Annotated in this window: 97 protein-coding genes, 1 tRNA gene and 1 CRISPR repeat array (1 of these 99 running past the window's edge); of the genes, 55 read left to right on the top strand and 43 right to left on the bottom strand. The window is 33.3% G+C overall.

Annotation, left to right across the window (positions count from 1 at the left end; all coding sequences use genetic code 11):
- From B4N66_RS15450 to B4N66_RS15505, 12 genes are all read right to left on the bottom strand, one after another.
- Positions 1 to 15: the 5' end (the start) of a DUF7619 domain-containing protein gene (locus B4N66_RS15450; RefSeq protein ID WP_291096026.1), read on the bottom strand. 2,382 nt of this gene lie to the left of the window's left edge; only the first 15 of its 2,397 coding nucleotides appear in the window; the start codon lies at positions 13 to 15; its stop codon lies beyond the left edge, outside the window.
- Positions 16 to 288: 273 nt separating this feature from the next.
- Complete coding sequence (locus tag B4N66_RS15455) at positions 289 to 2,961, bottom strand: DUF7619 domain-containing protein (RefSeq protein WP_291096028.1); 2,673 nt, start codon at positions 2,959 to 2,961, stop codon at positions 289 to 291.
- A 166-nt stretch (positions 2,962 to 3,127) separates the two neighbouring features.
- A complete protein-coding gene (locus B4N66_RS15460; protein WP_291096029.1) occupies positions 3,128 to 3,661 on the bottom strand; it encodes a DUF1697 domain-containing protein in 534 nt (177 codons plus the stop codon).
- A gap of 138 nt (positions 3,662 to 3,799) precedes the next feature.
- On the bottom strand, positions 3,800 to 4,228 hold the full coding sequence (locus B4N66_RS15465) for a hypothetical protein (protein ID WP_291096031.1): 429 nt from the start codon (positions 4,226 to 4,228) through the stop codon (positions 3,800 to 3,802).
- Positions 4,229 to 4,308: 80 nt separating this feature from the next.
- A complete protein-coding gene (gene sucD / locus B4N66_RS15470; protein ID WP_291096033.1) occupies positions 4,309 to 5,181 on the bottom strand; it encodes a succinate--CoA ligase subunit alpha in 873 nt (290 codons plus the stop codon).
- A 110-nt stretch (positions 5,182 to 5,291) separates the two neighbouring features.
- Positions 5,292 to 5,654, bottom strand: a complete 363-nt coding sequence (locus B4N66_RS15475; RefSeq protein WP_291096035.1) for a nuclear transport factor 2 family protein — start codon at positions 5,652 to 5,654, stop codon at positions 5,292 to 5,294.
- A 1-nt stretch (position 5,655) separates the two neighbouring features.
- Positions 5,656 to 6,585 carry a UDP-3-O-(3-hydroxymyristoyl)glucosamine N-acyltransferase gene (locus B4N66_RS15480; protein WP_291096037.1) on the bottom strand — a complete coding sequence of 310 codons (930 nt, stop codon included), beginning with the start codon at positions 6,583 to 6,585 and terminating at the stop codon, positions 5,656 to 5,658.
- 43 nt (positions 6,586 to 6,628) lie between these two features.
- Complete coding sequence (gene efp, locus B4N66_RS15485; protein ID WP_248433998.1) at positions 6,629 to 7,195, bottom strand: elongation factor P; 567 nt, start codon at positions 7,193 to 7,195, stop codon at positions 6,629 to 6,631.
- 82 nt (positions 7,196 to 7,277) lie between these two features.
- Positions 7,278 to 8,063 (bottom strand): acyl-ACP--UDP-N-acetylglucosamine O-acyltransferase, encoded by a 786-nt coding sequence (gene lpxA, locus B4N66_RS15490; RefSeq protein ID WP_248433999.1) that lies wholly within the window; start codon positions 8,061 to 8,063, stop codon positions 7,278 to 7,280.
- Positions 8,064 to 8,073: 10 nt separating this feature from the next.
- Complete coding sequence (locus B4N66_RS15495) at positions 8,074 to 9,471, bottom strand: bifunctional UDP-3-O-[3-hydroxymyristoyl] N-acetylglucosamine deacetylase/3-hydroxyacyl-ACP dehydratase (RefSeq protein ID WP_291096169.1); 1,398 nt, start codon at positions 9,469 to 9,471, stop codon at positions 8,074 to 8,076.
- Positions 9,471 to 10,496, bottom strand: a complete 1,026-nt coding sequence (lpxD, locus tag B4N66_RS15500; protein ID WP_291096040.1) for a UDP-3-O-(3-hydroxymyristoyl)glucosamine N-acyltransferase — start codon at positions 10,494 to 10,496, stop codon at positions 9,471 to 9,473. The genes B4N66_RS15495 and lpxD overlap by 1 nt, the downstream gene beginning before the upstream one ends.
- 24 nt (positions 10,497 to 10,520) lie before the next feature.
- Positions 10,521 to 11,765, bottom strand: a complete 1,245-nt coding sequence (locus tag B4N66_RS15505; protein WP_291096171.1) for an HD domain-containing protein — start codon at positions 11,763 to 11,765, stop codon at positions 10,521 to 10,523.
- Positions 11,766 to 11,890: 125 nt separating this feature from the next.
- Here B4N66_RS15505 and B4N66_RS15510 point away from each other — a divergent pair, with 125 nt between their 5' ends.
- From B4N66_RS15510 to B4N66_RS15550, 9 genes are all read left to right on the top strand, one after another.
- Positions 11,891 to 13,444, top strand: coding sequence for a bifunctional response regulator/alkaline phosphatase family protein (locus B4N66_RS15510; protein ID WP_291096042.1), 1,554 nt, complete (start codon positions 11,891 to 11,893; stop codon positions 13,442 to 13,444).
- Positions 13,445 to 13,680: 236 nt separating this feature from the next.
- Positions 13,681 to 14,085, top strand: a complete 405-nt coding sequence (tsaE, locus tag B4N66_RS15515) for a tRNA (adenosine(37)-N6)-threonylcarbamoyltransferase complex ATPase subunit type 1 TsaE (RefSeq protein WP_291096044.1) — start codon at positions 13,681 to 13,683, stop codon at positions 14,083 to 14,085.
- A 263-nt stretch (positions 14,086 to 14,348) separates the two neighbouring features.
- On the top strand, positions 14,349 to 15,542 hold the full coding sequence (locus tag B4N66_RS15520; protein ID WP_291096046.1) for an alanine dehydrogenase: 1,194 nt from the start codon (positions 14,349 to 14,351) through the stop codon (positions 15,540 to 15,542).
- A 38-nt stretch (positions 15,543 to 15,580) separates the two neighbouring features.
- A complete protein-coding gene (locus B4N66_RS15525; RefSeq protein WP_291096047.1) occupies positions 15,581 to 15,964 on the top strand; it encodes a DUF4258 domain-containing protein in 384 nt (127 codons plus the stop codon).
- 5 nt (positions 15,965 to 15,969) lie between these two features.
- On the top strand, positions 15,970 to 16,407 hold the full coding sequence (locus B4N66_RS15530) for a GNAT family N-acetyltransferase (protein ID WP_291096048.1): 438 nt from the start codon (positions 15,970 to 15,972) through the stop codon (positions 16,405 to 16,407).
- Positions 16,408 to 16,753: 346 nt separating this feature from the next.
- Entirely contained in the window at positions 16,754 to 17,407 is a 654-nt protein-coding gene (locus tag B4N66_RS15535; protein ID WP_291096051.1) for a DUF4279 domain-containing protein, read from the top strand.
- 151 nt (positions 17,408 to 17,558) lie between these two features.
- A complete protein-coding gene (locus B4N66_RS15540; protein WP_291096052.1) occupies positions 17,559 to 18,182 on the top strand; it encodes a hypothetical protein in 624 nt (207 codons plus the stop codon).
- A gap of 228 nt (positions 18,183 to 18,410) precedes the next feature.
- Positions 18,411 to 19,652 (top strand): peptidase T, encoded by a 1,242-nt coding sequence (gene pepT / locus B4N66_RS15545; protein ID WP_291096054.1) that lies wholly within the window; start codon positions 18,411 to 18,413, stop codon positions 19,650 to 19,652.
- Positions 19,653 to 19,734: 82 nt separating this feature from the next.
- Positions 19,735 to 20,313 carry a YdeI/OmpD-associated family protein gene (locus B4N66_RS15550; protein WP_291096056.1) on the top strand — a complete coding sequence of 193 codons (579 nt, stop codon included), beginning with the start codon at positions 19,735 to 19,737 and terminating at the stop codon, positions 20,311 to 20,313.
- Here B4N66_RS15550 and yajC read toward each other — a convergent pair whose 3' ends face one another.
- The 4 genes from yajC to B4N66_RS15570 all read right to left on the bottom strand — a co-directional run bounded on the left by yajC (position 20,314) and on the right by B4N66_RS15570 (position 23,296).
- Positions 20,314 to 20,589, bottom strand: coding sequence for a preprotein translocase subunit YajC (gene yajC, locus B4N66_RS15555; protein WP_112086370.1), 276 nt, complete (start codon positions 20,587 to 20,589; stop codon positions 20,314 to 20,316).
- Position 20,590: 1 nt separating this feature from the next.
- Positions 20,591 to 21,154 (bottom strand): DUF1573 domain-containing protein, encoded by a 564-nt coding sequence (locus B4N66_RS15560; protein ID WP_291096058.1) that lies wholly within the window; start codon positions 21,152 to 21,154, stop codon positions 20,591 to 20,593.
- A gap of 19 nt (positions 21,155 to 21,173) precedes the next feature.
- Positions 21,174 to 22,085: a transcription antitermination factor NusB gene (nusB, locus tag B4N66_RS15565; protein ID WP_291096172.1), complete on the bottom strand. Its 912-nt coding sequence runs from the start codon at positions 22,083 to 22,085 to the stop codon at positions 21,174 to 21,176.
- 107 nt (positions 22,086 to 22,192) lie between these two features.
- Positions 22,193 to 23,296 carry a Glu/Leu/Phe/Val family dehydrogenase gene (locus B4N66_RS15570; RefSeq protein ID WP_291096060.1) on the bottom strand — a complete coding sequence of 368 codons (1,104 nt, stop codon included), beginning with the start codon at positions 23,294 to 23,296 and terminating at the stop codon, positions 22,193 to 22,195.
- A gap of 202 nt (positions 23,297 to 23,498) precedes the next feature.
- Between B4N66_RS15570 and B4N66_RS15575 the strand changes: the two genes are divergently transcribed.
- The gene (locus B4N66_RS15575) at positions 23,499 to 25,259 is read left to right on the top strand and encodes an ABC transporter ATP-binding protein (RefSeq protein WP_291096062.1); all 1,761 of its coding nucleotides are present in this window, start codon (positions 23,499 to 23,501) and stop codon (positions 25,257 to 25,259) included.
- 70 nt (positions 25,260 to 25,329) lie between these two features.
- Positions 25,330 to 25,707, top strand: coding sequence for a PUR family DNA/RNA-binding protein (locus B4N66_RS15580; RefSeq protein WP_291096063.1), 378 nt, complete (start codon positions 25,330 to 25,332; stop codon positions 25,705 to 25,707).
- A 30-nt stretch (positions 25,708 to 25,737) separates the two neighbouring features.
- On the opposite strand, the gene B4N66_RS15585 is transcribed toward B4N66_RS15580, so the two are convergent.
- Complete coding sequence (locus B4N66_RS15585; protein ID WP_291096065.1) at positions 25,738 to 26,070, bottom strand: tRNA-binding protein; 333 nt, start codon at positions 26,068 to 26,070, stop codon at positions 25,738 to 25,740.
- A gap of 95 nt (positions 26,071 to 26,165) precedes the next feature.
- Between B4N66_RS15585 and B4N66_RS15590 the strand changes: the two genes are divergently transcribed.
- The 3 genes from B4N66_RS15590 to B4N66_RS15600 are packed head-to-tail and all read left to right on the top strand — an operon-like array spanning position 26,166 to position 29,418.
- Complete coding sequence (locus B4N66_RS15590) at positions 26,166 to 26,723, top strand: thioredoxin family protein (RefSeq protein ID WP_291096067.1); 558 nt, start codon at positions 26,166 to 26,168, stop codon at positions 26,721 to 26,723.
- Positions 26,724 to 28,139 (top strand): glycogen synthase, encoded by a 1,416-nt coding sequence (locus tag B4N66_RS15595; RefSeq protein WP_291096069.1) that lies wholly within the window; start codon positions 26,724 to 26,726, stop codon positions 28,137 to 28,139.
- Between the two features lie 4 nt (positions 28,140 to 28,143).
- Entirely contained in the window at positions 28,144 to 29,418 is a 1,275-nt protein-coding gene (locus B4N66_RS15600; protein ID WP_414654164.1) for a glucose-1-phosphate adenylyltransferase, read from the top strand.
- A 78-nt stretch (positions 29,419 to 29,496) separates the two neighbouring features.
- Here B4N66_RS15600 and B4N66_RS15605 read toward each other — a convergent pair whose 3' ends face one another.
- Positions 29,497 to 30,768, bottom strand: coding sequence for a dicarboxylate/amino acid:cation symporter (locus tag B4N66_RS15605; RefSeq protein WP_291096071.1), 1,272 nt, complete (start codon positions 30,766 to 30,768; stop codon positions 29,497 to 29,499).
- Positions 30,765 to 31,835 carry a chorismate synthase gene (gene aroC / locus B4N66_RS15610; protein ID WP_291096175.1) on the bottom strand — a complete coding sequence of 357 codons (1,071 nt, stop codon included), beginning with the start codon at positions 31,833 to 31,835 and terminating at the stop codon, positions 30,765 to 30,767. The genes B4N66_RS15605 and aroC overlap by 4 nt, the downstream gene beginning before the upstream one ends.
- 160 nt (positions 31,836 to 31,995) lie before the next feature.
- On the opposite strand from aroC, the gene B4N66_RS15615 reads away from it, so the two are divergent.
- Entirely contained in the window at positions 31,996 to 32,826 is an 831-nt protein-coding gene (locus B4N66_RS15615) for a UDP-2,3-diacylglucosamine diphosphatase (protein ID WP_291096073.1), read from the top strand.
- A 99-nt stretch (positions 32,827 to 32,925) separates the two neighbouring features.
- Positions 32,926 to 33,426, top strand: a complete 501-nt coding sequence (locus tag B4N66_RS15620; protein WP_291096075.1) for a hypothetical protein — start codon at positions 32,926 to 32,928, stop codon at positions 33,424 to 33,426.
- Positions 33,427 to 33,465: 39 nt separating this feature from the next.
- Here B4N66_RS15620 and B4N66_RS15625 read toward each other — a convergent pair whose 3' ends face one another.
- The 3 genes from B4N66_RS15625 to B4N66_RS15635 all read right to left on the bottom strand — a co-directional run bounded on the left by B4N66_RS15625 (position 33,466) and on the right by B4N66_RS15635 (position 35,580).
- A complete protein-coding gene (locus B4N66_RS15625; RefSeq protein ID WP_291096077.1) occupies positions 33,466 to 33,888 on the bottom strand; it encodes a protease complex subunit PrcB family protein in 423 nt (140 codons plus the stop codon).
- A 1-nt stretch (position 33,889) separates the two neighbouring features.
- Positions 33,890 to 35,035: an N-acetyl-alpha-D-glucosaminyl L-malate synthase BshA gene (gene bshA, locus B4N66_RS15630; RefSeq protein ID WP_291096079.1), complete on the bottom strand. Its 1,146-nt coding sequence runs from the start codon at positions 35,033 to 35,035 to the stop codon at positions 33,890 to 33,892.
- Between the two features lie 83 nt (positions 35,036 to 35,118).
- Positions 35,119 to 35,580: an Lrp/AsnC family transcriptional regulator gene (locus B4N66_RS15635; protein WP_291096080.1), complete on the bottom strand. Its 462-nt coding sequence runs from the start codon at positions 35,578 to 35,580 to the stop codon at positions 35,119 to 35,121.
- Between the two features lie 168 nt (positions 35,581 to 35,748).
- On the opposite strand from B4N66_RS15635, the gene B4N66_RS15640 reads away from it, so the two are divergent.
- From B4N66_RS15640 to B4N66_RS15740, 21 genes are all read left to right on the top strand, one after another.
- Positions 35,749 to 36,975: an aminotransferase class I/II-fold pyridoxal phosphate-dependent enzyme gene (locus tag B4N66_RS15640; protein ID WP_291096082.1), complete on the top strand. Its 1,227-nt coding sequence runs from the start codon at positions 35,749 to 35,751 to the stop codon at positions 36,973 to 36,975.
- Between the two features lie 91 nt (positions 36,976 to 37,066).
- Positions 37,067 to 38,548, top strand: a complete 1,482-nt coding sequence (nhaC, locus tag B4N66_RS15645) for a Na+/H+ antiporter NhaC (protein ID WP_291096084.1) — start codon at positions 37,067 to 37,069, stop codon at positions 38,546 to 38,548.
- A gap of 283 nt (positions 38,549 to 38,831) precedes the next feature.
- Positions 38,832 to 39,470 (top strand): peroxiredoxin, encoded by a 639-nt coding sequence (locus tag B4N66_RS15650; RefSeq protein WP_248434162.1) that lies wholly within the window; start codon positions 38,832 to 38,834, stop codon positions 39,468 to 39,470.
- 35 nt (positions 39,471 to 39,505) lie between these two features.
- Positions 39,506 to 39,820, top strand: coding sequence for a thioredoxin family protein (locus B4N66_RS15655; protein WP_291096086.1), 315 nt, complete (start codon positions 39,506 to 39,508; stop codon positions 39,818 to 39,820).
- Positions 39,820 to 40,077: a DUF6952 family protein gene (locus tag B4N66_RS15660; RefSeq protein ID WP_248434164.1), complete on the top strand. Its 258-nt coding sequence runs from the start codon at positions 39,820 to 39,822 to the stop codon at positions 40,075 to 40,077. Before B4N66_RS15655 ends, B4N66_RS15660 begins: the two co-directional genes overlap by 1 nt.
- Before the next feature lie 116 nt (positions 40,078 to 40,193).
- Positions 40,194 to 40,691 (top strand): thiol peroxidase, encoded by a 498-nt coding sequence (gene tpx, locus B4N66_RS15665; RefSeq protein WP_248434165.1) that lies wholly within the window; start codon positions 40,194 to 40,196, stop codon positions 40,689 to 40,691.
- 7 nt (positions 40,692 to 40,698) lie between these two features.
- The gene (locus B4N66_RS15670; RefSeq protein WP_248434166.1) at positions 40,699 to 41,082 is read left to right on the top strand and encodes a diacylglycerol kinase family protein; all 384 of its coding nucleotides are present in this window, start codon (positions 40,699 to 40,701) and stop codon (positions 41,080 to 41,082) included.
- Between the two features lie 45 nt (positions 41,083 to 41,127).
- Complete coding sequence (locus B4N66_RS15675) at positions 41,128 to 43,578, top strand: DNA translocase FtsK (RefSeq protein ID WP_291096088.1); 2,451 nt, start codon at positions 41,128 to 41,130, stop codon at positions 43,576 to 43,578.
- A 1-nt stretch (position 43,579) separates the two neighbouring features.
- The gene (locus tag B4N66_RS15680) at positions 43,580 to 44,221 is read left to right on the top strand and encodes a LolA family protein (protein ID WP_291096089.1); all 642 of its coding nucleotides are present in this window, start codon (positions 43,580 to 43,582) and stop codon (positions 44,219 to 44,221) included.
- An 8-nt stretch (positions 44,222 to 44,229) separates the two neighbouring features.
- Positions 44,230 to 45,690, top strand: coding sequence for an LptF/LptG family permease (locus B4N66_RS15685; protein ID WP_291096090.1), 1,461 nt, complete (start codon positions 44,230 to 44,232; stop codon positions 45,688 to 45,690).
- 9 nt (positions 45,691 to 45,699) lie between these two features.
- Positions 45,700 to 46,830 (top strand): 3,4-dihydroxy-2-butanone-4-phosphate synthase, encoded by a 1,131-nt coding sequence (ribB, locus tag B4N66_RS15690; RefSeq protein WP_414654165.1) that lies wholly within the window; start codon positions 45,700 to 45,702, stop codon positions 46,828 to 46,830.
- A 168-nt stretch (positions 46,831 to 46,998) separates the two neighbouring features.
- Positions 46,999 to 47,083: transfer RNA gene (locus B4N66_RS15695), tRNA-Ser, on the top strand.
- A 256-nt stretch (positions 47,084 to 47,339) separates the two neighbouring features.
- Positions 47,340 to 48,560: a site-specific integrase gene (locus B4N66_RS15700; RefSeq protein WP_291096092.1), complete on the top strand. Its 1,221-nt coding sequence runs from the start codon at positions 47,340 to 47,342 to the stop codon at positions 48,558 to 48,560.
- Between the two features lie 65 nt (positions 48,561 to 48,625).
- Complete coding sequence (locus B4N66_RS15705) at positions 48,626 to 49,573, top strand: hypothetical protein (protein ID WP_291096093.1); 948 nt, start codon at positions 48,626 to 48,628, stop codon at positions 49,571 to 49,573.
- A gap of 89 nt (positions 49,574 to 49,662) precedes the next feature.
- Positions 49,663 to 49,959: a helix-turn-helix domain-containing protein gene (locus B4N66_RS15710; protein WP_291096095.1), complete on the top strand. Its 297-nt coding sequence runs from the start codon at positions 49,663 to 49,665 to the stop codon at positions 49,957 to 49,959.
- On the top strand, positions 49,956 to 50,321 hold the full coding sequence (locus tag B4N66_RS15715) for a hypothetical protein (protein ID WP_291096097.1): 366 nt from the start codon (positions 49,956 to 49,958) through the stop codon (positions 50,319 to 50,321). Before B4N66_RS15710 ends, B4N66_RS15715 begins: the two co-directional genes overlap by 4 nt.
- 560 nt (positions 50,322 to 50,881) lie before the next feature.
- Positions 50,882 to 51,319: a hypothetical protein gene (locus B4N66_RS15720; protein ID WP_291096099.1), complete on the top strand. Its 438-nt coding sequence runs from the start codon at positions 50,882 to 50,884 to the stop codon at positions 51,317 to 51,319.
- Between the two features lie 928 nt (positions 51,320 to 52,247).
- On the top strand, positions 52,248 to 52,844 hold the full coding sequence (locus tag B4N66_RS15725) for a Crp/Fnr family transcriptional regulator (RefSeq protein ID WP_291096100.1): 597 nt from the start codon (positions 52,248 to 52,250) through the stop codon (positions 52,842 to 52,844).
- Complete coding sequence (locus B4N66_RS15730) at positions 52,844 to 54,058, top strand: hypothetical protein (RefSeq protein ID WP_291096102.1); 1,215 nt, start codon at positions 52,844 to 52,846, stop codon at positions 54,056 to 54,058. The genes B4N66_RS15725 and B4N66_RS15730 overlap by 1 nt, the downstream gene beginning before the upstream one ends.
- An 85-nt stretch (positions 54,059 to 54,143) precedes the next feature.
- Positions 54,144 to 54,698 carry a fasciclin domain-containing protein gene (locus B4N66_RS15735; RefSeq protein WP_291096104.1) on the top strand — a complete coding sequence of 185 codons (555 nt, stop codon included), beginning with the start codon at positions 54,144 to 54,146 and terminating at the stop codon, positions 54,696 to 54,698.
- 171 nt (positions 54,699 to 54,869) lie between these two features.
- Positions 54,870 to 56,672 (top strand): hypothetical protein, encoded by a 1,803-nt coding sequence (locus tag B4N66_RS15740; RefSeq protein ID WP_291096105.1) that lies wholly within the window; start codon positions 54,870 to 54,872, stop codon positions 56,670 to 56,672.
- 1 nt (position 56,673) lies between these two features.
- Here B4N66_RS15740 and B4N66_RS15745 read toward each other — a convergent pair whose 3' ends face one another.
- The 10 genes from B4N66_RS15745 to B4N66_RS15790 form a co-directional block, all read right to left on the bottom strand.
- A complete protein-coding gene (locus tag B4N66_RS15745; protein WP_291096107.1) occupies positions 56,674 to 57,108 on the bottom strand; it encodes an RrF2 family transcriptional regulator in 435 nt (144 codons plus the stop codon).
- Between the two features lie 68 nt (positions 57,109 to 57,176).
- Positions 57,177 to 57,617 carry a hypothetical protein gene (locus tag B4N66_RS15750; protein WP_291096109.1) on the bottom strand — a complete coding sequence of 147 codons (441 nt, stop codon included), beginning with the start codon at positions 57,615 to 57,617 and terminating at the stop codon, positions 57,177 to 57,179.
- Between the two features lie 83 nt (positions 57,618 to 57,700).
- Positions 57,701 to 58,423: an iron-sulfur cluster repair di-iron protein gene (ric, locus tag B4N66_RS15755; RefSeq protein ID WP_291096111.1), complete on the bottom strand. Its 723-nt coding sequence runs from the start codon at positions 58,421 to 58,423 to the stop codon at positions 57,701 to 57,703.
- Positions 58,424 to 58,520: 97 nt separating this feature from the next.
- A complete protein-coding gene (locus B4N66_RS15760; RefSeq protein WP_291096113.1) occupies positions 58,521 to 58,892 on the bottom strand; it encodes a group III truncated hemoglobin in 372 nt (123 codons plus the stop codon).
- Between the two features lie 19 nt (positions 58,893 to 58,911).
- Positions 58,912 to 59,679 carry an ABC transporter permease subunit gene (locus B4N66_RS15765; protein WP_291096115.1) on the bottom strand — a complete coding sequence of 256 codons (768 nt, stop codon included), beginning with the start codon at positions 59,677 to 59,679 and terminating at the stop codon, positions 58,912 to 58,914.
- Positions 59,676 to 60,383 carry an ABC transporter ATP-binding protein gene (locus B4N66_RS15770; protein ID WP_291096117.1) on the bottom strand — a complete coding sequence of 236 codons (708 nt, stop codon included), beginning with the start codon at positions 60,381 to 60,383 and terminating at the stop codon, positions 59,676 to 59,678. The genes B4N66_RS15765 and B4N66_RS15770 overlap by 4 nt, the downstream gene beginning before the upstream one ends.
- Positions 60,380 to 61,606 carry a nitrous oxide reductase family maturation protein NosD gene (locus B4N66_RS15775; RefSeq protein ID WP_291096119.1) on the bottom strand — a complete coding sequence of 409 codons (1,227 nt, stop codon included), beginning with the start codon at positions 61,604 to 61,606 and terminating at the stop codon, positions 60,380 to 60,382. The genes B4N66_RS15770 and B4N66_RS15775 overlap by 4 nt, the downstream gene beginning before the upstream one ends.
- 12 nt (positions 61,607 to 61,618) lie before the next feature.
- A complete protein-coding gene (locus tag B4N66_RS15780; RefSeq protein WP_291096120.1) occupies positions 61,619 to 62,626 on the bottom strand; it encodes a nitrous oxide reductase accessory protein NosL in 1,008 nt (335 codons plus the stop codon).
- Positions 62,627 to 62,677: 51 nt separating this feature from the next.
- Complete coding sequence (gene nosZ / locus B4N66_RS15785; protein WP_291096121.1) at positions 62,678 to 64,654, bottom strand: Sec-dependent nitrous-oxide reductase; 1,977 nt, start codon at positions 64,652 to 64,654, stop codon at positions 62,678 to 62,680.
- Positions 64,655 to 64,691: 37 nt separating this feature from the next.
- On the bottom strand, positions 64,692 to 65,165 hold the full coding sequence (locus tag B4N66_RS15790; RefSeq protein WP_291096123.1) for a c-type cytochrome: 474 nt from the start codon (positions 65,163 to 65,165) through the stop codon (positions 64,692 to 64,694).
- A gap of 122 nt (positions 65,166 to 65,287) precedes the next feature.
- On the opposite strand from B4N66_RS15790, the gene B4N66_RS15795 reads away from it, so the two are divergent.
- The 3 genes from B4N66_RS15795 (at position 65,288) to B4N66_RS15805 (ending at position 68,703) form a co-directional block, all read left to right on the top strand.
- Positions 65,288 to 65,650, top strand: a complete 363-nt coding sequence (locus B4N66_RS15795) for a hypothetical protein (RefSeq protein WP_291096125.1) — start codon at positions 65,288 to 65,290, stop codon at positions 65,648 to 65,650.
- Positions 65,651 to 65,811: 161 nt separating this feature from the next.
- Positions 65,812 to 66,651 carry a hypothetical protein gene (locus B4N66_RS15800; RefSeq protein ID WP_291096127.1) on the top strand — a complete coding sequence of 280 codons (840 nt, stop codon included), beginning with the start codon at positions 65,812 to 65,814 and terminating at the stop codon, positions 66,649 to 66,651.
- 54 nt (positions 66,652 to 66,705) lie between these two features.
- Positions 66,706 to 68,703 (top strand): TonB-dependent receptor, encoded by a 1,998-nt coding sequence (locus B4N66_RS15805; protein ID WP_291096128.1) that lies wholly within the window; start codon positions 66,706 to 66,708, stop codon positions 68,701 to 68,703.
- A gap of 6 nt (positions 68,704 to 68,709) precedes the next feature.
- On the opposite strand, the gene nadB is transcribed toward B4N66_RS15805, so the two are convergent.
- The 6 genes from nadB to B4N66_RS15835 form a co-directional block, all read right to left on the bottom strand.
- A complete protein-coding gene (gene nadB, locus B4N66_RS15810; RefSeq protein ID WP_291096130.1) occupies positions 68,710 to 70,224 on the bottom strand; it encodes an L-aspartate oxidase in 1,515 nt (504 codons plus the stop codon).
- A gap of 4 nt (positions 70,225 to 70,228) precedes the next feature.
- The gene (gene nadA / locus B4N66_RS15815; protein ID WP_291096132.1) at positions 70,229 to 71,185 is read right to left on the bottom strand and encodes a quinolinate synthase NadA; all 957 of its coding nucleotides are present in this window, start codon (positions 71,183 to 71,185) and stop codon (positions 70,229 to 70,231) included.
- A gap of 16 nt (positions 71,186 to 71,201) precedes the next feature.
- The gene (locus B4N66_RS15820; protein WP_291096134.1) at positions 71,202 to 71,636 is read right to left on the bottom strand and encodes an RrF2 family transcriptional regulator; all 435 of its coding nucleotides are present in this window, start codon (positions 71,634 to 71,636) and stop codon (positions 71,202 to 71,204) included.
- Between the two features lie 85 nt (positions 71,637 to 71,721).
- The gene (locus B4N66_RS15825) at positions 71,722 to 72,405 is read right to left on the bottom strand and encodes an anaerobic ribonucleoside-triphosphate reductase activating protein (protein WP_291096136.1); all 684 of its coding nucleotides are present in this window, start codon (positions 72,403 to 72,405) and stop codon (positions 71,722 to 71,724) included.
- Positions 72,389 to 72,556: an anaerobic ribonucleoside-triphosphate reductase gene (nrdD, locus tag B4N66_RS15830; protein ID WP_256466597.1), complete on the bottom strand. Its 168-nt coding sequence runs from the start codon at positions 72,554 to 72,556 to the stop codon at positions 72,389 to 72,391. Before nrdD ends, B4N66_RS15825 begins: the two co-directional genes overlap by 17 nt.
- Entirely contained in the window at positions 72,537 to 74,654 is a 2,118-nt protein-coding gene (locus B4N66_RS15835) for a ribonucleoside triphosphate reductase (protein ID WP_291096138.1), read from the bottom strand. Before B4N66_RS15835 ends, nrdD begins: the two co-directional genes overlap by 20 nt.
- A gap of 253 nt (positions 74,655 to 74,907) precedes the next feature.
- On the opposite strand from B4N66_RS15835, the gene B4N66_RS15840 reads away from it, so the two are divergent.
- The 7 genes from B4N66_RS15840 (at position 74,908) to ygiD (ending at position 80,029) form a co-directional block, all read left to right on the top strand.
- Positions 74,908 to 75,210 (top strand): heavy-metal-associated domain-containing protein, encoded by a 303-nt coding sequence (locus tag B4N66_RS15840; RefSeq protein WP_291096178.1) that lies wholly within the window; start codon positions 74,908 to 74,910, stop codon positions 75,208 to 75,210.
- 196 nt (positions 75,211 to 75,406) lie between these two features.
- The gene (locus B4N66_RS15845; protein WP_291096140.1) at positions 75,407 to 76,237 is read left to right on the top strand and encodes a helix-turn-helix transcriptional regulator; all 831 of its coding nucleotides are present in this window, start codon (positions 75,407 to 75,409) and stop codon (positions 76,235 to 76,237) included.
- A gap of 98 nt (positions 76,238 to 76,335) precedes the next feature.
- Positions 76,336 to 76,869, top strand: a complete 534-nt coding sequence (locus B4N66_RS15850; RefSeq protein ID WP_291096141.1) for a YceI family protein — start codon at positions 76,336 to 76,338, stop codon at positions 76,867 to 76,869.
- 108 nt (positions 76,870 to 76,977) lie between these two features.
- Positions 76,978 to 77,898, top strand: coding sequence for a ClpXP adapter SpxH family protein (locus tag B4N66_RS15855; protein ID WP_291096142.1), 921 nt, complete (start codon positions 76,978 to 76,980; stop codon positions 77,896 to 77,898).
- Between the two features lie 2 nt (positions 77,899 to 77,900).
- Positions 77,901 to 78,524: a hypothetical protein gene (locus B4N66_RS15860; RefSeq protein ID WP_291096143.1), complete on the top strand. Its 624-nt coding sequence runs from the start codon at positions 77,901 to 77,903 to the stop codon at positions 78,522 to 78,524.
- Between the two features lie 51 nt (positions 78,525 to 78,575).
- Entirely contained in the window at positions 78,576 to 79,166 is a 591-nt protein-coding gene (locus B4N66_RS15865; RefSeq protein ID WP_291096144.1) for a DUF417 family protein, read from the top strand.
- Positions 79,145 to 80,029: a 4,5-DOPA dioxygenase extradiol gene (ygiD, locus tag B4N66_RS15870; RefSeq protein WP_414654166.1), complete on the top strand. Its 885-nt coding sequence runs from the start codon at positions 79,145 to 79,147 to the stop codon at positions 80,027 to 80,029. Before B4N66_RS15865 ends, ygiD begins: the two co-directional genes overlap by 22 nt.
- A gap of 174 nt (positions 80,030 to 80,203) precedes the next feature.
- Here the strand turns inward: ygiD and B4N66_RS15875 are convergent, their stop codons facing one another.
- The 3 genes from B4N66_RS15875 to dinB are packed head-to-tail and all read right to left on the bottom strand — an operon-like array spanning position 80,204 to position 85,845.
- Positions 80,204 to 81,568 carry an exonuclease domain-containing protein gene (locus tag B4N66_RS15875; protein ID WP_291096146.1) on the bottom strand — a complete coding sequence of 455 codons (1,365 nt, stop codon included), beginning with the start codon at positions 81,566 to 81,568 and terminating at the stop codon, positions 80,204 to 80,206.
- 3 nt (positions 81,569 to 81,571) lie between these two features.
- Positions 81,572 to 84,631 (bottom strand): DNA polymerase III subunit alpha, encoded by a 3,060-nt coding sequence (locus tag B4N66_RS15880; protein ID WP_291096148.1) that lies wholly within the window; start codon positions 84,629 to 84,631, stop codon positions 81,572 to 81,574.
- On the bottom strand, positions 84,631 to 85,845 hold the full coding sequence (gene dinB, locus B4N66_RS15885) for a DNA polymerase IV (protein WP_291096150.1): 1,215 nt from the start codon (positions 85,843 to 85,845) through the stop codon (positions 84,631 to 84,633). Before dinB ends, B4N66_RS15880 begins: the two co-directional genes overlap by 1 nt.
- Positions 85,846 to 85,943: 98 nt before the next feature.
- On the opposite strand from dinB, the gene B4N66_RS15890 reads away from it, so the two are divergent.
- Positions 85,944 to 86,717: an XRE family transcriptional regulator gene (locus tag B4N66_RS15890; protein ID WP_291096152.1), complete on the top strand. Its 774-nt coding sequence runs from the start codon at positions 85,944 to 85,946 to the stop codon at positions 86,715 to 86,717.
- 68 nt (positions 86,718 to 86,785) lie between these two features.
- Here B4N66_RS15890 and B4N66_RS15895 read toward each other — a convergent pair whose 3' ends face one another.
- Both B4N66_RS15895 and B4N66_RS15900 read right to left on the bottom strand, forming a co-directional pair.
- Positions 86,786 to 87,259 carry an acyl-CoA thioesterase gene (locus tag B4N66_RS15895; protein WP_291096154.1) on the bottom strand — a complete coding sequence of 158 codons (474 nt, stop codon included), beginning with the start codon at positions 87,257 to 87,259 and terminating at the stop codon, positions 86,786 to 86,788.
- Positions 87,260 to 88,043: 784 nt separating this feature from the next.
- Positions 88,044 to 88,910, bottom strand: coding sequence for a hypothetical protein (locus B4N66_RS15900; protein WP_291096156.1), 867 nt, complete (start codon positions 88,908 to 88,910; stop codon positions 88,044 to 88,046).
- Between the two features lie 354 nt (positions 88,911 to 89,264).
- Between B4N66_RS15900 and B4N66_RS15905 the strand changes: the two genes are divergently transcribed.
- From B4N66_RS15905 to cas9, 7 genes are all read left to right on the top strand, one after another.
- A complete protein-coding gene (locus B4N66_RS15905) occupies positions 89,265 to 89,441 on the top strand; it encodes a hypothetical protein (protein ID WP_291096158.1) in 177 nt (58 codons plus the stop codon).
- 125 nt (positions 89,442 to 89,566) lie between these two features.
- Positions 89,567 to 91,192, top strand: coding sequence for a tetratricopeptide repeat-containing sensor histidine kinase (locus tag B4N66_RS15910; protein ID WP_291096159.1), 1,626 nt, complete (start codon positions 89,567 to 89,569; stop codon positions 91,190 to 91,192).
- 6 nt (positions 91,193 to 91,198) lie between these two features.
- Entirely contained in the window at positions 91,199 to 91,864 is a 666-nt protein-coding gene (locus B4N66_RS15915; RefSeq protein ID WP_291096160.1) for a response regulator transcription factor, read from the top strand.
- Positions 91,865 to 92,440: 576 nt separating this feature from the next.
- Positions 92,441 to 92,764: a YegP family protein gene (locus tag B4N66_RS15920; RefSeq protein ID WP_291096161.1), complete on the top strand. Its 324-nt coding sequence runs from the start codon at positions 92,441 to 92,443 to the stop codon at positions 92,762 to 92,764.
- Between the two features lie 82 nt (positions 92,765 to 92,846).
- The gene (locus B4N66_RS15925; protein WP_291096163.1) at positions 92,847 to 93,284 is read left to right on the top strand and encodes a hypothetical protein; all 438 of its coding nucleotides are present in this window, start codon (positions 92,847 to 92,849) and stop codon (positions 93,282 to 93,284) included.
- Between the two features lie 4 nt (positions 93,285 to 93,288).
- On the top strand, positions 93,289 to 94,350 hold the full coding sequence (locus B4N66_RS15930; RefSeq protein ID WP_414654168.1) for a type I restriction endonuclease: 1,062 nt from the start codon (positions 93,289 to 93,291) through the stop codon (positions 94,348 to 94,350).
- Positions 94,351 to 94,583: 233 nt separating this feature from the next.
- The gene (gene cas9 / locus B4N66_RS15935; RefSeq protein ID WP_291096165.1) at positions 94,584 to 98,930 is read left to right on the top strand and encodes a type II CRISPR RNA-guided endonuclease Cas9; all 4,347 of its coding nucleotides are present in this window, start codon (positions 94,584 to 94,586) and stop codon (positions 98,928 to 98,930) included.
- Positions 98,931 to 99,095: 165 nt separating this feature from the next.
- Positions 99,096 to 99,591: a CRISPR direct-repeat array (repeat unit 36 nt; unit sequence GTTGTGGTTTGATTAAAGATTAGAAAACACGATATT).
- Positions 99,592 to 99,649 lie beyond the last annotated feature (58 nt).

The raw sequence follows: 99,649 nt of genomic DNA on the forward strand, positions 1-99,649 counted from the left end.
GTAAATTTTCTTCATAAAAAGTAATTGAAAATCAAATATATAAAAAAAGTCTTTCAAAAAATGGAAAGACTTTAACAATTGTATTAAAATAATATTTAGATAACAATCCCAATACTTCTTTTACTTTTCTACCAATTTCAGCCAATGAATCAACTAGATGAATCTAGCTAGATTATTCTATAATTAAATTAATGTTTGCCATTTGGAGTTTTTTATAAATTACAAAAAATTATGGAAATAAAAAAAAGCCCTATCGAAGTAGAGCCTTTTTGTATAGAACATGCGTTTTTATTGTTTAATGAATTTTGCTGTTGAGCTACCTTTATCTGTAAACACTTTTATAAAATAACTTCCAGTTTGTAAGTTTGAAACATTTATCTCACCATTTTCAGCATGAATGGTTGTCATTATAATTTGTCCGAGTGTGTTGTATGTGGAAACCGATTTTACATCCATTTCATTTTTAACCTTAATATTTAAAACATCTTTTGCCGGATTTGGATACAATATAAAATTAGTTTCAAAATCAAAATCTTGATTACTTAAAGGTTCTTCTACTGTTGTGGAAGTTGTATTGGTTATGATTGGAAAGTTATAATCAAAATAAATACTTGCTGTGTTTGTTAATTCATCACCTAAAACCAAATTTGGTTTCGTTTTAATTTTGAAAGCCACATAACCATCGTTATTTTCATCATCAAAAGGAAGGTTGATGTTTTCAAATATGAATTCAACTTTATTACCATTAATTCTGGCAAAGAAATTGTGACTGCTACTTTGTGGAATTAATGTATTAATTTCAAATTTTGTCGCATCAATAACGTCAGCAATTACAACATTTTCGGCAGCAAATGTTCCTGTGTTTTCAAAACGGATGACATAATGCACGTATTCACCAACCATTTCGGGGGAAATTGTGTTTCCTTCTAAACACGTTTTATCGTTTGGATCGTAGGAGTTAACTACTGTTTGGTTTAACGTAAATGTATTGTCATTTGGTGTTTCATCCGTTGCACTAGCAATAGTAGCAGTATAAACTAAAACATCACCATCATTTACCGCAGGGATTTCCATTGGCGAATTGATATTGAAAATTAAACCAATTTCTCTGGTTTCAAAAGGATTTAAGGCAGTAAAATTCCAATTTAAAGTGTTTGTTCCTGAACCATCAACTGATGGAATTGATGAAAGAATATCCATTATTGTATCATCAAAACTAAATGTTAGAGTTCCATTTGCCACTTGATTTCCTTTGTTTTTATAAATAACTTTATATTCAGCATCAAATCCGGGACGAGCCACTTCAATTGGAATGATTGATATTTCTAAATCATTTTTTATGCCATTGGGAGTGATACAAAAATCTTGTGTGAATGGACTGGTTGTAGTTGGAAAAGTAACACTTGCAGAAGTTGGCGAAATGATAAAGTCGTTTGGGTTTTCTAAAACAGGAGTAATTACGTGAGTTCCTGATTGAACATCATAGGTATAATCACCAGATTCATCAGGAATAAAAGAACCACTTAATGCACCGGAAGTAATGGTAAATTTCTGATTAGGCATAATAATATCTAAATCATCACAACCATTATTGTTACTATCATACTTTGTATTTCCTTGTATAGTGTAAAATAATCCTCCTGGCACAAATGAACAATAACTATTTACATGGCAATTGGCATAACCATAATTACTAATATTTTGCTGAACTAATGCTATATCATCTTCATCTGCACAAATATATTCTAAATTTGGATTATCATTAAAATCTAACAATATCCAATCTAATTGATTGTTATTTTTTAAAAATAAAGTTGATAACTGATTATTTTTACATATTAAAACATCTAATAATGGATATTGAGTAACATCTAGTGTTGTTAAGGGAATATCTGAACAATTTAAACCACTTAATAGTAAATTTTGAGAAAAATCTAAAGTTGATAATTGATTAGCAGAACAATCTATTGACTGTAAATTTAAATTTTGCGTTATATCTAAAGTTGTTAACTGATTACTAGGACAATTTACTGACAGTAAATTTAAATTTTGCGTTAGATCTAAAGTTGTTAATTGATTAGAGCCGCAACTTAATTCATTTAAACCAACACTCTGTGAAACATTTAAAGATGATAATTGATTAGAGGAACATTCTAAATAGCTCAAAATAATATTATTTGATGTATCCAACGTTGTCAATAGATTGTTTTCACATTTTAAATTAAATAACATACTATTTTGCGATACATCCAAATTTGTTATTTGATTATTAGCACAACCCAAATCACGTAACATAGGATTTTGAGAAATATCTAATGTAGATAATTGATTAAGTGAACAAAAAAGTTGCTTTAATTGTTGATTTTGTGAAACATCTAAATTTGTTAATTGATTACCTGAACAAAATAGAATTTCTAATTCTTGATTTTGAGATACATCTAAAGTTGTCAATTGATTATTGAAACATGTTAACTCTACTAAACTTTGATTATGAGATACATCTAAAGTTGTCAAATGATTATCAAAGCAAGTTAGCGAAGTAAGTTGTGGATTTAGTGAAACATTGAGTGTTTCCAATTGATTAAAACAACAATCCAGTTCTTTTAAATTTAAATTTTGAGAAATGTTGAGAAATTCTAAGTCATTAATTGCACAAATTAAATATTCTAAAGCTGAAAAGGAGCTAATTCCATCTAGGCTATTAATGTTTGAATTTCGAACATTTAAATATTTAATACCGCTAACTTCACTAACTTCAATTTCACCATTATTATTTGTATCAATTTTAATATAACTTTCAATATAACCATTAGCATTAGGTGTTTGTGTTGACGCAATCTGATTACTCGGACTTGCCTCCAGCAACTTTGCCTTAAAATTAGCATCAGGAATATTAATTATTTGAGCATTACCAATAAAAAAAGTAGTGACAAATAAAGCTAAAGTGTAAATTTCTTTCATAAAAAGTAATTGAAAATCAAATATATAAAAAATGTCTTTCAAAAAACGGAAAGACTTAAGCATCTTTAATTATTTAACAGTAAAGTTAAAACCCGACTACTTGAACTATCAAATGTAAATCTCATCCCCTTTTAACTTTATAAACTTTTAACCTTTTAACCTCTTCCTAAAACAACTCAATCAACTTATTCACTGTATTCCAATTTCGGGTTGTGGCAATTACATTTAACTTTTTTTCAATGTATTTTTGAGTCAGTTTTGTATTTCCTGCACCTGTTTCTAATTTCATATAGATTCTGTTTCCATCTATAAAGGCTTCGTCGGGTTTGAATTGACTTATTTTTAATTCGTTCAAAAAAGTATTGTTTAATTCTTTTGAAATAAAGGCAACGTATAGTTTTTTAGTATCAACCTCCTTTTCTTTTAAAAACGGATTATTAGTCAGGCATTTTTCTAAATCAGCTTTACTAATTACTATAACCGGAACATCGAAACCAAGGTGTTTCGCTATTTCTTGTTTGATGGTAAAACCAACACTATGCGAATTTTCATCTTCCGATTCTAAAAAAACATTTCCGGATTGAACATAGGTTTCTACATTTTGAAATCCACTATTTTCAAGGATGGTTTTGAGAGCATCCATTTTAATCATGTTGTGACCGGATACGTTGATGCCTCTTAATAGTGCTAAGTGTTTCATTTGAATTGTTTGTAGATTTATTAAAAATAGTAATTCTATTTTTAAATTTGATATGAAATTAATGGATTTTGTCAAGCTGATTTAAACAAAAAAAGTTTTCTTACTCAGAAAACCTTTTATCAATTTTGACTAAATCTTTTAAAAAGCCACATTCCACCTCGGTAACTTTCCATTTTCCTTTAAAAATAATTGCAAAATCTGAGCTTCCGCAAAAGTTGGAATAACTTTGGTTTTGTTGTTATAGGTTTCATACCAAAACACTTCCACTGCTTCTATTTTTTCTAGTTGTAATTGTGTTTTCCAAGAATATTTACGAGCGGTTTTAGCAAATTGATGTCCGTTTACGATTTTATCATACAAGCCTCCGTTTTTGGTTTTCAAAGTTCCATCATTTTGAACTGTTCCGGTAGAACCAACCATGATTAATTCTTTATTCTCTTCTTGAATAGCATAAACCAAAAAAACGCCACTGGCATCATTTGGTGCATTGCAAACCATTTCCAAATCATCGTTTGATGAAAATTGAAAACTTCCACTATTTTTAAATTTGCTTACTTCTTTATACATTTTTATTCTTCTATTTTATATTGAAAAAAAATAAGCCCTGACTAATCAAGGCTTATCATAACTTTATATTTTTTGGATGATTATCCTAAAACTTCTTTTACTTTTTTACCAATCTCAGCCGGAGAATCTACTACGTGAATTCCACTTTCTCTCATAATTCTTTTCTTCGCTTCTGCTGTGTCATCTGCACCACCAACGATAGCACCTGCGTGACCCATTGTTCTTCCTTTTGGAGCGGTTTCACCTGCGATAAAACCAACAACCGGCTTGCGATTTCCGTCAGCTTTAATCCATTTTGCAGCATCTGCTTCTAATTGACCACCAATTTCACCAATCATTACGATACAATGTGTTTCAGGATCATTCATTAATAATTCTACTGCTTCTTTGGTTGTGGTTCCAATGATTGGATCTCCACCAATTCCGATAGCAGTTGTAATTCCCAAACCTTGTTTCACAACTTGGTCAGCTGCTTCATAGGTTAACGTTCCAGATTTTGAAACGATTCCAACATTTCCTTTTTTGAAAACAAAGCCCGGCATAATACCAACTTTTGCTTCTTCCGGAGTGATTACACCCGGACAGTTTGGACCGATTAAACGACAGTTTTTAGTTTTAATATAAGCGTATGCTTTTATCATATCTGCCACAGGAATTCCTTCTGTGATAGTGATAATTACTTTAATTCCGGCATCGGCAGCCTCCATAATGGCATCGGCAGCAAAAGCGGGTGGTACAAAAATGATAGTTGTGTCTGCTCCTGCTTTTTCAACAGCATCTTTTACTGTGTTGAAAACAGGACGATCTAAATGCGTTGTTCCTCCTTTACCCGGAGTAACTCCACCAACTACATTTGTTCCGTATTCAATCATTTGTGAAGCATGAAATGTTCCTTCGCTTCCTGTAAATCCTTGAACAATTATTTTTGAATCTTTATTAACTAAAACGCTCATGATTGTGTTTGTTTGTGTTTAATTTTCGAGTTACAAAAGTAATTCTTTCGATTACTTTTTTTATGCTTTTTTATATTTTTTTTTGCAAAATTACTATACAATTTATTTTTTTAAGGTAATTGGCTCATTTGATAACCTCGAAACAATTTTCCGTCAACAATTTCCCAAATCACAAAAAAATAAGCTAATCGATTGATTTGGTTAGGATTTTCAATAGTAGTCCCAAAATGAGTGTAATGCACAGAAACTAAATTATCTTCCGCTAAAATTTGATGAATTTGAACCACAAATGTTTCATATCCAATCTTTAAATCATTCGCCATTTGTAATAATCCGTCACGGTCTTTTTTGAAAAAACCCTTGCTGCTGTTCCATTCCAGAACAACTTCGGGGTGTAAAAAAGATTCTAATGTTTTGCTGTTATACAAAGCATCCGAATTATAAAACGATTGAACTAATTCTTTTGGGTTCATCTTATTTTAGTTTTTCAATTATCTCCGGTATTCGTTTAATATTAGCCAATTGTTTCAACTTTTCACGTGATTCTTCAATTGGTGTTCCGAAATAGGTTTTTCCTCCATCAACTGATTTTGTCACGCCGGTTTGTCCCATAATTACAGCCTTAGAACCAATTGTGATTCCGCTTGTTGTGCCTACTTGCCCCCATAAAGTTACTTCATCTTCGATGATTACGCAACCTGCAATTCCGGTTTGTGCTGCAATTAGGCATTTTTTTCCGATAACGGTATCATGACCAACATGTACTTGGTTATCAATTTTTGTTCCGGCACCAATGGTTGTATCGCCTGTTACGCCTCTATCAATGGTGCACAAGGCTCCAATTCCAACATTATCTTCAACCACTACTCGACCTCCGGAAAGTAATTGATCAAATCCTTCTGGTCTTTTTTTGTAGTAAAAAGCATCGGCACCTAAAATAGTTCCTGCTTGAATAATTACGTTATCGCCAATTACACAATGATCATAAATGGAAACATTTGCGTGGATGAGACAATTTTTACCGATTTTCACATGATTTCCAATAAAGCAATTCGGTTGAATTACAGTTCCTTCGCCAATTTGAGCAGAAGATGAAATCGATACATTTGAATAGGTAAACGGTCTGAAATGATTCGTTAACTTATTAAAATCACGAAAGGGATCATCAGAAATCAACAAGGCTTTTCCGTCAGGACAATCCACTTGTTTATTAATTAGAACAATAGTTGCTGCCGATTGAAGAGCTTTATCATAATATTTCGGATGATCAACAAATACAATATCCCCGGGTTCAACCACATGAATTTCATTCATTCCCTGAACCGGAAAATTTTCATCTCCCACAAATTCACTTCCAATAATTTGAGCTATTTCTTTGAGCGAATGCGTTTTTGGAAATTTCATAAAACTTGAAATTTGTTATTGAAATTGATATTGATTTTTAAAATTATTCTTTTACACGCTCCATATAAGCACCCGAAGCTGTATCAATTTTAATTTTATCGCCTTCGTTGATGAATAAAGGAACGTTTACACTTGCACCTGTTTCTACTTTAGCTGGTTTTGTTGCGTTTGTTGCGGTATTTCCTTTTACACCCGGTTCTGTATAAGTTACTTCCAAAATAATTGAAGCCGGCATATCAACTGACAAAGGTAAATCGGTTTCTGTATTAATTTGAACCATTACGTTTGTTCCTTCTTTCAATAAATCCGGAGCATCTAACACATCTTTATTCAATGTAATTTGCTCAAAACTTTCTGTATTCATGAAATAAAACTCAGTTCCTTCTGAATATAAAAACTGGAATGTATGCGTTTCCACACGAACTACATCAATTTTATGTCCTGCAGAAAATGTGTTGTCTAACACTTTTCCGTTGGTTAAACTTTTTAATTTGGTACGAACAAAAGCAGGACCTTTTCCTGGTTTTACGTGAAGAAATTCAATAATTTTATAAATATCGTGGTTGTGTTTGATACATAATCCGTTTCTAATATCTGAAGTACTTGCCATTCTTGTTTTATTTTAATTTTAATTTGTTTGTTATTTTTTGTTAGGAAATACTATTACCTATCACCATTTACCTATTACCTTTTTAATAAACTCCTGTATAACCCTTCATTACACCTCGTGAAGAGTTTCTGATAAACTGAAGAATTTCATCACGTTCCGGCGAAGCTGCCATTTCTGCTTCTATAATGCTCACTGCTTGTGATGTATTATAATTTTTTTGGTATAATATTCTGTATATTTCTTGAATCTCTCTGATTTTTTCAGATGTAAATCCTCTTCTTCGTAATCCAACTGAATTAATTCCAACATAAGAAAGTGGTTCTTTTGCCGCTTTTGTAAAAGGCGGAACATCTTTTCTTACCAACGAACCTCCTGAAATCATTGCATGATCACCAATGTTAATGAACTGATGAACAGCAGCCAATCCGCCAATAATTGCAAAATTACCTACGGTAACGTGGCCGGCTAAAGCCACTCCGTTAACAATAATGGCGTTATCACCAATATGGCAATCGTGAGCTACGTGAGCAGTTGCCATAATAAGACAATTTTTTCCAATTGTGGTTTGGCCTGAAGCAATGGTTCCTCTATTGATGGTTACACACTCTCGAATAGTAGAATTATCACCAATAATTGCAAGTGAATCTTCTCCACCAAATTTTAAATCTTGCGGAACCGCTGAAATTACAGCTCCGGGAAAAATATTGCAATTCTTACCAATTCTGGCTCCTTCCATTATGGTTACGTTGGATCCAATCCAGGTTCCTTCGCCAATAACTACATTATTATGAATGGTTGTAAAAGGGTCAATTACTACATTTCGTGCAATTTTTGCTCCTGGGTGTACGTATGCTAAAGGTTGATTCATAGTTTAGTTGTTAGTTCTTTTTGGCAATTTGTGCCATTAGTTCGGCTTCTGCAACCAATTTTCCATTGGCATACGCATTGGCTTGCATGTGACAAATTCCGCGACGAATTGGTGTAATTAAATCACATTTAAAAATCAATGTATCACCCGGTAATACTTTATGTTTGAATTTTACATTATCGATCTTCATAAAATAAGTAAGGTAATTTTCAGGATCCGGAACAGTACTTAATACCAAAATTCCGCCTGTTTGAGCCATTGCTTCTACAATTAAAACACCCGGCATTACCGGAGCATCGGGAAAATGACCTATAAAGAATGGTTCGTTCATGGTCACATTTTTCAAACCTACAACATGTGATTCTGATAATTCAAAAATTTTATCAATCAACAAAAACGGTGGTCGGTGTGGCAACATGGCCATAATTTTATGAATATCCATCAATGGTTCTTGATGCAAATCATATGTTGGAACCTGATTTCGTTGCTCTATTTTAATAATTTTTGCAAGTTTTTTTGCAAATTGTGTATTTACAAAATGTCCTGGTTTATTGGCAATTACTTTTCCTTGAATTCTTGTTCCAATCAGGGCTAAATCACCAACAACATCCAGTAATTTATGACGAGCTGCTTCATTTGGATAATGCAATGTCAAATTGTCTAAAATTCCGTTTGGTTTTACCGAAATTTTATCTTTTCCGAAAGCAGTTCTTAAATTTTCCATAGTTTCTGTTGAAATTTCTTTGTCAACATAAACGATAGCATTATTTAAATCACCTCCTTTTATTAATCCATTATTTAACATGGATTCCAACTCATGCAAGAAACTGAATGTTCTGGCATCAGCAATTTCCTTTTTAAAATCGCCAATATTTTTTAATGTCGCATTTTGAGTTCCTAATACTTTTGTACCAAAATCAACCATTGCAGTTACTTGATACGAATCAGAAGGCATTACTAGAATTTCACTTCCTGTTGCTTCGTCTGTATATGAAATAACTTCTTTAACAACATATACTTTTCTATCCGCATCTTGTTCAACCACTTCTGCTTGTTCAAGTGCTTCAACAAAATATTTGGATGAACCATCCATAATTGGTGGCTCAGAAGCGTTTAGCTCAATAATAAGATTATCAATATCGCATCCAACGCAAGCTGCTAAAACATGTTCTGAAGTTTGAATTTTAACCGCATTTTTTTCTAAATTGGTTCCACGTTGTGTATTTACCACATAATTTGCATCTGCTTCAATAATTGGATGACCTTCTAAATCCACTCTTACAAATGAAAATCCGTTGTTAACCGGAGCGGGTTTGAATGTCATAACAACTTCCTGACCGGTGTGTAATCCTACTCCTTTTAAAGTAACTTCGTTTTTTATGGTTTTTTGTTTAACCGATTGTACCATCATTCTTTAGTTATTGTTTTTTTTAATACTTCTAAATCGCTTACAATTTTTGGCAAATTTCTAAAATGTACATATGATTTGCTGTAATCTCCATAATTGAAGGATGGTGAACCCTGTACTGTCTCTCCGTCTTTGAGATTTTTACCTATTCCGGATTGAGCTTGGATACGTACTCCATCACCTATAACAATGTGACCAGCAATTCCTACTTGACCGCCAATCAAACAATTCTTTCCTATTCTAGTTGATCCTGCAATTCCTGTTTGTGCTGCAATTACAGTGTTTTCACCAATTTCGACATTGTGAGCCACATGAATTTGATTATCAAATTTTACACCTCGTCTTATAATTGTTGAACCTAACGTTGCTCTATCAATTGTTGAACAAGCTCCAATTTCTACATCATCTTCAATTATAACATTGCCTATTTGTGGAATTTTATCAAAACTACCGTCTGCCATGGGTGCAAATCCAAATCCATCAGAACCTACTATTGTTCCTGAATGTATAGTGCAATTGTTTCCTATTTCCGTTTCCGAATAAATTCTTGCACCGGCGAAAAATACGCAATTATCACCAATTAAAACATTATCTCCGATAAAACTGTTGGGATATATTTTTACGTTTTTACCGATTTTTACATTTTTACCTATATAGCAAAAACTCCCTAAATATAATCCCTCACCATAGGTAACTCCTTCTGAAATAACGGAAGGTTGCTCGATACCGGATTTCATTAATTTTACTTGATTATAATATTCCAGTAATTTTGAAAAAGACTTGTAGGCATCTTCTACTTTTATTAATGTTGCCGAAATTTCGTGTTCCGGCTCAAAAGAATTATTTACAATAGCAATGGATGCCTTGGTGCTATATATGTAATTTACGTATTTTGGATTGGCTAAAAAAGTAAGCGAACCTTCGGATCCCTCTTCAATTTTAGACAATTTATAGACTTCTACATTGGGGTTACCAACGACTTCGCCTTCTAATATGTTTGCTATTTGTGCTGCAGTGAATTTCATTCTGACAAAAATATAAAAAACTACCTAAAATTTGTTAATTTCTTCAAGTACTTTTGGAAAACAAATGTAGTATTTGGTTACGGGTTTTGAGAATGCTCTCGAATTAAGTTGATCAGAAGAAATTACGATATCTTCTACAGTCCTGTCTTTTTTAACAATTTTAATTGGTTGCGACTCTTTATTGTAACCTAGTGTCTTTATTTTTCCTTTAAAAACAAAATAATCCATTTCTGACATAGAGATAGGATATTGTTGCAATAACTGTTCTTTATATGTTGTTAATACTTCTCTATCAAACTTTTCATTGCTCACTCTAATTTTCAGTAAATCTCTGTTGATAATCATTTTACTTAAACAACTCAGTACAAAATCGTCATGATATTGCCATGATTTCATCGCACTCATGATATCAAAATCGTCTAATTGCGAAAATTTTTCTAAAATTTCAGTAGTAAAATCTTCTTTTTCAATTTTATTACTCAAGAAAAATGAAAGTGGTTTTGATGCATCCAAAACAATTCCTTTTTGAGAAAGTTCTTTGGCTCTTTTTAATGCTTTAGTAAGAATTAGTTCTGCCACCAAACTGGTTTTATGCAAATAGGCTTGCCAATACATCAATCGTCTGGCCATAAGAAATTTTTCGATGGAATAAATGGCTTTTTCTTCCACAACCAACACATCATCAATCACATTTAACATCTGAATTAATCGGTCGGAATTGATATTTCCTTCGGCCACACCGGAATAAAAACTATCTCTTTTTAAATAATCCATCCGATCCATATCCAACTGACTTGAAATCAATTGAAGCATGAATTTTCTATGATATTCGCCTTTAAAAACCTGAATTGCTAAACTTAACTTCCCATCAAATTCCTCGTTAAGCTGATTCATAAATAACAGGGAAATTTCTTCGTGATGCACATTTTCAACAATACTTTGCTCCAAAGCATGCGAAAATGGTCCGTGACCAATATCGTGAAGCAAAATGGCAACATAAAGTGCTGTTTCTTCATCTTGCGAAATTGAAATTCCCTTAAACCGCAATACTTCAACCGACTTCTGCATCAAATGCATCGCTCCCAAAGCATGATGAAAACGAGTATGATGAGCTCCGGGATAGACCAAATATGACAATCCCATTTGAGAAATTCTTCGCAATCGCTGAAAGTATGGGTGCTGAATTAAATCGAAAACCAATTCATTCGGAATACTAATAAAACCGTAGATTGGATCGTTAAAGATTTTTAATTTATTGGTTCGACTCACAAAGTTAGAATTGGATTGCAAATATACTGATTTTGATTTTGTATTAATCAACGATTTTTTTACAATAACTTTAATACTTCCTACGTTCGATAATTGTTAAATTGCACCAAATAAAAAACACCTTTATGGACAAAATAAAAATTCTTTGGGTAGATGATGAAATTGATTTACTTAAACCACATATTCTTTTTTTAGAAAATAAAAATTATGCCGTGACCACGTGCAATAATGGTCGTGATGCGGTTGATATATTTGAAGAAAACCAGTTTGACATTGTCTTTTTGGATGAAAACATGCCCGGAATGAGTGGTTTAGAAACCCTTTCGGAAATGAAAGAGAAAAAATCGGCTGTTCCTGTGATTATGATTACCAAAAGCGAAGAAGAACATATCATGGAAGAAGCCATTGGTTCTAAAATTGCTGATTATTTGATAAAACCGGTTAATCCCAATCAAATTTTGTTGGCTTTAAAGAAAAATTTAGATCATTCCCGTTTAATTACCGAAAAAACGACGTTGGATTATCAGAAAGAATTTCGAAAAATTGCGATGGACTTAGCGATGGTAAACTCTTTTGAAGATTGGACTGAACTGTATAAAAAATTAATTTTCTGGGAAATTGAATTAGAAAACATAGAAGACCAAGGATTAATTTCCATCTTAGAATCTCAAAAAGTGGAAGCCAACACTCAATTCGGAAAATTTATTGAAAAAAATTACGAAAAATGGTTTGAAGATAAAGCAGATAAACCGGTTTTATCACACAAATTATTCAGAGAATATGTTGTTCCGGAAATCGTAAAAAAAGATAAACCTATTTTGTTTGTGGTGATAGACAATTTGCGTTATGACCAATGGAAAGCTTTTGAAAGTGTAGTTAATAATCATTACAAACCCGAAAAAGAAGCCGCTTATTACGCCATGTTGCCAACTGCTACACAGTATGCAAGAAATGCTATTTTCTCAGGTTTAACGCCATTGGAAATGGAAAAACAATTTCCTCAATATTGGCGAAATGATGTAGAAGACGGTGGAAAAAATCTTTACGAAGGCGAATTTTTAGAAGCTCAATTAAAACGATTAGGCCTACACATTAAAAGTGAATACTATAAAATCACCAATTTTAAAGACGGTAAAAAGTTAGTTGATAATTTCAAAGGTTTAAAAAACAACGATTTAACTACCATTGTTTATAATTTTGTAGATATGCTTTCGCACGCCAAAACCGAAATGGAAGTGGTTAAAGAATTGGCTTCCAATGACAAAGCGTATCGTTCGTTAACACTAAGCTGGTTCAAGAATTCTCCTCTGTTGGAAATGATTCAAATGGCTCAACAAATGGGTTTCAAACTCATTTTAACCACTGATCACGGGACCATAAATGTAAAAAACCCATCAAAAGTGATTGGTGATAAAAACACAAGTTTGAACCTTCGTTATAAAACCGGACGAAGTTTAACCTACGAAGACAAAGATGTTTATGCGGTAAAAGACCCGAAAAAAATCGGTTTACCCTCCATCAATATGAGTAGTTCTTTTATTTTTGCCAAAAATGATTTATTCTTGGCATATGTAAATAATTACAATCATTATGTGAGTTATTATCGAAATTCGTATCAGCATGGCGGAATTTCATTGGAGGAAATGATTGTGCCGTTTTTGGTTTTTAATCCGAGGTAAAGTCAGTTGTCGGTTGTCAGTTGTCGGTTGAAAACAGTAGAAATTTAGCAGGAACAAATCTATTTAAATCAGTTATAGTGAAGCTATCAAAAATCTGTGAAAATCAGTTCAATCAGTGAAAATCTGTGTGCTATTATCTAACCCCTCTCCAAAGGAGAGGGTGATTGGAACCCATAAAATTTGCTAATTTTGCAATTTGAATCAAATTCTGTGTACCACAAAAAGTGAAAACTAAAATGCAATACCAATTCAATTTAAGCGAAATAGAATTCATCGCTCAAAAAATAATAACCTCAAACCCCGAAAAAGTAATCCTTTTTAACGGGCAAATGGGTGCCGGAAAAACTACCTTCATCAAAGCACTTGCCAAAGCACTAGGTGTAAAAAATCCAACCTCCAGTCCTACTTTTTCGTTGGTTAACGAATATGAAGCTAATGAAGGATTGGTTTATCATTTCGATATGTATCGTCTAAAAAATGAAATGGAAGCCCTTGATTTCGGTATCGAAGATTATCTCTATTCCGGACATTGGTGTTTTATCGAATGGGCAGAAAAAATTCCGAACTTAATTCCTGACAAACATAATGTCATTACTATAGAAATTTTGGAAAACGGTTATCGAAAATTAATTTTAAACTAATTTATAGTTCAACTCAACTTGAAACTTGAAACTTAAAACTTAAAAATAGAATACGGATTAAACAGATTTGCTTTGCAAAACGCGGATTTTCACAGATTTTGAGAGCTTCTATAATAGATAAAAAACGGATTCGTCGGTGAAACATTTTCTTTTCAGCACGAATCAACTTGAAACCTGAAACCTTAAACTTTTCAGAAAAAAAATATCTCTTTTAAATTCCAAAATAATTCCTAACTTAGACACTAATTTTTACAATTTGATTTATGCCCATAACACCTTTCTCCAAACAGCAATTACTTCCGCAGGAAGAAAAATTGGAAATTGCCCGACATAAAAGCGAATTATTTATCGGAATTCCCAAAGAAACTTCTTATCAAGAACGTAGAATTTGCTTGACACCGGATGCAGTAAATTCACTAGTGTCGCATGGTCATCGAGTAATGTTGGAAGCCGGAGCAGGAGAAAGTGCGAGTTATTCCGACAAAGAATATTCCGATGCAGGAGCAGAAATTACACAAGATCCAAAAAAAGTTTTTAGTTGTCCGATGATTTTGAAGGTAGAACCACCTACTTCTGCAGAAATCGAAATGATTAATCCCAATACAATTGTTATTTCTGCCATTCAATTAAAAACTCGTAAAAAAGAATATTTTGAAAAACTAGCTAAGAAAAGAATCACCGCTTTTGCGTTTGAATTCATCAAAGATGACGATGGTTCTTACCCTGCCGTAAAATCACTAAGTGAAATTGCCGGAATAGCCTCAATTCTCATTGCCTCAGAACTAATGATTAACAACCAATTCGGAAAAGGCTTGCTTTTCGGAAATATTACTGGCGTTGCTCCTACCGATGTGGTTATTATCGGTGCCGGAACCGTAGGCGAATTTGCCGCCAAAACCGCTCTTGGCATGGGAGCAAATGTAAAAGTTTTCGACAACTCTATTACCAAACTGCGTCGTTTACAAAACAATTTAAAACATCCGATTTTTACCTCCACCATTCAACCGAAAGGACTTTTAAAAGCGTTACGTCGTTGCGATGTAGCCATTGGTGCCATGCGTGGACAAAACCGTACTCCTATTGTGGTCACCGAAACCATGGTGGAACACATGAAAAAAGGAGCTGTCATTGTCGATGTGAGCATTGATACAGGAGGTTGTTTTGAAACGTCAGAAATCACAACACACGAAAAACCTACGTTCATTAAAAACAACGTAATCCATTATTGTGTACCGAATATTCCATCTCGCTATTCTAAAACTGCATCGTTGTCGATTAGCAATATTTTAACTCCTTATCTAATTCAAATTGCGGAAGACGGCGGTGTAGAAAGTGCCATTCGTTGCAACCGAGGACTCAAAAACGGACTCTATTTTTATCACGGCATTTTGACCAACAAATCTATTGGCGATTGGTTTGATTTACCCAACAGCGATATTAATTTGATTGTGTTTTAGCGAATTTGTTCGTACTTTTGCCGCATTAAAACTTAGAAATGAAATTCTATCAACGTCTTGCCTTTTTCCTGTTCGGTTTATTAATCGGAGTCATTTTTCTTATTTATTTTCTAGGGGCTAAAGCCGATGCAAGAGGCGTAACATTCTGTTATTTACCCAATTGTCGTGTGTTGAAAGACATTCGTACAAAACCGTTTCATTACTCCGAAGAAGCCTCAGCAGTATTGGCGGAAACGTGGATTGATACGATTGATATCAAAAACACACTAACGCATGGCGATGTAGATTTTGACTTAAGCAACGTAAAAGAAGGAGCCGCCAAATTATATGTCATCGAAGGCAAAACAGTCAACCAAGTTCCAATTACGTTAGAAGTGCTGAACTTTGAGAAAAAAGCCGTTTTAAAATCCATCAAAAAATAGCGAACATGAACTGCCTCATTCGTCCCGTTACCCAAACCGATTTTGAGGCCGTTTATCAATTCATCAACGAATTAGAAGACTGCGTTTTTCCAAAAGAATCGCAACGTGTCATCTTTCTCGAAAACCTCGCCAATTCCAAACACATTTTTCTGCTAGCCGAAATCAATCAAATTGCGGTTGGTTTCCTCAGTTGTCATGTGCAAAACCTCATCCATCACGGTGGTTTGGTAGGCGAAATTCAGGAAATGTTTGTAGATGCCAATTACAGAAGTCTTCACATTGGTAAACAATTGCTCGATGAATTAAAAACGATTGCCAAGCAAAAAAATATCCTTCAAATTGAAGTCACCTCCGGCTTTAAACGAGAAAAAGCCCACGCATTTTATGAACGTGAAGGATTTCCGCATACGCACAAGAAGTTTGTATGGAAATGTGACGATTAGTCAATTCTTTAGAAGCTAATCCCGCTTTTCACTACAAGCTTTTGCTCAAAAACCTTTTTTTCTAAGGTTCGGCAGGAGCTTCCGTTGGTCGCTCTGCCAAACCAAGAAAAAATAGGTTTTCTTCCCAAAAGGCTTTCCGCTGCAACCTGCCTGCCGGTAGGCAAGGTCGGGGCTAAAAGATTGTATTTCAAAACAAGAATTAATGAATAAAGTCGCTTTGATAATTTGTAAGATTTATTTATTAAATTTGAAAAAATAAATCTGACGATATATCAGACATATACACCCAATTTGGGGTAGATAAGTCTGATTTTGTCAGACGTATAAATAAGTTAGCAGTAATAGTATGACAGACCAACAAGCCATAGAACTTATTGAAAAGGAATTCAAGGAAAAGACACTTGGAGTGACAGAGCAGTATCTTGAAATTCACAGTCCAATTTATGCCGACAACAAATTGAAAGTTGACCGTATTGACCGTGATAGAAAAGACGAAATAATTATTGCATACTTACCTGTACTTGACGAAAGATTTTATTTTGCAGTTTATATTGACACAAAGACGAACGAAGTTACTGGTGTTGATACTGAAGCATATCATCGTGTTTATTTCATAGCGACTTCAGAAATATTATCTGCGGACACTTTAAAAGCAATGACACATTTGAAACCAACTGAATATTGGAGTAAAGGCGACCTCAGAAAAAGCGGAAAGTCAAATCATACGTTTAGTTGTCTAAAATTTTTACCTAATCCAGAACCTGACGAATTTGAAGACAAATTAAAAAAACTGCTTAATTTATTGGAGCAAGATAAGATTGGCATAAAACAACTTGCTGAAAAAGCAAAAGGTTTTATATCGGTTGCAATGGACATTCATAACGGCAACGGAATGATTGGCGGACATACAATTGACATTAACGACATAAGGAGAATGAACGAATTAGGACTTTCAATCAGTTTTGACCTTTATGTTGGTGGAAATAACTTTATATCATAAAACTACTACTGCTAACAGCGGTTTTGCAAAAGCGGGGGTTTTGTGCTTTTTTAGAAAGCTTTGTGCTATATTTATAATTTGGGAATATCAAGAAAGTAAGTGCTAGAAATCCCCGCCTTCGCAAAGCCGCGAAACGTTACCATCAACCTGAATGAACGAACTTTTAGAACTAAATAGAAAATTTCTGATTAAAAGCTATTTATGGATAAGCGGAATTCTGACAATCGGATTTTCCATCTTTCTTTACTTCTTTCATTCTGAAATTTCAGCTAATTTGATTTTTATAATCTATTCACTGACTTTAGTTGTTTTGCCATTAATTGTTATTGGAACTTGGACAATGGATTGGTTTAGAAAAAGGAAATATAAAAATCGTATTTTAACTCAAAAACCCTACTCTGAACTGGAAAAAATCGGATTTAATAAAAAAACGATTAAACCAAATCACAATAGTTTAGTTGACTATGTCGCAGTTGGTGAAATTAATGGTTGCGAAATGGTTTTCGACATAGACATAAACAAATCAAAAATTGCGGAATTTCAGATTTATGGATTTACTAACCATTTGAACAGTTCGGAATTTTCTAAAAAATTAGCAGAACTCAAATCGCACAATATTGATTTTAGCTATTTGGGATTTACAAAGAAAATTAACACAAAGAAAGAGCGATTGAACACAATTCAAGAATTAGAAAAAATTCTGACTGAATTTACTAATATTGCGAAAAAAATAAAATACGAACCGATTCCAATATCGGAATGGAAAAAAATATAAAACGGAATAAAAGCTTGTTGGCAACACCGTGTATAAACCATTGCTTGGTCTGTGTTTCTTTGGAAAATCCTCGCGGATTTTCCAAAGAAGTTTTGTACTTTTAATGGTTTGTGACGAGACACGCAACGGCTCATACATGAGAAACGTTAACTATAAAACTTACCATTGTTAAATTCCCATCAATGCGTATCTTTGTTGTAATTATTTTACATTAAATCACCTTATTTTATGCAACATATCATCGACCGGTTCATCAGCTATGTCATCATTGATACTGAATCTGATCCGAACTCAGAAACGACACCAAGTTCAAAAAAACAATTGGTTTTAGCCAATAAATTAGTCGAAGAACTCAAAGAAATTGGTCTCTCTGATGTCACCATCGATCAAAATGGCTATATTATGGCTACTTTACCAAGCAATGTAGAACATGAAGTTCCGGTGATTGGTTTTATTTCGCATTATGACACGACGCCAGATTTCACAGGTGCAAACGTGAAACCGCAAATCATACAAAATTATGATGGAAAAGATATAGTGTTGAATGCTGAGCAAAATATCGTATTATCTCCCTCCTATTTTAAAGATTTATTACAATACAAAGGCCAAACCATTATCACTACAGACGGTACAACGCTTTTAGGTGCTGATGACAAAGCCGGAATTACGGAAATTGTTACCGCAATGGAATTTCTAATCAAGAATCCGGAAATTAAACACGGAAAAATTCGGGTTGGTTTTACACCGGATGAAGAAATTGGTCGTGGTGCTCATCATTTTGATGTTGAAAAATTTGGAGCAGATTGGGCTTATACGATGGATGGTAGTCAGATTGGTGAATTGGAGTATGAAAATTTCAATGCTGCCGGAGCAAAAATTACATTCAAAGGAAAAAGCGTTCACCCGGGTTATGCGAAAGGAAAAATGATTAATTCGATGTTGTTGGCTTCCAAATTCATATCTAAACTACCAAAAAAAGAAGTGCCTGAGGAAACGAAAGATTATGAAGGATTTTTTCACGTAACCGGAATTACCGGAAGCATTGAAGAAAGCACGGTTTCGTTAATTATTCGTGACCATGACAAAAAATTATTCAAAAAGAGAAAAGAGTTTTTGCATGATTTGACGGCTAAATTCAATAAAAAATTTAAAAAACAATTTGGTGAAGATATAGCCATTATTGAAATCAAAGACCAATATTATAATATGAAAGAAAAGGTAGAACCGGTTTTTCATATTGTAAAAATTGCCGAAAAAGCAATGAAAAAATTAGATATCAAACCGCTTATTAAACCTATTCGTGGCGGAACAGACGGTTGCCAGCTTTCCTACAAAGGTTTGCCATGTCCGAATATTTTTGCGGGCGGACACAATTTTCACGGAAAATATGAATATGTTCCGGTGGAAAGTATGCAAAAAGCGGTGGAAGTGATTGTGAAAATCGCTGAGTTAACTGCGGAGAAGAAATAAATTTTATGTTTTAAGTTGCCGCTGATTTGCTGATTTTATTTATTTTTAATCTGTAAATCAGCGGCTATTTTATTTTATAATTATGGAAGACAAAAAAACTTGGAACAGAAATCAGAAATGGCTTGAAGAAATTGAACTTTTAAAATCGATTATAGTCAAAACCGATTTAGTTGAAACCACCAAATGGGGCGGAATTGTTTATACTTGGAATAACCGCAACATCATTGGAATTGGAGGGTTTAAAGACTATTTCACGATTTGGTTTTTTAATGGAGTCTTTCTTTCAGATGAAAAAAATGTGTTGGTAAATGCCGGAGAAGGAGTTACCAAAGGATTACGACAATGGCGATTTACTTCAAAAGAAGAAGTGAACGAAAAATTAGTTCTTCACTACGTGAAACAAGCCATAGAAAATGAAAAAAATGGATTATCAATTAAACCGGAGAAGAAAGAAGTAAAACCATCTGATTTTTTTCTTTCAAAGTTGAATGAAGATAAGAATTTAGTAGAAAAATTCAATGCTTTTTCACCCTTTAAACAAAAAGAATTTATAGAATACATTGATTCTGCCAAACAGGAAAAAACAAAACTTGACCGTTTTGAAAAAATAAAACCGATGCTTTTGGCAAACATCGGTTTAAATGATAAGTATCGAAAATAATTATTTCTTTTCTACTAATTTGGCACTCATTTCCATAGAAATAGCTGAGCGTTCCATTTTTAATTTTCCGGACATTGTTTCAATCACAACTGTACCTTCAGATACTTCAGCAATTTTTCCATGAAGTCCACTTTTGGTGATAATTCTATCGCCTACTTTTAAATTACTTTCAAATTCTTTTTCTTGTTTTGCACGTTTTTGTTGCGGTCTGATCATAAAAAAATAAATGACCACAAACATTAATAAAAACGGTAATAACGACTGAATATTTTCCATATTATTGATTAGTTACTGCAGGGGTTTCTGCTTTTGGTTTTGGTGTTACGTTTGCTTTGATGGTTAAAACATCTTTTCCGGACGCTGTATTGGCTGTGATATTGACGGATTTTTGTTGCATTCCGGGTTTTCCGTTACTGTCGAAAGAAACTTTCATTTTTCCTGTTTTACCTGGTTTAATTGGTTCTTTCGGAAATTCAGGAACAGTACAACCACATGATCCTGAAGCATTGGCAATAATTAAGTCGGCTTCTCCTGTGTTAGTAAAAGTAAAAGTTGTTTCCACTTTAGCACCTTCACTAATTACACCAAAATCATGTTCTTTTTTGTTGAACGTCATGGCCGGATATTTTCCATCTGCCGGCGGTGGAGTTACTGAATTTGCTTCCGGATTTGTATTTTGTTTAACCGGATTTTCTTGTGTTGGTGTTGCTTGTGGATTTCCAACATATTCATTGATTGGAATATCTTTACTGTTTGGATCGATTTTAGAAAGTGCATCTTCTTTTTTACAAGAAAGTAATGATGCAAAAACAAACATAGCAAAAATTGATTTTCTTAACATAGTTAGTTGAATTTAAAAATTACATTAAACCTCTACCGGTTTTCTTTAATTTATCTGCTTTTTGGAAGTCTTTGACTAAGTTGTCTAAAACTCCGTTTATAAAAATACTGCTTTTTGGTGTGGCATATTCTTTGGCTATTTCCAAATACTCGTTGATGGTTACTTTCACCGGAATAGAAGGAAATCTTAAAAACTCACAAATAGCCATTTTCAACATGATAGTATCTACTTCAGAAATACGATCCGGATCCCAATTAGGAGTTCGGTCGATGTATTCTTTGGCCAATTCATTTTCATTTAAAACTGTTTTTCTAAACAAATCGCGTGCAAAATCTTTGTCTTCGGCATCTTTATACAGTGGTAAAACGGCAAAGGATTTTTCAACACCTTCCTCCATGTGTTTCAATTGCTTCAGAATCATTGTGTTGACCAACGGAATATCATCTACCCAAGTGAGTTTATAATCTTCTAAATAATCATACAATTTTTCGTTAGAAGCAACTAATTCAGTGAACATATCTGCCAAGAATTTTTTGTCGTTTTCAAAAGAATCTGTCTTGTCGGACAAATAATTTTGATAAAGCAAACTCTTTTTGATGTCTTCCAATAGAATCAAAATAAGGTCATCATTCTGACTCCAATTGTTGATTTTTCGTTTTTCTAATGCAATGGAAAGCGAATTATTTTCTTCCAAAGCAAGTAAGACACGATTTGAAATAAATTTTCTGTTTGGCTTTAAGTCCTTTTCTGTTGCTAAATGTTTTTTGGAAGCTTTCTCCAAAAAATCTTCTTCTTTTTTTCTGATTTCAACTAAAGCAGAAACCACAATCAAATATAAATCCTGAATACTTTCGATACTTGCGAATAAGAATTTTTCTTCTTTTTCCAATTGATCAGAACCGCTTTGATGCATTGCATAAATGGTTTGCAATACTTTTACCCGAATATGTCTCCTGTTTAACACGTTGTAAGAACTTTTTAAAAAATTAGTGACGCCCCGTAGGACGTCACAAAAATAGTATTATTTATCGGAAAAAATTATTTCCCGCTTTCTTTTTTACGTTGATTTATTCTATTTTGAGCAATTGTTAAAGCTGCTTGATGTGTTGTGATATTGTTTTTCACAGCATAATCAAAGATTTCCAACGTAGTGTTATAAATATTTTCTGTTCTTCTCATTGCTTCTGCTTTGTCATAATGTTCAATTTCTGCATAAACATTTATGATTCCTCCTGCGTTGATTAAGAAATCAGGAGCATACAAAATACCTCTTTCTTGAAGAATTTTTCCGTGAATATTTTCATTCGCCAACTGATTATTTGCCGCACCTGCTACAATGGAAGCATTCAATTTATAAACTGTATCATCATTAATGGTTGCACCTAACGCACATGGAGCATAAATATCAACATCGGCTGCATATAGATCAGAACCATTGAAAACTTTTGCACCATAATGAGCACCAACTTCGTTTAAACGAGCTTCATTTATATCAGAAATGGTTACAATAGCTCCTTCTTTTGTTAAATAATCAACTAAAGTTTCGCCAACATGGCCAATTCCTTGCACCAATACTTTGATTCCTGCTAATGATTCTGAACCAAATTTATATTTAGCAGCTGCTTTCATTCCCATATAAACTCCAAACGCAGTTACTGGCGAAGGGTTTCCTGATCCGCCTCTTGCTTCAGAAATTCCGGTTACGTGAGGTGTTACATCTCTCACAGTATCCATATCTTCCGTTTGCATTCCTACATCTTCGGCGGTGATATATTTTCCGCTTAATGAATGTACGAATTCACCAAACTTTCGCATTAATTCAGGCGTTTTTTGCGTTTTAGCATCGCCAATAATTACTGCTTTTCCTCCACCAAGGTTTAAACCAGTGATAGCAGATTTAAAAGTCATTCCGCGTGATAAACGTAAAACATCGTTCAAAGCTTCCCATTCATTGGTGTAGTTCCACATTCTTGTTCCACCCAATGCTGGTCCTAAAACTGTGTTATGAATTCCAATTATTGCCTTTAAACCAGTATCTTTGTCATTGCAAAAAACAATTTGCTCATGATTATCAAAGGATACTTGTCCAAAAACCGGATCCATTTTTTGAAGTTCTTTAGGAGTTGTTACTTCAGCTATCATAGTTGAATATTTAATTGGTAAAATTATGACTTTGTCAAAAAGACATAACAAAAGTAGCACTAAAATCAAAAGAACGCAATAAAATTTAATAATTTTAGCAATCTGTTAATAACAACCGCCATTTGAAGACAATCTTAAAATAACATAATTCGCAATTTTTTAACATTTTTTAATCCATAGCCTCTCATCCGAATTAAATAACATGAAAGAACTACATTATTTAAATAAATATTTCATTAAATATAGATACCGTTTTTTGTTAGGTATTATCATTACAATTGTTGCACAAATATTCTCACTATTTATTCCAAAACTGGTTAGTAAATCGATGAATATCATTGATGCCTATATTAAAAATCCAATAAGCGACACCAGTATAATCAAAAAAGAACTTCTCATTAGTTTAGGATTAATTATTGGAGCAACTGTAATTGCAGGGTTTTTAACGTTTTTAATGCGACAAACATTGATAGTAATGTCTCGTCATGTTGAATTCGACTTAAAGAATGAAGTTTTTCAACAATACGAACGCTTATCGCAAAGTTTTTATAAAAGAAACCGAACAGGAGATTTGATGAATCGCATTTCGGAAGATGTTGGAAAAGTTCGCATGTATGTTGGCCCAGCCGTTATGTACACCATTAATACCTTCATCCGTTTTGCCATTGTAATCATATATATGTATAATGTTTCGCCAAAACTGACCTTGTACACGATTCTTCCTTTGCCGCTTCTCTCCTATTTCATTTTTAAATTGAGTGTTGAAATCAATAACAGAAGTCGCATTTATCAAGAAAATCTATCTACACTTTCCAGTTTTTCACAGGAAATGTTTTCCGGAATTAGAGTAATAAAAGCTTATGCTTTGGAAGGACAAAACAAAAAAGAATTCAACGGTTTAGCACAAGAAAGTCGTGATAAGAATATGAGTTTGGCATTAGTAAATTCATTATTTGGACCGTTAATGATTTTGTTGATTGGATTGAGTAATTTAGTTGTGATTTATTTTGGTGGGATGATGTATGTGGACGGAACCATTGAAAACATTGGAACTATAGCGGAATTTATTTTGTATGTCAACATGCTCACCTGGCCAGTTGCTTCTATCGGATGGGTTTCTTCATTGGTTCAGGAAGCCGAAGCCTCTCAAAAACGTATCAATGAATTTTTAAAAATTGAACCGGAAATTAAAAACCATAATCCAAATAACGATACGATTCAAGGCTCAATTGCTTTTAAAAATGTGAGTTTTACGTATGAAGACACCAATATTCAGGCTTTAAAAGATATTTCATTTGAAGTAAAAAAAGGAGAAACTTTAGCTATTTTAGGAAAAACAGGTTCAGGAAAATCGACAATTCTTTCTTTGATTTGCAGATTATATGATGTAGAAAACGGTTCGATTACTATGGATGGAAAAAAATTGGCTACTCTCAACCTGCACGATTTACGAAATAGTATCGGAATTGTTCCTCAAGATGCTTTTTTGTTTTCGGATAGTATTAAAAATAATATTAAATTCGGAAAAGAAGATGCTACAGACGAAGAAGTGGTTGAAGCGGCTAAACAAGCTATTGTTCATGACAATATCATCAACTTTAAAAATCAATATGATACTGTTTTAGGCGAAAGAGGAATCACACTTTCCGGCGGACAAAAACAACGTGTTTCCATCGCTAGAGCAATCATAAAAGATCCTGAAATTTTACTTTTTGATGATTGCTTATCAGCCGTTGATACAGAAACAGAAGAACAAATTCTGAATAACTTATTTGAAATTTGTAAAAATAAAACTACATTAATTGTCAGCCATCGAGTTTCATCAGCTAAAAATGTAGATAAAATTATCATCTTAGAAGAAGGAGAAATTATACAACAAGGCACTCATTTTCAATTATTAAATCAAGAAGGTTATTATAAGGAATTGTATTTGAAACAACTTTCTGAAAAAGAATTGTCGTAATTTTTTGATAATTCAATTATTTTTTAGATTTTTGGTTACTACTTACAACACTAAATTTGACAGAAAGATTATGAGAGAAAACGAAATGTTAGAAAAAGACGAAATTTTTTCTAAAGTTTTAAGAGCAGGCAGAAGAACCTATTTCTTCGATGTTAGAGCAACCAAAGCAGACGACTATTACATTACCATCACAGAAAGTAAAAAATTTACAGAAGAAGATGGTTCCTTCCACTTTAAAAAACACAAAATTTATTTATACAAAGAAGATTTTGTTGCCTTTAAAGAAATTCTAGACGATATGACTGCCTATGTTTTAGACCATAAAGGCGAAGAAGTTATTTCAGAAAGACATCAAAAAGATTTCAAAAAAGAATATGCTTCAGAAACAGTTGAAAGTGAAGATGCTCCAAAAGCGAGTTTTACCGACATTGATTTTGATGATATTTAAAACTTAAATCCCTTTTCGAAGGGATTTTTTTTATCCAATTCGCAAACCGTTTGCTACTTTTTGATCGGATGATAAAAGTACAATATCATTGTCCTCACCCACCGAACCAAGCACCAAACATTCACTCATGAATTTCCCGATTTGCTTTTTGGGAAAGTTCACAACGGCCACAATTTGCTTTCCTATTAGTTCTTCTTTATTATATCGTTTCGTGATTTGAGCAGATGTTTTTCTAATTCCAATTTCATTACCGAAATCAATTGTTAATTGATACGCCGGCTTTCGAGCTTCAGGAAAATCATTTACTTCTAAAATAGTTCCAATTCGCATTTCTACCTTTTCAAATTCTTCCCAACTCAACATAATAATTTATTCTTAAAAATTTAAACTCAAAAATAAGAATATCAATCTAAAAATTCTTAACTTTAAGCATTAACTTAAAAAAATTATCCGCAGTAATGGCAAGAACAGAATCAAGCATGATTTCTTTAGGAACTTTAGCTCCAAATTTTCATTTAAAAGACACCAATTCCAATGATTTTTTTACGTTTTCAGATTGCAAAGGCGAAAAAGGAACGTTAGTTTTTTTTATATGTAATCATTGTCCGTTTGTACATCACGTTATTGATGAAATTATTTTGGTTGCTAATGATTACCGTGTGCAAGGTATCGGAATTGTAGCCATTTCGAGCAATGATGTTGAACAATATCCAGAAGATAGTCCGCAATTAATGACTGAATTTGCTTTTGAAAACAAGTTTGAATTTCCCTATTTATATGATGAAACACAAGAAGTTGCCAAATCTTTCGGAGCAGCTTGCACGCCCGATTTCTTTCTTTATGATAATCAGGACAAATTGGTTTATCGTGGACAATTAGATGATTCTCGTCCAGGAAACGGCATTCCACTCAGCGGAAGCGATTTACGAGGAGCGATTGATAGCGTTTTGTACAACAGAACCGTCAACCCAAATCAAAAACCAAGTATCGGTTGTAATATTAAATGGAAAAAATAAATGGAAATTATTCATATTAGTGCAGAATGTTATCCGGTAGCAAAAGTGGGCGGTTTAGCCGATGTGGTTGGAGCATTACCAAAATATTTAAACAAGTTAGGTCAACATGCAAAAGTGGTTGTACCTGGTTATGATAATAAATTTACAAATGAAAACGAATTTGAAACTATTCATCAAGGTCTATTGCGATTGGGATGGTTTCAATTTTCATATACAATTCTAAAAGAAAAAACCAATAAACTAGGATTTGAGTTATATTTGATAGCCATTCCTGAATTATTTGATCGTCCCAATGTATATTCTTATCAAGATGACACTGAGCGTTTCACTGCTTTTCAAGTTGCTTTCTTGAATTGGCTAACCGAAACCAATCAAGTTCCTGATATAATTCATTGCCACGATCATCACACCGGATTGATTCCGTTTATGATGTCGCACGCACCGATTTATCAACATTTGAATCGAGTTCCAACGGTTTTAACTATTCATAACGGACAATACCAAGGGTGGTTTGGTTTTGATAAATTACACTATTTACCGCAAGTAAGCTCGTCGCGTTTAGGATTTTTAGAATGGAACGGAATCATCAATCCGCTTGCTTCAGCCATAAAATGTGCTTGGAAAGTAACCACTGTTTCACCAAGTTATTTAGATGAAATGAGCGAAAAAGCCAATGGATTAGAAAATTTATTGCGATTTGAACGACCAAAAAGCCTCGGAATTTTAAACGGAATTGACAACGAAGTTTGGAATCCGAAAACCGATGAAATGCTCGAATCTAATTATGATGTAAAAACCTTAAAAGTCGGAAAAGAGAAGAATAAGAAATTTTTATGCGAACAATTTAATTTAGACCCAACCAAACCACTTTTCACATTTATTGGAAGATTAGTTGGCGAAAAAGGTGCCGATTTATTACCTGAAATTTGCAGCATTGCTTTGAGCCGAAATCCCAACGAAATTAACATCCTAATTTTAGGTTCAGGTGATACAAATGTGGAAAATAGTTTGACGCAGTTAACCCATTTTTACAGCGGAAATTATAATGCTTATATCGGCTACAACGAAAAATTAGCTCACATAATTTATGCCGGAGCAGATTATTTATTGATGCCGTCTCGCGTTGAACCGTGTGGATTAAATCAATTGTATGCGTTGCGATACGGCACAATTCCGATTGTAAGAAGAACCGGCGGTTTAAAAGATACTGTACTTGATATTGGCGACGGCGGGTTTGGAATTTGTCATGATCATACGAGTGTTTTTGATGTAAATCATTCCGTTACGAGAGCAATAGATTTGTATAACGACACGAAACTTTTTGACTCAACCAGAAAAACAATCATGCAAATTGACCACTCGTGGGAAAAAGTTGCACAAGAATATATAGATGTTTATCAATCATTAAAAAATTAACCACATGAAAAAAGAAGTATTAGCCATCATTTTAGGAGGAGGACAAGGCTCCCGATTGTATCCGCTAACCGAAAGTCGATCAAAACCAGCCGTTCCGATAGCGGGAAAATATCGTTTGGTAGATATTCCAATCTCAAACTGTATCAATTCAGATATTAAACGAATGTTTGTATTGACTCAATTTAACTCGGCTTCCTTAAATCAACACATCAAAAACACCTACCATTTCAGTTATTTTAGTTCAGCATTTGTTGATATTTTAGCTGCTGAACAAACCCCCGACAATCCAACGTGGTTTCAGGGTACGGCTGATGCGGTTCGTCAATGTATGCAACACTTTTTGAATCATGAGTTTGATTATGCTTTAATTTTGTCAGGTGATCAATTGTATCAAATGGATTTTAATCAAATGATTGATGCTCATCAAAAAAGTGGTGCTTCTATCACTATTGCCACACTTCCTGTTTCGGCAAAAGAAGCTCCGGAATTTGGAATTTTAAAAACAGATGAAAATAGTTTTATTTCTTCTTTTATAGAAAAACCTTCAGCAGAATTGTTACCACAATGGACTTCTGATGTGAGTGATGAAATGAAAAATGAAGGAAGACATTATTTAGCTTCGATGGGAATTTACATCTTCAATCGTGATTTATTAATTGATTTGATGAAGAATCCTGACACGAAAGATTTCGGGAAAGAAATTATTCCGCAAGCCATTGGAAATCAACGAATATTAAGTTATCAATACGAAGGATATTGGACAGATATTGGAAATATCGATTCGTTTTTTGAAGCCAATTTAGGTTTAACCGATGATATTCCGAAATTCAATTTATTTGATAACAATAGTAAGATTTACACTCGTGCAAGGGTTTTACCACCTGGAAAAACACTAGGAAAAACAACGATTGAAAAATCGATTGTAGCCGAAGGTTGTATTTTGAATTCAGCCATTATCGAACATTCCGTTATTGGAATTCGTGCTCGTGTGGATGAAGATACCATCATCAAAAATTCTTATGTAATGGGTAGTGATTACTATCAAAATTTAGATGAATTAAACCAAAATATTGCCCATAATGTCAAAAATATCGGTATAGGAAAGCGTTGCTACATCAACAACACCATCGTAGATAAAAATTGTAGAATTGGTAACGATGTTTACTTAAACGGAGGAAAACATTTAAAAGATAGCAACACACCTTTATATACTATCAAAGAAGGAATTATTGTTGTGAAAAAAGGTGCGGTTTTACCGGATGGCTTTAGAATAGAATAAGAATCTGATAAAAATTAAAAAAGGTTTGTTGATTAAATCCCAACAAACCTTTTTTAGTTATTTAAAATTGAAAAAAAATTAATCATCAACATCATGCAGTTTTCCAACAGATTTTGCGACTACCGTTGCAACTGTTGCATCACTAGTTACATTTACAACAGTTCTACACATATCAAGCGGTCTGTCTATCGCAAAAATTAAGGCTAAACCAGCTTCCGGAATTCCGGCTTGACCTAAAACAATTACTAGCATCACCATTCCCGCACTAGGAACTGCAGCGGAACCAATGGATGCCAAAGTGGCTGTAACCACAATCATTAGTTGCGTTTGTAAATCCAACGGAATTCCCATTGCTTGTGCAATAAATACCGCAGCAACAGCTTGATATAAGCTGGTTCCATCCATGTTTACGGTTGCTCCCAAAGGTAAAACAAAGCTTGAAACTTCTTCATCAACACCAACATGTTCAGTGACTCTTTCCATCGTAACAGGCAAAGTTGCTGCACTTGAACTTGTTGAAAAAGCTAACAATTGAGCCGGAGAAATAGCTTTAAAAAATTTAACCGGAGAGTATTTTGCCAAAACGATTAACAAAGTTGGATATAAAACAAAAACCATTACCGAGAGTCCAATTACAACTGTTAACGCGTAAATCAAAAGTGCATTAAGAGTAGAAAAATCAGGTATTTCTACCATCAAAGCAGCCATTAAGGCAAAAACACCAATTGGAGCTCCGAGCATTATGATGTCAATTATTTTTAAAATCACATCATTCAAACCTTTAAAAAAATCGACAACAGGTTTGGCCTTATTTTCGTCAATTAATATTAAGCCGATTCCAAGTAAAATAACAAAAAGAATGACTTGCAACATTGAAGCATTGTCCGTCATTGCCATAAAAAAGTTTTCGGGTACAACATCAACCAAAGGTTGTAAAGGTCCACTATTTTTGGCTTTTTCGGCTAATTCGATTTTTTGAGCAGCATCACCTGCAAAGCTTTCTAACAAACTTTTACGTGATTCATCGTTGATATAATCGCCAGGTCTAATTAAATTAGCTAAAACTAATCCAATAGAAACTGCACATACTGTTGAAAACAAATACAAAGCAACTGTTCTTCCACCAAGTTTAGATAGTTTCGCTATATCTTTTAGGTCAGAAAGTCCAACAATCAATGAAACTACTATTAATGGAACAGCAATCATTTTTAATAAATTGATAAAAATTGTTCCGAAAGGCTTTACCCAATCTACTACAATTTCTCTTAGTTCCAGATTTTTCATCAGATACCCAAAAACTAATCCGAGAATCATTCCGATAAGAATCTTCCAATGTAAAGCTAATTTCATAGTTGTTTTTTGTATGTTTTTTGTAATAAGTAAAAATCGGCTAAAACTATCGCTGCCATGGCTTCCACAATAGGAACAGCTCTTGGAACAACACAAGGATCATGACGTCCTTTTCCTTCTAAATCAACAGAATTACCTTCCTTATCAATTGTTGTTTGCTTTTGCATAATTGTAGCAACGGGTTTGAATGCAACTCTGAAATAAATATCCATTCCGTTTGAAATTCCGCCTTGAATTCCGCCTGATAAATTGGATTGAGTAGTTCCGTCTTCGTTAAACAAATCATTGTGCTCGCTTCCTCGCATTCTTGCTCCACAAAAACCGCTACCAAATTCAAATCCTTTCACGGCATTAATGGATAGCATGGCTTTTCCTAATTCGGCATGCAATTTATCAAAAACAGGTTCACCTAAACCAATTGGAACATTTTGAATTACACACGTTATGGTTCCACCAATCGTATCACCTTCTTTTCGGATAGAACGAATTAATTCTTCCATTTTGGCTGCTGTAACTTCGTCCGGACAACGAACGGGATTACTTTCAATTTTTGAAAAATCTAAATCTTGATAGGGTTTATCAATAAAAATATCACCAACTGAAGAAACAAAAGCATTAATTTCTATATTAGAAAGCATTTGTTTTGCAATTGCTCCAGCCACTACTCTACTGGCCGTTTCGCGTGCAGAACTCCTTCCGCCACCGCGATAATCTCTGATTCCGTATTTTTTTTCATACGTAAAATCGGCATGACTTGGTCTAAAAGCGTCTTTAATATGACTGTAATCATCCGATTTTTGGTTCGTATTCGGAATGATAAAACCGATTGGTGTTCCGGTTGTCTTTCCTTCAAAAATTCCGGATAAAAACTGAACTTCGTCTGGTTCTTTTCGTTGCGTTACAATGGCTGATTGTCCGGGTTTTCGTCTAATCATTTCTTGTTGAATAGCATCAAAATCTATTGAAATTCCTGGAGGACAACCATCGATTATGCCTCCTAATGCTTCGCCGTGCGATTCTCCAAAAGTGGTGAGTCTGAATAAAGTTCCATAACTATTTCCTGCCATTGTGTGAAGATGTTTCAACAAAAATAAGTTTTTTCGATAAAAAAGTACCATTAAAATTAATTTGAATTCACATTAATATAATATGAATCTTTAATTCGTTAACTTTTAGATAAAGTAAACTTGAAAAAATGGGTGTTAATTTGCTAAACCTCATTTATGTATGCTTAAAAAGAGAAAAGTTGAAGTGGTTGTAATTTCCGATGTGCATCTCGGGACATTTGGTTGCCATGCAAAGGAATTATGTCATTATCTTTCCACTATTAAACCCAAAACTTTAATTTTAAACGGAGATATTATTGATATTTGGCAGTTTCGCAAATCCTATTTTCCAAAATCACATTTAAAAGTTATCAAAAAAATTATCGATTTGGCTTCAAAAGGAACTGAAGTATATTACATCACTGGAAATCATGATGAAATGCTTCGAAAATTCAGCGATACTAAAATAGGAAACTTTTCAATTGTAGATAAATTGGTTTTAGAATTAGATGAAAAAAAAGCATGGATTTTTCATGGTGATGTTTTTGATGCATCTGTGCAACATACAAAATGGATTGCCAAATTAGGAGGTTGGGGTTATGATTTATTGATAGTAGCCAATCGATTTGTGAATTGGATTCTGCAAAAAATGGGGAAAGAGCCCTATTCCTTCTCAAAAAAAATAAAAGCTAATGTAAAAGAAGCCATCAAATTCATATCAGACTTTGAACATACGGCATCCGAATTAGCAATCGAAAACAATTACGATTACGTGATTTGCGGACATATCCATGAACCAAAAATGACCAGAAAAGTCAATAAAAAAGGAACTACTTTCTATTTAAACTCAGGTGATTGGGTTGAGAATTTAACCGCTTTGGAATACAACAAAAAGCGATGGAAATTATACCGATACGATAAAGATTCTAACATGATTGAAGAAGATTTCTTTGAAATGGAAACCAAACTAAGCGAACAACTCATTGCGTCACTACTTTTTTCGAAAAAATAGTTTTATTTACATAATCTTCTGTTAACATACTTTAACTTGTTAAAATACGATTTTTAGAAATTGAGCGTTATATTTGTAGAAATATTAAATTAACATAAAATGAAAAAAGTACTTTTATCAGCCATTATGGTTTTCGGCTTTGTCTTGAGTACTAATGCTCAAGAAATCTCTAAGAATGCAATTGGTTTACGACTTGGTGACAATGATGGTTTTGGCGGTGAAATATCCTATCAAAGAGGGCTTTCAAAAAACAATCGCTTGGAATTTGATTTAGGCTGGCGTAACAGTAAGAATTGGGATGGTTACAAATTAGTTGGTCTTTATCAATGGGTTTGGAACATTGAAGGAGGATTTAATTGGTATGCCGGAGTTGGTGCCGGTGTAGGAAGCTGGAACCATAAATACGATGGACCGGGTAATAGTGACTACAAAGACAGTGGTACCTACGTTTTAGCTGCCGGAGACATTGGAATAGAATATAATTTTGATTTTCCGCTTTTATTATCTCTTGATTTTAGACCCGAATTATATGTCGGGGATGGATATCGAGACAGAAATTTTGGTCCGGATATCGCTTTAGGTGTTCGTTATCAATTCTAGAAATAAGTATACTAAAAACGTCCCAATTGGGACGTTTTTTTATTTTATAATGATATTCTTTTTTGAATTTATTTTCACAATTGAAAGCGGATAGGTCATTACCATAGTAGCCATTCCTTTGGGACCATTCTCTTTAATGGTTATTATAATGTCATTTTCGGTTTCTTCTATGTTTTCAATTGAAAAGGAATACCCTCCGGTATTTTTCTCACCCATATTCAACAATAAAAAATTACTTGTATTGATATCTGAGGGTTTGACTTTATTCTTCAAATCTGAATCATTCAACAACATTTTAAATTCTTTTTGCTCGGTAATAATTTCAAAAAAACGAAAATTGGCTCCACCCTGCTCTTCTTGCTTTAAAATTTCATAAAGTGGTGGTTTTTCATCAGTATTCTTTTGTGTTGAACACGAAAAAAGTAGCAAACAAATTCCGGTAATTGCAATGATTTTTTTCATCTTAGGAAATTGAATTAAATTGGTTTTGAATTGCTTTTTCGTAAACCGCCTCATACAAAGGAAGAATATTAGTTATATCAAATTGTTTTGCAGTTTCAAAAGCATTCGTTTTAAAAGTAGATAACGTTGAATCGTCTTGAATTATTTTAATTGCATTTGCCGCCATTGCATCAATATCGCCCACATCACTTAAATAACCGGAAATACCGTCGATATTAACTTCCGGCAAACCACCTGTATTACTTGAAATTACAGGAACATGTAATGCCATTGCTTCTAATGCCGCTAAACCAAAACTTTCGGTTTCGGATGGAAGCAGAAATAAATCAGTAAAACATAAAATCTTATCAATTTCGTTACTGTTTCCAAAAAAGATGACTTTGTTGGAAATTCCTAATTCTTCACATAACAATTCGGCTTTTTCTTTTTCCGGACCTTCGCCAACCATCATCAACTTGGAAGGAATTTGCTGTTGTATTTTATAAAATATCTTAATAATATCGGGAATTCGTTTTACTTTTCTGAAATTACTTATGTGGGTAATAATACGCTCTCCATCATTCGCCATGAGCGATCTATAACAAGGGGTCCCCTCTTCTACTTTTACTTTATTTATTTCGATAAAATTAGGAATGACTTCAATTTCTTTAGTAATAGCGAAATGTTTATACGTATCATCTTTTAAACTTTGGGAAACCGAAGTCACCACATCCGAATGATTTATGCTAAATGTCACCGCCGATTTATAGAAAGGATGTTTTCCAACTAACGTAATATCGGTTCCGTGCAAAGTCGTCACCATAGGAATATAAATGCCTTCTGCTTTCAACATTTGTTTGGCCATATAACCTGCATAAGCGTGTGGAATGGCATAATGCACGTGTAATAATTCAATTTTGTGCAGTTTCACCATATCTACCAACTTACTCGAAAGTGCCAATTCATACGGTTGATAATGAAACAACGGATACTCAGGTACATTTACTTCATGGTAATGCACATTTGGGTTTAACAACGCCAAACGAACCGGTTGTTTATAAGTTATAAAATGAATTTCGTGTCCGCGATGTGCGAGTTCTAAGCCTAATTCAGTGGCTACTACTCCACTTCCACCAAAGGTTGGGTAACAAACTATTGCAATTTTCATGTAAAAAAATTAGTCTAACAAAGTTACGTGCTTTACCTTTTTGTTTTGGTAAGAAATCGTTAAAAATTAAACTACTGATAAATTTAAATCAGTTCAAATTGTGTACTGTTTTTTAATTCGGAAATCATAAACGAACTGTGCGTACTGCCAATATGCTTTAAATTAGTGAGTTTGGTCACCATAAATTCGCGGTATTCTTCCATACTGCTCAAACAAACTTTCAGGATGTAATCATAATCGCCACTTACGTGAAAACATTCTAAAACTTCTTGAAGTTGAACCACTTCATTTTCAAAAGTATTCAAATATTCTTTGGTATGTTGTACCAATTTGATATGACAAAAAACCACAAAACTTTTGTTTATTTTTGAACGATTTAAAAGTGCTACATAATTTTCAATGATTCCTTCACGTTCTAATTTTTTGATTCTTTCGTAAACCGCAGTTACAGAAAGATTCAATTTCATTGAAAGTTCTTTTGTTGTTTTTTTGCTATCAGCTTGCAAAAGCATCAATAATTTTTTGTCGATTAAATCTAAACTCATCTTATCTAATTTTATATTTTCTAATTCATTTACTTTATTATATCAAAAATAATAATAAAATCTAAATAACTTGCATTAAATAGATAAATAATCTAAATTCTATTGTTAAGGTTGATTTTTTTACTATTAATCTATTCATTTGTACTATTAATAGTATAATGAAAAAATATGAAAAGCAATCAATTTAATCCGGCCGATCAAATTCAAGACTTACAATATTTTGGAGAATTCGGTGGTGTAAATCCGTCAATTTCCGATAGTTCAACCTATACATTTCTCTCTGCCAAAACAATGTTTGATACGTTTGAAGGAAATGCCGAAGGTTGCTATCTCTATTCTCGCCATTCTTCGCCAATGAATTTATATTTAGGTGAAGCCTTAGCTGCTATGGAAGGAACAGAAAGTGCCAATGTTGCCGCTTCCGGAATGGGTGCAATTACACCGGTTTTAATGCAATTGTGTTCTGCCGGAGACGAAATCGTTTCAAGCAGAACAATCTACGGCGGAACGTATGCGTTTATGAAAAATATGTTACCAAAATGGAACATCAAAACTAACTTTGTTGACATTACAAAATTAGATGCAGTTGAGGCAGCTATCAATAACAATACCAAAGTGTTATATTGCGAAACCGTAAGTAATCCTTTATTAGAAGTCGCTGATATTGAAAGCTTAGCTAAATTGGCAAAAAAGCACAATATTAAATTGGTTGTTGATAATACTTTTTCGCCACTTTCAGTTGCTCCGGCAAAATTAGGTGCCGACGTGGTAATTCATAGTTTAACTAAATTCATCAACGGAAGTAGTGATACTGTTGGTGGCGTGGTTTGTGCTTCACAAGAATTTATCAATGATTTGAAAAATGTGAATAACGGAGCAAGTATGCTACTTGGGCCAACGATGGATAGTCTTCGTTCGGCGAGTATTTTAAAGAATTTGCGAACGCTTCATATTCGAATGAAACAACACAGTTACAACGCAAATTATTTGGCTGAAAAGTTCGAAAATGACGGTTTAAAAGTCGTTTATCCGGGTTTGAAAAGCCATCCGAGTCACGAAATTTATTCTAAAATGATTAACAAAGAATATGGTTTTGGTGGTATGATGACGGTTGATGTAGGTTCGCTGGACAAAGCCAACGAGTTGATGGAATTAATGCAAAACAGAAACTTAGGTTACTTAGCTGTAAGTTTAGGATTTTATAAAACGTTATTCAGTGCTCCGGGAACTTCTACTTCGTCTGAAATTCCGCTTGACGAACAAAAAGAAATGGGTTTAACTGATGGTTTGATTCGCTTTTCAATTGGTTTAGACAATGATATCGAACGAACGTATCAGATGATGAAATTGTGTATGAAAGAAATTGGCGTTTTAAAAGAACTTCAAGAAGCATAAAAAATATTTTAATCCGACTTTAGCGAGTCGGATTTTTTATTTTAAGATTAAATAATGATTTTTTTATATCTTGCATCCACAAACAAAATACATGGAAAGTCAAGACATCAAACCATTCGACCCAAAAAATGAAGAGCTAATTGAGAATAAAAATTTATCGCTTTTAGAAGCTCTCTTACCTATTTTTTTACTGATTGGAATTTTAGGGTATAATGTTTATGCTTACGGTGATAGTGCGACTTCAGGCCCAAATCAATTTGCTCTGATTATTGGAGCGGCTATTGCAGCTATTGTTGGTTTTAGAAATAAAGTTTCTTATTCTGCGATGATGGAAGACATTTCTAAAAACGTTAAATCAACTTCAGGAGCAATTCTAATTCTATTAATGGTTGGTGCTCTTTCTGGAACTTGGTTGTTGAGTGGCGTTATTCCAACGATGATTTACTACGGACTTCAAATCCTTCATCCTGCAATATTTCTTCCTGCTTGCGTGATTATTTGTTCTGTAATATCGATAGCTACCGGAAGTTCGTGGACAACATCTGCAACGGTAGGTATTGCCTTGATTGGTATAGGAAGCACCATTGGAATGCCTTTAGGTATGGTTGCCGGAGCAGTAGTTTCGGGAGCATATTTTGGTGATAAATTGTCTCCACTTTCAGACACAACCAATTTAGCACCAGCAATGGCGGGAACAGATTTGTTTACGCATATACGATATATGACTTTAACGACCGTTCCTACAATGGTACTTACTTTGATCATATTTATCTTTTTAGGTTTAGCTCAAACCACTAGTGGTGGCAGTGATACGGCTGAAACTTTAACTTCTATCAAAGAGACGTTCAACATTTCTCCCTGGTTATTTTTAGTTCCCGGAGTTGTTATTTTATTGATTATAAAGAAAACAGAACCATTAATTGCTTTGTTAATTGGAACGTTATTAGGTGGTCTTTTTGCATTGTTTTTTCAACCTGAACTAGTTGCTAAAATTGGCGGAAGTGATAAGCTCTCTTTTATTTCCGGCTATAAAGGTGTGATGAATGCCATTACCGTAGAAACTTCGATTGAAACGACAAACGAAATGCTTTCAAATCTTTTTTCTTCCAAAGGAATGAAAGGAATGTTAGGCACCATTTGGTTGATTCTTTGTGCGATGGTTTTTGGCGGTGTTATGGAAGCCATTGGAGCCTTAACAAGAATTACCGATTCTTTATTGAAACTTTTTCATACTACATTTGGATTATTTGCAAGTACAGTTGCTAGTTGTTTAGCATTGAACTTAACAGCTTCCGATCAGTATTTAGCTATTGTTGTTCCCGGAAAAATGTTTTCAAAAGCATATGCAGATAAAGGATTGGCACCTGAAAACTTAAGTAGAACTTTGGAAGATTCAGGAACGGTAACTTCCGTATTAATTCCATGGAATACATGTGGAGCTTATCAGGCAGGAGTTTTAGGTGTTTCAACTTGGGCCTATTTACCGTATGCTTTCTTCAACATCATTAGTCCATTTATGACTTTGTTGTTTGCTGCGTTTAACATTAAAATTAAACAATTAACTTCTAAATAAGGTTTGTCTATCATAAATCATAAAAACTGCTTTAATCGGCAGTTTTTTATTTTAATTTAACTTTAACAATTGTTAATTATACAATAGTTTAATAAGAAAATTACGAATACATAAATAAAAGCAAACTAAAATTGCACACTTGCAAGATTTAAACGCAATCCTCTGTCAGCATCAATAAAATCAATGGCTTCATTAAAATTTTGAATGACATTTATCATAGTTCACACCCGTTTAATAGCTTAAATTTGCATCAGAATTTAACAATTAAAAAAAATAAATAATTATGTCATTAGTAGGTAAAAAATTTCCAAACATTACAGTTGATGCAATTTCAGAAATGGGAGACAATTTGAGAATCAACGTGTTGGACGAAGCGGTTAAAAACAACAAAAAAGTGATCTTGTTTTGGTATCCAAAAGATTTCACCTTTGTTTGTCCAACTGAATTACACGCTTTTCAGACAGCTTTACCTGAATTTGAAAAAAGAAATACAATTGTAATTGGTGCTTCTTGCGATACAAATGAAGTACATTTTGCATGGTTAAATACAGCAAAAAATAATGGTGGAATTGAAGGTGTAACTTACCCTTTAATTGCAGATACAACAAGAAACTTATCTTCTGCTTTAGGAATTTTAGATATTGAAGCCGGAGAGTACAATGAAGATACTGAAACGTATTTAATTTCAGGATCAAACGTAACGTACAGAGCTACTTATTTAATTGATGAAACAGGAAAAATTTTCCACGAAAGTGTAAACGATATGCCGTTAGGAAGAAATGTAAACGAATATTTGCGTTTAATTGATGCTTATACGCACGTTCAAACCAAAGGTGAAGTTTGTCCTGCCAACTGGGAAGAAGGAAAAGAAGCAATGGCTGCTGACCGTTTAAGCACTGCTGCTTATTTAAGTCAAAACTAAAAATTCTGAATTCTAAACTCTAAATTCTAATTTCTATGTTAATCGATTTAACCGAAGATACACTTCAAGATTTAGTGAATCAAAACAACAAAGTAGTCGTTCAATATTCTGCTTCTTGGTGTGGAAATTGCCGTATAATGAAACCGAAATTTAAAAAATTAGCTTCAGAAAACGACGGAATTACATTTGTATTAGTTGATGCAGAAAATTCTCCTGAATCGAGAAAATTAGCCAATGTTTCCAACTTACCAACGTTTGCAACTTTCATAAATGGCGAATTAGTTAATCAAACCCAAACTAATAAAGCAGAAGTTTTAGCTGAATTAGTTTCAGAAATTTCAGCAAACTAATGAAACTACCCGTTATCAAACAGTTAACTCAATTTATTGAGGAAAACGATCAAGATTATCTCGTTGAAACCATCGAAGTTTTGGAAGCTTTAACCGAAGTTCCTTCACTAAAAGACGAAGAATTGGATGTAATTGGTGAATTAATTTCAAATATGTACGGAGCTCTTGAAGTGCACAAATCCATACAAAACGGAATGGAGAAAAAAGAGGCATTAAACAGTTTCATGCAACGGGTTTTGGGTTCAATAGACAAATAATTTCCATACAAATACCTATTAAAGACGCTTCTTTCGGGAAGCGTTTTTTTGTTGGTGGTATAAGAGAAACTTTATTAAATAATTCCTATTTTTGAAATCTTAAAAAATGTAAAAACATGGCAACAATAACTTTAGGAGGAAATCCTATTCATACCAATGGTGAATTACCAAAAGTTGGTTCAAAAGCACCTGACTTTCAATTAGTAAAAACAGATTTATCAGTCGCTTCATTAAGTGATTTTGCAGGAAGTAAATTAGTTCTAAATATTTTTCCAAGCGTTGATACCGGAGTTTGTGCAACTTCCGTTAGAACTTTTAACCAAAAAGCATCAACTTTAGAGAATACAAAAGTGCTTTGCATTTCTCGCGATTTGCCATTTGCTCAAAAACGTTTTTGCGGTGCAGAAGGAATTGAAAATGTTGAAAATTTATCCGATTTCAAAGAAGGAGATTTTGGAAAAAATTATGGTTTAACTATGACAGACGGACCATTGGCCGGGCTTCACTCAAGAGTAGTAATTGTAGTAGATGAAAACGGAGTGGTGACTCATTCTCAACAAGTTCCTGAAATTGCAGACGAGCCAAATTATGAAACGGCATTAGCTGCACTTTAAATAAATTATGGAATTTCAAAAAGACAATAGTTTTTTTATCGGACGTTTAAAAAGTATCGTTTACGCTTTTAAAGGTGCATATAAACTTTTGTCAACAGAGCACAGCGTAATGGTTCAGTTTTCTTTAGGAATTATTGTTACACTTGCCGGATTTTATTTTGATATTTCAAAAAGCGAATGGTTAATTCAAACCCTTTGCATCGGTTTGGTTTTATCTATTGAAGGATTGAATACTGCGGTTGAAAAAGTAGCTGATTTTGTTCATCCCAATTATCATGAAAAAATCGGATTTATCAAAGATATTGCAGCCGGTGCGGTATTTTTTGCAGCTTTAACGGCAATTGCTGTAGGAATGATAATTTATGTTCCTTACCTTGTCAAATTATATTGAAAATAATCTAAAAATAGTTACTTTTACAACAAATTAAGGGAGTTAATGGCTAAAACATCTTCGACAAATTCTGCCAAAAAAGAAGCAGAAGCAAAATCTGAAAATAAAAAAATATTCAAATTTTCTAAACAACATCGATTCTTGTTTGGCTGTTTTTTGGTGCTTTTTTCAGTAGCTTTGTTTCTGTCGATGGTTTCCTTTTTTATTCATTGGCAAGAAGACCAAAGTGCCGTTAGCAGCATAAGTAACCGTTCTGTTGATGTAAAAAATTGGTTGGGAAAAGTGGGTGCTTACTTAGCTGATTTGTTTCTGTATAGAGGTTTTGGAATAGCTTCCTTCCTACTCGTTCGTCTGTTTTTTATGTCGGGAATCTACATGATTCTGAGCCTACCTCTAAAAAAATTAAAGAATTTATGGTTTTGGGATTTATTTGCGATGGTAAATTTCTCCTTAATGTTTGGATTCTTTTCCAATTATATTCCTGAATTAGGCGGAATTGTCGGGTTTGAAATGAATTCCTATATTCAAGATTTCATGGGAAAACCAGGAACGCTTTTAGTCTTGGTTTTTAGTTTTCTAATTTATTTGATTTTTAAAGTAAATGTTTCGCCTGAAACGTTTCAAAAATTATTTGAAAGAAAGAAAAATGAAATTAAAGAAGATTTAGAAGAAGCCGCTGCTATCAATCCATTTGATCAACCTATTGAAACTAAAAAGGAAGAAGAATTAGAAGATGGTGTAATTTCAATAAAAAAACCGGCTTCATCCTTCGAAATAAATAAAGAAAATCTCAAACCAACTATTGAAAATGCTTCTGAAATTAATCTCGAACCAAAGATTAAAACATTAGAACCAAATCCTCTTCCAATTTCCAGAGAACCGGAAATCATAAAAACGGATGATGAACAGTTTGTAATAGAAAAAGCTCCTGAGGAAGAACAAATTGAAGAAAATTTAGCTGCTAAATTAGTGGCCGATTTTGGAGAATTTGATCCAACATTAGAATTATCAAAATACAAATTCCCAACATTAGATTTATTAAAAGACTATGGCTCAAGCGGAATTACAATTAATCAAGAAGAATTAGAAGAAAATAAAAACAGAATTTTAGAAACACTTCGTAACTATAAAATCGATATTGCTCAAATCAAAGCCACTGTTGGTCCGTCTGTTACTTTATATGAAATTGTTCCTGAAGCCGGTATTCGTATTTCAAAAATTAAAAGTTTAGAAGATGATATTGCTTTGTCTCTTTCTGCTTTAGGAATCAGAATTATTGCTCCAATTCCAGGAAAAGGAACAATTGGTATTGAAGTACCAAACAAAAATCCAACGATGGTTCCGATGAAATCTGTCATTGGTTCGTCTCGTTTTCAGGAAGCAGAAATGGAATTGCCATTAGCACTAGGTAAAACAATTTCCAACGAAACGTTTGTGGTTGATTTAGCTAAAATGCCTCACCTTTTGATGGCCGGTGCAACAGGACAAGGAAAATCGGTTGGATTAAATGCTGTTTTAACTTCTTTATTATACAAAAAACATCCGGCAGAAGTAAAATTTGTTTTGGTGGATCCTAAAAAAGTTGAACTTACGCTTTTTAATAAAATTGAACGTCATTATCTAGCTAAATTGCCAGACGATTCTGATGCAATTATCACAGATAACACAAAGGTTATCAACACTTTAAATTCGTTATGTATTGAAATGGATAACCGTTATACACTTTTAAAAGATGCAATGGTTCGAAATATCAAAGAGTACAATGATAAATTTAAAGCCCGAAAATTAAATCCCAACGAAGGTCATCGATTTTTGCCATACATTATTTTAGTAGTGGATGAGTTTGCCGATTTGATTATGACCGCCGGAAAAGAAGTTGAAACTCCTATCGCCCGTTTAGCTCAGTTAGCTCGTGCCATTGGGATTCATTTGATTATTGCTACACAACGACCATCGGTGAATGTAATTACAGGTTTAATTAAAGCTAACTTCCCTGCTCGAATAGCATTTAGAGTAACTTCTAAAATCGATTCGCGAACAATTTTAGATACACAAGGAGCTGATCAGTTAATTGGTCGTGGAGATATGCTTTATACAAATGGCAATGATTTGGTTCGTGTGCAATGTGCTTTTGTAGATACTCCGGAAGTTGAACGTATTACTGAATTCATTGGATCGCAAAAAGCGTATCCTAATGCTTATCTACTTCCTGAATATGTTGGAGAAGAGAATGGCACAATGCTTGATATAGATATATCCGAACGTGATTCAATGTTTAGGGATGCTGCCGAGGTGATTGTAACCGCACAACAAGGTTCTGCCTCATTATTGCAACGGAAATTAAAATTAGGCTACAACCGTGCTGGAAGATTGATAGATCAATTGGAAGCTGCCGGAATTGTAGGACCTTTTGAAGGAAGCAAAGCCCGATCGGTGAATATTCCTGACTTGAATTCGTTAAACGAATTTTTTAACAACGAACAAAATAATGCATAAAATGAAAAAATTTATCTGGATTTCAATTCTGTTTTTATCTGTATTTAGTGTACAAGCACAGGATAAAAAAGCAAAAGATTTATTGGATGAAGTAACTGCCAAAGTAAAAAGCTACGAAAACATTTCAATCGATTTTAAATACAGTCTTCAAAATACCAAAGAAAATATCAACCAAGACAGTAAAGGAAGTGTAATTTTAAAAGGAAATCTATACTACCTTAATTTTATGGGAACAACTAAAATTTTTGATGGTAAAAAAACCTATACCATTGTTCCTGAGGATGAAGAAGTGACAATTTCGAAAGTGGATGAAAAAGATGAAAATGCCATTACACCTTCCAAAATGTTGACATTCTTTAATCAAGGATATAAGTATTATTGGGATATTTCTCAAGATATTAAAGGAAGAAAAATTCAATACATCAAATTAGTTCCTATTAGTTCAAAAGACCAACGAAAAGAAATTCTTTTGGGGATTGATGTGCAAACTAAAAACATTTATAATTTGATTGAAGTTGGTAAAAAAGGAACTAAAACAACACTCACTGTTAATTCTTTCAAAACCAATCAGCCATTATCAAAAAATCAGTTTACCTTTGACGAGAGTAAATTCAAAAATTACTACATCAATAGAATAGACTAATTTTTAAGGTGAAAATTCTTGATCGCTATATCCTGACTTCATTTTTGAGCACATTTGCTACGGTATTTGTTATCCTCTTTTTTATATTTATACTTCAGGGAATATGGCTTTTTATAGCCGATTTGGCTGGAAAAGATTTGGATACTTTTTTAATTATCAAGTTTCTAACATTCTATTCTCCAAAGGTTGTACCATTAGTTTTACCGCTTTCAGTGCTTTTAGCATCCATCATGACTTTTGGTAATTTTGCCGAAAATTATGAATTCGCTGCCATGAAATCATCCGGAATTTCACTGAGACGTGCTATGCATTCTTTGGCAGTTTTTATTTTAGGATTAAGTTTTGTGGCATTTTTATTTGCAAATAATATCATTCCGCAAGCAGAATATAAATTCATTAATCTTCGCAAAAGCATCGTTCAACAGAAACCTTCCATGGCAATAGCAGAAGGACAGTTTAGTACAGTTGGAAGCTACACCATTAAAGTGGCAGACAAATACGGTGATAACGATAATCTTTTGACCGATGTAACCATTCATAAACTTTCCAATTTGGGTGTAGGCACAAATGTGGTTATCAAAGCAAAACGTGGGGAATTAGTTAGCACTGAAAATTCTAATTTTCTTCAATTAATTTTGTTTGATGGAAATTATTATGAAGATGTTCCGGTAAAAAATTATGCGGAAAAGAATAAAGTACCATTTGCAAAAAGTGCTTTTAAAAAGTATATTATCAATTTTGATTTGGCTCCATTACAAAAAACGGATATGGATGCAGATCAAATTGCCAATACTAATAATATGCTAAATATCAATGAATTAAGATACACACTTGATTCATTAGAAAATAATCATAAAAAAGACATCATTTCTTACACTGAAAATATGAAGCAACGTTATGTTTCATTTTATTCCGAACCTATAAAAAAAATTATTAAAGATACTATTGCAAAAGAAAAAGCTGCAAAAAAAGGTAATATAAAAGATCTAATCAGTTTACTCCAACCGCATCAAATAAATGGAGTTTATGATATTGCTAAAGCAAATGTTTCAAATGCAAAATTTTCAATCGAAGGTTCAAAATTTGAATTGGAAGGAAAAATAAAAAACATCAATAACCATTGGTTGGCATTATATGATAAATTTGTGATTGCTTATGCTTGCCTTCTTATGTTTTTTATTGGAGCCCCAATTGGTGCTATTATCCGAAAAGGTGGATTAGGTTTGCCAATTGTTTTTGCGATGATTGTTTTTATTGTTTACCATTTTATTAATGTGTTTGGTAAAAAATTAGCACAAGAAGACGCAATTGCACCTTTTTTTGGTGCTTGGATGTCATCAATTATACTTACACCGGTTGCCATTTTATTAACCTACAGAGCGACTAATGATATTGGTTTGGTTAATATGGATGTAATTTTGCAACCATTTCTTAAATTATTCAAAAAGCGTTCTACTGAACAAAAATAATAATAAATCATGTCTCAAAAAATACAACTTAATACTATTGAAGAAGCCATAGAAGACATCCGTCAAGGAAAAGTAATCATTGTGGTGGATGATGAAGATCGTGAAAACGAAGGCGATTTTTTGGCTGCAGCCGAAAAGGTTACACCCGAAATGATCAACTTTATGGCAATGTACGGTCGCGGACTCATTTGTGCTCCACTAACCGAAAGACGTTGTCAAGAATTAGAACTTCGCACAATGGTGAGTAACAACACCGATCACATGGAAACAGCTTTTACGGTTTCTGTTGATTTAAAAGGACATGGCGTTTCTACAGGAATTTCTGCAGCAGACAGAGCAAAAACCATTTTGGCTTTGGTTGACGAAAATACAAAACCATTTGATTTAGCAAGACCGGGACACATTTTCCCATTAATTGCTAAGCAAGGTGGTGTTCTTCGAAGAACAGGTCATACCGAAGCGGCTATCGATTTTGCAAGACTTGCCGGCTTCACTCCCGCTGGTGTTATTTGTGAAATTATGAACGAAGACGGTTCAATGTCACGCTTACCACAATTGGTTGAAGTTGCCAAAAAATTCGATTTAAAATTAGTTTCTATCGAAGATTTGGTGGCCTATCGCATGCAACATGACAGTCTGATTCAGAAAAAAGAAGATTTTGAAATCACTACTCGTTTTGGTTCTTTCCGATTGAGAGCTTATCTACAAACAACTAACAAACAAGTTCATTTGGCTTTAACGAAAGGAAGTTGGAATAATGGTGATGCCGTTTTAACCCGAATCAATTCGAAACAAGTGAATAATGATATTTTAGAAACGTTGACGAACAATTCTGATAAACGTTTAGAAGATATGTTCAATCGTATTAACGAAGAAGGTCGCGGTGCTATTATTTTTATTAATCAGGAAATTCCATCGATTGAATTACTCAACCGTATCAGCGAATTAAAAGTTTTGCAGGAAGAAGGTCAAATGAAAGCTCCACCAATTAGAATGGATGCTAAAGATTTTGGTATTGGAGCACAAATTCTTCACGATATTGATATTTCAAAAATCCGTTTACTGTCTAATTCTGAACAAACAAAAAGAGTAGGAATGATTGGCTATGGTTTGGAAATTATGGAATACGTAAAGTATTAGTCCACTATTTTAAAGAGTTTTCAACAAATCTTTCTGTCTAAATGATGGAAAATGAAACGGTTAGTTCATTCTTTTTAATTAGTATATATTTTTAGCAAAAAAAGGTTTGTTTAAACCAAAAATCGTTCTATATTTGCACTCGCAATCAGAAAATGGTTGTAGTTTATTGGAGAAATGGCAGAGTGGTCGATTGCGGCAGTCTTGAAAACTGTTGACTGTAACAGGTCCGGGGGTTCGAATCCCTCTTTCTCCGCGGAATGGATGTTTCAAAAGAAACATAAAAGTTCAAAACCCTTTAAACATCAGTGTTTAAAGGGTTTTTTAATTTTTAGTGTTTTTCTAAAAAGCACATAAAGTCGCAAAGTAAAGTGTACCTATGAGTGTACCTATTGATTTTGAAGATTTATAGGTACACTAAACTAGAAAGATTCGCTAAAGGTTCGCTTATTTTATAATGGGTTACCGATGTTTTAAGCAAAATTTGAAGTTTAATTTCTAATACTTAAAACATGATTAAAGTGATCTTTTTTTTGAAAACCACTAAAGTTAAATTAACTGGTGAATGCCCTATTTACTGCAAGCTCTCATTAGGCAGAGAAACAACTGTACTTAGTACTGGTAAAAATATTACCAAAGAACGATGGGATGTGACAAATAAGCTAAGGGTTTCACTACGAACCGAGAAAGAAAAAGTAGCAAAACAATCTTTAGAAGTTTTACAATTGAAAATTGAACGTACTTACAATGAATTTTTAAAATTCAATCCTGAAGTACGATTAGAAGAAATCAAAAATGCTATTAATGGAAACATATCTTCCAATGATAATATCATTTATCTTCTTCCAATTTTTGATAAGCATAATAAAGATTTTAAAAAGCGTGTTGAAAAGAACGAACGCACTCCTGCTTCTTTGCAAAAGTACAATCGATCTAAAGATTTGGTGAAATCCTTTCTAAAGAGCAAATATGGCCTAGAGGATATTGACATCGAAAAAGTTAACAATGCATTTATTTATAATTTGGAATCATTTCTGAAGTATGAAAGCGTATATAAAGGAAAAGTGGGTATTGACAATAATTCAGTAGTAAAGTATTTCAAAAATTTTAAGACGATTTGTAATTATGGCATCAAACTAGAGCTAATCCAAAAAAATCCTTTTGAAAAATATGATGGGAAAATAAAGACCAAAGAGGCAATATTTCTAACTCAAAAGGAATTAAATTCTATTGAAAACATTAAACTATCAGTAGAACGATTAGACCGCGTAAGAGATATTTTTCTGTTTAGTTGTTATACGGGTTATGCCCCTGTTGATGCGTGTAAGTTAACTCGCGACAATATTATAAAAGATGGTTATGACAATCTTTGGATAAAGACTCAAAGAGCCAAGACAAGCATCAAAGCAAATGTTCCTGTACTACCATCCTGCAAAAAGATTATAGATAAATATGATGGAAAACAGCCAACATTATTACCTAAATTATCCAATCAAAAAATGAATTCCTACCTAAAGGAATTGGCTGATTTATGCGGTATCAATAAATATTTAACATGGTATGTTTCTAGGCACACTTTTGCAACTACCGTAACTTTAGGTAATGGGGTAAAGATTGAAAATGTTTCCTCAATGATGGGACATTCCAACATCAAACAAACCCAACATTACGCAAAAGTTCTTGACTTCAATATTATGGAAGATATGAGCAAACTGATGGAAAAATACAAATAGATAATAATTATTATTATAAATAATATTTTTTATTACATTTAATATTAATTGTAATTAAAAATAGTATGCCTTTACCACACGAAATTGAATATCAGCTAATTACTTTTTTAAAGCCTAAAATTGTTTTTAATACTATTTATTCGCAGTTTAGTTTTAATAATAACTGGCTTATAGATTTAGATGAAAACTATTTTAAAAATGAAGCTCAAGATATTCTAAGCAAAGTAAATGCCCATCTTGTAGTGGGTAATGATAATTATAAATTTCTTGACTATTTAGCTAAATCAATTAATCGGAAATTAAGTACTATCGAAGAAGACAAAATCCTTGACATCAATTTTATTAGCGAATACGTAGAAACAATTAAACATGTTTCAAACGATAATATTTTAGCTCCAAAGGCTGAAAAATATTCAGTTGAACTTCTTTTAGATGGCGATCTAACTCTCGATGAAGAGATAAATTATTACTCAAATATTCGGGAGTACGCACCTGTTTTTAAGATGTATATAAATCCACTTGATATAGAGTATGTAAAATTACATTATGTTATAACTATTTACCATAGTTACCTTCTGAAATTGTTTCAGTATATTGATATTATAAAAGTGAATATTCATGCTATTAAGCCCTCCCTTTTTGATTTTTCTGTAATCCTGGCAAAACATGGCTTTTCAGAAGTGGTACCGGATTATAACGTAAAAGAAACGTGCCATATAAATTTAAGTAAAAAAGATGCTGGAGTTTTATTTTTAATTTTGATGGAAGAAGGGATTTTTAAATTTAATTCACATAACAAAACAAAAAATAAAGTTGCAATGGAAAAGTTCATTGAAAATAACTTTAGCTATACTGGCGATGGAAATACAAGACGTGTAATTAAAAATATGAAACAGGTATTTAGTGAATTGGTTTCACCTAAGATGAAAGCTCAGTTGCCTTTAATAGATGAATTAATTTCAATACTTCAACAACGAAAAAATAAAATTGAAAATAGCAAAACAGAATATTGATTAGAAAAGATTCGCTAAAAGTTCGCTTAAATTACCTTTCTCGATTGGCAATTTGTTTCAATTTTACTGCTCATTTTAACATTTAAATTATGAGCAGTCAAGAAGAAATCATGCTTCCAACCCTCGGAAGCATTAGAAAACTTTTAGAACCAATATATTCACGTCTTGAAAATATTGAGTCGTCTATTAAAAATCACACAGCGAAAGCTGAAAAGAAAAAATTCTACCGAAATCAGGATTTAAAATCCATTTTCGGACTATCCAATAATACCATCATCAAGTACCGTGAAACAGGAATCTTGCCGTATACAAAAATAGGAGATATCTATTTGTATGAAATCGAAAGCCTGGAGGCAATATTAATTCAAAATAAGGTAGAATTATGAAAAAAGATATCCGAAAAGATTTGCTTACTGGCGAAGAGTTTGTCCCAAAAAAATCTTCTCAGCGTTTTGCAACTCCTCAAAACAGAATTAAATATAATAATGAAAAAGCAAGTCAAATGAGGCTTCAAAGAGCTTTTATAGACAAGCCATTGCACCACAATCGAACCATACTTCTTGATTTGCTAGGAACTAAAAAAGAATTAATTATTCATCAAGAATTCCTGCGTGGTAGAGGATACGATTTTCATTTAACAACTCATTCTGATATGTGGGAAGGTAAAATGGTTCATTGTCTATATGAATTCATGATTATTAAAATAAATAATGAACAAATTAAACTTTTAAAAAATGATCGATATTAGAAACATTGAAATGGTCACACCCGACCTTGAAAGACAGACTTTGATTGAGAATAATTATAAACTTAAAAACTTAAGTATTTTGCTTATTTCTTTATTAGTAGTTGCAGTTACTATTTATTCCTATAATTATATAAATCAGTCAGAAAATAAAGAAAAGTAAATATTTTTTTAATTTCAATTCCGTATTAATATGCATTGAAATGAACTAATTTGAATTACTAAGATTGACATTCTTTATGTATTCATTTGAATTAATATTAAATTCAATTTAATATGTTTAAAATTAATCAAATAGTTTGAAATCTGGTGTATAATAATTACGAAAATTAATTAATTAAATAACTAATTAAGTATTTATCACTTTTATAATAAATGGGTTAATATATTTATATATAAATACTATTAATTCAGCGAGAATTATCATTATATTTTTTTCTATGAAAAGTAAATAATTAAAATGTTCCTCTTTTTTTAAATATAAAAAAAATGAATTGAAATTTATTTATTTCATTTTGTAAATTTGGTGGAAGAACCTCTTAAATAATAGTGCAATGATAAGTATGAAAAAAGACACTTTGTATCAAATTTTATTGTTACAAATGCAATTAATAGAAAATAGTAAGCAAGAAATGTATTATATCAGAAAGCATGGTTATGTAGAAGAGGCAAAAAGGTTCAACATTAAAGCTCGAGAATTAGATAAAAAATTAGATGCTTTTGAAAATGATTTAAGAATAAGGTATGCTAGTCTAGAGCTAAATTCTAAAAACTTAGATGAATTACAATATTTATCTAATATGCTACTTTTGTTTAAAGATTTTGATGAAACTTTTTTGTTCAGTGTTCAAGATAAAATAAATGAATTATTACCATTGAAAGATCAAGCATTAAAAGACTGGGATTTTAAAAAAGCAGGTGAAATATCCGAAGAAATTTATCAATTGGAAAAGTATTATAAACATTATAAAATATATTTAAAAAGATATAAGGGATTATAATTGTTGGGATATACACAGAGAAAACTATTTTTTTTATATAAGCTTAAAATTTAAGAAATTTTTATAAACCAACAAATTATGTTATTGTATATATCTTTCTAAAGTCTTATAATACCTTTGAAAGATAACTAAGATCAAAAAATATGAACCTTAATAGCACATAATGATGCAAATTGATTTAGATTTACTTTTCACCTGGGGAGCTATTGTTAAGAAATATAAAAAAAATGATGTTGTTTTTTATGAAGATAAGTGGGCTCTATTATATTATCAAATCTTAAAAGGCTCAACATAAATGTATAATTTAAGCTGTCAACGTAAAGATTTTACTCAATAATTTTTCAATAAAAGTAATAGTTTTGGGTAGCCTTCACTATTTATTAATGAATTATACCCCAACTACTGCCATTGTCACTATGGATAGTGTGATTATATAACTTTCTAAAGAAAAATTGATGATTATACTTGAAGATTATCCCGTAGTAAAACTATCATTTCATGAATTATTGGCTCAACGTACTTTTAACAAAACTGCGGCCATAAATCAAATTAAAAGTCAAAAATATGAACACCTAATTAAGTTTTTTTTGGAAAATTACAAAAAACAAAACTAGCTTTATTGTTCAGAAAAATTTCTTATCCTGAATACCCGAAAAGAAATAGCCAATTCGACCAATCTTTGTGTAGAAACAGTAATTCGTCCACTTTCCAAAGTTAATAAACTCCAAAAAGTAGACCTTGTTAAACTAAAATATATTTAAAGAGAAATCACTTATAAAAAAATGATTAAAAGTCTTTTAGAGAACTTTTTAAATTTGATTATAAGTGTTTTCTATTCTATAAAATACAATATTTCCTTGTTTTATGACATTTATCATTATTATTCGTCTTTCAATTAAAGATATTTGTATCTTTAATTAAAATTGCGATGCAAATTGACATAAATTTACTTTTTACTTGGGGTGCTATCGCCAAAAAATATAAAAAAAACGATGTCATTTTTTATGAAGATGATATGGCTTTGTTTTATTATCAAATTATGGAAGGTTCCGTTCGTATGTATAATTCGAATGATGAAGGTAAAGAATTTACGCAAGGTGTTTTTTGTGAAGGAAATAGTTTTGGTGAACCACCGTTGTTTATAAATGAAGTATATCCAACAACTGCCATAGCATCCCAAGACAGTATTATCATCAAACTTTCAAAAGAAAAATTAATGAAAATATTAGAAGATTATCCTTCAGTGAAGTTATCTTTTTTGGAACTAATGGCGAAACGAATTTATGATAAAACTGTTTCAAGTAAACAAATTATCAATCAAAAACCGGAACATCGCATAAAATCATTTTTAGAGAATTATAAAAAACAAAACCAACTTTGTTGTTCAGAAAAACAACTTATTCCGTATACTAGACAAGAGATTGCCGATTTTACAGGTTTACGGGTTGAAACTGTAATTCGCACACTTTCTGAAATGAATAAAACAAAAAAAGTAAATATTGACAAGCACAAACTATATTTTTAATGAAAAAGATAAGCCTAACCTATTGGATAAAAATTTCACTTTTCAGTTTATTTATTGTCGCTCTTTTAGGAACTCTAATGCGTTATAAAATAGCTTTTGAATTACCATTTTTAGCTCAAAAAAACATTCAGCACGCTCATTCTCATTTTGCATTTTCTGGTTGGGTTACACAATTGTTGATGGTTTTAATGGTAAGGTATTTGTCTCAATATACTTCAGAATCAAAAATTTCAAAATACAACATTCTTTTTTGGGTGAATATAATTGGAGCATATGTTATGCTAATTAGTTTTATAATTCAAGGTTATGGCTTTGTTTCTATCTTATTTTCTACCATCAGTATTTTTGTATTTGTTTGGTTTGCCGTTTGGTTTTATAAAGATTCTAAAGAAATTCCCACCCATTCTTTAAGTAAAAAATGGTTTTTAGCTTCCTTGTTTTTTGGTATAATTTCATCAATTGGTACTTTTGCTTTGGCCTATATGATGGCGACCAAAAATGTGCCGCAGGATTTTTATTTATCTTCGATTTATTTCTATTTGCATTTTCAATATAACGGTTGGTTTTGGTTTGCTTGCACAGGATTATTCATGAGTTTATTACAAACCAATCATTTAATTGCCAGAGAAAATGCTATTATTTTCAAACTTTTTGCGTTGAGTTGCCTGCCCGCCTATTTATTATCTGTCTTGTGGTTAAAATTACCCGCTTGGGTTTATAGTTTAGCAGTAATTTCAGCAATTATTCAAGTTATAGCATGGTTTAAATTAGTAAAATTATCATTTTCAATTTTCAAGATAAATCCACGCATATCAGTTTTTTTAAAGGTTTTATTTAAAGGAATTGCTTTTTGTGTAACACTCAAATTACTTTTGCAATTTGGATCTGTTTTTCCTGTATTAAGCAAGCTGGCTTTTGGATTTCGACCTATCGTTATTGCTTATCTTCATTTAGTTTTATTAGCCATTATTTCCGGTTTTTTACTCACTTATTTATACACAAACGAATTAATTTATCGTTCCACCAAAACAATGTTTTTCTTGGTAATTTTTATCATTGGTTTATTTTTAAATGAATTTTTATTAGCCCTTCAGGGAATATTTTCATTTGAATATGTATTGATTCCATATGCCAATGAATTGCTTTTTGTTTCGGCAATTGTTTTGTTAACCGGTATCTCAGGAATCGTGTTTTTTAATCAAAAAAAAATCTAAAAAAGTACGTTCTTATGATTTCACTCATAAAATAGATTTGTTAAAACCATGAACTTTGATTCAGAAATTTTAAAGAACTCTAATTATGAAAAAAACAATTCAACTTCTCGTTTTAGCCGGTTCTATACTGGTGTTAAGTTGTAAGCAAAACAATGAAACTCCTCCAACTGCTACTCCAGAAAATGGTGTAGATTTAAGTGTAGGTCAATCCGGTGTTCAAGATGATGTTTCTAATCCAAATATTGTGCAAGTTGCTGTGGGAAGTAAAGATCATTCTACATTAGTAGCTGCTGTTCAAGCCGCAGGATTAGTTGATGCTCTGAGCAACGCAGGTCCATTTACCGTATTTGCCCCAACTAATGCTGCTTTTGATAAACTTCCGACAGGAACTGTAGATGGTTTATTAAAACCTGAAAAAAAGGGAGATTTAGAAAACATATTAGGGTATCACACCTATGTTGGCGTTTTAAAGGCCGAATACATGCAAAACGATCAAGAATTTGACATGGTTTATGGTGGAAAAGTTAAAATTACTAAACAAGGTGATAAAACGTTTGTAAATGGTTCTGAAATTGTTGCCAGTATTCCAACATCAAATGGAATTATTCATGTTATTGGTGATGTTTTATTGCCTAAATAATTTTTTTTCTATTTTAATTATTAATTCGTAAAAAGCGTGAATGGTCGTATTCACGCTTTTTTTTGTAATGGTAATTATAGTTATGTTAAAAATGAATGAACATGATTAAAATCATATTCTACTCTTTATACAAAAAGCATCTTTGTGACTTTATACTAAAAACATTATTTAATGACAACGCATTCTCCAACACATACCTTCCACATTCCAGTCATGGGATTAGCCTTTACAATTGACAGTCCAATTCGTGTGGCTCAATACGGAATTGATTCTGTTATTTCTATAGCAGATGACGAACTAATTGAAAAAATGAACGCTTTTTACGCTAAAAAATTTCAAATTCCTTATCAAGAGATTTCAAAAAAAATGCATGATTATCGTGCCATAAGAATCACATCCTACTTAAATTTAGTGGATACAGTTGTAAAAGAAAAATTTGAACAATACAAATTAGAATTAGCCAACAGTAAAAACAGTTTGGAACATTTTATTGCTATGTTACCAACTAAATCGGAATTAAAAATCAAATTAGATACATTTTTATCCGAAGGAATTTCTTGTCCAACACAGCTCAAAAACTTTTTAGAAAAAAATTTGTTTCCAGGCAGTATTGATGTAAACATCATGACCAAATTAGACAAAGATAATTTTGATAAAAAGGAACAATTGCCCGTTGAATTTAATGATGCTCATGCCGCTTTAAGAGGATTTGCGAACAGCACTGTAACTTCTTCACTTGTACTTTCTGCCGGAATGAATCCGAGATTGTTCAGTTATATGGAACAGTTTGATGTTTTCTTTCCTTCGTTGGAAGGAAAATTGAACAAGAAAATTATTTTGAAAGTAAGTGATTACCGTTCTGCTTTGATTCAGGGTAATTTATTGGCAAAAAAAGGAATTTGGGTATCCGAATATAGAATAGAATCCGGGCTGAATTGCGGCGGTCATGCCTTTGCAACCGATGGATTTTTGTTAGGTCCGATTTTGGAAGAGTTCAAACAAAAAAAATCAGAATTAATTCAATCAACTACCGATTTGCTCAACAAAGCTCTCTTAGCCAAAGAAAAAGTAGTTCCGGAACAACCTCTACCCTTAAAAATTACAGTTCAAGGTGGAGTTGGAACAGCAGTAGAACATCAATTTTTGCTGGATTATTATCAAGTAGATTCAGTAGGTTGGGGTTCACCATTTTTATTAGTTCCGGAAGCCACCTCGGTAGATCAGGAAACGCGTGATTTATTAGCAAATGCGAAAGAGTCTGATTTCTATTTAAGTAATATTTCACCTTTAGGTGTGCCATTCAATACGGTGAGAGGAACAACAAACGACTTTTTTAAAACACAACGAATCATCGCAGAAAAAGCCGGAAGTTCATGTCCTAAAAAGTTTTTGGCTTTGAGTAAAGAATATGATCCTACCGGAAGTTGCACCGCTTCTAAAAAATACCAGGATATCAAATTAGATGAATTGAATGATCGTAAAAATGAAATTTCTGTAGAACAATTTCAAAAAGAATTCAACCAAATTACTGAAAAATCGTGTCTTTGTGTTGGTTTGGCCAATGCCGGTTATTTAGATTTAGGAATACCAATTAAAGGTCAGTCGCAAGGCGTTGTGATTTGTCCGGGACCAAACTTAGCCTATTTTGACAAGGAAGTTTCTTTATTTCAAATGGTGCAACATATTTATGGAAAAACAAACGAACTAGTAGCTGCAAACCGACCACACTTTTTTATCAAAGAACTTTCTCTATATGTAAATTATTTTAAAAATGAAATCGATGTTTTAGAAGAAGCTTCTGCCCAACAACAAAAAAAAATGAATCAGTTTAAAATGAATTTACTAAATGGAATAACTTATTATAAAAATTTATTTGAAACCACGCTTTATTTTAGTGAATTTCAAAATAAAATTATTGAAGAATTAAACCACTTTGAATTGGAACTAGAAAATGAAAAAGAAGTAGTCCTTTAACTTATTGCTTTAAAAAAGTTTCACCGGATTTTAAACCCACTGCCAATTCTTCCAAATTTGTGGTTTCCAGCATTTGTCTTAGGTTATTACGAATAGACATAAATTTTTCATGTAAGGGACAAGGATGAATTGCATTGCATTTTTCCATGCCTAATCCGCAACCTTTGAACGCAACATCGCCATCAATAGCGAAGACAATTTGAGCTAATTTAATTTCAGAAATTAATTTTTTTGGAATAAAAAAACCTCCATTAACTCCTCTTACAGAATGAATTATGCCATCTTTTGATAGTTTTTGAAGAATTTTGGCGGTAAAAGCTTCGGGAGAATTAATTTCTTTTGCAATGTCAACAGAGCCTACTTTCCTATCCAATAAAGAATTAATTGCAATAAAAATTGCGGCTTTTATGGCATATTCACACGACTTTGAAAACATGATTGCTATTTTATGCAATATTAATTAATTATTGACAAATACAGGCTTCTTAATTCATCGATTGATAATTATTGAAAATAATTGAAATAATCTTTTAAATACTTTTCAATATCATCACTATTTTTATCAATTTTTCCCTCTGAAAAATTTTCTATTTTGAATTTTAATGGAATTAAATAATTGTGCAGTTGCTCGTGAGCTTCACCAGTCATTGTACATTTTTTAAATATCATAACAAATTCAGCTTGTAAATTTGTAATTAATTCTTCCGTATTTCCGTTTTCAGTTGAGTAATCTGCAATTAATTGTTGCATGTTTTTGATGCCTTGGGTTGTTTCTGCATTAGCTTCCCATAATTGACCTTCATTTAAGGAAACTGTTGAGAATTGAAAATCATCTTCTTGTTCAACTTCTGTTTTTTCTACAGTTCCTTTTTGATTGTCCTTTTGTCGACAAGAATGCAATCCTATAACAAATAGAATTATTACAAATTGAAATGCTATTTTCATGTTTTACTATTTATAAATTGAAAATTGACTGCCTTTAATAAGCAGCCAAATTTCAGTTATTAGGGTTCGTAGATCGCTATTTTTTATTGAAATTGTAATTGTAATTCAATTGCTTTTGGAAACAAAATATTATTTTCCAGATGAATATGTTTGTGTAAATCTTGTTCAAACTCTTTTAGCATTTGATAGGTAACTTTGTAGGTAGAACAAGCATCTTCGGGTGGTGTAAATCCATCTGTGAGAGTGGCAATCTTATCAAATCGTTCACCTTCAATTGAATGTTCATCTTTCATCATCGCAATTGGATTTTCAACTGTGCCAAAATGTGGTTCTTGAATGGGTTGATTATCTTTTTGTGCTTTTACCATTTTTTGGATGAACGGGAAAAGGATTAATTCTTCTTTTTTCATGTGTTGAGCTAAATCTCCCGCACTCATTTTGAACAAAGAATTGATTTCAAAAAGTTCCGGATGTCGTTCGCCATGTACTTTGCATAATTTGTCTAAAAACTGAAGCAATACTACTGATTTTTCTTCAACATACGAATGGTGTTTCTCTATGATATAATCGATTAGTAATGTGGGTGACCATGATTTAAAGTCAATTGCATTATCGTTTTTTGATTCTAAAACAGAGTTAATTTCATTCTCTAAATCAGCCGGATTAATATTTTTTTTGATGCAAACTTCTTCTAAAGTTCGATTGCCTTTGCAACAAAAATCTATACCATATTTAGAAAATAAAGCTGCCGTTCTAAAGTCGTTGGCAACATATTCACCAACTGTTAATTGTTCTACTGTATTCATTGGAAGTTATTTTTTTAAATTATTCATCAAAGATAAAAGCTTTACAACCGTCTGTTTATGATTCAAATCATAGTAAGCTTATTTAACTGAATTTTAATTACTGAATGGTTTTATACATAATAACATCCGAAATATTCTTGGCTCTCATTTTTATTTCTTCGGCTTTTTTACCTTCAAAAAGTTCGTTTACCGTTTGTCTGAAAATTTCATTCCAATGATTAAAATGAGCATGCGAAAGCGGGCATTTGTTATGCAGTTCTTTGTGTTTTTGCATCGGATTTCCGTCGAAGTTTCCGGTAAAAAACAATACGTTTTCCCAGAAATCATACATCTTTGGCAAATGATTTTCCCAATTAATTTGAGCAATTTCAGTAAACAAGAAACCAATAACTTGATCTGTTTTTATTTTTTCATAAAATGCATTCACCAACAGGATAATGTCATTTCGGTTGTGTATATCTTTTTTCATCGCAGTTCAAATTAGGTTATTACAAATCTTTTCGGATGAATTTTCGCAATGAGCAATAAAACGGAATTACCACCCAAAGTACCAACAAGCCGAAGGAAGCAAAAAGTCCGACCGTTGTTCCGAAAAAATCTTTAAAAATAGCACCGGTATAACCCATCATAGCCGATATATCTAAATGCAGTAATATTTGGATTCGGGCTAAATCTATCGGACTTAATGCTGTGACAGCTACCATTGCTTTTTCAATAGGATATTCGGACAATTGAAACAACAAAAACAATACTAATCCATCAAAAAGTAACGCAAAATACAACCAAGTTAATATGGCAAATCCAATTCCTTTTGCTTTATCGCGAGTTAGAATAGAACATAAAAAGGCTAACGCAATAAACACTACGGAAATCAAACATCCAATTAAAATCATCATCAACCCAACAGCATTCGATGCATTGATTAACAACGGAATTCCGGCTCCAATAAAAAATGCCAAAACCATCGAAGCACTCAAACCAAAAAATAAACTTTGCCAGATTTTGTTTCGTTTGATGGGCTGACTCAATAGTAATTCGATAAATTCGGAACTGTTGTATAGATAAATTGTTGTGAACAAAATAGACACTAACGGAACCGTAAACAAAATAACATTTAAAATGGTTAACAGTCCTTTGGCACTATTGTCTTCTAAACCAAAAGCACTCCAAGACAACAGACTTAAAACAATGGTATAGACTAAAACAATTTTGTTTTTTAAGATATCGGTTAATATAATTTTGATGATTCTGTTCATTTTTTCTGTTTTAGAATACTCGCAATTGCTTTAGAAATTTTCGTTTCATTGGTTTCCGTTTTCAAATCGGCTACTTTTTTATGAAAATGAATGTTGCCTTCTTGCATAAAAATAATTTCGGTGACCAAATCGTCTAACTCACTCAACAAATGCGAAGTAATTAAAATCAACTTTCCTTTTTCTTTTTCTTTGATAATCTTTTCTTTCAATATTTCAGAAGCCAACGGATCTAAACCTGCCGTTGGTTCGTCTAAAATCAACACATCAGGATTGAATAAAAAAGCTAACGTAGCACTAACTTTTTGAGTGGTTCCGCCGGAAAGCGTACGCATTTGTTTATCTGCCATTTTATCTAACTCGAAACTGTGCCATAATTCTTCGTCCAATTCTTGATTTGAATTTCGAATTGCTTTAATCATTTCAATTACACCACCGATGGTCATTGTGTCCGGATATCGTCCTATTTGAGGCATGTATCCAATTTTTTCACGGTATAGATATTCTTTAACTATACTTTTTTCATTAAAATCAATAGAGCCGCTGTCTGGTAAAACCATTCCTAAAATAGTTTTAATCAATGTTGTTTTTCCACAACCGTTTGGACCAATTAAAGCAATACATTCACCTTTTTTACAGGAAAGTGAAACATCGCTGAGCACGTTTAACTTTCCAAATTTTTTAGTTAAATTTTTAATTTCTATCATAATTTCAGGGGCTTCATCAGTGGTGCTTTATCTACAAAATTATCGGGCGTGATGCTGGGTAACACTTTTTCGGATTTGTCTAATAATGTTATCATAAAACTCCGAAAGAGTAACATGGCAGATGGATTTTTTTCTACTAAAACTGCAAATAAACTTAACGGATGATAAGGAATATCGCCTAAACCATCTTTGTTAATATCATAGCCTTCATATTTGTCCCAGTAGTTATTGTTAAACGTGTTTAAGACCAAACTTCCATTGGTTCCCATGTCGAAAGTATTGCCTTGAAAATTATTGTTTACAATTTCATTATCCATGCAACTGGCTTGAATTTTCATGGCCCAACCGTTGCTTTGGAAGACATTCTTTTCAATTTTGATGCGGTTTGTTCCTTCCATGTAAATGCCGGACGTATTATTTTTAAAATGGTTGGAATGAATATAACTGTCTGAAATCTCTTTTAATAAAAGTCCATAGGAAGAAGCTCCCCAATTTTCATCAAAATAATTATTGATCATCGTTACATTTTTAGAAAACATTACTGCTACTCCAGCTCCATTATTTCTGAAAATATTGGTTAGATATGAATCATTAGAAGAGAACATAAAATGCAATCCGTAACGAATATTATTTGTTGCGATGTTTCGCCAGATTACAGAATCGTAGACAAATTCAAAATAAATTCCGTCGCGATGACCTTTAATTGTGTTACCGATGATTTGCAAATCATTGCTTTTCCATGCGTGAATACCGTTTCCAATTTGTTGTTCTTCTTTTCCGTAGGCAATAATGATATTGTTTTTAACGACACAATTTCTTCCATTTTGAATATAAATACCAAAGAAATTATCATCCAATTGATTTCCTTCTATGAGAACAAATGATTTGTTGTAAACTTTTATTCCACATGGATCTTCTAAAGCTGCAAATCCGGAGTTGATTACTTTAAATCCTTTAACCACCACACTATCGGCATGAATCGAGAGGACTTCTACTTTTTTCTGCCCGTCTAAAACCGGGAAATCTTTTCCTAGGAAAACAATTTTTTTATCTATTCGAAGGTTACCTTCTTTGTAAATTCCTTTGTAAACCAACACAGTATCGCCATCATTCGCAGCCTTTAAAGCTTGTTTGATGGTTTTATACGGTTTATTGATTCCTACTTCCAGTTTTTGAGCCTGAAGGGAAGTAATACAAACTATTAAAATAAAAAGTAATCGCATTAGAAAGTTTATTTATTTTAAAATTTCGTTCCAACTAATGGCTTTGGCTTTTAGTTTATCACCAAAATTCTGAGCATCCGAAAAAGTGGTAAAAGCGGCAATATTTCCATGCATCGGACTATTGATGTCGCCACCACTAATGTAAAAAGCTTTAGTAGCATCAATCAATTGATTATTCTGTGTGTAGTCATGCACGTAGTAACTTTTAACTTTTGTTGATTCATTTTCTTCACAGTATTTCACCAAACAGGATATATCATCAAACATAAAATAGCGACCTTTTTGGGTTTGAATTTCTGCACCGAATTTTCCATCGGATACCGGCATTTTGCAAAATTCGCATGCATCTACATTTAATTTAATTGGTTTTGGCTCATTGCCACTACAAGCTGTTAGAATAAAAATTGGCATTAGTAACAAAGCAGCTTTTGGTTTCATAAAACGCTTGTACCATTTGTATTCCAATGTCAACACAATAAAAATTAACAAACCGCTACCAATTAACATCCATCCACCAATATCCGGAACTGAATAAGCTCCAAAATTCAATAATTGTTTGTACCCAATCAATGGCGGTTGATAAGACATTCCGGGTACTTTAATCGCTGCATTGGGATCTAAATTGTGTCCGTATTCATAATTCCATCGATAAAAATCGACCCCAGCAAGAATGGTGAAAAGTATAAACGAAATAAATAAAGTCGCTACAAATTTTCTTTTCGCAATTAAAGCAGATACTAAAGCAAATAGACCGAAAAAACCAATTATGTATGGTAGAATTTTAAACTCTATAAAGTTTTCGGTATGCAAAGTAGCCATGCCAATGTAATGGTTTAAACCGTTGATAATTTCTACATCACCTCCAATTTTATTGGCATACAGTTTTAAATTTAAACCTTCCGGGTATTGAGGTGCATCTAAATCAATCTGCCACATTGGAAAATAGAGCGAACCCAAAAACAAGCCTGTTACAATCAAAAGTAGCACTTTTGAAAGTAAAGATATTTTTACTGTTTTCATTTTTTTTGAATTAAGGGAGCATCCTGAAACAGGTGCTCCCCATAATTTTAATTATTTACCAGCCGGAAAATTTGTTCCTAAGCTATAATGAAGAGGAACATTAGCTCCTTTTGGAGAAACACGAATGTATCCTTGCATTTCTTGGTGTAATGCACTACAGAAATCGGTGCAGTAGAATGGAAATGTTCCCACTCTGTCCGGAACCCATTTTAAAGTTGTGGTTTCACCCGGCATGATTAAAAGTTCGCCATTATCGGCACCTTTTACAGCAAATCCGTGGGGCACATCCCAATCTTGTTCTAAGTTTGTTACGTGGAAATAAACCTCATCACCTAAAAATACACCTTCAATATTATCGGGTGCAAAATGCGAACGCATAGAAGTCATATAAACGTGCACTTTGTTTCCTTCACGAACCACTTTAGCTTCTTTCTCACCTTTTGTGGCATATGGGTGTTTGTTGTCTTCCAGTTTATAAAATTTCAACTGTCCGTTATTACGAATTAAATCGGCCGGTGCGGCTTGAGCATAGTGCGGTTCTCCAATGGTTGGGAAATCTAAAATTAATTGCATTTTATCACCACTAATATCATAAATCTGAGCACTTTGACACAATTCTGGTCCGGTAGGCAAATAACGATCTTTTGTGATTTTGTTATAAGCAACTAAATATTTACCAAATGGTTTTTTACTGTCGCCACCGGGAATACACAAGTGACCTACAGAATAATAAGTTGGAACTCTATCTAACACTTTTAGCGATTTAATGTCCCATTTCACAACTTCTGAAGAAACGAACATGGTTGTATAAGCATTGCCTTTTCCATCAAATTCGGTGTGTAATGGTCCAAGTCCCGGTTTTTGAACTTCACCATGTAAAACCGATTCGTATTTTAATACCGGAATTCCGCCATAATCACCTTCGTATGATTTGTCTTTGATGGCTTTTTGTAATTTATCATAACTAAATACCGGAATTAAAGCTGCCAATTTTCCTGAACCAATAATGTATTCCCCTGTTGGATCTACGTCACAACCATGAGGAGATTTTGGACAAGGAATCATGTAACAAATGTCTTTTAATTCAGAAGCATCCAAAACTAAAACTTCTGTTTTAATTTCTGATTTTGCAGTATGTGTATGTTCGTCCCAAGTGTTATGAGCATAACGTACTTTTTGTTTTTTACCTTTTCCTGCTTTCACATATTCTTCTGCTTTTTTCCAGTTGACAGCCATGATAAAATCTTTATCTTTTTGCGAAGCATTTACTTCCAGCAATGTGTTTGCTTGTTCAGTATTATAGCAAGAAAAGAAAAACCAACCGTGTGATTTGCCTTTACCTGCGTGCGACAAGTCAAAATTTACACCTGGCGTCATAATTTGAAAAGCAATATCCATTTCGCCTTCTTTACCAACTTTTACAAAACTAATATGACCTTTATAGTTTTCTTTGTAGGTATTAATTGGCACATCACCATTTTCATAATCACCGGGCACACTAAAACGAGTTCCGGCAACCACATATTCTGTGTTTTCTGTAATAAAAGGAGAAGAGTGATTTCCACCGCTGTTAGGTAACTCAATAATTTCAGCTGTTTTAAATGTTTTTAAATCAATACGAGCAATACGAGGTGTATTGTTGGCATTACCAAAAACCCAACGTCCATCTACTTCTCCATTGGTTTGTGACATTTCTGTGTGATGTAAATCATCCCAAGGTACAAATCCGTGTGAAGTGTTCAACATCGGTTTTGTTTCTTCACTATATCCCCATCCTTTTTCCGGATCCACTGAAAAAACAGGAATTACTCTGAACAATCTTCCGCTTGGAAGTCCGTACACACTTAATTGTCCGCTGAATCCACCGGAAACAAAGTTGTAAAATTCGTCATATTTACCTGGTGCTACGTATGCTTTTTGAGCTGCATCCCCACTCACTGTATCACTTGTGTTTTTAGGTTTACAAGACCCCATAAATGCTGCAATCAAAACTACTGCAGAAGTAATTTTTAAAAAATTTGTTTTCATATACTTTCGATTTATAATAAAATGTTTATTTCAAAAATTATTTCACACCATCATTTTGACGCATGTATTCCAAAATATTTCTAGCATCATCATCGGTTAGAGCTTGATTAGGCATACGAACCAAACACAATTCCAATTGAGCTTGCAATTCTGGATCTTTGTCTATCATTGGATCAGGATTTGTTGAGAAATTCATAATCCATTCCGGAGTTCTGCGTTCGGTAACACCCTTCCAACCGGGTCCAACTAAACGTTCGTCGGTTAATTTATGGCAAGACATACATTTTACGCCGGCCACTTTTTCGCCTTCTGAAGCCATTGCTACATCTAAACCGGCTCCCAAGTCTACTGTGGTAAATTTTCCTTCTCCTCTTTTTGGATCATAAGAAGATGGGTCTGATGAGGTTTCAGTTGAAGAAGCCTTTGTAAAGTCTTCTCCAGCATTGGTTTTTTCTTTTCCACAAGAAACAAATAAGAGCAAACCAATTGCTAATAAATACATTTTGTTCATATTAATTTAGGTTAAAATTATGACACAAATTTCCAGCGTAATTATTCGAAAATTTATGATTGCAATCATACAAATCATGTTTTTTTAACCCTTATATTTGCACAATAAATTACTATCTCGTTTTGAAATATTTTATAGCCATAGTAACCTTCTTCTTTTTATTCAGACCTATTTTTCCGGTGATGAATTATGTGGTGAATTATGATTATATTTCTAATGAATTGTGTGAAAACAAGGCAAAACCGGAATTGGAATGTAATGGTAAATGTCATTTAAAAGCTGAGTTAGCCAATGCATCAGAAGAGAGCACGCCGGCTTCCCATGAATCAAAAAGTAATATAACCTTAGAATTATTATTCTTAGAAACCATTCCTGAATTTAAATTCAATCGAATTTATGTTGAAAAAAATCAGGTTTCTATTTCTTATTCCAGACTATACTTTCGATTACATAATACCAGCATTTTTCATCCACCCACTGTTTAATCTTCCTTTTAGTATTTTAAATTTATAAACTGGATTAAATTCTAATCCAACTACACTACTAGTACATTATTTTTACCATAAGCCGATAAAATCGGTGAATTCCAACTCATAGCTTTATGGGCTTGTGGTTACTATTTCTATAACTCAAAATTAAATTTACAATGAAAATTTATAAAATATTTTTCCTTTTAGCTCTAGCTTTATTTGTTTCCTGTACTTCTGATGATGACTCAACACCTGTTAACGAATTAGATGGTTTATTAAAAGTCAAAGAATTTACCAATGACACTCATGTTGTTGAATTATATACAACATCAGGCATTACTCAACAAGGATACAATGATATCACACTGCGAATCAAAGACAAAACCACTAACAACTACATACAAAACGCAACAATAGAGTGGATGCCTGTTATGCACATGACCATGATGAGTCACTCTTGTCCTTTTTCAATGGTTGAAAAAGTAGCAGGAAAAGAAACGTTATACAACGGCTACATCGTTTTTCAAATGCCACAAAATTCTACTGAATATTGGGATTTAAAGGTTGATTATTCCATAAATGGAACTAATTACACTGTAACAGATATAATTGATGTTCCTGCTTCGTCAAAAAGAGTAGTGAATTCATTTATGGGTACAGACAACATAAGGTATATTGTTGCCTTAATTGACCCAAAAACACCAAGAGTAGCTCTCAATGATATGACGGTAGGGATTTTTAAAATGGAAAACATGATGAGTTTTCCGGTTGTAAACGATCTAAAACTGATGATTGATCCGAGAATGCCAAGTATGGGAAATCACGGCTCACCTAATAATGTAGATTTAACCCAATCAACTTCTGATGAATTTTATCACGGAAAATTATCATTAACCATGACTGGTTATTGGAAAATTAATCTTCAATTGGTTAACGCTTCCAATGATGTTTTAAAAGGAGAAACAGTTACCGAATCAAATGAAGCAAGTAGCATTTTCTTTGAAGTAGAATTCTAAAAACAGTATTAACGGCCAAAGGTTATTTAAACTTTTGGCCTTTTACTATTTATTATGAAAAAACAATTTTATGTTTTATTTGTTCTTTTGTCTACAACCTATTGTTTGGCACAAGAACAATTGAAAGACAGCATTTTACCTGTTAGACTGAATGAAGTCATTCTTATTGGGAAACCTTCTCGATTAAACCAAAAACAAGTAAAACCACTAGCTTCGTTGGATGAGTATTTACAACAATCCGGACGAATCGATATGATTAAACGCGGAAATTATGCTTGGGAACCTATGATTAATAACATGGCAACAGAGCGAACAATCATTACCATTGACGGCATGCGTATTTTTGGTGCTTGTACCGATAAAATGGATCCGGTGACTTCGTATGTAGAAATATCGAATCTTTCGGAAGCTACAATTTCATCCGGTCAAGGAGGAAGTTGTCACGGACCAACGATTGGCGGAGCTTTAGATTTGAAACGACTTCGCAGCAATCAAGCAAATTTAGGTTGGTCAGGAAGTTTAAGCAGTGGTTTTGAATTCAATAACAAGCAACGAATTTTGGGCGGAATGGTGCATTACAAAGACAGTTCGTTATATGCTGATGCGAGTCTAACCTTTCGAAAAGCCGACAATTATTTTGCAGGTGATAATGAGGAAGTACTTTATTCTCAGTTCCAAAAAATGAATGCTTCTATAATTTCCGGTTATCAGTTTCAAAACAAATTGATTGAAGGATCCATTATTTTTGATGAAGCAAATGATGTTGGTTATCCAGCCTTACCAATGGATATTTCGCTGGCTAGAGCACTAATAACTTCTTTAAAATTTGAAGTTGCTCCAACATCCGGTTTAGTAAATCATTGGGAAAATAAGCTGTATTTTAATACCATCACTCACTTTATGGATGATTCCAAACGGCCGGATGTTCCCATCAGAATGGATATGCCTGGTTGGAGTGATACATATGGTTATTATTCAAAAGGAAAAATCACAAAAGAAAATCACCATATCCAATTTAATTTGAATGGTTTTTACAATCGTTCTATTGCTGAAATGACTATGTATCCCAACGATCCCAATGAAAATGCGATGTTTATGTACACTTGGCCAGATGTTCGAACATTTTATAACGGTATTTATTTGGAAGATGAAATTGAATTTTCGGTTAGAAACTCTCTAAAATTAAATGGTTCTGTTGGCTTTCATCAAAACAAAGTAGCCAATGAATTTGGACTGGAAAGTTTACAAATTTTCTATCCGGAAATGGCAGACCAACAAAATCGCTTCTTAAAAAGTGTTTCGTTGCAATACAAACATCAAATCAAACACTGGAACTTTTCAGTAGGTTCAGGATATGGAGAACGGGCACCTTCCGTAACAGAAGGTTATGCGTTTTATATTTTCAATAGTTTTGATTTGTTTGATTATATCGGAAATCCAAATTTATCCAACGAAAAATCAATTGAAGGAAATTTTGATGTTTGGTTTAAAAACGAAAAAATAAAAACAGGAATCACTTTTTCTGCCTTTCATATTGTAGATTTTATGATAGGAATTCCCGATGAAAATTTTATCCCGATGACCATTGGAGCTAGTGGTGTGAAAGTGTATAATCAACTAACGTATGCCAATTTGATTCACAGTTCATTAAAATTTGATTATCGTTTAACCGATTATATTTTTTGGAATAATCAACTGCAATATAGTTATGGAAAAGATTCCGAAAACCGAAATCTGCCATTTATAAGTCCGTTACAATACCAAAGTCAATTACAATATAAAAAGAATCAATTTCAAACGGAAGTTACAATACGAGGAAATGCCACACAATCTAATTACAGTTCTTTTTACGGAGAAAACAGCACGCCTGATTATGTTATTTTGAATGCCTCGGCAGGATATAATTTTAAATGGAATTCACAAAAATTAATGCTGAATGTAGGTGTAGAAAATGCATTTGACACTTATTATTCTACATTTACCGACTGGAATAACATTCCCAGAATGGGACGAAATGTATTTGTTAATTTGATTTACAATTTTAAAAAATAAGAAAAATCAAGCAAATTGTTCAGATTCAATGCCTTGATAATGACACGAATGTTCTAAAATCAACATGGCAACATCCAACATATTTTCGAGCTCACAACATTCTTTGCATCGGTTGTAGTAGCCTAAACATTCCATTAAATCAGAATGAATTTTATGTAGATTTGATAAAACAATTTGCTTGCTTTCAAACGAATTAGTAAGCAAACTAAAAGTCATCCAGTTTTTAACTTGCAAATTAAAATCTTTTAATATGGTAGGTGCAATAAATTCCGGTTTATGGTTATGTGAATGTTCATAATACAAAACATCATTGTTTTCGTCATGAGCAATAACTTCGGCTACATTGTGAGAAAAAACTAAGGCTTCTATTAATGAATTAGAAGCCAAACGATTAGCACCATGCAATCCTGTGCAAGAACATTCGCCTAAAGCATATAGATTTTTGAGTGAAGTTTGCCCGTTTTCATTCACTTCAATTCCACCACATTGATAATGGGCTGCCGGTACTATCGGAATTAAATCGATTTTATAATCAAACCCTTTTTCTTTGAGATTGGAAAAAATGGTTGGAAAATGTATTTCGAAACCCTTATTATTCAAATGACGAAGGTCTAAAAACACATTTTCTTCGTTTGAAATAATCATTTCTGTTGCAATTGCTTTGGAAACGATATCTCGCGTAGCCAATTCTCCTCTAACATCATAATGGTATAAAAATCTTTCTTCTCTATAGTTAACCACATGAGCACCAAATCCTCGTAAAGCTTCTGAAATAAGAAACAAATTGCCTTTCTTTTTTTCAAATAAAGCCGTCGGATGAAATTGAACATATTGCATATCTTTTACAGAAACTCCTGCTCTAAGTGCCATTGCAACTCCGTCTCCTGTAGCATTTTCAGGGTTGGAAGTATAGTTAAAAATGTGTCCCGAACCACCGGTTGCCAAAACAATATGCGGAGCATAAACTGCCGAAAATTGGTTGTTTCTATCGAAAAAAGTGAGTCCTACAGCTCTTTCTGTATTATAAATATTCTCTTTGATGATATCCACCGCCAACGCATTATCTATGATTTCTATAGAAGGATGAGATTTGATTTTATTCCATAAAACTTCCTGAATATGCCAACCTGTTTTATCTTTGTAATGTACTACGCGTTCATGACTATGACCGCCTTCTAATGCTAAATCTAATTTTCCTTCACGGTCTGCATCAAATTCTGCTCCCCATTTAATGAGTTCTTGAAGTCGTTGCGGAGCTTGCTTAATGACCATTTCAACAATTTCCGGATTACATTTTCCTTGACCTGCTGCTAATGTGTCTTGAATATGCTCTTCATAACTATCGATTAGTCGATCACAAACTACTGCTAATCCGCCTTGTGCTAATGATGTATTGGTGGCACACGGATAACCTTTGGCCAATAAAACGATTTTTAGAGCCTTATTTTTTTCAATTAAATGAAGAGCCAATGAAAGACCGGCTATACCGGTACCAACAATAATTACATCGCTTTTTTTCATAACCTTAGCATTGAAGCATTTTTTCTATGGGAATTCGAGCTTTATCAACTAAATTTCTATCCAATTTTACTTCAGGGAATTCATTTAGTAGACATTTATAAATTTTTTCTAACGTATTCATTTTCATAAAAGCACATTCGCTGCAAGCACAGGAATTATCTTCTTTTGAAGGTGCAGGAATAAGTATTTTATGAGGAACTTCTTGTTGCATTTTGTGCAGAATTCCACTTTCAGTAGCTATAATAAATTTTGCATCCGGTGAAGATTTAATATAATTAATCATTCCCGAAGTAGAACCAATATATTGAGCCGTTTTTAAAATATGAGTTTCCGATTCCGGATGTGCGACAATCACAGCATCTGGATTTTTTTTATACAAATCGATTAATTTTTCTAGCGAAAAAGCTTCATGAACCACGCAGGAACCATTCCATAAAACCATGTCTCTTCCTGTTTCTTTGATAAGATAATTGCCAAGATTTTTGTCTGGTGCAAACACAATTTTATCTTCTTTTGGAATAGAATTAATTACTTTTACTGCGTTTGAAGACGTGCAAACATAATCGCTCATGGTCTTTATTTCGGCAGAACAATTAATGTAGGTTACCACTTTATGATTGGGGAAGTCTTTTAAAAAATCTCGAAATTTATCCGGCGGACAACCATCTGCTAGTGAACAACCGGCATTTACGTCAGGAACTAAAACTTTTTTATTAAAATTTAAAATCTTAGCCGTTTCTGCCATAAAATAAACACCCGCAAACACAATAATTTTAGCTTCAGTTTCTGCTGCTTTTCGCGAAAGTTCTAAACTATCTCCCACAAAATCTGCTATTTCTTGAATTTCAGGTAACTGATAATAATGCGCCAAAATCACAGCATTTTTTTGCTTTTTTAGCTTGATTATTTTTTGTTGAAGTAGAATTTCTTTTCTTATCGTAATCGGACTTATTTGTCTCATTAAAAATCAATTTTTTTTAAATTCTTAAAAAAGTTTCTTTCGTATCTAATCCATCAATTAAATTGGCTAATGAAGTGCTATCTAAAGCTAATTTCAATTGTTCTCTAATAGGTCTATATTGATGATGAAAAGGACAAGGTTTTACTTCCGAACAATCATTTAAACCCAGACTACAACGCTTGTAAATAGCATCGCCGTCTATGGCTAAAACAATATCGCCTAACTTTATTTTTGTGAGCTTTTCATGAGGAACATAAAAACCACCGCCGTTTCCTTTACTGGAATCTACCAATTGATTTTTGGCTAATTTTTGAAGTATTTTAGCTGTAAACGATTCCGGTGAATCAATTTTTCGAGCAATTTCTCGCAAACTGATTCGGTTGCCTTGTTGGGTCTCCGCCGCAATAATAATGGTTGCCCGAACGGCATATTCACAAGTTTTAGACAGCATTTTTTATTTCAAAAATAGCGATATTTCTACAATTCTTAAGCAAATTTATAAACAACTCACGTTGTATAGTATGATTTTAATCATGTTAACGCATACAAACCTTAATTTTTGCAGTAGATAAATGTTTATAATCAACTGAACTTGAATACTGAAGTGGTGCCAAGGTGATAGAATTGTTTCTAAAATGTTGCAAAAAATAGCTTCCGTTGTACCCGTTATTTTCTAAAAGATGAATCATTTCTGCTATATCATTTTCCAATAACAAATCGGAATGAATGGTTGTTCGCACTTCATAAGCAACTGAATTCTTTTGAATTAGAGATAAACATTCAAAAAAATGGTGATAAAAATTGGCTTTGGTTATTGTTTTTGTTTTCTGTTTGGTGGCTTTAAAATCAAGAGCGATATAATCAATAAAATTGAGTTTTAAAGCTTCATTTAATCGATGAGGCATGCTTCCATTTGTGTCAACTTTTACCAAAAAACCCATTTCTTTTATAGCTCGCAATAAATCGAGCGATTCTTTGTGCAACAAACATTCGCCACCACTAAAAACAACTGCATCTAATAAATTTTTTCGTTTGGCTAAAAAATCCAATGTTTCGGGAATGGAAAATACCCCTTTCCCGAAAACAATTTCCGGATTATAGCAGTAACTACATTTCATGTTGCAACCGGCAAACCATAGAATACAGGCTGTTTTATCCGGATAGTCCAATAACGTGAATGGTGTTATGCTGTGAATTATTTTTTTAGCATTTGCATTCATTAAAATGAGTTCGTTGTTTGTGTTCTCCTTTTTTTCCGATGTTGAAACTTTCTACCGGACGATGATAGCCCATTACTCGCGTATACACTAAGCATTTGGTTCGCAAATCATTGTGTTGTTCTAAAGTGGAATTAATTGTTTGTGTTTTCATGTTTTTCTGATTTTAATTTTTCTAAAAGTTGTTCATCACATTTTGGACAATATTCATGTTCGCCGTTTAAATAACCATGAACGGGGCAAACACTAAAAACCGGAGTTACTGTAATGTAGGGTAATTTGAAATTGGTTATTACTTTTTTCACAAAATTTCTACAAGCTTCGGGTGTACTAATTTTTTCATTCATATATAAATGCAAAACCGTTCCGCCGGTATATTTGCATTGCAATTGGTCTTGCATTAATAAAGCTTCAAATGGATCTTCGGTAAAATCTACGGGAATTTGCGAACTGTTGGTATAGTAAATATTTTCGCCCTCACCTGCTTGAATAATATCATCATAACGTTTTTTATCTTCTTTAGCAAAACGATAGGTTGTTCCTTCTGCCGGAGTAGCTTCCAAATTATATAAATTTCCGGTTTCTTCTTGAAATTCTTTCATTCGATTGCGAATGTGTTCTAAAATTTCAGACGCCATTTCCATTCCGAATGAGGAGGTAATGTCTTTTTTCCCTTTCGTAAAATTGAGAATCATTTCGTTGATTCCATTAACTCCAATGGTTGAAAAATGATTTCTAAAATGTGGTAAATAACGCTTGGTGTATGGATATAATCCTCGATCATACATGTCTTGCACAAACACTCGCTTTTTTTCTAAAGTGGATTTCGCCAATTCCATTAAATAATCAACTTGATGATAAAGATCTTTTTTATTTTCTGAATATAAATAGCCTAAACGAGCCATATTAATTGTTACAACACCAATACTTCCGGTCATTTCTGCACTGCCAAACAGACCATTTCCTCGTTTGAGCAACTCACGCAAATCGAGTTGCAAGCGACAGCACATACTTCTCACAGCGTTGGGTTTATAAGCGTCTGGGTTTTCAACTTTTTCACCATTTTCATCATAAATATATTGACTACCAATAAAATTTTGAAAATAGGACGAACCAATTTTAGCCGTATTTTCAAAGAGAATATCGGTATTTTCGCCATACCAATCAAATTCTTCGGTAATGTTTACAGTTGGAATTGGAAATGTGAAAGGTTGTCCATTGGCATCTCCTTCGGTCATAACCGTATAATAGGCTTTATTGATTAAATTCATTTCGGGTTGAAAATGTTCATACCGAAGCTCCAGTGGCGATTCTACTCCTCTACTTTTTGCTCGGTTTAAAAACTCTTCCGATTTTGTTGTTGAAAATAAATGCTCATTATTTCGGGTTGGAATTTGCACTTTCAAATCATCTGGAACCACCCAATCGAGTGTGATATTGGTAAAAGGCGATTGTCCCCAACGAGCCGGAACATTAAGATTATAAACAAAACTTCGAACAGCTTTTAGCACCTCATCAAAACTCAAATTGTCTTTAAAAACATACGGAGCTAAATAGGTGTCAAATGAACTAAAAGCCTGTGCTCCTGCCCATTCGCTTTGCAAAATACCTAAAAAATTAGCCATTTGTCCTAAAGCTTCCCGAAAATGATTAGGTGGTCTGCTTTCTACTCTGCCACGAACACCATTGAAACCATCATTTAACAAAACCCGCAAACTCCAGCCGGCACAATAACCAGTTAGGCAGTCTAAATCATGAATGTGATAATCGCCATTGCGGTGTGCAAAACCTTCTTCTTTGGAGTACACTTTGTCCAACCAATAGTTGGCAATAACTTTCCCGGCTACGTTGTTTACTAGACCTGCATTGGAGTAAGAAGTATTTGCGTTAGCATTAATTCGCCAATCAGTTTGCGAAATATATTCTTCGATGGTTTGCGTGCTATCCACATAAGTCGTATCTTCATTTAACCCCAAAACATGCTCACGTTGCATTTTTCGGGTGTGCCGATAGACCATGAACGATTTCATTACGGAAAAATAATTCATATTAAACAGCACTTTTTCTATGCTATCTTGAATTTCTTCAACCGCCCAAGTTTCTTTGCTGTCTAATTGTTGCATTACTTCTTTGACCACTAATGGATTAAAGATTTGTGATTCACTTTGGAATGCTTTTTCGATTGCTTGTTCAATTTTAAACAATTCAAATGGTCTAAAAACTCCATTTCTTTTGATAACATATTTTTCCATAAGACTTGTTTTTGAAGAATTAATGTGAAGATTGATTGTTCAAATTTAATTCAAATAAGATAAAATAATCCTATTTGAATACATTAATATCAACAAGTTAAATATTATTTTGTTAATAAGTTAATAAACATTTATACTTGTTATTTATTAAATACCTAAAAACATTTTAATTATCTTTGAAAAAACCCCCAATTTCAAGATGAAAAAAATCAATTCTAAAACTTTGTTTCTACTTGTATTTACTCTTTTTATAATGTTTACGGTATCTGCTCAAAATACAAATCAAAAAGCAATAATCAAAACTGTATTACATTGTGATCATTGCAAAGTATGTGAAACTTGTGGTATGAAATTCAAAACTGAAATACTGAAAATAAAAGGTGTGAAAGCATATCAGTTGGATGATGAGAATATGACTTTAACAATCTTTTACAATGAAAAGAAAATAGATTTGCAAACGATTAAATTAGTCATCTCTAAATTAGGTTATGATGCAGATGAAGTAAAGGCAGATCCTGAAGCTTATGAAGGTCTCGACGATTGTTGTAAAGCATAGCTAAAGTAGAAAACAATAGATCACTTTCGAAAATGTATTCAATATCTTCATTACTTATCCTTAACTTTTAGAATTAAAGCTGCTTATCCTATTACGCAGTTTAAAAAGTGAAATAGATGAGGAGTGAACTGCCTTAATTGACTACACTAAAATCTCTTTTTTGTTGATACCAACTTAAATTCATAATTTTGAAACTATGAATGAGCTATTCAAAATATTTAAAGTAGAAGAAGCAGAAGCCACTAGAATAAGTGCTTCACCCGATGAGCCTCATCAACACGATTTTGAGGAGTTAATCATCGGCATTCACGGTCAACTGGATCATTTTATTGACTTTAATACCAGCACCTTTGATGCACCATTTATAAGTTTCGTAACAAAGGGCAAGGTTCACCGAGTAATTCCGAAATTAAAAGACGGTAAATGTGAAATGTGGGCACTTCGCTTTAAAAGCGAGTTTATACCGGAAACAACTTTTCAACTGTATTCCTACTATCACGATCACGCTACAATCAAACTTCAACAGGGAGCCTGCTTTAACCGATTAATTACGCTATGCGAAATTATGTATGAAGCAATGCAACAAGAAGACCCCGATTTGAGCGTTGTAAAACATCTGCTGAGTGCTCTATTTGGAATGATTGAATCGGAAAGAAACAAAACTTCGGTAGAGGAAAACGTATTAGCAAAGACTCAAAACACTACTTTACAAAACTTTTTGTCAATTCTTGAAGAGAACTACCACAGACCGTTAGGTGTAGAATTTTATGCAGAGAAGTTATTTATGTCGGCAAGAAATCTAAATCTAATTTGCAAAGGCATCCTACAGCAAACCGTGAGTGAAATCATTGAAACCCGAAAGCTCATTGAAGCTAAAAACCAATTGACACATAGTGACAAAAACATTTCAGAAATTGGTTTTGATTTGGGATATAATGAAAAAGCTTACTTTACAAATGTATTTAAAAAACGTACCGGTCAAACTCCCTCAGAATTTAGAGACGAAATGAAAACACTCCTTTCCTGAAATTACAACACATCTTCCTGAAAGTGTTACCTCTTGTGTTTTAAATGATTGCATCTTTGTAGTATATAAATTATGAATGATTTTAATACAAATAAATTATGGAAACAACAGCAGCAAAATGGGCTCTTGACCCAACGCACAGTGAGCTTACTTTTAAAGTAAAGCATATGATGATTAGCAATGTAAAAGGAGAATTTAAAGACTTTTCTATAGAACTCGACGGCGATGATATTCTAAAATCATCTTTTGAAGTAGTAGTGAATGCATCATCGATTAATACTAGCAACGAGCAACGAGATGATCACTTAAAATCATCTGATTTTTTTGCCATTGATGATTATAGGGAACTGTCTTTCAAAAGCAAATCACTCACACCAAAACAAGGCGATGAATATAAATTAAAAGGAATTTTAACCATCAAAGGTATCAGCAAAGAAATTGAACTTGATGTTGAGTTTGGAGGTGTCAATAAAGACCCTTGGGGAAATGAAAAAGCAGGTTTTTCTATTGAGGGAAAAATCAATCGTAAAGATTGGGGACTTAACTGGAATACCGCCCTGGAAACCGGAGGTGTATTAGTTAGTGAAGAAGTGAAAATATTCGCCGAAATACAATTTGTAAAACAATTCTAATCAATTACAATTAATGCTAGTCAATCTACTATGAATTGAGTAGGAAAAAAAGTCTTATCAGCAGTAACTTAGGATAGTTCAAACTATCAATTATAAACCTAGATAATTATGAAAGAGCAAAATAATCCGCTTTTATGCGACATACAAACAGGAATATGCGAAATGCCTCAAGTAAAGAGTAATGAGGCAGTTCAATTGAATAGTGAGACAATATCCAAGCCGGTTAAGGTGATTTATTTCACCGACCCAATTTGTTCCTCTTGTTGGGGAATTGAACCACAACTTAGAAAACTCAAGTTGGAATACGGAGACACTTTTGAAATTGACTACCGAATGGGTGGCTTGTTACCCAACTGGAACTACAACAACGGTACTATCAGCAAACCTTCTGATGTAGCTGAACATTGGGATGATGTGAGCGTTTATTATGATATGCCTATTGATGGTGACGTTTGGTTAGAAGATCCTTTAGTGTCCTCCTACCCTCCGTCAATGGCCTTCAAAGCTGCGGAAATGCAAGACAAAGAAAAGGCAATTTCTTTTCTTCGTGAAATTAGGGAAATGGTTTTCTTGCAAAAGAAAAACATCACCAGAAGAGAACATTTGGAACTGGCTGCTCAACGTATCGGACTTGATTTAGATCAGTTTAAATATGATTACATAGGCAAAGCAAAAGAACTTTTTAATCAAGATTTAGAATTGGCTAAAGAACTGGGTGTGCGAGGATTTCCATCGTTGTTTTTTGTAGATGAAACAGGCAATAAAGAATTTGTTTATGGGTCACAACCCTACAGCGTTTATGAAAAAGCTCTTCTTACGCTGGCTCCAACAGCAAAAAAATTAGAATATGATTTGAGTTGGGAGGCATTATTTGACAAATATCCAACGATTACTGCCAAAGAATTTACGGAGTTATCAGGAACACCAAGAAATAAAAGTGAACAATTATTAAATGAACTTGCAGAAAAAGGGAAACTAGAGAAATGGGTTACGAAAAATGGCTCTATTTGGAAACTTAAAATGAAATAAAGATGAAATGGATATACGGCATAAAAAATAAATTGTGGGCATCGGGTATGTTTCTTGTATTGTGCCTGTTGGTCTTTGCGAGTCACTATCGCGATAGAAGTCATACCGAAAAAGTAAATAATTCATTAGTTACGATGTATGAAGACCGATTAATTGCTGAAGATTACCTATTAAAAATGACCAGTATTCTTTATCAAATTAGAGAAACTGCACGGTCTGAAGCTAATTGGAGTTCAAAGTCTGTAACGATGAATGCGTTGTTGGATGATTTTAATAGATGGTACACTATTTACAGCAAAACGCAACTGACCATCAAAGAACAAGCTACTACCATTGAGTTGATTAATTATATTAAAACGCTTGAGCAAAATGTACTAAATATCAATTATGACCCGTCTTTCTACACAGATAAGGCACTGACATTATTGAATGAACTCTCTATTGTGCAAGTGGAAGAATCCAAGTTGCTTATAGAAAATTCAAAATCAGAATATGCATCTATGAAAGCCTATTCAAAATTTACATTTGCGATCATCATCATCATTTTACTCATCGTTCAAGCTATGGTTTTTTCTTCTGATGCATTAATACCGGCATATAAAGTGAAAGACCCAAGATATAATTAAACTAAATCAAAACTGATAATAGAATACCAAAACACTATAATTTAAAACTATATGAAAAACCTACTTACCTTTTTAGCTAATAGTCAGTCGCAATTCATCAATCTAACAAGAATTTCGATTTTCGTTGTGATGGCTTGGATTGGCGGATTAAAAGTTTATCAATACGAAGCAGACGGCATTGTTCCTTTTGTGGCAAATAGTCCTTTAATGTCTTTCTTCTATGTAAAAGAAGCTCCGGAGTACATTGATTATAAAAACCCTGAAGGGAAAACTGTGCAAAAGAACATTGATTGGCATAAAGAAAACAGAACTTACCTCTTCTCTTACGTTTTAGGAACTGTCATTGTCATCATTGGAATATTCACTCTTCTTGGTATTTGGTTCGCAAAAATTGGTTTAATTGGTGGTCTATTGACTTTCGGAATGTCAATAGTGACATTAACCTTTTTAATTACTACGCCCGAAGTGTATGTCCCTAATTTGGGTGGAGACTTTCCAACTCCACACTATGGTTTCCCTTATTTATCAGGTGCGGGAAGACTTGTCATCAAAGACATCATAATGCTTGCCGCAGGTTTAGTATGTGCTTCAGAAAGTGCAAGACGAATACTCAACGTAAAATGGACAGAAAAACATTTTTAAAAATAGTGGCAACAGTGCCATTAACAGCCGCAGCCATGAAACTATACGAACTTAATAAAATGACACAACCCTTGAGCAATACGGCTAAAATGCCCGTGTTGTTTTTAGGTCACGGTAGTCCGATGAATGCTATTGAAGAAAATGAATTTGTAACAGGTTTTAGAAATATTGCAAAGCAAATTCCAAAACCAAATGCAATTTTATGTATTTCAGCACATTGGGAAACAAAAGGAACATTTGTAACCGCAATGGAAAACCCAAACACGATTCACGACTTTGGTGGTTTTCCTAAAGAATTGTTTGCCGTACAATATCCTGCTCCGGGCAGCCCTGATTTGGCATTAGAGACAAAATCACTCATTACCACAACAGAAGTGGGTCTGGATGATAAATGGGGACTGGATCACGGTGCGTGGAGTGTAATCAAACATTTATATCCCAATGCAGAGATTCCGGTAATTCAAATGAGTATCGATTATAGTCAATCTCCTCAATATCATTATGAATTGGCACAACAAATAAAATCACTTCGTCACAAAGGAGTTCTAGTGATTGGAAGCGGTAATATGGTTCACAACCTCCGGATGTTGGCGTGGGACAAACTAAATGCTCCAGAGTTCGGATTTGATTGGGCGATTGAAGCAAACGAAAAAATGAAAAAATACATTTTGGATGGAGACCACAAACAACTTATCAACTTTCGCTCGCAGGGGAAAGCCTTCAACTTAGCCATTCCAACACCTGAACATTATTTACCATTGCTTTATTCATTAGCATTAAAAGAGGAAAACGACAATATAAGTCTGTTTAATGATAAAGCTGTTGCTGGTTCTTTAACGATGACATCTGTTAAAATCGGATAAGATTAAAATAAGAAAAAAACCTTTGTCAAGCTCATCACTTTACAAAGGTTTTATCTATTTTATTTATAAATTTTTAATTATAAGATTCAAATTTATGAAGACACTTTTTTGGGTCAAGTTATTTAGTCAAATTGACACACCAACCAATTGACACATAGCCACATTGATTAATTGTCACATTAATTTCACCTTCCCCGGATACCTCTCCACAAACCCATAAATCAACTGCATAATATAACTATTGCTTTTATACTGCGTCACATATTCTTTGATCTCAGATAATTCAGTTATTCCTACCTCAGTAGCAATATAACCCATACCATAAAAGTGACCCTTTTCTATGCAAATACAACTTTTTTCTTCGTTAGTTCGTCCTTTATCAATAATGGCAAAAGTGGGTCGGTTACTGATTAAAAAATCTACCGCATTTTCAATTTGGACATTGTGTGTTTCCATATCCGGTAAATCTGTGGTGCTGAATTTAGAATGCATCTCTCCATCATTAATCGCACCGTAATTACAAAAGCGATGGTCGATTTCAAATTGTTCTGCTAACTTTCGCAATACGTTAAAACCATCATATAAACTACTGAAGGATTCAAGACAAGAATGAAATTTAGGTAATTTCCCAACGGCTAAATAATGATAACCATTGCGAGCGGTATATTGATACAATCCAAATTTAGGTTCAAACCGTTTGAGAGCCATATTATAAATTGGCCACAACTTCTTGATTTCTGTACATTCCAAAATCAACGCCATTAATTCATTTGCACAAACTTCAAACGAAATACTGCAAATATCCCGCATAAAAAGTTGTCGTTGCTTTGTAATTTTATGTCCTGTGAAGTGCGACGCCACCCGTTTTTTTAGATTGATAGCCTTTCCAACATAAATTACTTTTCCTTCGGAATTATAAAAATAATAAATGCCCGGCTTTTCCGGTAATTGTTCAAAATCGGAAGGTGGTAAATTCGGAGGCAAACGCTGATCTACCGCCGTCTTCTTTATCATTTTTGATATTTCACCTTCACTATCCCATTCTACTAATTTTGAAAATAAGATAGCAGTCGCATCGGCATCACCTCCGGCACGGTGAGCGTTGAGTAGTGGAATTCCGAGCGAATAACAAAGTTTACCTAAGCTATATGAAGGCAATCCTGGTTTTATTTTTCGGGCGGTTCGAACCGTACATAATTTTGTAGCCGTCCATTTGAATCCGGATTCTTGTAGTTGATGACGAACAAAGGAATAATCGAAGTTGACATTGTGAGCAACAAAAATTCTATCGGTTAATAGTTCCAACACCTTTTCTGAAATGTCATCAAAAATAGGTGCATCTTTGACCAATTCATTATCAATCCCTGTCAACGCAAAAATAGCAGGCGGAATATGTTGTTGCGGATTTACCAATGATTCCCAACTCTCAATGACACTAACGCCATCGTGAATCCGAATGGCTATCTCCGTTATACGACTACCACCAGCATAACCACCGGTGGTTTCTATATCTACTATGGCAAATTCTTGTTTTTTCATTGTTTAGTTTTGCTTCATCTTTTGTCGTGGCAAATTAATTTCGTGTTCCTGAGGATACGGTGCTCGGTGCGTCATACTTACATCTTCCCGAATTTGTTGCTGTGTTTGAAAACGTTTTTCATCCGTTGCCGAATAACGAGAATCGGGAATAAATGGCATCTTTTCCATTTTTGAAATGGTGATGGTGGGAAAATGATAATCCACCTCCACCTGACCAAGAAGCAAATAACATCCTCCCCCTTTAAAAGGATACTTTTGAAGACAATCAGCAAAATGAGCGGTGTCAAAAAAATCGCCTTCTGCATCTATCCACGTTCCAAAATACATGTCGCCTCGTTTGGTGGGCACGTGTTTTCGGGAAATTAAATACGCCAACATCCGAACGGTTTTCTTGTGGTGTTTAGTCAAATCCCGTGCCATAACGTCTCCTCGATATTTAGTTTGCAACAAATTAAAAGGCGTAACTGAGACCGGAAAATCAAGCAATTCAATTTCATCAAAGGCATCTTCAAAAGGCGAACGCTCCACAATCGGCAACTTATACTCTTTAACTGGTTCCCGAATTAAAAGTAAATGACGATGCTCGGGTTTAAAGTTAATTAAAATTAATCTTGCAATGATTAGCAATTCATTTTTGGGTTTTCCTGTAAATCGGAATGCTCCTATAAAAATCAAGATTTGAATTCCCTCAATACCAATCGGAACTCGATTGATAAAATCTTCCAAGGAAATATACAAACCATTTTCTATGCGTTCATTTACCAAAAGTTCAGCTGTTTTTAAATCCAAACTCTTCAAATGTTGAAAGCCTAAATAGATATTTTTACCATATACCGTGGTTTGATACTCACTTGTATTGACACAAGGATTATGGATTTTAGCACCGGACATTCGAGCTTCGTGCACATACACTTCGGTTCTGTAAAACCCTCCAAAATTATTAATAACTGCCGTCATAAATTCAATCGGATAATAGGTTTTCAAATATAAACTTTGATAGCTTTCAACCGCATACGAAGCAGAGTGTGCTTTACAAAAAGAATAACCGGCAAACGATTCAATTTGACGATATATTTCCTGACTTAATTGTTCAGGATGTCCTTGCTTTTTACAACAATCAAAAAAATTGTCTTTTACTTTTTGCAACGCGGCTTTAGAACGTCCCTTTCCGCTCATCGCACGACGAAGAATATCGCCATCAGCAGCCGGAAGTCCGCCATAATGCAAAGCAATTTTAATAACATCTTCTTGATACACCATAATGCCGTAGGTTTCTCCCAACTGTTCTTTAAACACCTCATGAAAGTATTCAAAACGGTCAGGATAATTATGGCGAAAAATATACTCTTTCATCATTCCTGATTGGGCAACTCCCGGACGTATGATGGAGGAAGCGGCCACTAATACTTTATAATTATCACATTTTAATCGTCTCAGTAAACCACGCATGGCAGGACTTTCTATGTAAAAACAGCCAATGGTTTTGCCTTCACTCAATAGTTCATTACAAATTTTTTCGTCTTTGGATAACGACGTATCTCGGATATCAACTTCAATGCCTTGATTTTGCTTAATCAGTTTCACCGTATCATCGATGTGACCAATACCTCGCTGACTTAAAATATCAAATTTATCAAAACCAATGTCTTCCGCCACATGCATATCAAACTGAACAATGGGAAATCCTTTAGGTGGCATTTCCAAAGCAGTAAAATTGGTAATCGGTTCTTCGGAAATAAGAATGCCACACGAATGCATACTGCGTTGGTTAGGATATTTTTCGAGTAAGATACCGTATTCTTGCACTAACTTCACCACTTCACTTTTATGATGGGTTTTCATTGGATTTTTGGCTAATTCGTCCAACTCTTCTTTGGGTAAACCAAATACCTTCCCTACTTCACGAAAAATGGAACGGTATTTAAATTCTACATTCGTCCCACAAAATGCCACATGGTCTGCACCATATTTTGAAAAAATATAATCTAGAATCGTATCTCTTTCCCGCCACGACCAGTCAATATCAAAATCGGGAGGTGACTTTCGATTGACATTTAAAAAACGTTCAAAATACAAGTCAAGTTCGAGTGGACAGATATTAGTAATATCTAAACAATAAGCAATGATGCTGTTGGCTCCACTCCCACGCCCGATGTGTAAAAATCCACGGCTGATGCTGTAGCGAACGATATCCCATGTAATAAGGAAATAACCGCTGAACTCTAATTCGTTGATGACTTTCAATTCTTTTTCTACTCGGGCTTTGGCTTCGGGATTGTTAGAGCCATATCTTCGAATCATTCCTTCGTAAGCCAGTTTGATCAATAAGGCACTGTCTTCTTGTTGGTTGTTGGTAAAGTGTTTTTTATTTTTTGGTGTGAAAAAATCATATTCAAAATTACAAGCGTCGATAATGGCTTTTGTGTTTGCAATGATTTGTGGATAATCAGTGTATTTATCGATAAGGTTTTCTAACGGAATCATCACTTGAGTTACTTTACAATAATCGGTTTCGGTGAGTTTTGAACCAAGTATGTTTAGGTCAATGGCTCGAAGGATTTTATGCAGATTGTATTCTTTTTTAGTTCTGTATGTTACGGTTTGCAAGATGGCCATTTTGTTCAATCTTCGCTTCCAAACGTAGTTGTATAACTTGGGAAGTTGCTCCGGTGCAATCCCAATAAATTCATTCTCATTCAACGTTTCCGGAATGGAATCAAACGGATAAATGATTATTGTATTTTCAAAATCAGGTGCTTTTTCCGGTAGTGGCGTGTTGTCGAAATTGTGTTTGGTTACTAATCGGTTCATTTCTGCAATGCCTTTTTTGTTTTTGGCTAAACCGATGTAGAGTTGTTTTCCCTCGTTGCGAAAATCAATTCCAACGAGCGGTTTAATGTTTACTGCTTGGCAGGCTTTATAAAAATCATAAATGCCGGTTACCGTATTAATATCCGTTAATGCCATAGCCGTCACACCAAACAATACTGCCTGTTCCACTAATTCCTGTAGTGGAATTGTACCATAACGCAACGAATGATAGGAATGGCAATTGAGGTACATTAGTCTGTATTGTTTGATTTTGGAATGATTGATTGACTTCTGGGATTAGAAATGATGTTACCTGCTTTGGAGGTAATGTTTCTTCCGCCACAACGGGTCACTGCATCATAGCCAAATCGGTTTTTGATTTTATCCATCGCTTGGTATAAGGCGATCATTTCTTCGGTATCTTCAAACATGTCGATTTGATAGGTTCCACGCACTAAACCGGCAAAGGAAACGCCAACCAATCGGATTCGCATACGACGATTGTACAGCTTGTTGAATAACTCAATGGCTATCTTGCTTAAAACATGGTCACAAGACGTGTAGGCAATTTTACGTTGTACATTTTCCGTATCAAAATTGGCATAGCGAATTTTGACTACTACCGTTGAAACTAACCATTGCTCTGCTCGGGCTTGGTAGGCTAGTTTTTCTACCATTCCTAAAATTAAGGATTGTACTTTTTTAATATCAATTATATCTTGCAAATAGGTGTGCTCGGTGGAAAGTGATTTTCTTTCTCGGTACGGTTCCACCGGTGCATTGTCAATGCCGTTGGCTTTTTTCCAGATTTCCAATCCGTTTTTGCCGATCATACTTTGCAGTACTTCCGCAGGTGTTTCGGCTAATTTTTCAATGTTGCGAATGCCAAGTCGGGAAAGTAAATTAAAAGTCACTTCGCCCAACATGGGTATTTTTCGTATGGATAACGGATTTAGAAACGGCTTTACCATACTTTCCGAAATTTCCAAATTGCCGTTGGGTTTGCCTTCACCTGTGGCAATTTTAGAAACGGTTTTGTTTACGGATAACGCAAAACTGATAGGTAATCCGGTTTCTTTGGTGATGGTTTGGGTTAATTCATTCGTCCATTTGTAACAGCCGTAAAATTTATCCATTCCCGTAATGTCGAGGTAAAATTCATCTATGCTTGCCTTTTCGACCAGTGGTGAATTTTCTTCAATGATTTGGGTAACTTCATGTGATTTTTTTGAAAACAATTCCATGTCGCCTTTTACGATTTTGGCTTGTGGACATAGTTGCATTGCCATTCGGATTGGCATGGCAGAGCGTACTCCAAAATAACGAGCTTCATACGAACAAGAAGCCACGACTCCTCTTTCGCCACCGCCTACAATTAGTGGAATCCCATTTAATTGTGGGCTTTCTAATCGGATGCAAGAGACGAAAAAAGTGTCTAAATCCATGTGAACGATGGCACGTGACATAGTGTTTTGAATTTTTGAAGTTGAAATTATTTTACAAAATTAGGACGTTTAATCCCTAAAATAATTATCTTTGTAGTGACTTAAAATCCCTTTAACATATGTTGTATATTTCCGACAATTTAAAATGGTTGCGAAGTAAGCAGAACTTGTCGCAACAGGAAGCTGCGGACGGAATGAAGTTGCCTTTGGATCGTTATAAGAAATACGAATACGGTAAGAACACACCACCGGCAGAAACGTTGCTAATTATTTCGAGGTATTACCACATTAGTATTGATTTGCTTTTAACGGTGGATTTACGAAAAACCTCCATTGACGATTTAGTTCGGTTAGAAGACAACCGTATAGTGTTGCCTATTACGGTGAATAGTGACGGACAAAATTTGGTTGAAATAATTACTCACAAAGCCAAAGCCGGTTATGCCGCAGGCGGTTATGCTGATTTTACGTTTATGTCGCAACTCGAACACATTTCACTTCCTTGGCTCAATAAAAACGAAAAATACCGCACGTTTCCTGTTGATGGTGATTCTATGCCACCACACAACAGTAAGTCGTTTATCATTGCAAAATATGTTGAAAAGTTGGGTGATGTAGTAGATGGAAAAACGTATATCGTGATTACTACTAATAATGAAATGGTTTACAAGCGATTGAATAAGAATGGGAAAAATATCTTTACATTAAATTCCGATAATACTTTTTATAAACCGTATGATGTGAAATTTTCGGAGATTGCTGAGATCTGGGAATATGTGGGTAGTATTGAACGGGAGAATTTTAAACCGGAGAATTATACTTCCGAAAATTTAGAAAGAATAATTAGAAAACTTCAAAATGATGTAATGGAAATTAAAGATAGGATTTCATAATCATAAAATTTTCAATATCTTATTACTTCTAGTAATTTGAGACGGAAATCTTTTTCGTATAATACAATTTACTTAATAAAAGTCTGCATTTCATTCTCGATATTCACACGAAGTTGCTTCAATTTTAACGCATACGCCTCCAATTGCTTTTCATGATCGGTTTTTGGAACCCATTTTTTTACCGGTAATGGTTTTCCATCGCTGTCAACTGATACAAAAACAATCACACAATGTGTTTTTTTGGTAAATGATTCTTCGTTGAGTTTTCGCGAGTACACATCAATAGCGATATGAATACTCGTTTTTCCGGTCAATATAATGTATGCATCAATTTTTACCAAATCACCAATGTTAATGGGCTTGTAGAAACGGATTCCGCCCACATAAACTGTCACACAATAGGTTTCAGACCATGTTCTTGCACAGGTATACGCTGTTTGGTCGATCCATTTCATCACCGAACCGCCATGCACTTTACCGCCAAAATTCACGTCGGTAGGTTCGCTAATAAACTGGAAGGTTATTTTGTGTGTTTCTTTCATGACTTTCGGATTTATTAAATTAGTAGAACTATCGTAAAGATAAGCAATTAAACTTTTTCACTTTCAAAGGATTTTGCTTCGACAATGCATTACCTGTTTGAATATAGCGGATAGCCATTCTACGACAAAAAAGAAGAGAAAATTATAAACCCTATAAAGTCAAATTTTCCAGAATTTCACAAATATGGAAATGTGTTGGTAGTTTGTAAAGATTAAATTTAAAAACCCACAAATTATACTTCGGAGAGTTTAGAAGGAATAATCAGAAAACTTCAAAATAATGTGATGGAAATTAGGGTGAGGATTTCGTAATGACACACAATTAAAAAAAAATATCTTCCTCAGTACTATAGTTTTTAAAGAATTCAGAACGAGAGATTGCATTCTTACAATAACAGATAAATATACAGTAGATCATTTCATCACCATGCCTTTGTTTCGAATGATTTAATATGAAATCTAGTACCAGTTGATAAAAACTCTAACACTACCAAAGGCGATAAGCTGCCAATAATGGAAACGCTTTTCATTGACTTTTTTAAAATTCAAAAACAGCTTTCGTAATCATAAGCCATTATGTTCTTTGGAATTGAAATTTTATTAATTCTAATTTTTACCATTAGCTTTACCTAGAATATCTAATCCAGTTAATAAACTTATCATATCCCAACTATACCGTTTTCCAAAATATAATAGTAATTAAAACTTCTATATCACTTCAAAATTGCTTGCTGAATTGCTTGATATTTAACAAACAAATAAGTTTCTGAAAATAAAATTGTTACTATTTTTTCCGCTCCACATAATTTGAAATAATATATGCACTAACCTTTTTCAATTGCCCGCCAGTCTCAGGATGAAAACCATCCCCTAGCGAATTAAAAAATTCCGGCTTACCGTTTACTTTACAATACCAATACAAAGGCTTTCCCTGTTTATTAAAAAAAGTTGTTGTGTCATTCACTTCTATTTTTCTAAAATTCAATAAACTTTTATCCAATGGAATAACGGGATTTTTTGAGGAATTTTTATTATGACCCATACATTCTACTACTTCATAATGATCCACTTGCCATTGCATGCATTGCTTATCAGTGAACACAAATTTGGATAACGAAAATCCGCCCAAAAGCGAAGCGATAATTAGAAAAATGGTGATGAATTTATTTTTTCCTATCCAAAAAATGAAACCTCTCTTCTTGTAACTCCCATTTTCCTTCTTTCCGCCATTCTCAGGCACAGTTGGTTTATCAGGCTCCATTAAATCACCTTCTAAAAATTTATAACTTTCGCTTGTTGAAAATACTTTATAAGGCCTTTCAATAAAACTGACAAGTATGGCCGCTATTTCAATCCGAGTAGGATTATCCATATCTTTTTCTCCTTTTAAAAAAGAAATTATCGTCTTAAACTTATCAATATTTATTCTATTAATCGCTCTTTTCAACGCTTCATTTTCATTCTGTTCAAAGAAAATTCGAAATACTTCTTCATCACTTTTATTTAAACCTTTATCACTTAGTAACAAACACAATGTACGCAACTGAGCAGGTGTAGGATTTGCCAAAATACCACTGACATCATCCATTTTACAAAGACCATACTGTTCTTTTATGGCTAATTTGTAATCCTTAAAAGTATTTTTTCTCATAAAAAAGGAAATTGAATTTCGGATTTTTTTAGATTTTTCCGGAACTATCGGAATTCATCGGAATTATCGGAATTCCTTATCAACACTACCACAAAAACCACATTCCTTTGCTTCAGAATTTGTTTTTGTTCTAACCTGCAATTGGAACAAATGTACAAAACAGATTCAAAAAAAGTGTCGCTCAACAGAACTGAAATTGTATCAGGGAAGTATACCAAGACGGTTTTGTTGTAGCACACTTTACTTCCCAACAATTCATTGAGTACTCATTTCTTATCGGATAAAATCCGAAACGCTCATTTGGTTTAAAAAACCGAACAGCAAAATCCATGTTCAATTTTAAATTTCAGTATCATGAAAAAAATACTTTTTATATCACTATTTTGTACAGCATTGGGTCTTTTTACTTCTTGCTCGGCAGACGATGTAGAAGAACAAAGCATGTCTGTAGCGGCAGATGACACCGGAGGTCAGAGTGGTTTTGGTCAAATTAAACCACCACCACCTCCACCACCGGGAGTTGGAGGTTAATTTCTAGACAATCTTATTTTGTAAATAGAAATTTGTAAATTCGGGAAATGAAAAGAAAACTATCTTTTTGTTTCCCGATTTTATTTGCAGTCTTGTTTGTTTTTAACGGCTGCGAAAAAACTGCAATGAATAAAACCGAAAAGAACCATTCTGAAAAGGGTTATCAAAACAGAAAAAAAGCAGAAACTTTCCTGGAAAAGCAAATGCAAGACAGTGCTTTTTATTATTTCAACCTTTCCAAAGAAGATTTTTTACAAAAGCAAGACAGCCTAAATGTTGCGTACAATTTACTCATGATGGCTCAACTGCAAAAAATCTCCGGCGACTATAATGGATGTGAAGCAACTACCACCGAAGCCCTGCCGTTTTTAAAAGCTGATGACACAACTTATCTTCCGGAAGCTTACAATTTAATTGGAATGTGTCATCAAGAACTTTTCAATTATGCAAAAGCCATTGAATTCTTCAGCAAAGCCATTCTTTTGTCAAACGACAAACTCAACCAGTCCATCTATAAAAATAATCGGGCGGTAGTGTACAATTTGATGAATGAACATACGATTGCGAAAAGTGAATTTGAAGCACTCATGAGTCTCGATGCTGTAAAACAAAATCAGGAAACAAAAGCTCGGGTGATAGATAATTATGGCTTCACATTATGGCAAATGAAAAACCTTAATGCGATCGATTTTTTAAATCAGGGGTTTTCAATTCGCACCTCCATTCAAGACCACAATGGATTAGTGACCAGCAACTATAATTTAGGAGAATTTTACGCCCAAAGAGACAAAAATAAAGCTATTTCATTTTTGGTAACTGCCCTAAAGGAAGCTAAAAAAATCAACAATCCCGATGACCAATTGGTTGTATTAAAACTTTTGTATCAAATTGAAAACGATAAATCACATTTAGAAAACTATGTACAATTATCGGATAGCATTAGTAAAGTGAGACAACTTGCAAAAAACCAATTTGCCTCAATTAAATATGATTTCTTTCGTAAAAATCAAGCCCTATTAAAGCTTGAAAAAGCGAATAGTGAAAAAGAATTATTACTGGAAAAAACCAGAAACAGAAACTTGTTGATGTGGTTTGTGTTTTCGTTTGCAGTACTAAGTGCAACCTATTATATTTATGCACTCAATCAAAAAAGAAAGCGACAAATCCAAGAGCAATCCTACCGCACCGAAACCCGAATTTCCAAACGCATCCACGACGAATTAGCCAACGATGTTTTTACTGCGATGACCTTTACACAAACCCAAAACTTGGAAAATCCGATTTCAAAAGAGGCACTTCTAGACAATCTTGAACACATTTACCAACGTACTCGTGATATTTCAAAAGAAAACAGCGACATCCGAACCGATGAAAATTATGAACCCGATTTATTTGGAATGATTGACGGATATGGCGATACTAATTTAAATGTAATCCGAAAAGTAAACGAGCCAATCCATTGGCAAAAAATAACCCCCGAGAAAAAGATCACCTTGCAACGAGTGCTACAGGAATTTTTAATCAACACCAAAAAACATAGTGAAGCAACCGTTGTGATTATTGACTTTTCGGAGGATAGGAAAAACATATCGGTAACCTACACCGACAATGGAATTGGACTAAAAAACACGCAACAACGCAAGTCAGGTTTACAAAATGCGGAAAACCGTATTTTAGCCGTTAAAGGAAATATTACTTTTGACAATACTATTCAAAAAGGATTTAAAGTAACAGTAGTCATTCCTAAATAATTGCGTATGTTCAAAAAGATTTTAATAGCCGAAGATCTCGATTCAATTAGCCTAGCGGTACAACATGTGTTGAACGAACTTCATCTCAACTTATATTTACACGACAAATATTGCGAAGGAGCATTCTTAAAAATCAAAAAAGGATTGGTTGATAACGAGCCATTCGACCTATTGATTACCGATTTATCTTTCAAAGAAGATGGTCGGGAAAGCAAATTGGCTTCGGGAGAACAGTTGATTGCTGCCGTTAAAGCCATTCAACCTAACATTAAAGTGATTGTGTATTCTGTAGAAGAAAAAGAATACCGTATTAAATCATTATTTGAAAAATTAACCATTGATGGATTTGTACTCAAAGGCAGAGAAAGTTTATACCAACTCAAAACAGCCATTAAAACGGTAGCCCAAAACAAAACCTATATTTCACCGGAAGTGCATCATGTTTTACAAAACAAAACCGGTTCGCAAATTGACGAATTTGACATTAATCTTCTTAAGTACCTTTCTTATGGAATCGCTCAAGAGGAAATGGAAAACGTGTTTAAAGAAAAAGGCATCAAACCCTGTAGCAAAAGCACTATTGAAAAACGATTAGGAAAACTAAAAATCCTTTTCAAAGCGAATAATCCTGTGCACTTGGTAGCGATTGCTAAGGATTTGGGGATTATTTGATTTGGTTTTCTGTTGTCTGTTCCTGATTACTTCGACTGACAACTTACTCTCAATGGAACACGGATTTAGCGGATTAGCTAAAGCTAAACGCAGGTTTTCACAGATTTTGATAGCTTCGCTATATTGGATTAAAAGGGATTGTTCGGAGGACATTTTCATTTGAATAACTTTTTTTGCTAAACTGAGACTGAAAACTGAGACTGCGACTGAACACTAACTGGTATGGGAACACGGATCGAACGGATTAGCTAAAGCTAAACGCAGATTTTTACAGATTTTGATTGCTTAGCTATAATGGATTAAAAGTGATTCGTTCGGAAAACATTTTCATCTGAACAACTTTTAATTAAACTTTGACTGAAAAACTGTGACTGCGACTTTTATGGTTCTCTTAGAAAACACAGAAATTAATAATTTTTCTATATAAAATTGAGATTTTAAACTTCAAATTCTAGCTATCGAATAACAGATAACCAACAACCTACAGAGACAAAAAAATCTTCAATTACGGATTCCCGTAAAACACCTCTTTCTTTTCGGCTTATTTTTGGAGAAATTTAACCCAAACCCCAACAAATGCCACACTTTATTATTCAACAAAACGAGTCCGGAATATGGTTTTATGAACTGGTATCTGAAGAAGGAAGCGTATTGCTCACGGGTACTAAACACGATTTTAAACAAAGTTGCCTTGGAGAAATTCTATCTGTACGAATGAATGGCGTGTATGCAGAAAGTTATGAACTTCGTGTTTCGCCAAGCAAAGACTATTTTTTTATCCTTCGTTCGATGGGAAGTGAAAAAGTAATTGGCGTGAGCGAAATGTACAGCCATCCTGAAGGTTGCGAAAAAGCCATTACTCAAATTAAAAAGTACGTTGAAAAAGCGAAAGTGAAATAAATTGAGCTGTTTTACGGGAATCCGTAAAATAGTGATTTTGAATGTGTTTAAGTTTGGCTAATTAATCTTTAAAAATTATCAAATGAAATCAAAATTATTACTTATTGTATTAAGCTCATTCGCTATTGTTTCTTGTAAAACAATTAAATCAGGCACATCAAAATCAATTGATATTTCCGGCGTTGGCGTAATTCACAAACCCGTTATCGCTGATTTAGAAATTGCTCCGCAGAAATCAACCAAAACGATGGTGATTAAAAACATGGAGTTGTTGTCTAATGCCAAAAATGAAATTATCCGAATTTTATTAAATGAAAACAACGCCGATTTATTGGTGGAACCCAAATTTGACTCAACCACCAAAAACGGTAAAACCGAATTAACCGTAACAGGTTGGTTAGCTTATTACAAAAACTTCCGCACCATCGAAGAAAAAGATTTGAAATTAATTGAAATCAGACCCGCAGTGATTAGACAAGTGGAGACGAACCAATCGAGTATTTTGGAGAATAAAAAATAAGATGATGATGGAAATACAACCACAACTCAAAGCTTTAGCCGAAAAAATCAATCTGCTAAAAGACAAAATTGATACGGAAGAATCGACCAAACACGCTTTTGTATTGCCTTTTATTAATATTTTAGGGTATGATTCATTCAATCCGACCGAAGTTGTTCCTGAATTTACTGCCGATTTAGGTTTAAAAAAAGGCGAGAAAGTAGATTATGCTATTTTTCAGAATGGCGACCCGATTTTGATTATCGAATGTAAAAATTGGAAAGAAAAACTAACGGTGCACAACTCGCAATTGTTTCGCTATTTTCATGTCACCAAAACACGATTCTCGTTATTAACAAACGGCATTCACTATCAATTTTTTACCGATTTAGAGCACACAAACAAAATGGATGAAAAGCCATTTTTAGAATTTGAAATCACCAATTTAAAAGACAATGTAGTGAGCGAAATCGCCAAGTTTCACAAAATGACTTTTGATGTGAACAAGATTGTAAACAACGCAAGTTCGCTCAAATATACCAAAGAAATCAAAAAGCAAATAGACAACGAACTTGAAAATCCGTCTGCGGAGTTTGTCAAATTGTTTGCTAACAAAGTCTATTCCGGAAGGCTGACTGAAAAAGTAGTAGAAGAATTTAAAGAATTGGTTCAAAAAGGTTTTAACCAATTTATCAGTGAAAAGATCAATGACCGATTGAATGCCGCTCTTAACAAAGAAGCTCAAAAACAAAAAGAAGAGCAAATTGAGGTAGCTCTTGAAGATGAAAACCGTATCACCACCACAGAGGAAGAGTTGGATGCTTTCCGCATTGTGATTGCCATTTTACGCCGAAAACTTTCTGTAGAACGCATTGTTCACCGCGACACGCAATCCTATTTTGGTATTCTGTTAGACGACAATAACCGCAAACCTTTATGCCGTTTACACCTCAACGGAAGCAAAAAATACATAGGCCTGTTTCATGAAAACAAAACCGAAACCAAACAACCGTTGCAAAGCATTGATGATATTTATTTGTTTGAGAAGGAGTTGTTGGAGACGGTTGGGATTTATGAAGGGGAGTAATAGTAAAAAAAACATCCATAATGGGTGTTTTTTTTATGCAAAAAAAGTCCCACCGAAGCAGGACTAAAGATTTTCATCTACGGCATATAGCCTTATTGTGATAAGATTAAAGATTAGAATAAAATTATCTATTGCAAATATAACAATAACTTTTTTTAGTTGGATTACGGATTTCCGTAAAATTGTTAATTTTCTTTTTATTACTTTTAGAAATTGTATAAAAACAGGTTATTATGGCAAGAATTTTAGGATTGGATTTGGGGACTAATAGTATTGGGTGGGCTATTGTGGATAGAGAAGGTGTTGATTTTTCTCTTGTTGAGAAAGGTGTAAGGATATTTTCTGAGGGAGTAAAGTCTGAAAAGGGTATTGAAAGTTCTCGTGCAGCTGAGCGAACCGGCTATAGAAGTGCAAGAAAAATTAAGTATCGCAGAAAGTTAAGAAAATATGAAACCTTGAAAGTTCTTTCAGCAAACGGAATGTGTCCATTATCGATTGAAGAAGTTGAAGAATGGAAAAAATCTAGTTTTAAAAATTATCCGCTAAAACCTGAATTTATAAAATGGCTGCGAACTAGTGAAGATGAAAATATTAATCCTTATTTTTTCAGAGATAAAGCAAGTAAACAAAAAGTTGCATTGTATGAACTTGGAAGAGCTTTGTATCATATTGCTCAACGAAGAGGTTTTTTGAGCAATCGTTTAGATCAAACAGCCGAAGGAGTTTTTGAAGAGCATAATCCTCAAATACAAATTTTAATTGAGGATTTAGATAATTCAAGTTCAATTTTAAATGATTTAAAGGATTACTTTATTAATCTTGGAATTATTGATGAAACAGAAAAAGGAGGTTTTAAAAAAGAGTTGGATGAAGGCGAGAAAAAGCTGAAATCTCTTTATAATTCTTTGGTAGCAATTGCTAAAAAGAATGAAAGTGACATTGTGAATTGTAAAGAAGAACTTATTACCAGATTAAATAAGAAAGAAGATTTAGGAAAAGTGAAAGGTGAAATTAAAGATATTTCACAAGCTATGCTTGATGGAAACTTTAAAACTTTAGGTCAGTATTTTTTTAGTCTGTACAACAAAGGAAAAATTAGAAATCAATATACTTCAAGAGAAGAACATTATTTGAGTGAATTTATAGCAATTTGTAAAGTTCAAGGAATTCAAAGAATTGATGAAAATGAAAAACTTCCAGAAAAGAAATTTACTGGTTTAGCAAAAGACTTGTACAGAGCTATTTTTTTTCAAAGACCATTGAAATCTCAAAAAGGATTGATTGGAAAATGTTCCTTTGAAACAAGTAAATCTCGTTGTGCAATTTCACATCCTGATTTTGAAGAATACAGAATGTGGACCTATTTGAATACGATTAAAATTGGAACTCAAAGCGAAAAAACATTGCGTTTTCTTACACAAGAAGAAAAATTAAAATTAGTTCCGAAATTTTACAGAAAAAATGATTTCAATTTTGAAGTTTTAGCTAAAGAATTAATTGAAAAAGGTGCGAGTTTTGGATTTTATAAATCTTCTAAAAAGAGCGATTATTTTTATTGGTTCAATTACAAACCAACTGATACAGTTTCTGCTTGTCAAGTTTCTGCATCATTAAAAAATGTGACCGGAGAAGATTGGAAAACAAAAACATTCACTTACAAAACTTTAAATGCTAAAAAAGAAGAGATAATAAAATCAGTTGATTACAAAGATTTGTGGCATTTACTATCAGTAGCAACTTCGGATGATTATTTATATGAATATGCAAAAGGCAAACTAGGTTTTGATGATAAAAACGCAAAAGCTTTCAGCAAAATCAAATTGAAAAAAGATTTTGCAAGTTTAAGTTTGTCTGCAATTAATAAAATTCTTCCTTACATCAAAGAAGGATTGTTGTATTCTCACGCTGTTTTTATGGCAAACATCGAAAACATTGTTGACGAGGATATTTGGAATGATAAACTTCAACGAAAATACATTCAAACTCAAATTGCTGAAATAGTTGAAAATTATACGTTTGAAAAAAGTCAATTAGAAATAATTAATGGACTTATTAAAGATTGTAAACTAAAAGAAGAATATTACTCCAAAGAAGCAGAATCCATTTATAAGAGTGATTTAGCCAGCAAATTAGTTTTATTTTATAAAAATCAAACCATTGAAAACGAATCTGAACAAAAAGCTATTCTTGATGAGGTATTTCCAATTTTTATTGAGCAATTAAAAAAGCAGGAATTCATAAAAGTAAAACGATTGGATGAAAAAGTTTTGGAATTTCTTTCAGGAGAAAATCAAGACGGTGAAGTTTTTTGTAGTAATCCAAAAAGACTGAAAAAGCTTTATCATCCTTCAGATATTGAAGTCTTTAAAAGGAAAATTATTAAAGATGAATTTGGAAATGAAAAAGTGGTTTTAGGAAGTCCATTGACAAATTCAATTAAAAACCCAATGGCAATGCGAGCTTTGCACCAGTTGAGAAAAGTGCTGAACACGCTCATATTTGATGGTCATGTTGATGAAAATACACGAATTCATATAGAAATGGCCCGTGAGTTAAACGATGCCAACAAAAGAAAAGGAATTCAGGATTATCAAAATGAAAATAAAAAATTCAGAGAAGAAGCCATTAAAGAAATTAAGAAACTATATTTCGAAGAATGTAAAAAAGAAGTTGAACCAACTGAAGATGATATTTTAAGATATCAATTGTGGATTGAACAAGGGAAATGTGAAATTTATGAACAAGGAAAAAACATTAGTATTTGTGATATTATAGGAAGTAATCCTGCTTATGACATTGAACACACTATTCCAAGAAGTATTTCTCAAGATAATTCACAAATGAACAAAACGCTTTGTAGTCCGCATTTTAATAGGGAGATTAAAAAACAAAAAATGCCTATTGAATTATCAAACCATTCTGAAATATTACAAAGAGTTAAGCATTGGGAAAATCAAGCAAAAGAAATAGACAATCTTATAGAGGGTTTGTCTCGCTCTATAAAGTCCGCATCAACCAAAGAAGACAAAGACAGAAAAATTAGAAAAAGACATTTTTTATCATTAAAACGAGATTATCTTCAAGGAAAGTACGACCGTTTTATTTGGACAGAACCAAAAGTAGGCTTTAAGAACAGCCAAATTCCAGATACTGGGATTATAACGAAATATTCGCAAGCTTATTTGAAATCCTATTTCAAAAGAGTAGAAAGTGTAAAAGGTGGAATGGTAGCAGAATTTAGAAAAATATGGGGAATACAAGAAAGCTATCAGGATGAAAACGGATTCAAACATTATAAAAATAAAGACAGAAGCAAACACACACATCATACTATTGATGCGATTACTATTGCCTGTATGACCAAAGACAAATATGATGTTTTGGCTCACGCTTGGACATTAGAAGATAAAGAGCAAATTCCTGAGGCTAAAAAAATACTTGCTGCATCAAAACCTTGGAAAACCTTTAAAGAAGATTTAGAAAAAATAGAAGAAGAAATTTTGGTTTCACATTATACGCCCGATAATGTTAAAAAGCAATCCAAAAAGATACTTAGAGTTCGTGGGAAAAAACAATATGTAGCAGAAATAGAAAGAGATGAAAAAGGAAAGGCAATACCAAAAAAAGATGCTAATGGAAAAGTGATCTATAAGTTAAACGAAAAAGGAGAAAAAATTCCAAGATTTCAACAAGGCGACACTATTAGAGGTTCTTTGCATCAAGATAGTATTTATGGTGCAATCAAAAACCCATTAAATACAGAAGAAATTCGTTATGTTATTCGTAAAGATTTAGAAAGTTTAAAAGCCAATGATATTGAAAGTATTGTTGATGAAACCGTTAAAGAAAAAGTAAAAGAAGCAGTTGCGAATAAAGTGCTGTTGCTTTCCTCAAATGCACAACAAAAAAATAAAATTGATGGAATAGTTTGGATGAACGAAGAGAAACAAGTTCCAATCAATAAAGTTAGAATTTATGCTAATTCTGTAAAAAATCCTTTAGAAATAAAAGAGCATAGTTTATTATCAAAATCTCGACACGAGCATAAGCAAAAAATATATGGCCAAAATGACGGAAACTATTGTATGGCATTATACGAGGGAAATGATTCAAAAGGTAAAGTCAAGAGAAGTCATTTATTAATAAATATGATGGGGGCTGCTGATTACTTCAAATTGAGTAATTCGGATAAAGATATGTATCCAATAGCACCAGAAAAAGACAATAAAAATTTACCTTTAAAATATATTTTAACAAAGGGTAAAATGGTTTTGATTTATAATAAATCAAAAGATGAATTGATAGATATGTCATCAAAAATGTTGTTAGAGAGATTATTTCAAATTACCCAAATTGATGTAGAAAAATCTGCGGAAATAAAATTATTACATCACATTGAAGCAAGAGAAAAGAAGGAAATTACAGAAGCTATGGGATTAAAAACAGGAATGAAAGGTGGAAAAAATATTGGGAATCATAAAGAATATCCTTGGATTAAGGTTGGAGTAAATTCGTTTGATTGTTTAGTTCAAGATTATGATTTTACAATTTCAGCTTCAGGCAAAATAATTTTGAAATAACTTATTCATTGTTCTTTGACATAAAGATTTTGTAACGTTAAACAGCCAAATCACAACTGAAGAGAACGGATAGAATCAGCAGAGAAGCAGGGGCTTTATTCTGTAGTTTAATTAAAAATTATAGGGTAAGATATTTTCATTTGCGTTGTTGTTTCGTTTTTGTGAGTTGTGGTTTGATTAAAGATTAGAAAACACGATATTACATTAATCGATTTAGGTACAATTACTACGTTGTGGTTTGATTAAAGATTAGAAAACACGATATTTTGTAAGCACAGCAGAATCAAACGGTCAAGTTGTGGTTTGATTAAAGATTAGAAAACACGATATTAGCTAGACAAGTTGCAGGTATATTAGGAATGTTGTGGTTTGATTAAAGATTAGAAAACACGATATTACGGTACTTTTGAATTGAACAAACCTTACAGTTGTGGTTTGATTAAAGATTAGAAAACACGATATTGACACCGATTCAACTTGACAAAATAAACAAGTTGTGGTTTGATTAAAGATTAGAAAACACGATATTGAGAGCAAGTTTAGAAACTTACGATTCTAAGTTGTGGTTTGATTAAAGATTAGAAAACACGATATTTGCATGATGAACAATTTACAAGTGCCTAAGGTTGTGGTTTGATTAAAGATTAGAAAACACGATATTGATTTATATGGTTATTTCTGGGTAGTAACGTTGTGGTTTGATTAAAGATTAGAAAACA

The sequence above is a fragment of the Flavobacterium sp. UBA2787 genome (assembly GCA_002352205.1).
Lineage (GTDB): Bacteria > Bacteroidota > Bacteroidia > Flavobacteriales > Flavobacteriaceae > Flavobacterium.

Excerpts from the sequence above, each read along its gene's own strand:
- B4N66_RS15455 (WP_291096028.1), bottom strand. The coding sequence starts at position 2,961 with ATGAAAGAAATTTACACTTTAGCTTTATTTGTCACTACTTTTTTTATT.
- B4N66_RS15460 (WP_291096029.1), bottom strand. The coding sequence starts at position 3,661 with ATGAAACACTTAGCACTATTAAGAGGCATCAACGTATCCGGTCACAAC.
- B4N66_RS15465 (WP_291096031.1), bottom strand. The coding sequence starts at position 4,228 with ATGTATAAAGAAGTAAGCAAATTTAAAAATAGTGGAAGTTTTCAATTT.
- sucD (WP_291096033.1), bottom strand. The coding sequence starts at position 5,181 with ATGAGCGTTTTAGTTAATAAAGATTCAAAAATAATTGTTCAAGGATTT.
- B4N66_RS15475 (WP_291096035.1), bottom strand. The coding sequence starts at position 5,654 with ATGAACCCAAAAGAATTAGTTCAATCGTTTTATAATTCGGATGCTTTG.
- B4N66_RS15480 (WP_291096037.1), bottom strand. The coding sequence starts at position 6,585 with ATGAAATTTCCAAAAACGCATTCGCTCAAAGAAATAGCTCAAATTATT.
- efp (WP_248433998.1), bottom strand. The coding sequence starts at position 7,195 with ATGGCAAGTACTTCAGATATTAGAAACGGATTATGTATCAAACACAAC.
- lpxA (WP_248433999.1), bottom strand. The coding sequence starts at position 8,063 with ATGAATCAACCTTTAGCATACGTACACCCAGGAGCAAAAATTGCACGA.
- B4N66_RS15495 (WP_291096169.1), bottom strand. The coding sequence starts at position 9,471 with ATGGTACAATCGGTTAAACAAAAAACCATAAAAAACGAAGTTACTTTA.
- lpxD (WP_291096040.1), bottom strand. The coding sequence starts at position 10,496 with ATGAAATTCACTGCAGCACAAATAGCAAACATATTAGAAGGCGAAGTC.
- B4N66_RS15510 (WP_291096042.1), top strand. The coding sequence starts at position 11,891 with ATGGACAAAATAAAAATTCTTTGGGTAGATGATGAAATTGATTTACTT.
- tsaE (WP_291096044.1), top strand. The coding sequence starts at position 13,681 with ATGCAATACCAATTCAATTTAAGCGAAATAGAATTCATCGCTCAAAAA.
- B4N66_RS15520 (WP_291096046.1), top strand. The coding sequence starts at position 14,349 with ATGCCCATAACACCTTTCTCCAAACAGCAATTACTTCCGCAGGAAGAA.
- B4N66_RS15525 (WP_291096047.1), top strand. The coding sequence starts at position 15,581 with ATGAAATTCTATCAACGTCTTGCCTTTTTCCTGTTCGGTTTATTAATC.
- B4N66_RS15530 (WP_291096048.1), top strand. The coding sequence starts at position 15,970 with ATGAACTGCCTCATTCGTCCCGTTACCCAAACCGATTTTGAGGCCGTT.
- B4N66_RS15535 (WP_291096051.1), top strand. The coding sequence starts at position 16,754 with ATGACAGACCAACAAGCCATAGAACTTATTGAAAAGGAATTCAAGGAA.
- B4N66_RS15540 (WP_291096052.1), top strand. The coding sequence starts at position 17,559 with ATGAACGAACTTTTAGAACTAAATAGAAAATTTCTGATTAAAAGCTAT.
- pepT (WP_291096054.1), top strand. The coding sequence starts at position 18,411 with ATGCAACATATCATCGACCGGTTCATCAGCTATGTCATCATTGATACT.
- B4N66_RS15550 (WP_291096056.1), top strand. The coding sequence starts at position 19,735 with ATGGAAGACAAAAAAACTTGGAACAGAAATCAGAAATGGCTTGAAGAA.
- yajC (WP_112086370.1), bottom strand. The coding sequence starts at position 20,589 with ATGGAAAATATTCAGTCGTTATTACCGTTTTTATTAATGTTTGTGGTC.
- B4N66_RS15560 (WP_291096058.1), bottom strand. The coding sequence starts at position 21,154 with ATGTTAAGAAAATCAATTTTTGCTATGTTTGTTTTTGCATCATTACTT.
- B4N66_RS15570 (WP_291096060.1), bottom strand. The coding sequence starts at position 23,296 with ATGATAGCTGAAGTAACAACTCCTAAAGAACTTCAAAAAATGGATCCG.
- B4N66_RS15575 (WP_291096062.1), top strand. The coding sequence starts at position 23,499 with ATGAAAGAACTACATTATTTAAATAAATATTTCATTAAATATAGATAC.
- B4N66_RS15580 (WP_291096063.1), top strand. The coding sequence starts at position 25,330 with ATGAGAGAAAACGAAATGTTAGAAAAAGACGAAATTTTTTCTAAAGTT.
- B4N66_RS15585 (WP_291096065.1), bottom strand. The coding sequence starts at position 26,070 with ATGTTGAGTTGGGAAGAATTTGAAAAGGTAGAAATGCGAATTGGAACT.
- B4N66_RS15590 (WP_291096067.1), top strand. The coding sequence starts at position 26,166 with ATGGCAAGAACAGAATCAAGCATGATTTCTTTAGGAACTTTAGCTCCA.
- B4N66_RS15595 (WP_291096069.1), top strand. The coding sequence starts at position 26,724 with ATGGAAATTATTCATATTAGTGCAGAATGTTATCCGGTAGCAAAAGTG.
- B4N66_RS15600 (WP_414654164.1), top strand. The coding sequence starts at position 28,144 with ATGAAAAAAGAAGTATTAGCCATCATTTTAGGAGGAGGACAAGGCTCC.
- B4N66_RS15605 (WP_291096071.1), bottom strand. The coding sequence starts at position 30,768 with ATGAAATTAGCTTTACATTGGAAGATTCTTATCGGAATGATTCTCGGA.
- aroC (WP_291096175.1), bottom strand. The coding sequence starts at position 31,835 with ATGGCAGGAAATAGTTATGGAACTTTATTCAGACTCACCACTTTTGGA.
- B4N66_RS15615 (WP_291096073.1), top strand. The coding sequence starts at position 31,996 with ATGCTTAAAAAGAGAAAAGTTGAAGTGGTTGTAATTTCCGATGTGCAT.
- B4N66_RS15620 (WP_291096075.1), top strand. The coding sequence starts at position 32,926 with ATGAAAAAAGTACTTTTATCAGCCATTATGGTTTTCGGCTTTGTCTTG.
- B4N66_RS15625 (WP_291096077.1), bottom strand. The coding sequence starts at position 33,888 with ATGAAAAAAATCATTGCAATTACCGGAATTTGTTTGCTACTTTTTTCG.
- bshA (WP_291096079.1), bottom strand. The coding sequence starts at position 35,035 with ATGAAAATTGCAATAGTTTGTTACCCAACCTTTGGTGGAAGTGGAGTA.
- B4N66_RS15635 (WP_291096080.1), bottom strand. The coding sequence starts at position 35,580 with ATGAGTTTAGATTTAATCGACAAAAAATTATTGATGCTTTTGCAAGCT.
- B4N66_RS15640 (WP_291096082.1), top strand. The coding sequence starts at position 35,749 with ATGAAAAGCAATCAATTTAATCCGGCCGATCAAATTCAAGACTTACAA.
- nhaC (WP_291096084.1), top strand. The coding sequence starts at position 37,067 with ATGGAAAGTCAAGACATCAAACCATTCGACCCAAAAAATGAAGAGCTA.
- B4N66_RS15650 (WP_248434162.1), top strand. The coding sequence starts at position 38,832 with ATGTCATTAGTAGGTAAAAAATTTCCAAACATTACAGTTGATGCAATT.
- B4N66_RS15655 (WP_291096086.1), top strand. The coding sequence starts at position 39,506 with ATGTTAATCGATTTAACCGAAGATACACTTCAAGATTTAGTGAATCAA.
- B4N66_RS15660 (WP_248434164.1), top strand. The coding sequence starts at position 39,820 with ATGAAACTACCCGTTATCAAACAGTTAACTCAATTTATTGAGGAAAAC.
- tpx (WP_248434165.1), top strand. The coding sequence starts at position 40,194 with ATGGCAACAATAACTTTAGGAGGAAATCCTATTCATACCAATGGTGAA.
- B4N66_RS15670 (WP_248434166.1), top strand. The coding sequence starts at position 40,699 with ATGGAATTTCAAAAAGACAATAGTTTTTTTATCGGACGTTTAAAAAGT.
- B4N66_RS15675 (WP_291096088.1), top strand. The coding sequence starts at position 41,128 with ATGGCTAAAACATCTTCGACAAATTCTGCCAAAAAAGAAGCAGAAGCA.
- B4N66_RS15680 (WP_291096089.1), top strand. The coding sequence starts at position 43,580 with ATGAAAAAATTTATCTGGATTTCAATTCTGTTTTTATCTGTATTTAGT.
- ribB (WP_414654165.1), top strand. The coding sequence starts at position 45,700 with ATGTCTCAAAAAATACAACTTAATACTATTGAAGAAGCCATAGAAGAC.
- B4N66_RS15700 (WP_291096092.1), top strand. The coding sequence starts at position 47,340 with ATGATTAAAGTGATCTTTTTTTTGAAAACCACTAAAGTTAAATTAACT.
- B4N66_RS15705 (WP_291096093.1), top strand. The coding sequence starts at position 48,626 with ATGCCTTTACCACACGAAATTGAATATCAGCTAATTACTTTTTTAAAG.
- B4N66_RS15710 (WP_291096095.1), top strand. The coding sequence starts at position 49,663 with ATGAGCAGTCAAGAAGAAATCATGCTTCCAACCCTCGGAAGCATTAGA.
- B4N66_RS15715 (WP_291096097.1), top strand. The coding sequence starts at position 49,956 with ATGAAAAAAGATATCCGAAAAGATTTGCTTACTGGCGAAGAGTTTGTC.
- B4N66_RS15720 (WP_291096099.1), top strand. The coding sequence starts at position 50,882 with ATGAAAAAAGACACTTTGTATCAAATTTTATTGTTACAAATGCAATTA.
- B4N66_RS15725 (WP_291096100.1), top strand. The coding sequence starts at position 52,248 with ATGCAAATTGACATAAATTTACTTTTTACTTGGGGTGCTATCGCCAAA.
- B4N66_RS15730 (WP_291096102.1), top strand. The coding sequence starts at position 52,844 with ATGAAAAAGATAAGCCTAACCTATTGGATAAAAATTTCACTTTTCAGT.
- B4N66_RS15735 (WP_291096104.1), top strand. The coding sequence starts at position 54,144 with ATGAAAAAAACAATTCAACTTCTCGTTTTAGCCGGTTCTATACTGGTG.
- B4N66_RS15740 (WP_291096105.1), top strand. The coding sequence starts at position 54,870 with ATGACAACGCATTCTCCAACACATACCTTCCACATTCCAGTCATGGGA.
- B4N66_RS15745 (WP_291096107.1), bottom strand. The coding sequence starts at position 57,108 with ATGTTTTCAAAGTCGTGTGAATATGCCATAAAAGCCGCAATTTTTATT.
- B4N66_RS15750 (WP_291096109.1), bottom strand. The coding sequence starts at position 57,617 with ATGAAAATAGCATTTCAATTTGTAATAATTCTATTTGTTATAGGATTG.
- ric (WP_291096111.1), bottom strand. The coding sequence starts at position 58,423 with ATGAATACAGTAGAACAATTAACAGTTGGTGAATATGTTGCCAACGAC.
- B4N66_RS15760 (WP_291096113.1), bottom strand. The coding sequence starts at position 58,892 with ATGAAAAAAGATATACACAACCGAAATGACATTATCCTGTTGGTGAAT.
- B4N66_RS15765 (WP_291096115.1), bottom strand. The coding sequence starts at position 59,679 with ATGAACAGAATCATCAAAATTATATTAACCGATATCTTAAAAAACAAA.
- B4N66_RS15770 (WP_291096117.1), bottom strand. The coding sequence starts at position 60,383 with ATGATAGAAATTAAAAATTTAACTAAAAAATTTGGAAAGTTAAACGTG.
- B4N66_RS15775 (WP_291096119.1), bottom strand. The coding sequence starts at position 61,606 with ATGCGATTACTTTTTATTTTAATAGTTTGTATTACTTCCCTTCAGGCT.
- B4N66_RS15780 (WP_291096120.1), bottom strand. The coding sequence starts at position 62,626 with ATGAAAACAGTAAAAATATCTTTACTTTCAAAAGTGCTACTTTTGATT.
- nosZ (WP_291096121.1), bottom strand. The coding sequence starts at position 64,654 with ATGAAAACAAATTTTTTAAAAATTACTTCTGCAGTAGTTTTGATTGCA.
- B4N66_RS15790 (WP_291096123.1), bottom strand. The coding sequence starts at position 65,165 with ATGAACAAAATGTATTTATTAGCAATTGGTTTGCTCTTATTTGTTTCT.
- B4N66_RS15800 (WP_291096127.1), top strand. The coding sequence starts at position 65,812 with ATGAAAATTTATAAAATATTTTTCCTTTTAGCTCTAGCTTTATTTGTT.
- B4N66_RS15805 (WP_291096128.1), top strand. The coding sequence starts at position 66,706 with ATGAAAAAACAATTTTATGTTTTATTTGTTCTTTTGTCTACAACCTAT.
- nadB (WP_291096130.1), bottom strand. The coding sequence starts at position 70,224 with ATGAAAAAAAGCGATGTAATTATTGTTGGTACCGGTATAGCCGGTCTT.
- nadA (WP_291096132.1), bottom strand. The coding sequence starts at position 71,185 with ATGAGACAAATAAGTCCGATTACGATAAGAAAAGAAATTCTACTTCAA.
- B4N66_RS15820 (WP_291096134.1), bottom strand. The coding sequence starts at position 71,636 with ATGCTGTCTAAAACTTGTGAATATGCCGTTCGGGCAACCATTATTATT.
- B4N66_RS15825 (WP_291096136.1), bottom strand. The coding sequence starts at position 72,405 with ATGAATGCAAATGCTAAAAAAATAATTCACAGCATAACACCATTCACG.
- nrdD (WP_256466597.1), bottom strand. The coding sequence starts at position 72,556 with ATGAAAACACAAACAATTAATTCCACTTTAGAACAACACAATGATTTG.
- B4N66_RS15835 (WP_291096138.1), bottom strand. The coding sequence starts at position 74,654 with ATGGAAAAATATGTTATCAAAAGAAATGGAGTTTTTAGACCATTTGAA.
- B4N66_RS15840 (WP_291096178.1), top strand. The coding sequence starts at position 74,908 with ATGTTTACGGTATCTGCTCAAAATACAAATCAAAAAGCAATAATCAAA.
- B4N66_RS15845 (WP_291096140.1), top strand. The coding sequence starts at position 75,407 with ATGAATGAGCTATTCAAAATATTTAAAGTAGAAGAAGCAGAAGCCACT.
- B4N66_RS15850 (WP_291096141.1), top strand. The coding sequence starts at position 76,336 with ATGGAAACAACAGCAGCAAAATGGGCTCTTGACCCAACGCACAGTGAG.
- B4N66_RS15855 (WP_291096142.1), top strand. The coding sequence starts at position 76,978 with ATGAAAGAGCAAAATAATCCGCTTTTATGCGACATACAAACAGGAATA.
- B4N66_RS15860 (WP_291096143.1), top strand. The coding sequence starts at position 77,901 with ATGAAATGGATATACGGCATAAAAAATAAATTGTGGGCATCGGGTATG.
- B4N66_RS15865 (WP_291096144.1), top strand. The coding sequence starts at position 78,576 with ATGAAAAACCTACTTACCTTTTTAGCTAATAGTCAGTCGCAATTCATC.
- ygiD (WP_414654166.1), top strand. The coding sequence starts at position 79,145 with ATGGACAGAAAAACATTTTTAAAAATAGTGGCAACAGTGCCATTAACA.
- B4N66_RS15875 (WP_291096146.1), bottom strand. The coding sequence starts at position 81,568 with ATGAAAAAACAAGAATTTGCCATAGTAGATATAGAAACCACCGGTGGT.
- B4N66_RS15880 (WP_291096148.1), bottom strand. The coding sequence starts at position 84,631 with ATGTACCTCAATTGCCATTCCTATCATTCGTTGCGTTATGGTACAATT.
- dinB (WP_291096150.1), bottom strand. The coding sequence starts at position 85,845 with ATGTCACGTGCCATCGTTCACATGGATTTAGACACTTTTTTCGTCTCT.
- B4N66_RS15890 (WP_291096152.1), top strand. The coding sequence starts at position 85,944 with ATGTTGTATATTTCCGACAATTTAAAATGGTTGCGAAGTAAGCAGAAC.
- B4N66_RS15895 (WP_291096154.1), bottom strand. The coding sequence starts at position 87,259 with ATGAAAGAAACACACAAAATAACCTTCCAGTTTATTAGCGAACCTACC.
- B4N66_RS15900 (WP_291096156.1), bottom strand. The coding sequence starts at position 88,910 with ATGAGAAAAAATACTTTTAAGGATTACAAATTAGCCATAAAAGAACAG.
- B4N66_RS15905 (WP_291096158.1), top strand. The coding sequence starts at position 89,265 with ATGAAAAAAATACTTTTTATATCACTATTTTGTACAGCATTGGGTCTT.
- B4N66_RS15910 (WP_291096159.1), top strand. The coding sequence starts at position 89,567 with ATGAATAAAACCGAAAAGAACCATTCTGAAAAGGGTTATCAAAACAGA.
- B4N66_RS15915 (WP_291096160.1), top strand. The coding sequence starts at position 91,199 with ATGTTCAAAAAGATTTTAATAGCCGAAGATCTCGATTCAATTAGCCTA.
- B4N66_RS15920 (WP_291096161.1), top strand. The coding sequence starts at position 92,441 with ATGCCACACTTTATTATTCAACAAAACGAGTCCGGAATATGGTTTTAT.
- B4N66_RS15925 (WP_291096163.1), top strand. The coding sequence starts at position 92,847 with ATGAAATCAAAATTATTACTTATTGTATTAAGCTCATTCGCTATTGTT.
- B4N66_RS15930 (WP_414654168.1), top strand. The coding sequence starts at position 93,289 with ATGATGGAAATACAACCACAACTCAAAGCTTTAGCCGAAAAAATCAAT.
- cas9 (WP_291096165.1), top strand. The coding sequence starts at position 94,584 with ATGGCAAGAATTTTAGGATTGGATTTGGGGACTAATAGTATTGGGTGG.